Consider the following 89,566-nt stretch of genomic DNA (forward strand, 5'->3'; position numbering starts at 1 on the left):
CAAAGAACCCAAAACCGCTTAATAAGCTCCCCAGCTTGAGCGGTACATAAAGCGAGCTCGGCAACATGCTCCCCAGCATGCCGGGCTCGTTTTCTTGCGTGCACCAGAACACCGCACACCGACGTCCGGCCAAAACAAAACAAGGGAAGCACAGCTAAGCCGTGCTTCCCTCGTAAAGTCATACTTCAAGTACAAGAGCCTAAAAACTTAGGACCACAGCTTGAAAGGCGATATCCTGTCTCCCTGAGGATCAGTCATCCCGATAGATTTTCTCGCGCCGCTCATGAGCCTCTTGGGCTTCAATAGAAAGCGTTGCGATAGGTCGTGCATCCAAACGACGAACAGAGATTGGCTCGCCAGTCTCTTCGCAGTAGCCGTAGGATTTGTCTTCAATGCGAGCAAGAGCAGCGTCGATTTTGGAAATCAACTTTCTCTGCCGGTCACGCGCACGTAATTCAATCGACCGATCGGTTTCAGAAGAAGCACGGTCAGCCAGATCTGGGTGATTAGTGCTTTCTTCTTGAAGCGCAGCAAGGGTCTCCTTGCTCTCTTTCAGAATATCTTCCTTCCACGCAAGAAGCTTTCTACGAAAGTACTCGCGCTGTTGGTCGTTCATGAATGGTTCATCCTGTGTTGGACGATAATCAATTGCGACATCAACTGCCATCTGAAACTCCGCCTATTTATATGGGCGGCTGGAATATAGCGAGAGGAACCTGAAACAACAATCTACTAAAAAGATGAAATTGTCTAAGAACACAATTATTCAGTGTATTCAGCAACTTATGCGGTTGGAAACCTTTGATACTATCGTAAATGGATAGGCTATTCTACGTAGTGACCCAGCTTTGCGAGCTCGATTCTTGCACGCAATTCAATATCTTCGACCACTCTGTCGAGACCGGGGTTACCACTTTTGACCTGCATGGACAGGTTACCAACAAGCCGCTCAAGGCGCTCTGGCTGCACTTTGCCTTGCAGCAAATCGATCCGCAGCGCATCTAGTTGATCCAGAAGTTTATTTCCATGCTGCACAGCGCGCTGCTTGTCATCGACCTGCACTTCCATCTGCTGAAGAGCCAGCAAAGAATCCACACCCTGCAGCGACGGTGTTGGAACACCAGCCTGCGACTGCGCAACGCTGGTGGTCTCCTCCTCAACGGCAAACGCACCCGCCTGCTCGCCTTCAGAACCTTTGCGACGTTTCGTGCCCACTTTACTCGTGGAGTTCAAACCAGAAACTGGAGTGCTGCGTACAAGCAAGACCTTACCCTCAGAGCTATGGAACTGGACAAAAGCTTAAACCCGAACGCATTTGCCGAGCTGATCACGTAAAACTTTACCAAGCAGGCAACAATTGCCGCATTAAAATTTGCAGTGCTTTAACTTTTATCCACCCTCTACTAAAAATACCCAGTAAATTCAGCAGGTTAAAAATTAGCAAACGCAACACTGAAACTGGCACAAAATTCGCATATTTCCGGCATGTGTGAACTGAACAGCCGGGTACCAATGCGCTCTTTCGCAAACTTACGTAGAATCGCCGCAGCGGCACTGATCGTCCTTGTGGGCGCGACCCTTCAGGGAAACGCAGCCTCAAGGATCAAAGACATCACTGACTTTGAAGGCATCCGGGACAACCAGCTCATTGGTTACGGTCTCGTCGTCGGCCTTCAGGGCACAGGCGACTCTCTCAATGCCTCACCATTCACCCGGCAATCTTTGCAGGCAATGCTGGAACGCCTTGGCGTCAACACCAACGAAGCAGACCTGAACACAAAAAACACCGCCGCCGTAATGGTAACTGCCAACCTGCCAGCGTTCTCAACACAAGGCACCCGCATCGACGTCACCGTAAGCGCATTGGGTGACGCAAAAAACCTTCAGGGTGGAACACTGCTGGTGACCCCACTGATGGGCGCAGACGGAGAAGCCTACGCCATTGCACAAGGCCCAGTGGCAATCGCTGGCTTTGCAGCACAGGGCGACGCAGCTTCCGTTGTGCGCGGCGTCCCAACATCTGGCCGCATTCCAAACGGTGCTCTTGTGGAGCGGGAGGTTGAGTTCAAACTCTCTTCACTCAGCACCATTCGTCTGGCCTTGCGCAATCCGGACCTGACCACATCCCGCCGTATTGCTGTTGCAATAAACGAGCTGATTGGCCTACCGACTGCAGAACCACTCGACCCATCCACCGTTCGCCTCACACTTCCAAAACAGTTCGATGGCAACATTGTCGATTTGATCACTGACATCGAACAGCTGATTGTCGAGCCCGATTTACCGGCCAAGATCGTGATTGACGAAAGCTCCGGCATCATCGTCATGGGTCAGCAGGTGAAAGTCTCCACCGTCGCAGTCGCACAGGGCAATCTCACAGTCACCATCGCAGAATCACCAGAGGTGGTTCAGCCGCTGCCATTCGCACAGGGCCAAACGGCTGCAGTGCCTCGCACAGACGTGCAGGTGACTGAAGACAATAGCCAGCTGGCACTCGTCAACGAAACAATCACACTGCAGCAGCTTGTTGATGGATTAAACGCTCTGGGCATTGGCCCAAGAGACCTGATCTCCATCTTGCAGGCCATCAAAGCCGCTGGCGCCCTTCAGGCAGAAATTGAGGTCCTCTAATGCTCCAACAAGCACAACTGCCCTCACCTGCGCTGACAAGCTCTGCAGACCTGATCGCGGGCGCCAATCAGGCAGGCAAACCATCAGCTACCAAAGAACCGCTGATGGAAAAGGCCAAGGAATTTGAAACCGTATTCCTCAATGAGATGTTGCAAAACATGTTCACCGGCCTTGATGAAGGCGGGACCTATGGTAACGGCGAAGGCTCAGAAGCGTGGAAATCCATGCTGATCAACGAGTACGCCAACACAATGTCTCAATCTGGCGGCATTGGTATTGCAGCTTCAGTTCATTCGCAATTACTACAACTTCAAGAGAACGCAGTATGACCAACCAGTACGACGCTGAAACTGTTTCAAGTACAGTATCGTTTGAAGAAGAACCCATCCAGACAAGGATGCAAGCTGAGGTCTTCTGCGAAAACTTTGAAACGGCAATGGACAACCTCGTAGATATCATCGAGGCGGAAACGGAACTGCTGCGCGAAGGGCAAATTTCTGAGCTTCCAACCGTTGCCCCCAAAAAACATGCGGCGATCGAGTCATATCTCTCCGGCATCCGCGTCGCCAGCGCAAATGCCATCGCACTAGGCAATCTCGCTCCGCTGTCCATTCAACGTATGCGCGAACGCCACGGTAACCTACGGCCAATTCTTCAAACCAACCTGCAAGTGGTCTCTACGGCACGTTCAGTGACGGACAACGTCATTGAGACCGTTGCTAAAGCCGTTGGTTCTCAAATGAAAACAAGAGGTTACGGTGCAAACGGCATGATGAGTTCGCCCCAAAGATCCGCTCAGGGCATTGCCGTTAACCAAACCCTGTAAACGGCACCATATTAAGCGTGCATATTAACGAAATAACCTGAAGATCGCCCGTAGCCTCCCTGATAAATAGGGGTATTTGGCGGTTTTCAGTCGCATTTCTCTAAATATTTCGTATATTTCTATCATTAAGATTAATATTATTTAAGAACATTCCCCATAAAGTTGTCAGAGATTGAACACGTGGGGGACATTATGGAAATAGTCACACAACGACCGACACTCTTACATCAAGCGCTGACAACACAAGCAGCACCGGTAAAATCGACGACCGAACAGGTCAAAACCGAACTCTCCGGCGCCCAGGCAGTCACTGCATCCTCTGAGTCAGAGGATAACTCAACCGCCTCCGAAAAGTCATACCTCTCAGACTCCCGTCTCGGCGTCATCCCTAGCAAACCTAAGGATGACCAGAGCCGCATTGAACGCGGTTACAATTATGATGAAGAGTCAGATGAGCTCATCTATTCGATGACGCAAGAGCCAGAAGGCGACGTCATTTACGAACTGCCTTCCAAGACAGCTCGCCGCATTCGCGCATTCCTGGATGAAGTCCTTCAGGCACAAGAAAAGCGCAGCTTAGGCGGTGAAGATAAAGATATTGATCCTGCGATCTACGAAGCCAAGCAAGTCGAACCAACACAAGCAAAGCAGGCCTAAGCCTCACAGGCTTTATCCTCCCTGCAAACCAGACTTATCCCCCCTTGAGCTATGCCGCCCCCGCAGCATGGCTCTTTTTTTGTCTACCCAGTGACCACCACATAACAACGTGCCCACCACCACAAAAACGCAAAGCAACGCATATACCAACGCAACCAACGGCACAGACAAAAAAACAAAGAAAAACGCGCCCCAAAGAGCGCGTTCTCCAAATTCTAAATCTGAAACAAAGCTTATCGGATAAGCTGCAGCACAGACTGGCTAGCCTGCGTTGCCAGGCTAAGAGTTGTCGTCGCGATAGAGTTCTGAGTATTCAGAGCCGCCAAGTTCGCACCCTCAAGGTTGGTGTCTGCCAAAGTCAACTTACCAGCACCAGTCTCAAGCGTATTGACCAGATCAGCGGTGAAGTCTTGGCGATTGGTCACAACAGAGAGGTTTGTACCAAAAGTAGATGCCTGCGCACGCAGGTTAAGTTGCGCATCGCGGATTTCATCAAGCGAGTCTTCAATCGCTGAATCACTTGCCCAGGTCCCAACATCACTTTTAGCAACTGTCACACCGTCTACTGGAGCACCAGATTCAGTGGCAGCGGTCGCTGTGTAGGTTAATGTAGTTTCATGAGCAGCATATGATTTAAGTTCTCCATCTTCAAATGTTGAACCACCACCACTTGCAGTATCTAAAGCAGCACGCAAATCATCAACTGTTGTGTCAGCAGTAATAGCGAAGGTAGTATCAACTGTCGCAGTAGTGGAATCATCATCGTCATCTACTGCAATCTCAAGACTACCACCATCGGCAAATCCTGCTAGGCTTGCTAACTTAGTACTACCTTTAACATCAGAACCAAAATCTAACTCGGTAAAGCTGTACGATCCCTCTTCCAACTTAGCAATCGTCAGATCGTTGTCTGTATTCCCAAGATCAGTGTAATCTACTGATTTAACATCAAGGTTAGAGGAACCATCTTCGTTGAACTTCACGTTTAGATCGTTACCGTCACCGCCAAGAAGGTTCTTGCCTTTATAGCCAGAATCCTTAGCCAGATCTTCGATCTGTGTCCGAAGTTCGTTATATTGCTGCTCGTAAGTAGCGCGTTCTTTAACATCTTCAGTTTGAAGAGCCTGGTTCGCTTTACCTTTTGCAGCATCTACAAGCTTCGAAATCGCTGAGATACCCTTATCAGCAGCTTCAATGGTAGATACAGACTGACCAATATCATCCTGAAGGTTGCTAAGATCAGATGCGCGTGAGTTTAGAGACTCAGATGTGAAGAAAGAATTTGGGTTATCGAGAGCAGAGTTAACTTTCTTACCGGTAGAAAGACGCTCTTGAGTCTGAGAAATCAGATTAGCTGTATTCTGCAGAGTACCAAGGTTTGAGCGAACCGCAGCGGTGAGTGTAATATCAGCCATTTTATATGTCCCTTCTAGGATAATGAATGACCCTTCCTGGGTCACAAACGCAGCAAATAATTACTGAGTTTTAATTGGGTACAATTACCCGTCCTGCGAGTAAAGGGGGAACGTGTTAACAAGCACTTAATAAATCAGTGATTGTAGCAGTCACACTCATCAGCTCACGAATAAGTTCAATTTTATGCAATTAAGTCAAAACCTTACTCAACAGTGGTAGTTAGACGGTTGCGCAATATTGTCTGTGCATATTTCCACCGACCTGTAATTTCAAAGCCCAACCAATGGCTTAAGCTGCCATGCATTAACTGGCGGCTCTACGTACTCAATTCAGAAGCACTCTAAACTTAAGAAAAATTAGAAATAAATCGCTGAATAACTCGTAAGAATTAACTAGATTAACCTTTTGGTTGCCATCATAGTTAAGAGTGCTTTGAAGGAGGCTGCATGGCACTGAAGGTCGAATTAAAACCCGGAGAAAAATTGATTGTTGGTGAGACACTTATCACTAACGATAAGCAACGTGCACGATTTTTCATTCAGGGAGATGCACCTATTCTCCGAGAGAAGGATATCCTTCTGCCGGAAGACGCCAGCACCATGGCACAGCAGGTCTACCTTGCAGTGCAGGTCATGTATTTAAAGCAGGATATCACGGTCACTCAGAAAGAGTATTTCGATGTGATCGGAAAGATCCTGCAGGCCGCACCAAGCACACGCGACCTTATCAGCGAGATTAGCACCGCAATTTTGCGGGAAGAGCTCTATCGCGCCCTGAAGCTCGCCAAGAAATTGATTGAATATGAAAGGACTTTGATAAGTCATGTATCAACAAGCAACTCAGGCATATCAGCAGTCCGCAAACACCTCGGCCTCAGCGGATCCGAGGGCTCTGGAAGCTGAAGCTCTGATGAAAGCTGCAGCGCGCCTTTCTGTGCTGCAACGTGAGTGGGATACAGTTTCACGTGAAGAACGGAATGAAACACTCATATTCAATCGCACGCTCTGGACAATTTTTGTAACTGAGGCCACCGCAGAATACAGCGAGCTGCCTCTGGAGCTTCAAAATAACATCGCAAATCTGGCCCTGTTTATGTTCAACAGAACCATGGAAATGATGGGCGGTGTGGAACCAGAAGCACTAGAGACAATGATCAACATCAACAAGTCTCTAGCATCTGGATTAAGAGGCCAAAAGGCAAACGTATAATAACAAAAAGCCTCCGATTTACGGAGGCTTTTTGTTATCTCAAGAAGTCAGTAATTGTTAGATTTAACAGTATAGACGTTGCCTGAAACGAGGCGTCTAAATCCGTCTTTAGCACGGCTATCTCAGTTCCAACTTCAGTCTTGTCAACGTTCTCGAGCCCGGTCAACGTATTATGATAGGTCAGAGACGCTTGCTTTTGCCTCTCAGCAGTACGTTTCACAGTTGTGTTCACCACAGACATCTCTGAGGCTACGCTTTGGATGCCAGAATTCCGGTCTCCTGCGAAAGAGAGTGCGTCATCGCTCTTATCTGCCAACGAAGCATAGTAGGATTTTGCGACCGCCTCACTCTCAGCATCATCTGGAGTTTCTGCTGTAAAGTCTGCCGCCACAAACACAGCAAGGTTTTGCAACTGCTCGGAAAACGCTGTCTCATTCGCGCGCGCGCCATACTCCACGCGCACATTGTCATCAATCTGAACAACCTTGTCTGAGCGCGGATCATCAGAGTTCTCGGTACCGGTATACCAGTCAACCAGAAGATCTGGTGCGGTCTCATAACCAGAACCATCCGCTTTTGGTACCTTCGCCGCCGGATCAGGCCGCCCGTGATTACCAAAAAATTCCTCACCAGCCTGCACATCAGCAACCGCACGAAGCTCAGTTTTTGCAATATCGCCTATTGCCTTATCAAAAGCCGCCTGAGCATTCTCAGCGCTCTCCAGAGCAGGATTAGCACCCGTCCCAATCAGGAAGGTTCCCTCTCCTGCATCAGGGTCATCGGTTGCTGTGAGCTTAACAACTGATTTGCTCCCGTCAGGAAGTTCCAGCTCAACCTCAATCGTATCACCAACACTCGGAGTGTCATTGAACGCGAAGGTCCCCTTTTTGCCTTCAGGATTAAGCGGATCAGTCAGGTCTTCAGGAGTAACCGCTGCTGCAACATCAGCAGAGGACGCTGAAACGGAAGTGATTTCAAAGCCAAATCCCTCAACATTGTCCTGTTGAAGTGTCAGAGTAGGAACACCAAGCGGATTTGTCACACTGGATTCAATGCGACCATTTTCAGAGGCACCAACATGAGCATTCTCATAACGCTTCATGAGTTCCTTGAGCCCAAGCTTTCCGCCTTTCCCATCCATTATGGCATCAAGCGAGGCAACGGGTGGCTCAGTCGCATCCTTACCACCGAACAGATAATACCCGTTCACTTCAGAGTTCAGCTGCGAGATCGTCTCATTCAGCATAATCTCAGTTGCTTGTTGACTGGTTGTCTGGCCATCTGTGGTCAGCGTATAGTTGTTCTCATCAATAGCACTCACACTCTCAGAGCGCATTTTCTCCATATGCTCAAGAGACTTGCCCATAAGGTCGAGCTGAATGCTGGCAATCGCGTTAGAGTCTTCATAAACCTCAATATTTGAGATCTCGCGGCGCAACTCCAATGCCATGCGAGAATCTGAACTGATGCCACCATAGGTTTGAGACTTCAGCCCGGAAGTCAGCTGAATAGACTTGTTCTCCAGCTGCGTCTTTTGCTGCATAAGGAGATCAAGCATATAGCTATGAGATTTAGAATAACCGATTGTATTCATTTGAATAACTCAATTCCTAAAGCAGCATCATGCGATTCTAAAAAGTGTATCATACATTTCGTCGATAGCCGATAAGACACGAGCATTCGCAGCATAAGCATTCTGTAATTCAGTCAGCTTCACCAGCTCTTCGTCTACATCAACCTTATAGCTGTTTTCATAGGCATTCTTAGTAATACTGGTAACAGCCTTTGAGTTGCTCGCAGCTGATGTCGCCGCGCTGGCAATCTGACTTTGCTTGACCACAGTCTCAATGCCAAAATCAGAAATCGTCCCGACATATGGAGCATTCTTTGCTCCGATCCCCGAGCTTGGCGCATACGTATATTCGGTCTCAGTCAGGCGACTTTTCAGGAGGTTTGCACGCTCGGAGCTCTGCTTATCTGGCTCACCTGCTAAAAGACTTGGATCATCAACAATAGCTTTGTTGACAGTCATCCGTTGCGCAAAACCAGTCTTCTGGCCACCATCTTCCAGCGCCCCAGTATAAGGTCCGCCATCCCCCTTAGTGTCTACAAAGAGCGGGATCTCGGCACCATCAGCAGCGGTAACAGTCCGCATATTTTTCGCTGTAAGACCGGTAATCTCAATAGTACCCGGGCTGGTCGGAGACAGAACTTTCAACTCACCAGCAGCATCAACGGAAACATCAAAACCAGAACCCAGCGCACTGGAAATCTGACTTTCTAGCGAGGTCGAAGTCGCTGGAATTACAATACCATGCACGATATCATTGGAGTCAGCAGTTACATCCGAAGAAAGCGGCAGCAAACTTGGGTCGGTCACAGCAACAAAAGTAACTTTGCGACTTTCGCCATTAACATCAAACTCAAGCTCGATCGTATCGCCAGATGACTGCAGTTGGGATGTATCTACACTCAACCCAGTTGCTGCGGCTGGTACACCACCATCATCAGCAGCAACTCCTTCAGACGTCTGCTGCGACAAAGACAACGCCATCTGGCTTGCCAGCTCATCCAAACGCGCCTGCGTCTCTGGAAGGGTATTATCCCGCAACTCCACGAGCGCACCCATACTACCGCTCTTCAAGTCAGATGATGAAAGCTCCATAACAGCACCAGACCGCGATTTCACTTCAATCGGATTGCCTTCAACACCCACACCAAGTGTAGGGCTCGGAGTAAATTGCAGCTCTGAAGCACGGTCATTATAAAGAGTGGTTCCAGATTTAGTTGATATGCGTAGCAAGCCATCACTGCCTTGCTTGATTTCAACATCCATCTTTTCAGTCAAAGCTTCCAGCTGTCGGTCCATCTGGTCCTGCAAATGAGCCGTTTCCCGACCAGCAGAGCGCTCGACAATAATGCTGTCTTCCAGACTCTCAATTTCTTGGAGAATAGAGTTTACTTGCGTTACTTCATCAGCGATTCCAGCATCGGCATCGCGGCGCATTTCCTGCACTTGCCTGGCTGAATTATTGATGCTTCTGGAAAGCTCTTCAGCAGCATTTACAGCCACGTCTTGCGCACTTTGAGAGCTGGGATCTGTCGCCAACGACGTCAGCGCATTTGTGAAGTTGTTCATCAAACTCGGAATTGAGCTGGGATCTCCAACCTTCCCAAACATCTGATCAAGCTGCGTGATGTATTCGTTGTATTGAGTAGCATAAGCTGTATCACTCAGGCTTTCCCAATAAGCCGACTGGAGCTGAGTATTGACTTGCCGCTGAACTTGATTGGTCAGAACAGAAGAAGACGCAGTCGATGTGTTGTGAACTTCTGTGCCCACGATTGTCTTAAGCGTATAACCATCAACGTTCGCATTGGCGACATTCCTGGATGTAACCGCAAGCTGCGCCTTCGTAAGCGACAATCCCGACATAGCCGCATTTAAAGCTGCTCCGAGACCCATACCCTATACTCCCAAACGCGTTGAGGTAGGCAAAAACCTACCTCAACAACAATTTAACGAACGATATTAAGAACTGAATCCAGCATCTGATTAGCTGTCGACAAAACTTTAGAGTTCGCCGAATAGGCCTGTTGGGTGATAATCAGTTTAGAGAACTCTTTCGCGATATCTGCGTTGGAACTCTCTAGTGCTTTGGCTCGAATAGTCCCTCCATTGCGAAAATCTGGTTCACCAGACGTAGAGGTCTCAGAAAATGCAGCACCATCAACTCGCTGAAGTTCTTGTTCAGCAGCAAAAGTCGCAATTGGAATTTTGAAGAGTTTCTGGGACTTATCGTTGGAGTACTTCCCAATCACATTGCCTTCTGCATCAATGGAAACATCCTGCAGTGTGCCTGAAGGGAAGCCATCTTGAGACAAATCAATACTAGTCGCATTGCCAATCGTGTCTTCATACTGAGTTAGATTGTCTTGGCCGAACTTGAAAGAAATATCACCTAGGCCAACACCATTCACTTCCAGATCATTAATATCAACAATACCAGAGGCTGGAGAAGTTAAACGACCTGCCGCATCAAACGACATATCACTTACTTTCTTCCAAGCTACTTCATCGCCTGTCGCTTTGGTATTTGTATTGTAATAGAGCGACCATTTGTTCTCTGCATTAAGAGCCCAACGCAGCTCAACATTAACCGGCGTACCATTTTCATCGTAGACAGTTTCTTGCCCACCAGCGATTGATGATTTGATGAAATCATCAGCTTTATCACCAGTAACAACAGTTCGATCAACAGTACCACCTGTAGCAAGAGGTTGAGCCGTCAGTGTCATATTAATTGGAGTTAGACCACCGGTTTCTACAACCGTCATATCTTCGAATGAAGAAATACTGATTTCGCCAGAAGGTAGAATTTCAGCGGTGACACCGTGCATACCGTTTAGCTTATCAAGCAAATTTTGCACCGTTGTATCAGCCCCAACAGTGAAGACTTCAGATGCATGACCGCCCACAGTCAGCGTGAGAGTGTCGCCTGGATCAAACTGCGTGGAATCAGTAAGCTTACTGGTCTCAGTCAACGCTGTCGGTGTAGCGTCTACCAACGCCGGTGTGCTTTGGGTATCCGGTTTAGAGAACACACTCAAATCTACGTATTGAGAGTTTGGAGCACCATCAGTCGTGTCGTAGTTGTCGGTGGTCGGCGTAGATGGCAAGTTTGCCTGATAGTCGATCTGGGTAGATGGCTTTGCAGGCATCGGCGCATCAGAAACCTGAATCGGTTCAGGGCGATCACTAACAGCACCTGTGGCCGGATTGATCGGGTATCCTTGCAAGAAATAGCCAGCAGAGTTAACCAGATTACGCTCTGTATCCAGCTCAAAATCACCAGCACGCGTATAATAGCTTTCTGGTGCTTGCTGGGTAAGGCCATCTCTGTTGGTAACCAGAAAATACCCAGGGCCATTGATCGCCATGTAGGTGTTCCGGTCAGCGGATGTGACATCGCCAGACAAGTAGTTAGTGGCACGAGAAGTCGCAATTACAGTACCGGAAACCTGTTCAGCCTGCCGACTACCTGTACTGGAAACAAGATCGGAGAAGCTTGTATCAAGGCGTTTATAGCCAGTGGTCGAAGAGTTCGCCACGTTACCGGAAATATTCTCCAACGCCTTGGACTGTGCGTCCAAACCGGTCGTTGCAGCGTTGATAGCACCATAAATACTCATCGAGCCCACCTAGAATTCAAATTCGCTCATGCTTACGCAGATCTTTGAACACTGAGTGCAACTTACGTGCCAAACTAAAAAATTCAATTTATTCAGCCATTTCAATAATTTACAATTTTAACCCATTGTTAAACATAAAAATTCCTGCCTAAACCCGGCAAATAGCTCGCCCTACTCGGCACATAATTCCCAGAGAGGCAAAAGAAACCGAGCAAAGATCGAAACCACTAGATAAGCCCAATGGCGCAACCCTGCAGGGATTGCCCATTGTCTAACGAGAGATTACTGTTTTCGCCAAATCACGATACTCAAGCAGGATTTAGCGATGAAATTTCAAGGGACCTCCCAATACGTTGCCACAGAAGATCTCCGGATCGCAGTCAACGCAGCTATTACCCTTGAGCGTCCCCTGCTTGTAAAAGGCGAACCTGGAACCGGCAAAACTGTCCTAGCTCAGGAAATCGCCCAGAGCTTAGGCGTCCCCTTCCTTGAGTGGAACGTCAAGTCGACCACAAAGGCTCAGCAAGGCCTTTACGAATATGACGCGGTTTCCCGTCTCCGCGACAGCCAGCTTGGCGATGAGCGCGTAAAAGACATTCGCAATTACATTCGCAAAGGCAAACTTTGGACTGCTTTTGAAATGAATGAACGCCCGGTTCTTCTGATTGATGAGATTGATAAGGCTGACATTGAGTTCCCAAACGATCTGCTTCAAGAGCTGGATCGTATGGAGTTCTTTGTTTACGAGACTGGCGACACGATCAAAGCAAAACAGCGTCCAATCGTGATCATCACCTCAAACAATGAGAAAGATCTTCCAGACGCATTCTTGCGCCGCTGCTTCTTCCACTTCATCAAGTTTCCGGATGCAGAAACAATGACAGAGATCGTCAGTGTGCATTTCGGCGAAATCAAAGACCGGTTACTTAAGGAAGCACTCAACGCATTCTATAACCTCAGAGATCTGCCGGGCTTGAAGAAAAAGCCATCAACCTCTGAGCTTCTGGATTGGATTAAACTGCTTCTGAACGAAGACATCGACCCGGAAACACTCCGCGAAACCGAAAGCCGGAAAGTTATCCCGCCATTGCACGGCGCACTCCTCAAGAACGAACAGGACGTTCATCTGTTCGAGCGCCTTGCCTTTATGAATCGTCGCTAGTATCTGCATTGCCTGGCTTGAAAATGAAGCAAAACAATAAAACCAGTTTTTTGAGCCAGCACATACTTTCCAGTGCATCAAAAGCAACTCTCGCAAGCTGCCTGCTTCTTACAGGCAGCTTACTCGCACAAGCGAACAGCACCATCTCGGAAAGCCTCCTCTACCAGCCGCATACACTGCACAACGGCTGGCGCAAAGATGTGGACGCACTAACGCACTTCACCGGCATGTTTTGCCCGGACTATATCAGCAAACTTTCCCGATCAGCTCTCGTTCCCGATCTGAAAGAACTCGGTATCGGATGCATTTACGAAACCGAGAACGGGGAGGTCAAAGTCATCTTCCGCCGGCACAAAAAAGACACGGCGACAGCTCTCATAAACAACTTCAAAAGCGGATATCGTCAAAGCCACTTCAAACCACTGGATCTGAAGACACCGCAAAATGAGGTTGCGTTCCGAACCGAAACAACAATGCGGATGGGCCGCGTCGAGAGTTTCACCGCCTACACAGCCCCAAGCGCTGACTATACGGTCTGGGCATCCATTTCAGATGATCTTCCTGTAAGCGAGCTTGAGAAGATCCGAATTCTTTTCAAAAAGCTTACTCTTCGCGTCGAGCAGGAACAGCGCCGCAACTAACGCAGCGCGGCTAAATTGGCGGATCGCCCAGCACACCTACATCAGTGCAACCCTCATATTACAACACACCGCGTCGTAAGCGACCAGAACAGCTGCCTAAACCATTCTGCCAACTAAATATCTTATAGGCACGACTGAAATGAACTCAGTTACGAATGCATGCATCACTTATAAATATTTCAGTAATTATGAGATAAAAACCCCATACTATTAGGGGAATACTATCACCTTCCAAATTCAATCGAAAACATGTAGGTTTCAAACAGAGACAAAGCAAGTAATAAACAAACAAGTCCATCCGATTATGCTGCATCGCAATATCGCATAGCAGCACAAATACAACTTAGAATGTTTCTACCTCTTAGGAACATAAAGTAATAAAGCATATCTGGAGGATAACATATGCTTCGCCTGATGTTGTTACGTCATGCAAAATCCGACTGGAGTGATGAGGGTGCTCACGATCATGATCGCTCCCTTAACACCAGCGGTTGGAAAGCCGCAGCAAGGGTTGGAGCCCATATCCACCAACATCACATGCATCCAAAACTGATCTTATGTTCTACGGCTCTACGGACACGGCAAACACTCATGGAAGTAATGCCATACTTGCGCAGTGATACGCGCATTCAACTGCTCAGGGATCTCTACAATTCGAGCGAAGGTGACTACATAGATGCAATCCGCGCCTATGGCGGCGGCTTCGACACTATCCTCATTGTTGGCCACAACACAGCTATTCAGGACACAGCTCTTGAACTCACTGGCAAAGGCAACCCTGAGTACATACACCAGATGCAATCCAAGTACCCAACCGGAGCTCTCGCTGTAATAGACTTTGAAGAGCACCGCTGGTCAGAAATTGACTGCAAGAAAGGAAGGATCGTCTCATTCTTCCAGCCTCGGCACCTGCAAGCTGTTTCAGGCTCCTGACTAGGAAAATTTTGCGCAATTCAACATTTATTGGCGCATTTGCGATTGCATTCCTCCAAAGAACGCACCACATCGTTCCTTGGAGGATGATCTGTGAGCCCACTGAATTCATTATTTAAAAACGCTAAGCTGGCCCTAACTGATGCACAAACAGCATTGGACAATCTAACGGGATCAGCGATTGACCTAACAGTCCCCACTGTCCGTCTGGGTGTCACTGGATTGGCACGTTCCGGTAAGACCGTCTTTATCTCAGCCCTCGTTCACAATCTCATTGCCGGAGGTCGCCTGCCTCTGCTGGATGCCGCGGGCACAGGACGGCTCGCGCGAGCATATCTTCAGCCTCAGCCCGATGACAATGTTCCACGGTTCAACTATGAGCAGCATGTCGAAACACTGACAAAGGATCGCCTTTGGCCGGAGTCCACACATCAGATCTCCGAACTTCGCCTGACCATTGAATACGAGTCAGCCACATTCCTGAACCGCCAGTTAGGCGGTGGCAAGCTGCACCTCGACATCGTGGATTACCCTGGTGAATGGCTCCTCGACCTTGTTTTACTACGACAGGATTTCCGGCAATTCTCAGAGGAAGCCCTGAGACGCGCTAAAGCAAGGCCAGATTTGTCAGAAGAGTTTCTGTCAACACTCGCACGTTTTCAAGATAAGCTGCACGATGAGTTTTCAGAGGACATCGCAAAGGATCTGGCAAGCACCTTCACCACGTATTTGAGCCGCTGCCGGGATGATGAGAACGCACTATCCATGTTGCCTCCTGGTCGCTTCCTGATGCCCGGCGACATGAAGGGCACACCAGCCCTCACCTTCGCCCCGCTTAATCTGGGTGATACGCAGGTCAAACCCAAAGCAGGCACGCTCCTCGCCATTATGGAGCGCCGCTACGAAGCCTATCGCAAGCACGTGGTCAGACCGTTCTTCAAAAACCACTTTGCCAAACTGGACAGACAGATTGTGCTGGTGGACGCACTCACGGCAATCAACGCTGGCCCTGAGGCTTTGGATGATTTGAGCGGTGCCCTCACTGAGATTATGGGCGCGTTCAGACCCGGCAAAGCAAGCTGGCTATTTTCAATAGTGTCTCGCAAGATCGATCGCATTCTGTTTGCAGCCACAAAGGCAGACCATCTGCGACGCGAGGATCACGATCACTTGGAGTTACTCCTCAAGCAGCTGGTTGAACGGGCAATCAACCGTGCAGAGTTCTCAGGCGCTTCAGTTGAAACGCTCGCCCTTGCATCCGTCAGAGCCACCAGGCAGGCAACCGTTCATCACGATGGTGCAGAAACCCCTGCACTCCTCGGCACACCAATGCCGGAAGAAACCATTGGCTCCATGAGGTTTGACGGCGAAGAAGAAGCCGCCATTTTCCCCGGCGATCTTCCTGACGATCTGAGCGACCTTTTCTCTACAGAGCAAAGCCACGGCACACCGGAAGATCAGACCGCATTGAAATATGTGCGCTTCCGCCCTCCAAAGCTGGAACGCACGGCAGAGGGGCTGACCTTATCTCTCCCTCACATCCGTTTGGACAGCGCAATGGAGTTCTTGCTGGGAGATAAACTCGCATGACCAACAAGAAAACACAGCAACATAAGCCTCAGGCACGCCGCGCTCCCAAAGCATTCAAACTGGATGACAGCTCCGTCCGGCTGGAGGGGGAGTTTGCCCACGAACCACTTTCCTCTGAAGCCGTTGTGTCAGAAGAAGATGAAAACGCGTTGGCCCTGCCACAGAACAATGTTGCCCCAGAGCCAAAACCAGCGAAGAGTCGTTGGAGCAAGATCATCGCCATTGGCGGTGGCGGCCTCGTCTCACTTGCCGTTGGCTTGGCTGTCGATAGCCTAATCAGAGACCTCTTTGCTCGCTATGACTGGTTGGGCTGGACAGCTGTTGGCCTCACCGCTCTCGGCTTTCTCGGACTGATCGGTTTGTTTTTCAAAGAATGGCGGGCACTTTCTCGACTGGAGCAAATCGACCATATACGCGATGACCTCCAAACTGCTGCAGACAACGATAGCGATAAAGAAGCCCGTGCAGCTCTACAAAAGCTAATGGCGCTCTACGCGGACCGTCCGGAAACAGCTCATGGCCGCGCTCAGCTAAAAGGTCATATGCAGGAAATCATCGATGGGCGAGATCTCGTCAAACTGGCAGAACGCGAGCTGATGGCACCGATGGACGCCCGTGCGCGCCTGATCGTCATGGAAAGCGCAAAACGTGTTTCTGTAGTTACCGCACTATCGCCTCGTGCACTCGTTGATATCCTGATCGTACTTTACGAAAACCTGCGCATTGTTCGCCGCATCTCCCGTCTTTACGGAGCCCGCCCCGGCGCACTCGGTTTCTGGCGCCTTTCACGAGATATAGCGGCTCACCTGGCCGTCACAGGTGGCATGGCCGCAGGAGATAGCCTGCTGGAACAGTTCATTGGTCAGGGCTTAGCAGCAAAACTTTCCGCACGTCTTGGCGAAGGATTGGTCAATGGCTTCCTCACAGCACGCATTGGCGTTGCTGCAATTCAAACCTGCCGCCCTGCACCATTCATCGCCAGAAAAGGCCCATCACTAACGGAGCTCATGAGCGAGATCACGAAATCTGCCCCAGATGAGATTGCAGATCAGGATTAACGAATATCTCACGCCAGCCCTATGTTTCCCCCAATCTCTTGGTATGTTCAAAGGGCTGATAAAACAAAGGCGGCAGACACAGCTATGATCACACGCAAAGTCAAAGTGGTAGATGCACAAGACAACTGGGCCGAGGGGTTCCAGCTGGAGCAAGAAATTTTGCGTGAGCTACTCGGAGATATTGTCGAAGACATTCACCACATTGGCAGCACCTCCGTACCAGCTCTCGCCGCCAAACCAATTATCGACATCCTGCTGGAAGTCTCCAGCATCCCAGCACTCGATGCTCAATCTGCAAAGCTGATCAATCTTGGCTATGTCGCCAAAGGTGAATACGGCATTACAGGCCGCCGCTACTTTGAAAAAGGTGGAGACGACCGCACCCATCACCTTCACGCGTTTAAATCAGGAGATCCGCACGTTTATAGGCATCTAGCCTTTCGTGATTACTTAAAAGCTCATCCTGAGATCCGTGAGAAATATGCCCACCTAAAGAAGAAAACAGCACAGGAGGTCAACGGAGATGTCGAGGGATATCGAGAAGGCAAGAATGATTTTGTTGAGCTTCATCTCGCCAAAGCGATTGACTGGGCCAGAGGCTCTTATTGATCCCTATGCTTTTGCCTAAGGTGTCAATTGCACTCTCGACACTGCACCGCCCAATCGCATAATGTGACCCCATGTTTATTCAGTTTTTCGAAGAGCTAAAATCCGCTGGTTTACCCGTATCCGTACGCGAATATCTTACGCTTATGGAAGCGTTGGACTCTGATCTGGCCAGCAAACGGGTGGAGGATTTTTACTTCCTCGCCCGAGCAACGCTGGTCAAAGACGAATCCAATCTGGACAAGTTTGATCGCGTCTTTGGTCACACGTTCAACGGATTGGACCTGATGAGCGAAGTGGCAACCTCAGACATTCCAGAAGAGTGGCTGCGCAAGCTCACAGAAAAGCACCTTTCTGAAGAAGAGAAGAAGCTTATCGAATCCATGGGCGGCTTTGAAAAGCTCATGGAAACGCTCCAAAAGCGACTGGAAGAGCAAAAAGAACGCCATCAGGGCGGCAACAAGTGGATCGGAACAGGTGGCACATCCCCGTTCGGCGCATATGGCTACAACCCTGAAGGCATTCGGATCGGACAGGATGGAAGCCGCCATCGCCGAGCGGTCAAAGTCTGGGACAAGCGCGAGTTCAAGGATCTGGATGACACAGTTGAACTGGGCACCCGCAACATCAAGGTTGCCCTGAAACGCCTGCGCAAGTTCGCCAGAACCGGCGCTGCTGATGAGCTGGACCTGGACAACACCATCAAATCCACCGCCCACAAAGGCCTGCTGGATATTCAAATGCGCCCCGAACGGCGCAACTCGATCAAAGTGCTCTTGTTCTTCGACATCGGCGGCTCAATGGATGATCACATCCGCGTCTGTGAAGAACTGTTCTCTGCTACCAAAACCGAGTTCAAGGTGATGGAATACTTCTATTTCCACAATTGCCTCTATGAGTTCGTCTGGAAAAACAACCATCGCCGCCACGCTGAGCGCATCAACACGATGGACGTGCTTCATAAATATCCAAGCGATTACAAAGTGATCTTTATTGGCGACGCTTCAATGAGCCCCTATGAGATCACCTATCCCGGTGGTTCAGTTGAACATTGGAACGAAGAAGCAGGCAACGTCTGGGTAAAACGCGTGACAGACCTTTATCAAAAAGCAGTCTGGCTCAATCCGGTACGGGAAAAGCACTGGGATTACACTCATTCCATCGGCATGATGAAAGAGTTGTTTGATCAGCGCATGTACCCTCTCACTCTGGAAGGCATGGATTCCGCCATGAAGGAACTTGTACGCTAGACGTGTTCCGTTTGATTAAATTCAATCAAACGACAAGAACTCGCTCCACCAAAGAGGTTAGAGCGCGGTGCGTGAATGCGAATGAACGCGACGAGTTCTGACAACACAGCGCATTTAACTTCCCCTTTTTGTAATTTTACAACTAGACTGCAAGTAGCATTGAGATCTAGACAGCAACTGCGCTTGGCAAAAAGCATGCTTCACACCTGTATCAAGGAAGAAGCTGCATCATGCTTTCAGCTGGGCGCAAGCTGATTGCATTAGGCAACAAGTGCACCAGAAGAGCTAAGAGGGGCTATGCTGTGAGCAAATCTATTTTGTGGCAACTATTTACAAGGACATCGGCAGGCACCATCGCCTTCATTGCGCCGTTCCTTGCTGCCAGTGCCAACGCAACAACTATTCCGCCGATTAACTCGCTTATTCCAGCGCTCATAATTGAAAGCTGCCTCGACAAAACCGACGCAGCTTTAGACAGCCCGGAATTCATCGACTGCCTGACCAACACCCTCACCAGACAACCTGAGGGCGATAACATACATAGCAGCGATCCGACGCACAGGCCTTCAACAGCGAACCATGTCGCCAACTCACCAGATCGTCTGGATGGCACCAACGTGGTTGTTTGCGCCTCTGAAAACGCTGGTTACACCAAGTGCAAGATCTCAAACGCCAACCGCAATTACGTCCAGTTGCTGCGCCAGACCTCCTCAGCACTCTGCAAACTCAATGAAAGCTGGGGCGTCGTCCCATCGCATCTTTGGACGGATAAAGGCTGTTCTGGCATCTTTTATGTTGGCAACAAACCATACGCTCGCAAAACCGTAAACACGGTAAGCGCCAGTTCGTCTTCACTAAAGAAGCAGATCAAGTCAGCCAGCTCAGGTGGTTTGATCACCCCCATTCCGCAGCTTCCTGAATTTACGAAGGACGGATGGCGTAAATGCGCTCTCGAATTTCAGGTTTGCGAGCTGCCCTACGCAACAACCGTTCGCTTCGGCAGGCCCGGCGCATTTTACGAGAAGTCTGCGAAAGGTGATGTACATTGCCGGACCGATTTCTTCGGAGACCCAGATCCTGCCGCAAGAAAAGCATGTTATTACAAGCTGAGGCGGGATAGCACATCTCCACAGGCAGCGCCTCCAACGCAAGTTGTGACACAAGACTTGCCACCATTGGAAAACAGCCAGATTGCACCGGAAGATGATCTGGCAATCAATGTGGCCGAACCACTCTGGAAGGCCCGCCGCGCCTGCTCCACACTGGGCAGCAAGATCATCGCAACAAAGAATTCCCTATCAGAGTTGCCGCCTGTCTATTTGGGCCTCGGCACCTTCACCAATCAACAAATGAACCAGAAACCGGTACTGGTACGAACAGGGGACAAACTCGCTGGTCGCGGCGTTTACCAAAGTCAGGGCATGTACGTACCCTTCAACTTTTCCTGCGCGCTCAACAGCAACGGAAGAGCCGCCCAACATTTTGTTTTCCATGAGCAAAACACAGATCTCATAACACAGGACCTTCTGCCAAACCCTGACAAGTTCCTTCAGGAAAAAGCTCCATTGAATGGATTTGACGGTCCCTATGTCTGGGTGTCTGGCCTTCCAACAGGTGCAGGCGACAAGAGCGCTGTTTTGGTTCATGGCGTACCAGAAACAGACGATACCGACTTTTACGCCCGTTGCCTGGCTGGAAGCGGTGATATCGAGATCATGTTTCAGTCAACCGTCCCTGCTTTGCAGGAAGGCGATAGTATCCTGATTTCGCTAAGCACAAGGCGGTTCAAGGAAAGCTATGTTGGCGTCGGCAGTTCGTTGAATCAGGAAGCCGGTGTTTCCCTGCCACTCCTCACTTTGAGCAATGGCTCTTCACTTTGGAACCGAATGGTGCGAGACAACGAGTTGAAGATCAATCTGGGCGGCTATGCTATCTACAACGTGAGCCTCAAAGGCAGCGCTAAGCACGTTCGCAACTTCATCAGCGCATGCAGCGCCAGCAAATAACCTAGGCTACGCAGTCTTGAAGTATTTGCCCGGCGTCGTGCCAAAGGCTTTGCGGAACTGAGAGATGAATGGGCTTGGCCCTTCATAGCCAAGTTTGAAAGCCACATCACCCACACTCCGGCCTGCAGAGAGCAACTCCAAAGCCCGAAACAGTTTGGCCTGCCCACACCACTTGCGATAGCTCCAACCCGTCTCATCAAAGAACCGCCGCTCAAACGTGCGCTGGGACATAAGCGTCCGCTCCGCAGCATCCGCAAGACTCGGCAAGTGCGCAGGGCATGACAGGATAGACTGGCAAAGCTCCTTCAAAAGCGCGTGGTTGACTGGCATCGGCAACTGCAGCGGCGCATCTGGTAAACTCTTCAATTGATCAACAATCACCTGCGCAATCCGCGCTGTCGCCCCATCAAGCGCATAGTCCCGGGGTGCTGCCATAATCTCTTGTATCAGCTCGCGTAAAAGCGGCGTCACTTGCACCACAACAGGCTTATCAGAAAGTCGCTCAGACCAGTCCTCTCGCAGATACAGGCTCCGAAATTGAGTTTTGATCGGATAGACAGTCCGGTGCATCATACCTCCGGGAACCCAGACTGCACGCTCTGGCGGTACAACAAATGTCCCCTCCTCAGTAAACACAGTCGTGGACCCTTGCATGATATGAACCAGCTGCCCGCGTGAATGCGCATGCGGCTCCCCCTGCCCGCCGATGGGCATATCTACCGCATAAGCAACAATGGGTTGCGGACGATCCACCTCATGTGGGTCTGCAAAAACATCAGCGTGAATAGGCATCAAACACCTCTTGGCGACTTCAAGATATTTTTTGGCAAACTAGTGCTATCACGTAAACAAACTTTTCGCTTACTTAATTGCAAAACTCATTTCTAAGAACGAAGCACCATGTTGAATATCATTAAAGACATCAGAGCCGACTGGCGCTCACCCTTTGTATTTTTGTTGGTCCTCACTGTCGCCTCACAGCTTTCATTTTCTGTGTGGTGGAACCTCATCAATAACTTTGCAGTCAACACGCTCGATTTCACCGGCCAAGAAATCGGCATTCAGCAGTCCATCCGCGAAATCCCCGGCCTGCTGGCATTCACTGTCATTTTCATGCTGTTGATCTTCAAAGAACAAACGTTCACGTTGATCTCCTTGGGTCTGATGGGCTTCGGCATTGCAATCACCGGATACTTCCCATCCGCGATCGGCTTTTACGCCACCACCCTCATCATGTCTTTCGGCTTCCACTACTACGAGACGCTCAAGCAGTCTCTATCCCTGCAGTGGTTACCCAAGAAAGACGCCCCAGCACTGCTCGGACAAATTATTGCGGTCTCATCGCTGGTCTCACTGTGTATCTACGGCTCGATCATGATCGGCTGGAAGACGTTCGATCTGTCCTATGAGCAAGTGTTCCTGTGGGCAGGGATTGCAGGCATGGCCCTGACCATCTTTGCAGCCTTTGCCTTCCCAAAGTACAAAGCACACGTGGAACAGCACAAAAAGCTGATCCTGCGCAAGCGCTACTGGCTTTACTATGCCCTCACGTTTATGAGTGGTGCCCGCCGTCAGATCTTTACAGTCTTCGCAGGCTTCCTGATGGTCGAACGCTTTGGCTACGAGGTGCATGAGGTCGCAGCTCTGTTCCTGCTGAATGGCGCAATCAACATGTTCGTCGCTCCAAAGATCGGCGCGTTCATCGGTCGGGTTGGAGAGCGTACCGCACTGACCTGTGAGTATGTCGGACTGATCATCGTTTTCTTGTCCTATGCCTTCGTCACCAACGTGTACGTGGCTGGCACCCTTTACGTGATCGACCATGCTTTCTTCGCCATGGCCATCGCAATGAAAACCTACTTCCAGAAGATCGCAGATCCGGCAGATATTGCACCAACCTCTGCTGTTGACTTCACCATCAACCACATCGCTGCTGTAGTGATCCCGGTAGTCTTCGGCACGATCTGGCTCTTCTCCCCTGCAATGGTGTTCATCGCAGGCGCATCCATGGCAACTATCAGTCTGATCCTGAGCCGCATGATCCCGCGCAATCCGGAGCCTGGCATGGAAACCGTTTGGGTCCCCGCCCGCCAGCCACAAGTAGTTGGCGCTGAATAGGCACCTCCAATCACGCAACAAAAAAGGCTGGCCCAATTGGACCAGCCTTTTTCATTCAAACTCTGTAATTGGTCAGCTCTGGCTTTCTGGAATATGAACCACGAGACCATCCATTTCATCAGTCACGCGGATCTGACAGGAAAGACGTGACGTGTCACGAACGTCCTGCGCAAAGTCGAGCATATCTTCTTCCATAGGCTCTGGTTCGCCAGTCTTGTCATTCCAGGCTGGGTCTACGTACACGTGACAGGTCGCGCAAGCGCAGGCACCACCACATTCCGCTTCAATTCCAGGAACCATGTTCTTAATCGCGTTCTCCATAACGGTAGAACCGGCAGCAGCATCCACCTCATGGCTTTCACCTGATGAGGTGATGAAAGTAATCTTTGGCATATTTAAAGTCGTCCCGACCCTGATTGGCTTATTCTGTTGTCTTCAGATACATGCAGGCGCCCAGCTATTCAAGAACTTCTGGACCAGACCTTATGGTCAAACCCGCGCAGCCAATCACACTTTACGAATTCTGCAGCTCTGTGAGATCCGCCGAGACCTCAGCAAGGCAACTCTCAACAGTCACCAGCAACGGCAAAGCTCCGGTCGCAGCTTCCCGCTCAGCTTGCTCCAGAGCCTCTCCAAGCGCAAAAGCACCAACGCCGCGCGCAGAGCCTTTAAAGCGATGCAAAAAGGCACAGAGTGCCGCTGACCCCATAGTCTCGTGCAAACCCCGACGGAACTCTTCTATCTGGACAGCAAACATCTCCAGGATCTGGCCCTGCAAATCCGGGTCATCAAACGTCACAGAAGAGAAGTGATCCCTACATATAGCACTTGTAGTTTTATGTAGTTCCATTGCTAAGTTTACACCACACCTTCAAACACAGTCAGATGACTCAAGGTTATCCGGATATTCTGGAAGATGATTCGCTTCAGTGACTCAAACCCTGCCACCACCAAGACTCCGCGGTGACTCTACCCCTCATTTCCTACTGGCAACGGAATCTAGTCCCCAAAAGAAAACACAGGTTTTTATTTCATGGTTAACAAGATCCTACTGCCCAGATTCAAATCTAGACTCGCGAACCTGTCACCAGCACTCACTGCCATTACACGTTAAAATTGACAAGGCGCTCTGTTAAAGATGGTTAACAAGATTTTTCGAATTACCATCGCGTTCCAGCATTGCACGTCCCTTATCGGTCAGCTTGCAAACGAGCCAATCCGGCTTCAACGGGTTGGAAAACCAAGGCTCCGCCCACCCTGCTGCAATACACGCCCGCACAGTTGCAGCTGGCACTTGTCGACCACTCTCATCGAACAGCGGTAACTTTCCACCTGCTTCGTTAAGACTTCGCCTTAACCATTTGAGTTGTGTAGGACTCGGACGATTGGAACCTTTAGAACTGACTGGAGAATTTTCGCGATTAGCCATAGTGAGTTCCCCCCAAAATTGCTGCCTGTGACTTATCGTAGGGCACCTAAAAATCCCGGCAACTTCTGTTGTACAGTCCACCGGATTGTGCCATTAGGTTAAGGGTAGCTGCAAGGTGGGGAAATCTAAATCTTAATGTACCGTTAACATTAACGGTCTGCTTTGATTCTGAAAACTCCCTGTTTTTGGCCCTAGAAGTTCGACGGTGCTCTCAATTCAGAGCTGTCGGATTACATGGAGCCAAACCTATTGTTGTCTGAAATGCGTTCTTGTTTGGGACGAATGTATTTCGCGTAGGACGGACACCTTGTGGTGACGGCGCTGGCACAAAAGGCGAAAGATGTGCTGACGACCGGCAAGTAGAGAGTACGGACGCGAGGCGAGATATGGCGAACACCCCGAAGGCGAAAGCTCCATCGGAAGTGGCTCTGTCAGCGGTAGAAGAAGCCCTTCAGGCGGATTTTGGCGCTCCACAAGAGTCTATTTTATCCAGTGAACAGGAAAGCACCACTGCGGAAACCCCGCAAATGTCTGCTAGCCCTGCAACGGAGTCTGTAACAACAGCTCCTTCCTCTGATAAAAAACTGGCTCAGCTTGTAGAAGAAAACCAAGCAACGAGACAGGTTCGCAAACGTGGCCGTGGTGGCCGCCCGCCCACAGCAAGTAACGATGACCGCCAATCCATTGGCTCGCTGATGTTTGCTCTGCAGCGCAAGCCGTCTGCAGCTCCGTTCTGGTTCGCATTTGCAGTCTCCGTTGTCTGGGCCAGCCTAGGCTTGGCAATGTCTTGGGGCTCATTCGCTGCTCAGCTTGAAAAATCATCCTCCTTCTCAGGCGTATTTGAAAACCCAACACTGGTTCTCATCTCCGTCTTTATTGTTGTTCCAATCGCATTTGTCTGGGTTATGGCTCTCCTGTTCTGGCGAGCACAGGAAATGCGCAACGTCGCACGGGGCATGACCGAAGTTGCTCTTCGTCTTGCTGAGCCTGAAGATGTTGCAAAAGAAAGTATCCTGAACGTTGGTCAGGCAATCCGCCGCGAAGCTGCCGCCATGGGTGACGGTATTGAACGCGCGATTGCACGTGCCAGCGAGCTGGAAGTTCTCATTCATAAGGAAGTCTCTTCTCTTGAGAACTCCTATAATGACAATGAACTGAAAATTCGCCGTTTGGTGGAAGAGCTTGTCAGCCAGCGTGAAGCCATTCAGGCAAACGCAGAGCTGGTCCGTGAAACCATCTCCGGCTCCCACGAAAATCTTGCATCACAGCTCGCGAACACATCAGAGGAATTCGCCTCCTCTGTTGATCGTGCCCGGGAACGCCTAACCGGTTCGATCGACGCTACGCTTGAGCAGATGACAAGCAAGATCGAAAATCGCGTCACAGAAGCAACCGACAGCTTCACTGAAGCTGGTAGCGAAATGGTCTCCTCGCTGACCGTTCGCTCCGATGATTATGTCGAGCGCCTCACCTCTACCGGTTCTGAGCTGGTTGAAACACTCTCAGACACAGGCTCCAAGCTCTCTGAAACACTTCACGAGCGCGGATCTTCCATCAATGAAGAGTTCTCCTCTACTGCAAACTCATTCATTGATAACCTGACCGAGCGTGGCACAGACCTCAACACCCGTCTTTCTGAAACCTCAGAAGCACTCGTTGACAATCTGGCGAGCCGCAGCGATGAAATCACCGCTTCCTTGTCCTCCACCGGAACTGAAATTGTTGAGGGTCTTTCCTCTCGCGGCAATGAAATCAGCGACCTGTTGGCCGAACGTGGCGACGCTCTGAATGCAACACTCGGTGCTGCTGGCGCAGAACTGTCTACAACCATCACAGACCAGACAGAAGCCATGAAGGGCGTTCTGCAGGCTCAGGGTACTGAACTGACTGCGTCTATTGAAGAGACAGTCTCATCTGTAACCGCACAGTTTGTTGGGGCAAGCTCTGAGCTGACACAAACTCTGGTAACCACATCCGGTGATGTTGTTGGCCAGATCAGCGCAGCAAACACAGAACTGAACTCCACACTGACCAACGGTCTTTCTGAGTTTACATCCAGCGTTTCGCAAACCAGCTCCGAGCTGGCACAGACATTGGTGATCACCACATCAACCGTCACCGAACAACTGACCGAAGCGAATGCGTCCCTCACAGACACGCTCAACGTTTCTGTTCAGTCCATCAGTTCTGCGGCAGAAGGTGCAAGCTCGCAGATTGGTGCTGTTCTTACAAACGGTGTTACAGAGTTGAGCACAAGCGTCACAAGCGCAAGCTCCGAACTCTCGCAAGCTCTGGCAACAACAACCTCCACTGTGACCGATCAGATCAACAGTGCAAACGACACCCTGACAGAAACAATGAACCTTGGCGTTGTTTCCATTAATCAGAGCGTCGAAACAGCAGGTTCTGAGCTGACAACGACACTTCTCACCGCTTCCAGCGAAGTTACCGAGAAGATCACCACAGCAAACGACAACTTGACTGAGACCCTGAAGGGCGGCATCGATACCATCACCCGTACAGTTGATGGCGTCAGCGGCGAACTCTCCCAGTCTCTGGACAGCGGCGTCGAACTTCTGTCCCAAACAGTCAGCAACACAACCTCTGTCATGGCAGAGACAATGGAAAGCGGCGTAACCAATCTCAACGAGAGTGTTTACGGTGTATCCGCACAGCTGACAGAAACACTGGACACCAGCGCATCCAACTTCACAGCATCTGTGTCTGGCGCAACCGCCAACATCACAGAAGCTCTGGAAGACGGTGTTTCCAGTCTCAGCACCACTGTTTCTGGTGCAAAAGAGCATATCTCCGAGGCTTTGGAAGGCGGCGTTGTCACACTCAGCGAAACCGTCAATGCTGCAGGTTCCCAGATCTCCACGATCATGGACAGCGGTGTGGGCAGCCTGACCGACTCGGTCAAAACTGCAGACACAATCATTTCCGAAACGCTGAACACAGGCGTCGGCAGCCTCAACGAGACTGTCAATGCAGCAAGCTCCCAGATCTCCACGATCATGGACAGCGGTGTGGGCAGCCTGACCGACTCGGTCAAAACTACAAGTACAATCATTTCTGAAACACTGGGCACTGGCGTTGACAATCTCAATGAGACCGTCAATTCCGCAAGCGCACAAATCTCAACGCTTATGGAAACCGGTGTTGGCAGCTTGAACGAGACCGTGAACACGGCCAATACTCAGCTGACAGATACGCTGAACCTGACAGTTACAACAGTTTCCGATCAGTTCGGCAGCGCAAACGCACAGCTGCATGAAACGCTCGAAACCTCTATCTCTGGCATCACCAATCACTTCACCTCCGCAAGCACACGTCTTTCCGACGAGATCCTTACCCGCGGTGAAGAAATCAACGCCAACCTGTCTCTTACAAGTGGCCGCCTGATCGACACGATCACAGGCCGCACCGAAGAAATGATGGGTGTTGTTGATGAGCGTGTGACCAATCTGGACACTGCCCTGCGTTCAACCGGCGAACAGGCAGCAGAAGGCATTGCAAACCGTGGTCGCGAGATCAACGAAGCAATCGCCGTTCAGTGCACCGACTTCATCGACACTCTGTCCCATCGCTCCACCGAGGTTTCCGAAGTGTTGCGCGGCGCTGGTGAAAGCATCATTGCGGATCTGTCTCTGCGTGGTGGTGACATCGCAACCCGTCTGGATGACACGGCAAACACACTCGGCACCACCATCACTGTCAGCGGCGGCGAGCTGGCTGACCGTCTTGGCAACGTCAGCACTCAGATCTATGAGAGCATCACCATCAACGGTGCAGAGCTTGACCAACGTCTGGCAGAGCGCGGCGCAGAAGTTGCTGACACCATCAGCAAACAGACATCCGCCTTCAAGACCGCTCTTGAAAGCACAACAACTGACATCACCGGCGCACTTGGCCTGCGCACTGAGGAACTGGCTGACAAACTGGCTGACACCGGTACACAGCTGGCATACCTCATCGGCTCTCGTGGTGAGCGCGTAACAGCTGATCTGACCGAAATCGGCGATCGCATTACCGAAACCCTCGACATCCGTGGCCGCGCTTTGAACGATGGTCTAGCCAGCAAACTGGCAGAACTGGAACAGGTTGTTACCGAAAGCGGTTCCGATCTTGTTCAGTCTCTCGATTTGCGCAGTCAGAACATCGGCGAATCCTTCGACAACCGCATCGAGACACTCGACGCGAAACTCGAAGAACGCACCAACACCTTTGAGCAGAGCTTCGATACACGCGCAGCAGCCCTCACCGAGACCATCGAAAGCCGCACCACCAAGCTGGCAGACGCGGTCGAACAGGGCACTGGCATCATCGCAAGCACTCTGGAAGAGAAAACCCAATCCATCTCCAGGATCCTCGAAGATCGTACCGACATCATTGCGGTCAATCTCTCCGAGCGAGTGGAACAGGTTGGTGTCTCTCTCTCCAATCGTGCAGAGAAGATCGGCGAAATCCTCGCTCAGCGTTCCGAAGCTATCGAAGAGACAATCTCTACAAGCCTGTCCACCTTCGATCAGGCAGTCGGCGACAAGGTTGAAGCAGCTGCAACTGTCATCTCTGACCGTGCAGAACACCTTGCAGACTCTCTGTCCACCGGCACAGAGCGCATCGATCAGGCTCTGGACGCACGCGCCAAGCAGATCTCTGAAACTCTGGTCAGCCGTACCCGCGAGATTGCCAAGGCATTCCACGACGGCCAGACCGAGATCAACGAAGCTCTCGACAGTCGTCTGGAAGAAGCTGGCAGCATCATCGTTCAGCAGTCCAAGAACCTCACCGACGCTCTGTCCGAGCAGGTCGCAGAGATCAACGTTTCTCTTGGCTCCAAAGTGTTCGAAGTTGCAGAAACACTCGACACCCGCTCCAAAGCTCTCGAAACGATCCTCAACGATCGCCTCGAAGCAATCTCCTCCACCATGGGAGACGAGAGCGAGAAGGCAGCAACCACGCTTACAAGCGCAATGGCAGAGGCAACCTCTTCCCTTGGCTCCGAAAGCACCCGTGTTCGCGACCTTATCCTCGAAGTCGTTGGTCAGGCATCCGATCGTCTTGCTCAGGAACGTGACCTCACAACCGAGAAGGTTGTCAGCAGCGTAGAGCAGCTGTCCGGCACACTGAGCAAAGAAGGCGAGCGTCTGCAAGAAATCGTTTCCAACTCCATCGGCGAAGCTCGCAACTCTCTGGAAGGCGAAGGCGAGAAAGTAGCAGCAGCTGTTTCCGATGCCATGGCAACCGTACGCGGTACGCTCACCAAGGAAGGCGACGAAGTCGCACAGCGCGTTCTCAGCACCGTGGCTCAGGCAGCAAATGCTCTGGCCGTGGAAAGCGAAAACGCCCGCGCCATGTACACCGCAACCCTGGCTGAAATGTCTGGTGCCCTCACCGGCGAAAGCGACAAGGTTCGTGGTGATCTGTCCCAGACTATCGAGCTGGTAACTGGCCGCCTCTCCGCAGAAAGCGAACGCTCCAAGACAATCCTCGCAGAATCTGCAGAAGACGTCCGCAAGCTTCTGGCTGGCGAAACCGACGAAGTTCGTGCTCGCGTCTTCACCACCATCGAAGAAGCAGCAGGCACCTTGTCTACCCGCGTCAAGTCCGTGGCCGACGAGCTGCTGGTTAAAGCCGAGAACCTCAACGATGCCTTCGGCAGTCGCTCTGCTGAGCTTTCAGAGATCATCGGCAAGGACGGCAGCGAGTTGATCACTGCCATCGAAAACCGTGCTCATGACCTCACCACACGCGTCAACGAAGTCCAGAACGCAATTCTGGATGCAGTGGCAGTGAAGGGCCGTGAAGTCTCTGACCGCTTTGCACAGAACGGTCTGCAGGCAACACGCGATCTCGTTGAAGCTGGCGACAAGATCGTGACTGCAATCGATGAGCGCAGCAACATCGCAACAACCCGTCTGGACGACAGCCGTGAGCGTATGCAGGCCGACATGAACGTCTTGCTTAACGCAGTCTCCACAAAGGGTCAGGAAGTTGCAGAGACCGTCACCCGTCAGGGTGCAGTCGCAACCGATGCTCTGACACAAACCATCGATGGCATCGGCAACACCATCGAAGATCGCACCCGGATGGCTGTGAACGTGATGACAGGTACCAAAGAGCGTCTGGAAACAGATGTCTCCGAAATCCTGACACGCCTCAACGCATCCAACGGAAGCCTTCGTCAGATCCTTGCATCCGCAAGCGAGAACCTGTCTGAAGTTGAAACCAACCTCGCAAACCGCGCAGGTGAGTTCAGAACCGCGATCGACCGTGCAGTTACCGAGACTGAAGCAGCAAACGCCACCATCGAGAACCAGGTCGGCCAGCTCCGCAACACAACACATACCGTGCTTGCAGACGCTGCGAAGATCGCGGGCCGCATGGAAGACCAGAACCAGCTTCTCGGTCAGGCCATCGCGGATCTGGAAGCAACCAACACCCATGTTGACAGTCGCTTCACAGATCGCCGCATGGCAATCGAAATGGTTGCAGACACGCTGATCAAGAAAACATCTGATGTTGAAGTGCTCATGGCGAACTACACCAACACCCTTGGTGACACGCTTGAAGTTGCTGACGACAAGGCTCGCGAAGTTTCTGGCATGCTCCGTGCTGCTGCAGAAGCTGCGACCAAGTCTGTGACTGAGCAGTTCGAAAGCATGCGCATGACCGCTGGTATGGAAGGTCAGAAGGCACGTGATGCAGTTAAAGCTGCCCACGATGATATCCTTCATGACATGAAGTCCACCGTCACTGAAGCATCCGAGCGCTTTACCGATGCAACATCTCGCATGCGTGAAGTTGCCCGTTCAGTGCACCATGAGCTGGAAGCAACCCGCTCTGAACTGAATGCAGGTATTCTGGCTCTACCGGATGAAGCAGAAGCGTCTACCTCTGCACTGCGTCGTATCGTGAGCGAACAGGTGAAGGCACTGGAGGAACTCTCCACCATCGTGTCCCGCCAGTCCTCTCAGTTCGATGTGTCCACGCCAGCAGAACCAGCCCGCGCAGTCAACGCTGCTCCGGCAGCCGTGGCAGCGACCAGCCAATACGCAGCAGCTGAAGCACCAACACTGCAGCAAGTTGCAGCCACCGGAGCAAAGCCTGCCCGTATGGCCCCAAGCCCTCGCCGCATGGAAGCACCAGCTCCACGCGCAAAGCGTCCGCAACCAGCGCCAGCAGCTGCACCGCAGGGAAACGGCACATCCAAGGGCTGGATCAGCGACCTGCTCCGCCGCGCTTCAGACGATGAAGACACAATGGGCGGACATCCGCGTGACACAGCAAACGCACGCACCCCGCAGCACATGGTTGAATCCCTCAACTCCCTGAGCATGGACATTGCTCGTGCAGTTGATCATGAAACCTTTGTGGATCTGTGGGAGCGTTACAAGCGTGGCGAACGTGATGTCTTCACCCGTCGCCTGTACACCCTGCAAGGTCAGCAGACCTTCGACGAGATCCGCCAGAAATATGGCCGCGATCCTGAGTTCCGCAGCGCAGTTGAGCGTTACATTCAGGACTTCGAGCAACTTCTGTCCCAGGTCTCCAGAAGCGACAGCGACAATCAGCTCGGTCAGACCTACCTGACCTCTGATACCGGCAAGGTCTACACCATGCTTGCTCACGCAAGTGGCCGCTTCGACTAAGCGCGACAAACAATCAAACTCAAAAAGGCTCCTGAAATTTTCAGGAGCCTTTTTTGATAGGCCGACACAATAACACCGGTCTCCGTACTCGCTGCCCTTGTCTCCTGCCCCTCATACCTCTCAGATCCTATGGTCTCCGACCCTAAAACTCTCTCAATCGCATCCTACAACTCGGGGATGTTTGATCCTCAGAGGAAGCGATAGGGTGTGCTTCACAAGAGCAAAGGCGGATAAGAGCGATGCAGGCAACGTGGCGGCGAAATTCCTTAAAAAGCGCATTGGAACACATCCACTCAACAATGCAGCTGAAGTTCGGGTTCCGGTTGTGGGATGGCACACATGTTCCCGCCAATCCGCCTCCAGCAATCATTGCAATCAATGATCCCGGTGTGATCTCGGCCCTTTTGCGACGCCCCAGGATTGAGACACTCGTTGATGCATGGGTACAAAAGCGGGTCGATATCGAAGGGGTAAACCTCTTTGAGATGGCAGAATTGCGCCCACCCGGAAAAGCAAGCAAGCTCGCCAAAAACCTAAACCACCTCCTACTCGCAAAAGCAGTCTTGCCCTTTCTGTTCGCTCCCTCAAAACGCCGTGTTAGCTCAGAGGTAAAAGGAGAAGGTGCCCGTGATGGCAGCGAGACCTCAAACAAACGCAATATCGCCCACCACTATGATGTCTCAAATGAGTTCTACGCGTTATTCCTTGATGAACAAATGCTCTACACCTGCGCCTATTTCACGAAGGCCGAAAACACACTGGATCAGGCACAGCGCGACAAGCTGGATATGATCTGTCGGAAGTTGCGGTTGGAACCGGGAGACCGCCTGTTGGACATCGGGTGTGGTTGGGGCGCTCTCATTTGCCATGCAGCAGAACACTACGGCGTCACTGCCAAAGGCGTGACACTCTCTGAGCAGCAAGTCTTGCTGGGCCGCAAAACCATTGCCGAACGAGGCTTGGAAGACCGTGTCTCAATCGAACTGCAGGACTTCTCCAAGCTCTCTGGCACTTTCACGAAAATCTCGTCCATCGGCATGTTTGAGCATGTTGGCCTTGCCAATCATGAAGGATACTTCCAAGCAGTGAAGCGTCTGCTGGAGCCACGCGGGATCTACCTGCACCATGCCATTACAAGACCGGGCAAGCGCACAGAGAAGAAATTCAGGAAAAAGCCTGCCGAATACAAAGCACTGATCCGCTACATCTTTCCTGGTGGAGAGCTCGACCACATCGGCATGAGCCTCCGCAACCTTGAGGCCACAGGCTTTGAAGTGCACGATGTGGAAGGCTGGCGGGAACATTACGCTTACACCACCTCCCACTGGGCAACACGGCTTATGTCACGCAAGGAGGAGGCGATCGCTCTGGTGGGAGAAGAAACCTTCAGAATGTGGGCGCTGTATCTGGCAGGAGTCTCACTGGCATTTGAACGCGGTTCCGCACAAATATTCCAGACCGTCGCAACCCGAAAAACAAAAAGCTTCTCCGGGATGCCTCTGACACGAGCCTCCCTGTACAAACGAGAGAATGAGACCTGCTAGCGATCAGATGCCCTATGAACTCGTCAGAAGCGGTTGCGGCAATCAGCTCACCAGAACAAACGCAATAGCCCACATGACAACAGCGATGACACCATCAAGAACTCGCCAGGAGGTGGGATTTGCAAATATTGGCCGCAGCAAACGGGCGCCATATCCCAGGGAGAAGAAGAACACGAAGGACGCCACGACAGCACCCATACCAAAAATGTATTCAGCACCTTCATGGCGACTGGCAACAGACCCAACAAGCAGCACTGTATCCAGATAGACATGAGGGTTCAAAAACGTAAGCGACAACACCACAACAAGTGTACCAACAATCCCTGCAGTTTTGTCCTCATCCGGACTGAGGGCCGCCCCTCCTCTGATTGCGGACAAAGCGCTGCGAGCACCGTAAAGAGTTAGGAAACCAGCCCCGCCATACCGTAGAAATGGCTCTAACTCGGGAATTGTCGCAGATATTGCCGCGAGGCTGGATATTCCAACCGTAATCAGAAAGGCATCACTAACAGCACATGTGATGCAGGTCAGGAAAACATGCTCTCCTCGCAAGCCCTGCCTCAGCACAAAAGCGTTTTGTGAGCCAATTGCGAAGATCAAACTAAGACCAAGAGAAAAGCCGGAAAAGGCAACTGATAAGACTGACATTGGGTTTCCTAAGAGGAAAATTGAGAACTCATTGCCAACTTGACTACCTCGCCCTTCATCATTAGTAAAATTCAAATACCTTCTTCTACATTAGAGATTCTAATGGATTTTGACCGAGCACAACTGGCCGCATTCGCATCAATCCTCACCACTGGTACATTTGAGAGAGCAGCACAACACCTCGGCATCACGCAATCCGCAGTATCTCAGCGCCTGAAGGCCCTTGAAGAGAAGCTTGGTTGCGTCCTCATAATACGAGGTACACCATGTGTCACCACCACTCAGGGAGAAGTGCTGCTTCGACACGCCAACGAAGTTGCTTTGCTGGAGAAACAGGTCAAAGAGGAAATTGGCTTTTCGAGCGAGACCAGCAACCTGACCAGCCTCCAGATAGCAGTCAACGCAGACAGCCTTGCCACGTGGTTCATAGATGCACTCGCACAGGTGGACGGCTTTCTGTTCGACCTGAAAATCGATGACCAGAACCACAGTGCAGACTGGCTGCGACGCGGGGAAGTTCAGGCCGCTGTCAGCGCGGAACCGACTCCTATACGCGGATGCGATTGCTTTCCATTGGCCGCCCTGCGTTACCGTGCAACCGCAAGCCCGGCATTCGTAAAGCGATGGTTTCCGGACGGCGTAACCCTTGAGGCACTAAAGCTCACCCCAGCACTCACTTACAACGTCAAAGACACGCTGCAGACAGAGTGGTTACGCTCGGTTTTTGGTGAAAGCATTTTCCCAAACACCCATTGGCTCCCAAGCCCTCAGGCATTTATCGACGCCACAGTCAATCACATCGGTTGGGGCATGAACCCAAGCATTCTGGTCGACCCACTCATTGAGCAAGGGAAGCTGGTTGAGCTGATCCCGGACACGCCATACGACACAAAACTTTTCTGGCATACAAGCCGGGCAACAGCCCACACAATAGCTCCCCTCACAACAGCCATACGCCAGGCAGCAAGATCAGCACTGGCAGACTAAGGCCAGATGTGAGTAGCCTGAACAAGCATCTCTGTTTTCCAGAGCACGATACATACGCCTTGGTACAAATTGTTAAATTGACCCAGAAATCAACATCATAGTAGTTCTCCTTACCTGCGCCAGTGTATCGGGCACACCTCCGCATCGAACTGAGCAGCTCCTTCTCATCGGGCAACGCAAGGAATGCTGACATGAACTACCCAAACATCGCAATTCTCGGGGCCGGAACAATCGGCATGAGTTGGACAGCGCTGTTTGCAGCCACGGGTCGGCAAGTCACAGTTTATGATCCCTCACCGGAAACAGAAGATCGGGTGACCGCTCTGGTAAAAAATGCTGCAGAAACGCTTGCTACACTTGGATGGCAACATGCCGGTGACATATCAAAATTACGGTTTACAAACGACCCTGTGGCAGCAGTATCAGACGCCGACTTCATTCAGGAGAGCGTGCCGGAGCGGCTGGAGATCAAACACGGGCTCTACCAGCAGATCGAACCACACCTGAAACCAGAAGTCATCATTGGCAGCTCAACCTCCGGTTTGAAACTCTCTGAGATGCAGGCAGGATTTAACAACCCAGGCCGTTTCATCTTGGCCCATCCGTTCAATCCACCACATCTCATCCCATTGGTAGAGTTGATGGACAACGAGAAAACGGATACTGGCGTGCTCCAATCGGCAAAAGACTTTTACGAAAGCATCGGTAAAGTCTGCGTACGCCTCAACAAAGAAGTTCCCGGGCACATTGCAAACCGGCTACAGGCAGCAATCTGGCGCGAGACCATTCATCTTGCGATGGAAGGTGTCGCCAGCGTCGAGGATATAGACAAAGCCGTTACTTATGGCCCCGGCCTCCGTTGGGCCGCTATGGGTCCAAACACACTCTTGCATCTGGGCGGCGGTGAAGGTGGCATCCGTTCGTTCTGTGATCACCTCGGCGGTCCTTTCCAAAGCTGGTGGGACGATCTAGGCGCCCCAAGGATCACACCAGAGGTGGTGGATACACTCGAAGACGGCGTGAAAGCCTCATTGGAAAACACATCCATGCAGGAACTGGCAAAGCGCCGAGATGATCTTGTTCTGCAATTTGTTTTGTCGGGGCAAACCAAGAAAGAGAAAAGCCCGGCCTAAACCAAGCTGACACCCAGCCCACCAAGCGCTGGTCCTATGTTCTTTTCCAACCCGTCCCTACCATGAGCACATGCACAACAAAGGAGAGTGTCATGTGCTCATCAACGGGTTCCGCAAAACCAACAGTTCTGATCGAGAATGACCGCGTAAAAGTCACCGAATGGCGGTTCAAACAACGTGGAGATAACACGGGCTGGCATCGCCATGCCTACGACTACATCGTAGTCCCGCTCTTTGATGGCGCTCTGGAAATCAATTTAGGCAATGGGGAAACAATGGAAGCCGCTATGCAAAACGGTGTTCCATACTTCAAAGAGATTGGCGTAGAGCACGACGTCATCAACGCCAACAACTTCGAATGCGCATTCGTCGAAATTGAACTCCTTGAAGCCCGTCGATAAACACCGGATTTGAACCCGCCTACTTCACCGCCCCTGCGACCTCGATCGCAGCCGGTGCAACAGCAGCAACCTGTCGTTTGCCTGCATCCTGCTGGCTGTTCAGTGCAGCGCGTTTGGCAGCAGCCTTTGCGCGGGGGATGCGGCCAACAGTATTGATAGACCAGCTGGTGATCTGGGCGAGCACATTGTCTGAGGCAGCATTAAGTGCCGGAATTGCATCAGTGACTGTATCTCCGGTTGTCGGCACACTCGCCGCAAACACACGCATGCCGATGGAGCGGCCATCCCGGTCATCCACGATACGTGCAGCCACTTCCACATAAGCTTTGTCACCACCATCTACCTGCAGCTCAAAAGCCCGCAGAGTGGTTTGCAGTTGGTAGTCGATCAACAACCCCTGCCCCGGTTGCGAAACCCCTCGCAGCTTGCCGGTGTTCTCCAGCGTCTCAACGAGCTTCGCCTGAAAGACGCGCGGCAGTGTGTCTGTCCATGCCACCTTCGGGAAGTAGGAGTAAATTGGGCCACCGCCCTGTGTCACAGCAATATTGCTCGTATCCAATGCCTGAAGAGCAACTGGTGTCGCCACAAGCATTTGATAATCAGAGGCACGGACTTTAACAGGAACATCGCGCGGCGCAGTCAAACCATACAGAGCTTCAGGACCACTTGCCCCACACCCTGCAAGACCACCCAGCAGAACGGCACCAACAACGATTTTTTTAAGTGTCGAACCGAACACGCCGAGCTCCAGCCTACTGCCATTAGCCACTCGCACGTTTTCGAGTCGCTTATCTACATTTTTGTCAAACATTTCAAAAAACTCAACGCCGCTGCGCACCATTAAAGACAGGTGTGTCCGATCCGCCGAAAATCACACGATTTGGGTTACGGTCAAAATTGCTCACAGCACGCCGAATTTCAATAAGTGTCTGGTTTAACTGCTGCATTGCTGCAGTAAAGTCCTGTCCGCCTTGCTGACTCAGTTTCAACAGGGCAGCAGAGATTGGCTCCGCCCGCAAGGCAAACGCATCTGCAACCTTGCGGATGGAGGCCGCAGCCTCAGTCGCTTCCTTGATAAAGCCCTGCCCATCAGCTGAAACCATACCGTTTACTTTTTCCAAAATCGTGTTCACACGAACGGAGGCGGCATTCAGATTGGTTGCAATGCTCTTCGCCTGATCAATCACTTTGTCGACGTCCGGCACCTTCTTCTTCAGTTCCATGGTCATGTCATTGACGGACTTTGCAGCATTCTGGATTTCATCAATTGCTTTAGCAAGATCAGGCGTCTTCTCAGCAAGAGTAGTCGCCACCTTGTCAGCCGAAGCAACAATATTGGAGACTTTCGCAGGGTCGATGGCTTCCACAATACCGTTGGTGTTGGAGATCAGAGAGTTCGCATTGTCCATGGTTTCGCTCAGCTGATCAGAGGCAGCGCTCAGGTTCGTTCCAACTTCACGGGCCGAAACGATCACACTGTCGATCTCCTTATTGCGACTGGCAATGGTATTGCTCACTTCACGAATATTCGCCGTGGCAGCACCTGCATCATCAATAACTTTTGCGATCACTTGATTTTTGTCAGAAAGCGTTTTGGTCACCGTCTCAACCGAGGTCACGATATTACCGACCTGCTCTGACTTCACCATACTCAGGATACGGTTTGCATTCTTCGTGGTCAGCACAATCTCGTTGGAGGCCGTCTCAGCATTCTTCACGATACGGTCGATGGCGTCTTTATTCTTGGTCAGTTCAACAGTCAGCTGCCGCGCGTTTTCAGCAACAACGGAAGCAGAGGAAAGCATGGTGTTGATATCGCCGCGACGCTCAGTCAGCACACCACCAAGATCAGACGCACCTTTCAAAATGCGCTCAACCTCTTCAGGCTTAACGGCTCCAATCACAGCTTCAATCTGATCAAGTTCATCGGAAAGCTCTGTCGTAAAGTTCACCAGCTGATCAGAGGCCAGCTTGCCGTTGGCAATGATGTCACCAACACCATCTGCTGAGGCAGACAGTTTCTTGGTCATGGCCTCAACATTGGTGACGATCTCGCCCAGTTTGTCCGGAGGGACATTCGCCAGCAGGTCTTCACCGCGATCAACCAGTTTGCCAATCCGGCCCGAGAGCCCCGTCAGCGCTTTACTTGTCTCAGTTACACCAGCAAGAAAATCATCAACACCCTTGGCATTGTTTGCCAGCGCTTGGGTAAAGACCTCTACGTTCTTTATGGTCTTTTCCACTTCAGGCCGCGCAGTCATCACCAGCTCATCAATATGCGCCAGCGTGGAATCCGCCTTACGCATGATGTCTTTGGCACCTTCCAGCAAATCCTCAAACTGAGACCTGCGCGCATACATAACCGGAACAGTATCAGCTGCTTTGGAGAACAACGCCGGACTGTCAGAGGATCCGCCGGACAGATCCACATAAGCCACGCCCGTCAGCCCGGTAAACCCAAGAGACGCAACGGTGTCACGACGCAACGGAGCATTGGCATCAACGCGCACAATCGCAACAACAAGCTTAGGGTTTTCAGGGTCGTATGTCAGCGCACTCACATCACCGATCTTGATGCCGTTAAACAGCACCTGACCACCAATCGGCAGACCCGTGACTGCACCGGGGAAAATGATTTTGATATCACGCCGGCTTGAGCGGTCACCCGCACTCAGCAGCCAGAACGTAAACAGGAAGGCAATGCCAACAACAGTTAGAACGAATGCACCAATAGCGATATTATTTGCGCGGGTTTCCATGCATCCTCCTCACACCCGTTTGAGGGCACGTGCCCCACGGAAATAGGACTTAACCCAAGGGTGCTCCACCTGCATCATTTCCTCAATGGTTCCTTCAACCAGAACCCTGCGTTCGCCCAAAACGGCAATACGATCACAAATACTATGCAGACTATCCAGATCATGGGTCACCATGTAAACCGTAAGCCCCAGAGTTTCTTTCAGTTTTACAATAAGATCATCAAAATCAGCCGCCCCGATCGGATCAAGACCGGAAGTGGGCTCATCTAGGAACAATAAGTCAGGGTCCAGCGACAAGGACCGCGCCAGCGCAGCCCTTTTGATCATACCGCCAGAAAGCTCGGAGGGCAGCTTATCAGCCGCATCCAATGGCAGGCCGACCATCTCAATCTTCAGCAAAGCCAGCTCATCCCGCAATCGCGGCGACAGCTTCAGGTGCTCACGCATCGGCACCTGAATATTCTGCTTCACAGTGAGAGAGGAGAACAATGCTCCCTGCTGAAACAACACCCCCCAGCGCTGCTCTATCTCACGGCGCATGGCATCTGTTGCTTCGTCAAAATCCTGCCCGAATACCTCAATGGAACCGGACCGTCGCGGCGTCAGTCCCAGCACAGCACGCATGAGCACGGACTTGCCCATACCAGACGCGCCAACAAAACCAAGCACTTCACCGCGGTAAACGTCCATGTTCAGGTTCTCAAGAACCAGTTTGTTTCCAAAGCCGACAGTAACATCGCGCACCCGAAGCAAAATCTCCCGATCATCAACCGCACGATGACCTGAGCCCAATCCGTTCACCGGCCCTGATTGTCCTTGTCCCATACTGGTTAAAACCCGATAGACGCGAAGAACACAGCAAAAACTCCATCCACCACGATGACCATAAATATAGCTTTCACAACAGAAACAGTCGTATGACGCCCAAGTGACTCTGAAGAGCCCTCAACTTTCATACCTTCCATACACGCGATAAGCCCGATGATCAGGGCCATAAACGGCGCTTTCACAATGCCAACCATCAATGTGTCAACAGTAACAGCCGCCTGCAGTTGTGCAATGAAGGAATGAGGTACAATGCCCAGATACCACCAACAGGTCAGCCCCGCCCCAAACAACGCCGCGATGTTCGCTAGAAACACGAGGATCGGAAGCGCGATCATCAGCGCCACCAAACGCGGCAGGATCAGCACTTCGGTCACCCGCAGACCGGTCACCTGAAGCGCATCAATCTCTTCCTGCATCTTCATGGAACCAAGCTCTGCCGTGTAAGCAGAACCGGATCGTCCAGCCACCATAATGGCTGTCAGAATAACGCCAATCTCGCGCAGAACCAGAATGCCGGAGAGATCCACCACAAAGATCTCAGCACCAAACTGCTTCAGATAAAACCCGCCCTGCTGCGCAATAATTCCGCCGATCAGAAAGCTCATCAGGCACACAATCGGAACCGCACCCATGCACGAGCGCTGAAACTGAACGCCGATGGAAATAGGCCTCAACCGGCTTGGATGCGTCGCGGCGGCGGTGATCGTCGCGGTCAACCCACCCAGCATGGCCAGAATATCGCGCGTATCACGGCCCAGCTGGCGTGTCGCCTCGCCCACGGCTTCCAGATAATTGACGAAAGAGTTACCAGAGTGTTCTTCGGTGGGATTGTCGACGTCTTGCCGGTCAACTTCCTTCAGCAGGATGTCAAAACGCTCATCTTCATAGATGAACTTGACCTCTCGCCCCTGTTCGGCTTGCTCCATTTGGAACCGCTGCAGCAACCAGGCACCAGCCGTATCAAGAAAACTAACCGCCTTTAAATCCACGCAAATTACGGAATGGCGCAGTCTGGACGCAGCTTGATTGATGAGTTTTTCGCAAGTAGATCCCTGCCGGATACCCCAGGCACCGGAAGCCGTAAGCAAAAGTAACGCCCCGTCTTCAGCAGTTACCAGGTCCGGCGCATCCATTTTATCAGTCAGCTTCATCACGGGACCCTGCGCCCTATAATCCAAAAATCCTATTGATCCTATACAGGTTTCTGTAGTGTGTCGTCTAGTAATCCTCATTCAGCCACAAGTACAACGGAAAAAATTATGTCTATTTCTAAGCCATATCTATTATTTCTTGGGGACGTAAAAGACGAGCTGGCAGCAAAAACTGCCCATGGCGTACTTGATTGGCGACCAGAATGGTGCCTTGGCCAAATTACACTCCCGGGCTGCAAAGCCCACACGACCCTGTCAGAAATGAGTCTTGCTGATGCCATCGAGGCAGGTGCAAAGACCATGGTCATCGGCTGCGTAAATGCCGGTGGCGTCCTGCCAGATCACTGGATTGCAACCATTGTCGACGCTCTCAACCATGGCCTCGACATCGCAGCAGGCCTGCATATCGAGCTGGCAAGCATCCCAGCCATTGCCAAGGCTGCAGCTAAGAACAAGCGCAAGCTTCACGACCTGCGCTTTACGGACCTCACGTTCCCAACTGGCAAAGGCGAAAAGCGCTCCGGAAAGCGCTTGCTGACCGTTGGCACCGACTGCTCCGTTGGCAAGAAATACAGCGCTCTTGCTCTGCAAAAAGGGCTGGCTGACCGCAACATCAGCTCTGACTTTTGCGCAACCGGCCAGACAGGTATCCTTATTGCCGAACGCGGCGTTGCCATCGACTCTGTGGTCTCGGACTTCATCTCAGGTGCGGCAGAACACATCAGCCCGGCCACCAAAGACAACCACTGGGATGTGATTGAAGGTCAAGGAGCCCTGCATCACCCGTCTTTCGCCGGTGTCTCCCTCGGCCTGCTCCACGGCTCTCAGCCAGATACGTTTGTTGTGTGTCATGAGCCAACCCGCTCCACCATGCGTGGTGTGTCAGCACCTATTCCATCCATTCAGGACGTCATTGACCTGACAATACAACTGGGCCGCCTTACCAATCCGGACATCCGCTGTGTCGGTTTAGCCATCAACACCATGATGCTTTCTGAAAATCATGCAAAAAACCTGATTGAAGAGCTGGGGGAAGCGCATAAACTGCCCGCAACTGATCCTGTCCGCTTTGGGACCGATCCAATCATTGATCATATTTGCGCGGAGTTTAAACTGGTTTGACCTGTCGCCTGTCTATTGAAGCTGAAACATTCCCAATTGCGGGAAGCTTTACCATTGCCCGCGGTTCGCGCACGGAAGTAAACGTCCTCACCGCCACACTCACACAGGACGGCCACACAGGCCGTGGCGAATGCGTTCCTTATCCGCGGTACGGCGAAAGCGTTGAGAGCGTCACCGCTCAAATCGAAGCAGTGCGTGGAGCAATAGAAGCTGATGTCTCCATTGAGGAACTACAAGGCCTAATGCCCGCAGGTGCCGCCCGCAACGCAGTGGACTGCGCCCTGTGGGACCTGACGGCCAAACGCCAGAGTGCCACTGTAGCTGAACTGGTGGGCATCAAGTCCCAGCGCATTCTGGAAACCGCCTACACCATCTCCGTCGGCACACCGGAGAAGATGGCGACAGACGCTGCAAAAGCGGCCAGCCGCCCTCTCCTCAAAGTCAAATTGGCTGGCGATGGTGATGTTGAACGCATCGCTGCCGTCAGACAGGCAGCCCCAAACAGCAAGCTCATTGTGGATGCCAACGAAGGTTGGTCAGAAGATAATCTGGAAGCCAACATCAAGGCCTGTCAGCAGGCAGGTGTTGGGCTGGTGGAACAGCCTTTGCCAGCGGGCAAAGATGGCATTCTGGCAGAAGTGGAACACCTCATCCCGATCTGCGCGGATGAAAGCCTCCACACCTCTGCAGATCTGGAAAGCCTGCGCAATCGCTACTCAGCCATCAACATCAAGATCGATAAAACCGGCGGTCTCACTGAAGGGCTGAAGCTGCTGCGCAAAGCAGAAGAGATGGACTATGTCATTATGGTCGGCTGCATGCTCGCCACATCTCTCGCCATGGCCCCTGCCATGCTGCTGGCGCAAAACGCAGAGTTTGTTGATTTGGACGGCCCTCTATTGCTTGCCAAGGATCGCGAGCACGCAATCCAGTTTGAAGGCAGCCTGATGCACCCGCCGTCCCCGCAACTTTGGGGCTAATCACAAGCATAAAAAAGGCGGCTCTCACATCGAGGCCGCCTTGTTTTTTAAACGCGTTTGGTCACCAGCATAAGCGTCAGCACACCGACACAGCAGATCCCCGCCATCAGATAGAAGGCATAGGCTTGTTCAATCGCATAGAGCCAGCCGCTGGCAATTCCGCTCACGCCCATCACCACACCAAAGGCTGTTTGTGTCAGCCCCTGAGCCGTGCCAAGGCGTTTGCTTGATACCAGTTTAGATGTGTAGGCAACCATGCCCAAAAACACCATCCCAAAGCTACCTGCGTGCAACAGCTGAAGCAAAACAGCGGACCACGTCTCTGTTGCATAAGGGAACAGCATCCAGCGAATGATGCTCGCAACACCACCCGTGACCATCAACCCCCAGGCTCCCAGGTGACGCATAAAGAAGGAGCCCCAAACAAAAATTCCAATCTCTGCCAGAGTACCGATCGCCCACAATCCACCGACCATCGCATCGCTGATGCCTACAGACAGCCAGAAGATGCTGGCGAAGGCATAAAGCGCTGAGAAGCTACCCAGCAGCAAACCACCAGACAAAACCACAAGCAGGAACTGCGGATCGCGCAATTCTTCGGCGGCCCAAACACTTTCTTTGCTTGAGCTGCGGCTTTCTGAAGGCATACCCGGCAACAGCACAGCAAGCAGCGCCAGCAAACCCAGACTGCCCACAGTCAGGAAAAGCAGTTCAGCAGGCTCACCAAATGTCAGATACCAACCACCAATCAGCGTCGCGACCACAAACGCAATCGATCCCCATGATCGCATCGGCCCGTAATTCAGGCCAAGAGTGCTCACAGTTTCATAGGCATATGCATCCTGCAGCGGCTGAATAGGCGTGTAGAAAATGGAGAGGAAAACAACCAGTCCAATGACAGTCCAATAGTCACTGGAGTAGATCAGAATCCAAAAGGAGATCAGCGCGATAACACTGAACAGCGCCATGGAATGACGCCTGCGCCCCGCACGATCCGAGATGCTCGTCATCAACGGAGTTGCAAAGATGCGGACGATATTTGGCAAGGCAATCACCAATGCGATCTGCACGGGTGTAAAGCTAATATCCTCCAAAAAAAGCGGAAAGTACGCAAGAAAGAAAGCGTTTGCGAAATTAAACGCTGCAAACAAACCACTCACGCCTGTTGCAATCCAGAATAGGTTACTGGCTTTCCCTAATGAGGAAGTTCTTCTGGGCATAGTCATTGGAAAACACTACAAATGGGGGTGGAGAGTACCCGAGGAAGTGGATGGGAAGGGATACTCCTATCACTTGTGCTAATAGGGACTATCCAAATCAATGTAAACCAATTATTAGCCGTAGAATCTGTTATATAAACTTGTAGTATTATCTTAGTTAGTTATGAAGGAGCCACTTATGGCTGGCAACAACCGAAAGGTCCTTTTGAGCCCCGAGGAATTTGATGCCATCAAAAGCGCACTCTCTGAGACTGATAGAGGCCGTGCTTTCCTTCATGATCACCTCACACTAAACAGATCCGCCGAAACAGCAGACCTTCTGGAAGCTGTTCGACGACTTGAAAAAACATTGGTTGAGCGCGAACTGCCATCTGAGATGGAAACATATCGCCTGCACACCTATGAAATGTATGAGGCAATTGAGCGAACGAAGGACGAAATCTCAAAGATCAAGCTGGAAAATGCCGACAATAATCGCTTTTCAGCCGCTTCTGACGAGCTAGATGCAATCGTCACATCCACAGAAAGCGCAACACAGGTCATTTTGGAGTCCTCCGAAGCTATTCAGGATTTGGTGGACAAGCTCCGTGCGTCCGGCGCAGAAGATGCCCCATGCGATGCCATTGAAGAAATGGCCATGGAAATTCTAATGGCATGTTCCTTCCAGGATCTGACAGGGCAGCGCATCAACAAAGTGGTGAAGGCCCTTCATTACCTTGAAGGCCGCATCTCCAAGATGATCCGCATCTGGGGTGTAAACTTGGCTGATGAAGATCGCCCGGAAATCAATTTAGATGAGCCACGTGATGAAGATGATCGTCATATAGACAAGCGCCCGGACGCCCACTTGCTCAACGGCCCGCAAATGGATGGTGCAGGCGTTGATCAGGCTGACATTGACGCCATGTTTGATGCAACACCTGCCTCGACCGAAGAAGCACTGAACGAAAACGTCGTTCAGTTTGCTGCTGAGACACGAGCAGAAGCAGCCCATCAAGAAGAGGACAAAGCAGAAGAGCCTGCCGAGGAACCTGCTGAAATCTTTGAGCTTGATGATGTGGAAGACGAGCTGAACGCTGTTGAAACGCCTCAGGTCGCGTTGATCGAGGACGACGACCTCATCGTCACCAACGACGACACGCCAGTCGAAACGGACACCGCGACAGAGCAGGACGATGCACCAATCGAGATCGAGGGGCAGTCTCCTCCGCTCACCTCCCCAAGAGGCAGCAATTCCGACCCGCTCCATCACCTCTCAACAGGAGAGCGCCTCGCACTCTTCTCGTGATTAAGACCTAAAACCAGAAATTCGAAAGCCGTTTGCCGCCTTTTCAGTGCAAACGGCTTTTTTCTTATGCAGGCGCTTTCTCTGCAGAGTACTGCTTCAATGCCTTCTCAAAGATGGCAGGATCCACATTGCCGCCGGAGATCGTGATCACTGCCGTCTTCCCGGCAAGGTCAATCTTGCCAAACAACACAGAAGCCAAAGCAACAGCCGCGCCCGGTTCAACAACCAGTTTCAGCTCAAAATAAGCAAAGGCAACCGCTTTCATCGCCTCGTCATCTGTGACACGCAAACCTTTTGCCTGACGCCTGCTCAAAACTGAGAAGCCTTTATCCCCTGGCATTTCAGTCAGCACCGCATCACAAACAGAACCGCCCAGAGCAGCATTGCGAACACGTGTCCCAGCTTCCAGTGAGCGCGCATAATCATCAAAACCAGCAGGCTCTGCCGTGTAAATCTGACACTCAGGCAGGCTGGTTTCCAACGCCAGCGCAATACCGCTGGTCAGACCACCGCCACCTGTACAGCTGATCAACACATCAGGTGTGACACCCAGAACTTCACATTGCTCTGCAATTTCAAGCCCGGTCGTACCCTGTCCCACAATCACACCACTGTCATTGTAAGGGTGGATGAACGTCGCACCGCGCTCCTCACAAAGACCACGGGCAATCGCCTCGCGGTCCTCGCTCTCACGATCGTAAAGCACAACCTCCGCCCCCAGCGCTTTCGTCCGCTGGATCTTCAGCTGAGGCGCATCCTCAGGCATCACAATCACCGCCGGAAAACCAAGGATCTTCGCAGCAGCTGCAACGCCCTGCGCATGGTTTCCGGAAGAACACGCAACCACACCAGCGGGCCGCTGTTCCTGCGGGATCAGGGAAAGGCGATTGAACGCGCCTCGAAACTTGAAAGACCCGGTGCGCTGCAGGTTTTCGGCTTTAATAAAGACACGGCCATTCACCTGCTCATCCAACACCGGAAAGTTCAGAAGCGGTGTCAGGCTGGCATAGCCTTGCAGCCTTGTTCTTGCTTTTTCAATTTCGGAAAAAGTGAGTTCGACTGGACTGGAAACATCTAAAACCATAAGAACCTCGGCAACAGCAATATGCCGCCCTGTATAGCACGCAAATCTACGAGGGTTTCAGATATTCTGATCACAGCTCAAGGAGATCCACTCAACCATTCAGGTGATTTCCAACAGAGCCTTTGCCCGCATACAGGTCCTGCCGAAATCCTGCAGTGAATGCAGGATCATAGGCATGTTCAGCATTGGCTAGAAACTGCTCGGCACTTGCCCGCCACGTAAATCGCAGGGCAACATCCCGGCAATGATCCCGCGAAACCTCCAGTGCTTCCAGCGCTGCCGACTGAAGATCATTCTTCAGCACACCTGCCCCACTGTTGCCAATCACATCAATCGGCCCCATCACAGGAAAGGCCGCCACCGGCGTCCCGCAAGCAAGCGCTTCCAGCAGCACATTGCCAAACGTGTCGGTCTGGCTCGGAAACACAAATACATCCGAGTTTGCATAATACTCAATCAGCTCATCACCGACGACAGGCCCGGTAAACAACACCTCCGGATAAGCAACCTTGAGCTCCTCCAGCTGCGGGCCTCCACCAACAACCACTTTGGTTCCCGGCAAATCAAGCTGCAAAAACGCCTCGATATTCTTCTCAACCGCCACGCGTCCCACATATAAAAATCGCGGCCCTGACAAGTGATCCAACAGACTGGTCCGCATTGGCCGGAACCGTTGGTGATCCACCCCGCGAGACCAACGCAGCAGATTGTCAAACCCACGCATGCGCAAGTCAGCTTCCAAAGTGCTCGTCGCAACCATGCACCCCTGCCCGCTGTTATGAAAACGGCGCAGCCAAGAATAGCTAAAGGACAACGGCACCGGATAACGTGCCTGCAAATACTCAGGAAAACGCGTGTGATAACTGGTAGTGAAAATCCGCCCATCTCGCTTTGCCACCTGCCTTGCCATAAGGCCCAACGGTCCTTCGGTCGCGATATGCAGATGATCGCAGTCGTACTTCTCAATAAACCCACGCACGATATGCGGCAGCGTTAGGCTCAGCCGGATCTCACCATAAGACGGCATCGGAATGCTATGAAACGACTGCGGCGTCAGGAACTCAACCCAAATACCCATAGAGCGCAGTTCAACTGAAAGCCGCTCCAGCGTCCGCACAACGCCGTTGATCTGAGGCTTCCACGCATCGGTAACAATCAGGATCGAGCTCATGCCGCCACCCGTCCGTCAGAACTCTCGCTCGTAGTCTCACTCTCGCCCCGTTTGCCATCGCCCCAATGAATAACCTCAAACGTTCCATCAAAGTTCTCAGCAACGGCAGTGCAGCTCTCCACCCAATCACCAGTGTTGATGTAATGGATACCGTTGGTCTCATGATCAGCCGCATGATGGATATGACCGCAGATCACCCCATCCACCTTCTGACGCTGTGCCTCTGAAACCAGTGTTTCCTCAAACTTGCCAATGAAGTTGACGGCGTTCTTGACCTTCAGCTTCGCCCACGCAGAAAGGCTCCAGTAGGTCAGCCCCAACTTACGACGGCAATAATTCAGCACTGTATTGAGATTGAGCGCACTCACATAAGCCCAGTCACCAAAGAAGGCCAACCACTTTGCATGGCGCACCACCACATCAAACTGGTCACCGTGAATGACAAGATACCTCTTGCCATTGGCCCCTTCATGAATGACCTGATCAACAACCTCGACACCCCCAAAGTGAATGCCGAAGAAGTCCCGCAGGAACTCATCATGATTGCCGGGAATGTAAACGATCCGTGCCCCTTTGCGACCTTTGCGCAAAAGCTTCTGCACCACATCATTATGCAGTTGAGGCCAATACCAGGACCGTTTCAGCCGCCAGCCATCAATAATGTCGCCGACAAGATAAACCGTGTCAGCGTCGTTTTGCTTCAAAAAGTCCAGTAAGAGATCAGCCTGACATCCGCGTGTGCCCAGATGCACATCAGACAAAAACAAGCTTCTGTATTTTTTACTAGTAGAATCCCCGGTCACCACAAAGCCTCCGGAATAAGAAAACCTTCTTTCCTTTAAATTGATTCACAAGAAACAAATATGACAGGATGCATATACTCAAACCTGTCAGCTTCTTGCTTGAACCTCAAGTAACATTACTCCCCGTTTATTAGGGGAGAGAAAATCAAGTATCTGCAATTCAAGTGAATATTCTATTTGCTTGCTAAGCTTGATCCTGACTGGCTCAAACCTTTCTGAGAATGTAGGCTGCCCTTCACAATTCACCGATTCATTAGGATGTTGAAATGCACTTGGGTATTGAGGGGCGCAAAGCCATTATCTGCGCATCCAGCCGCGGGCTGGGTTTGGGAACAGCAAAAGCACTGGCAGAGGCTGGGTGTGATCTCGTAATCAACGGACGCAACAAGCAACGACTAGACCAAATCGCGAGCGAACTGGCAGCACAACACAACATCTCAGTCATTCCCGTGGCAGCAGATATCTCCTCACCAGAAGGCCAGCAAGCCGTTCTCAAAGCGTGCCCAAACCCGGACATTCTCGTCAACAACAACGGCGGCCCGCCACGCAAAGACTTCAAAGAGCTGGACCGTCAGGCGATTCAGGATGGTGTCATCCAGAACATGATCACCCCGATCGAACTGATCAAAGCAGTCATTGATGGCATGGCAGAGCGCCGTTTTGGCCGCATCGTCAACATAACCTCCATGTCTGTGAAGATGCCAATTGAAGGGCTGGACCTGTCCAGCGGTGCCCGTGCAGGTCTTACTGCATTCCTGGCAGGCGTCTGCCGCCAATACGCCCAGCACAATGTCACCATCAACAATGTGCTGCCCGGCAAGTTCGACACCGACCGCTTGAAAGGTGGCTTCGAGCGTCAGGCAGAGCAAACAGGCATCTCCATTGAAGAAGCCAAACGCCTGTCTTCAGAAGAGATCCCAGCAAGGCGTCTCGGCAATCCGGAAGAATTCGGCAAAGCCTGCGCCTTCATGTGCTCAGCCCATGCTGGATACATAACAGGCCAGAATCTCCTGCTTGACGGCGGCCTCTACCCAAGCGCTTTTTAAAAACGAAAAGCCTCCCCGCAGTCACGCTACAGGGAGGCAAATCAATTTTGCTTTTGCAGTGTCCTACAGCGTATCTCCGAAAAGTGGAAACCGGTTTTCGGATAAAGATACGCAAAAACAAAGACTAAAGCAGTTCAGGTGATTCAGCTTAAATGCGAACTGCTTTAGAACTTCAAACGGGCGCCAAAGCTGATGATGTCAACATTGGTGTCGTTGACCGGCCCTTGAATGGTAATGCCCTCATAGAACGGGTGGTCCGGATTAATGTTGATGTTTGAGCTTTCTGGAAAAATATGCGAGTAGCCAAAATCAACTTCCAGCCAGTCCTCGTAGAAATAACTCACCCCGGCACTCAGCCAGAACCGGTTTGAATCAGGCAGTCGCGGTGTCCGGTTCGCTTCGTCAATTGGAGACCACTCATAAGCCAACCCAAACCGACCAGTGATGTTCTGAGTGAAATCATACTCCGTACCAAGCGAGATGAAGTAGCCGTCGTTGTATTGGAACGGTAACTCGGAAACCACCTGATCCTGCAGATTGAACACCGGGAAGGTGCTAAACCGTGACCAATGCGTCCATTCAAACGTACCCATCCCGCGCCAGCGCTCATTCAATACCTGCTGGAAGGAAACTGTCACAGTCTCTGGCATAATGATGTTGGAACGAATTGGAGTTGGCGTGCCACCACCGACCACAAGCCGCCCCTTAAGGTTGTGCTCAATGGGCGAGCGATACCCAATACCAAGCTGAGTGCCTTCCCACGGCTTAAAAAGAGCTCCAAGGGTTGCCCCAAATCCGAGATTGTAGTCTTCGCCGCGCAGTTCCGCAGTTGGTGAATTCGCAGCAATTGGCGGAACACCCGTCGCAGACTTCAGCCTCACTTGCAAATATTGAAGCTGCCACCCAACCCCAACAGAGAATTTTTCGGTGACTTCATAAGCCGCCATCGGCGTAACATTGACAGAAAGCACACGGGAAGACCGCGCATAGACCTGCCCCGCCCATTCAATTTGAGGTTTGGTTTCAAAGCCATAAGGTGCATTGGAACTGACGCCAAGAGTAAGGCGGTCATTAATCTTCCAAGTGCCATATCCTGCTGGCACCCAGGCATCCACGCCAATGTCACCTGAGGAATATGGCACGCCGGTTACAGGAATGCTCAGCGCATCAATCGTCGCCGTATCCAGATCAATCGTTGCACGTGGGAACACAAATGTCTGCGAAGTTTCCACCTGCACCCCATCATGACCAGTCATGGTCGCCGGGTTCCAGTACATGCTGGAGAGGCTTTTAGAGACAGTTGCATTTCCCGCAAAGGAGAGCCCCTGATACCACGCAGATTGCTCACGAACAGCAAAAGCACCGGCAAATGCATCAGACGCAATCAGCAAGGAAGAAAGGCTAGCGATCGTAATGGGTAAATATCTGGACATGCACGGTACTTTCTGTTCTCAAGAAAACATTCAAGCAGTGCCATGATCAACCTACGAGTTACTTATTGATTCGGCTCTCTTCCTCATGATTGAAAATATTAAAGAGTAATTGCACTGGCATATTTAAAGGTATGAGGCGTCGACTTCATAAAACAACAATGCCCAGCTCACTTACAATCACTTGGGTATTCGCATTTCAGGCAGGTACACTGAAACATTTTCTGTGACAAAACTTCCGCATAACAAAAGGCCCTCCAAATGGAGGGCCCTTCAAACGCGATTTGATCTGCCAGTTAACTTCTTGCAGAGATGTTTTTGCCCAGTGAAAGAGCGCTCCACCCCGCCAGAAGCTCCTGCGCTTCTATGTAACTCTCATAAATCTTACGAGCTGTTTTGTCTTTCTGGGTATAGATATCCAGCACCTCAACACTGGTTTCCTTCAATGCTGCAAGAACCTCTTCCGGGAATTCGCGAATCTCTACCCCATGCTCTTCCTGCAGCACCTTAAGGCTCGCTGCATTCTGCGCATTGGCCTCAGAAAGCGCCAAGTCAGCTTCCACACGGCAAGCCTCTTCAACCACCGCCTGAAGCTCAGCTGGCAAACCTTCCAAAGCAACCGCATTCACAATTGCCTCACCGGTGCCGTTTGGCTTATTAAAGCCCGGACCGTAGTAGTATTTGACCAGTTTATGGAAGCCCAACGCACTGTCCGTCCATGGACCGAGAAACTCTACACCATCCACCACACGCGTTTGCAGACTGGTGAAAATCTCGGAGGCTGGAATGTTGACCGGAGTAACACCAAGCTTGCGCATGATTTCACCACCAAGACCTACCATGCGCAGTTTGCGCCCTTTCAGGTCATCCAGCGTCTCAACAGGTTCACGATACCAGCCCGCCATGGTTGGGCCAGCATTACCAGCCATAAACGGCTTCACACCAAACGGCGCATAAAGCTCATCCCAAAGTTCCTGTCCACCCATCTGGTCCACCCAGGCAGTGTGCTCCTGAGGCAGCAGACCGAAAGGAACGGTCGTAAAAAACACCGAACCCGGCATCTTGCCAGCCCAGTACAAAGCAACTGAATGGCCCATCTGTGCAGTGCCGCTTGAAACAGCGTCAAACACCTCAAAAGCCGGAACCAGCTCACCTGCAGCAAACAGGCGCACACGCATCCGACCATTACTCATAATGTTGATGCGATCACAAATGCGTTGCGCAGACATACCTGGGCCCGGCAGGTTCTTGGGCCAGCTGGTCACCATGCGCCATTCTATCACCGGATCAGCATCCTGAGCCAATGCTGGCGCAGCAAGTGCAGCGCTACCGGCAACCGCCCCAGCAGTGAGCCCCAGCGCCTGACGGCGGGTCAGATTGTTTTCTTTGTTCTTGGTCATTATCTCCGCCTTTTATTCAGACCAGAATTCATGGAAATGGTGTACAGGCCCATGTCCCTCGCCTACGTCAAGCGTATCCGCAGCTTTAATCGCCTGACTAATATATTCTTTCGCTTCGCCAATGGCATCTTGCAGCGCCAACCCCTTGGCCAGTTCCGCCGCAATCGCAGAAGACAGGGTACAGCCAGTCCCATGTGTATTCTGCGTTTTATGTCTTGGCGCCGTATACCACCTCTCCACATCACGGGAGAGGAAGAGATCATCACAGGTATCATCAGATCCGTGTCCGCCTTTCAGCAGAACCCCGTTAGCACCCATGTCCAGCAGCAGTAACGCTTGTCTGTGCATGTCTTCACGGGATTCGGCTACCGGCTGGTCCAGTAAAAAGGCCGCTTCCTGCATATTCGGCGTAATCAACGCCGCCAATGGAAACAGCTTCTGCTTCAAGACCGAAACGGCGGAGTATTGCAACAAAACATCACCAGAAGTTGCAACCATCACCGGATCAAGGATGACGCGCTTAACATTATATTCCGCCAGCTTTGTGGCAATAACAGCGATAATCTCTGGCTGTGAAAGCATGCCGATTTTCACGGCATCCACCTTCAGGTCAGAAAAAACAGCATCCATCTGCTCCGCCACAAATGCTGGCGGCACATCATGAATACCTGTCACACCTTTGGTATTTTGGGCCGTCAGTACAGTGATGACACTGGCCCCATAGACACCGCGAGCCGAAAAGGCCTTCAGGTCTGCTTGAATTCCGGCACCACCACCGGAATCCGACCCTGCAATTGTGACTGCAATCGCACTCATTAGGCCAATACCCCACCTTTATTATTCATTGTTTCGAGCTTGAGACGCTCGTTGAACTGGTCAGCCTTCAAGCCATAAAGGGTATCGATGAAAGCTGGAGTGAAGCTTCCCGGTCCGTTCGCCTGCTCTGCGGCAATCTCGCCGCATACACCATAGACAGCAAGCGCAGCAAGCACGGCAAGTTCCTTATCCGGCTCGGTAGCGGCGAAACCAGCCAGCACACCGCCCAGCGCACAGCCAATGCCAGTCACCTTGTCCATATAAGCATGCCCATTGCCCACGGTGTAGGTCGTCTCCCGGCCAAACACAGCGTCCTCAATTCCGGTACGCACAATCAGTGTGTTCTCGGTGACAGCTCCACTCAGCCCAGCGCTCTCAGTCATGTTTGCTTTAAGGATCGAAACATTCTCTTTCAGAATATCTTTCGCAAACTCCATGCGAATGTCTGAGCGATCTACTTTAACCGGGTCCAGAACCACGGGCATAGATTTTTTGGCAGCCCCTTCAAGCCCAAGCCGAATACCATGCCGCCGCTTTCCATCCAGCGTACCAAGATTGAGGAGCAACCCGTCAACACTCTCGATGAATGCAGGAATTTCATCATGAGCCGCTGTCATGGAGGGCACTATGTTACAAGCCAACATGATGTTCGCGGTAAGGCTCTGCGCAACAGAGTTCGTCAGGCAATGAACCCGAACACCACGCTCACGCACGCTCTCAAAGACTTCCCAGAGATTTTCACTTGTGTAGGACATTTGTTTTCGCTCCCCTATAGATTACGGCGGGAACGATTACCTTGGTACTCATCCCAATTCCCTCCGCCGGCACAATCCGGATCAGGTTCTAGGAGTTGGCTTTGCGCCTCTCAGCCCGTCAGTCACTTCCGAGCACCCCCATTGGTTAGAATTTTTTGCTAGCAAACAAGAGAGCGAACTGCAAGCGGAAACGAGAGGCAGCGACAAAAGGCAACTGGGGGTAGATTTCGCTTAAAAAACGCAAAAGCTTGCAAAAAAACGCAGCTTCAACGCAAAATGCTCACAAAACAACGCAAACTCAAATTTGAGCGCATCCCTGAAAGACAAATCAGCCTTTCGGGACAGAAGGATAGCAGATTTATGATTCCGTTCTTTGTACAGATCAAATGCCAGCTCGGAAAAACCTATCAGGTTGCCAACGCCATCGCAGACGCGGAAGTCGCCTCCGAGATTTACTCCACCTCCGGGGATTTCGACCTGCTGGCCAAATTCTACATCGATGATAACGAAGACATCGGACACTTCGTTGCAAACAAAGTTCAGGTCTTCGAAGGCATCCAGGACACCAGAACCATCATCACCTTCAAAGCGTTCTGATACCTACGAAAACAGGCGGGACACCAGCCCGCCTGCACAATCTCTTTTCAAGCTTTACGATCTTGATAGCTTAATTCTGAGCGTCCTGAATAGCACTCCAGACAGCAACCGGCGTCGCGGGCATATCTATATGCTCAACACCTGCATTCTTGCGCAGCGCATACTGCACAGCATTCATCACCGCCGGCGCCCCTCCAATGGACCCAGCCTCACCAGCCCCTTTGATGCCCATCGCATTTGTCGTGGAAGGAACATTGCTCGTCGAGAAGTCGAAATTTGGCAAATCATCAGCACGTGCAACATGATAGTCCATGAAGGACGCTGACAGCAGCTGCCCGGTTTCATCATAAACCGTGTTCTCACAAAGCGCCTGCGAAATCGCCTGCCCCGCACCACCATGCACCTGACCAGCCAAAAGCATCGGATTCACCGTCACGCCAAAATCATCCACGATCACATAACTGACCACGTCCGTCTTGCCCGTTTCCGGATCAATCTCCACCTCACACACATGCGTGCCATTGGGATAAGTACATTCATCCTGCATGACTTTTTCCGCTGCACTCAAGGTCTCCGGTTGCGAACCAGCCACATCAACAAGGCTGACTTGTTGGTCAGTACCAACCACGCGCACCTGCCCGTCTTCCAACGTCAGATCCCCAACACCAACCTCAAGCTTCTCACTGGCGATCTCTTTGATCTTCTTAACCAGCGTTTCAGAAGCCGCTTTCACAGATGGCATTCCAATCGGAATGGACCGCGATCCACCGGTACCACCGCCAGTCGCAACACGGTCCGTATCTCCCTGCACCATCTCAACCTGATCAAGCTGCAAACCAAGATGTTCAGCAATGACTTGGCCATATGCAGTGGCGTGACCCTGACCGTTGCTCTGCGTTCCAATCAGCAAAGTAACGCTGCCGTTCGTGTTAAGCTCAAGCTTAGCTTCCTCACCGCCAGCAAAGGCACACGCCTCCACATAGGTCGATAGCCCAACACCGCGATACAAACCTTTTGCCTTGCTTTCCGCTTCACGCTCCGCAAACGTCGAATAATGAATCTCGTCCAGCGCCTTGGTCAGGTGAGTTCCAAAGGAACCCGTATCATACATGCGGCCAAGCGCTGTCGTATAAGGCAAAGCAGCGTCGGGGATAAAGCTCTGACGGCGGAACTCAGCCGGATCCATACCCATCTCATGCGCAGCTTTGTCTGCCAGCCGTTCCATCAGATAAAGCGCTTCCGGACGCCCAGCCCCACGAAACGCATCCACCGGCACTGTATTGGTATAAACGCCTGTCGCTTCCACCCATGTTGCGGGGATATCGTAAAGACCGGGGGTCATGGTGATGCCGATCTGAGGAATACCAGGGCCAAATTCGTGCAGATAAGCGCCCATGTTTGCAAGCACATGCACCTTGAGGCCAATCATCTTGCCGTTTTCATCAAGCGCAAGCTCAGCCGTGGATACATTATCCCGGCCATGCGCATCAGACATGAAGTGTTCAGTACGTTCCTGAAGCCATTTCACGGGATGACCAAGATGTTTTGCGGCAATCAGGCAAAGTGGGTATTCAAGATAGGTGAACATCTTGGTTCCAAAACCACCACCCACATCAGGTGTCACAACGCGGATATCTTTAGGGTCGACGTTGAGTATGTTCTTGGCAATCAGATCACGCATCCCATGACCGCCCTGCGTTCCAGTGGTCAGCGTATACCTGCCGCTCTCACCATCAAACTCGCCAATACAAGCTCGCGGCTCAATCGCATTGGACACCAGACGGTTGTTGATCACCTTGATCTTGGTAACATGATGCGCCTTCTGGAAGGCCTCTTCCATCGCCTCCTTGTTACCCATACCAATGTGAAAGGCCTCATTAGACCCATGCTCAGGCCACACAAGAGGAGCGCCGTCTTCTAAGGCTGCTTCAGTTCCGATTGCCGGATCAACATCCTCGTAGTCAACCTCAATCGCTTCCATCGCAGCCCGCGCTTGCTCCACCGTATTGGCAACCACAAACGCAAGAGCATCACCAACAAACCGGGCTGTATCAGAGCAAAGAACTTCACGATGAGGCACCCAGTGCTTCGTCCCATCCAGCTGTCGAAGCACCGCCTTACATGGGATAGAGTTCGTTCCTTCGATATCCGCAGCAGTCAAAATGAGCTGCACACCATCCATAGCCCGTGCTTCATCCACTCCTTCTAAAGTGAACTTCGCAAACGCGAGAGGAGACCGCAAAACAACGGCATGTGCTGCACCAGCCACCTTCAGGTCATCCGTGTAACGACCCTTGCCAGAAATAAAGGCAGCATCTTCTTTTCGGCGAACGGGAGCACCAATTCCAAACTTCGGTGTAGCAACCTGATTCATGAAAACCTCAAAAATCTGGAGAGCGACCCAACACCGCACCTCCCAATACAGCTTTTTACGTATCAGCAGAGAACGTACAGTGCTTTTCTCAGGCTGCAAGTGTTTTCTGGTTCACCACAGAGGTGTATTTTCCAGAGTGACTTAAGGTCATTATCGCATTATTTAGAGCAAATTACGGAAGGGTACTTGGAGCTCTAAGTTGTCGGCAGCTTCGTGCTTGCTGTCGAAACTCTCAAGCTAAAATTTGTTTTAGAATTTGACCAAACCGCAAACATTAGGTTATTTAAGCCATACACCCATCTGATCTTTGTTACGTTGTCCGCCCCCTGGCGCACACCATTTTGCACCAGACATCGGGTCTGGTCGTTTTGATCGTATCAAGGCAGCTTCGAAAGCAGTTACATGCCTGTTCCTTCAGCAGAGCCTGAAGGCAGCTCATCATCTGCTGCGTTAAAAACAAGGTTTTCCGCAAAATGGCAAAGCCTGTCTAATAACACACGCGGCATCTGCTGGGCCCTTCTGGCAACATTCCTTATGGCCGTCATGAGCACCATCATCAAGCTGCTCGGCGACCGCTTACACGTTACTCAAATCCTTATGCTGCGCCAGTTTTTCATGCTGGTGATCTCAGCTCCAATCATTATCAAAGGATTTCCGGGTTCGCTCAAAACACAGGCTCCACTGCTTCACCTGGGCCGCATCCTGCTTGCGTCCTCTGCAATGTATTTCGGCTTCACCGCAGTCATTCACCTGCCGCTTGCTGAAAGCACAGTGATTGGTTTTGCACGCACGTTTTTCATCACGATCTTTGCAGTTTTCTTTCTGAAAGAAGTTATCGGCATTCATCGAATTTCGGCGACTATCCTTGGCTTCATCGGTGTGATGGTCATCGTCCAGCCCGGCACCGGCGCGGAAATGAGCATCTACAGCTTCATGGCGATCCTGGCCTCAGCCTGTGCCGCACTCGTAGGCATCATCTTGCGCAAGGTCACTCAGGTTGATCAGCCCATCACGATCCTGACCTTTCAAGCAACCTTTGTCGGTCTGATCATGGCCCCTTTCGGCATCTATTATTGGGTATCAATCAACCTAAATGATGCGATCCTCCTGCTCTTGCTGGCAGGTGTTAGCTGGAGCGCCCAGATGAGCAACATTCAGGCCCTCAAGTTTGGTGAGGCCTCTGTGATTGCACCGTTTGATTATATCCGCCTTGTCTACGCGGCAATCATTTCTGTCGTAATCTTCGGCATCTGGCCGCTCTGGACCACATACCTTGGTGGCGCAATTATCGTTGCAGCTTCCCTTTACACCCTGCACCGCGAGACTGTGCTGGGCAAGAAGGTGGCAACTGGAACAGCGCCCACGAAAACGCACTAAAGCAAACGCTAAGCTCAAGCAAAAAGCCCTCGCAAATGCGAGGGCTTTTCTTTGTCACAAAGTAGCTATCAACTGGCGTTTTCAGTGCTACGTGTCTTGGCAGCCTCTTCCTCAACCAGCTCTTTCTTGGAGAGCTTACCAACCATGGTCTTTGGCAGCTCCTCACGGAATTCAATCGCCTTCGGCATCTCAATCTTGGAGATGTGCCCCTTCAGGAAGTCTTTCAACTCTTCTGTAGTCGCGCTCTGACCATCCTTCAGCTTCACAAAGGCCTTCGGTGCCTGACCGCGATACCCGTCTGGAATCGCAATCACGATAACCTCAGCAACGGACGGATGCTGATAAAGCGCTTCCTCGATCACACGAGGGTAAACGTTGTAGCCAGAACAGATGATGAGGTCCTTGATGCGATCAACAAGGAAAATGAAGCCCTCATCATCCATGTAACCCACATCACCAGTGTGCAACACACGGCCACCTTCCAAAGTCTTGGCGGTCTCATCAGGACGGTTCCAGTAACCCTTCATGACCTGCGGGCCGATGATGCAAAGCTCACCTTTTTCGCCTTGTGCAACGATCTTCTCAGGCTCATCCAGATCACGAAACTCAACAGTCGTTCCCGGCATCACAACACCGATAGAACCGTCTTTGCCAGTTCCGTCCATCGGGTTAGCTGAGGCAACCGGAGAGCTCTCTGTCAGACCGTAGCCTTCCACCAGAACGCAGCCTGTCAGGGCTTCAAACTTTTGCTTCACTTCAACAGGCAGCGGCGCTCCACCAGACATACAATAGCGGATTGATGTCAGGTCATAGTTCTTCGTCAACTCACTGTTGTTGATCGCGGTGTAAAGCGTTGGCACAGCAGCAAACAAGGTTGGCTTCTTCTTCGCAGCCAGATCAAGCAGTTCTTTCAGATCAAACCGCGGCATAAGCAGCATCTCAGCAGCGCCTAGAATGGAAAGGTTCTGCAGAACAGTCATCGCAAACACATGGAAGAATGGCAGCACACAAAGTGTCTTCTCGTAGCCGCGCTTCAAGCCACCGTAATGGCTTTCCAGCATCTCCATGTTTGACGTGATGTTGTAATGCGTCAGCATCGCACCCTTAGGCACACCAGTCGTACCACCGGTATACTGCAGGATCGCCACATCTTCCTTCGGCTCAATCTCAACCGGAGTAATGCCTTTAGACTTTGCAAGAAAATCTTTGAAGCGGATGTGAGCTTTATCAGCTGGAATGTTGGAAACATCCTTCCGCTTGAACAGCTGGAACAACAGCTTCTTAGGCTGAGGCAGAATGTCAGCCATCGGACATACAATGATGTTGTCCAGAGCACCTTCTTGACGAACAGCTTCCACACGATCATAGATCACAGAAAGATCCATGGTCACCATGATGCGTGCGCCAGAATCCCGCGCCTGGAACGCGATTTCGCGCTCAACATAAAGCGGGTTGAAGTTGACGACGACACCGCCAATTTTCATGATCGCAAAATAGAAAATGGTGTAGTACGGCGTGTTAGGCAGACAAAGGCCGATCTTGTCGCCCTTCTTCACACCCATCGCCTGCAGGGCACCTGCAGCACGCTCAACGAAATCTCCCAATTCGCCGTAGCTTGTTGATTTGCCCATGAAGTAGATAGCCGGACGGTGCGCATAATTTTTGACCGTATCATCCAGATAGCTATCGATAGTACGAATTGGAAATTCCACTTGTCCCTCACGACCTGTCGCCATGCGCAGATCTCCTCCCCGAATTATTATAGTTCTTCAGACGAAGTTGACAGGAAACCGAAGCTGAGCGCCAAGGTTCATGTGCGCAACATATCAGAAAAACCTTATATCATCATGCTTTGCGTGGAATTTGCGGTAGGTTTACCATTGCGTCAACCCAGACATACGGTTGACCTTCAATGCGACACATTACTCAATTCCACTGATTTTTTCTCGAGAACCCAAGAGATATCAAAGCTCTGCTCTATTGAATGAGTTGAAAACTCGACACATCAAAAAGCCCAAAATCAGTAATTTTAAGGTGGGGAATAACCGGAAGAGGCAAGAATGCGACCTGCAAAAACGGCTCTGGTAGAACACAATTGAGCGATTTTGCAGCTTTGCGCAGCACTTCCAAACGCTCTTTGACCACCTCAAATCGCTCCAAACTCATCAATCCGGCAAGTGGCAGTTCCATCTCAGCCAGCACTTCTTCACCTTCAGCAACCACAAATCCACCGCGCAACGCAATGCATCGGTTCACAGCAATTGCCATGGCCTCTTCATCAGCGCCAACCACACAGATGTTGTGACTGTCATGTCCAACAGAGGAGGCAATCGCACCCGATGTCATTCCAAAACCGTTTACAAACCCTGTCGCAATATTCCCTGTCTTTCCATGACGCTCCACAACAGCCACTTTGATAGCATCCTGCCCCAAGTCGATCTGGGAATAATTATGCTCAACGGGCAAATCCCTCTTCAGATGCTCGGTGATAATCAGCCCCGGTTTCACACCAATCACTGATGTTTCGCGCTGCGCAGGCACACGGAAGCTTTCTGCATGCACTGGTTCAGCATGGCAACTATCCAGCAAACCTTCCGGCTCAATCAACTTGCGGCTGGCAAACAACTCATCCGAAACCACACGCCCAGCACTGATCACCTGATCCACATCACAGCTTTCCAAATCATTGAGCAACACAATATCCGCACGCCAACCCGACGCGATCAATCCGCGATCTCGCAGACCAAATGCAGTGGCTGCTGACCAGCTTGCCGCACGGTAGACATCACGAGGTGCGCATCCATGAGCAATCAAGCGCTTGATGAGACAATCAAGATGTCCCTCCTCCGCAATATCAAGTGGATTCCGGTCATCCGTACAAAGCGCAACAAAACTGGCCCGTTCAGGCGTCAGGACAGGCGCTAAAGCATCCAGATCTTTAGAGACAGATCCTTCTCGGATCAGGATCGTCATGCCCTTAGAGATCTTCTCCAATGCTTCTTCTGCAGTGGTCGCTTCATGATCAGTCCGAATGCCCGCGGCAAGGTAGCCATTCAAGGCTTTGCCACGCACCAAAGGCGCATGACCATCAATATGCTCACCTTCAAACTCTGCAATCTTAGCCAAAGCATCCGGATCACCGGCCAACACACCGGGGAAGTTCATAAACTCCGCCAAACCAATAACGCTTGGATGGTCCTTGAACGGCAAAAGATCATCAATCTCCAATTGAGCACCAGCTGTCTCAAATTTGGTGGCAGGCACACAGGAAGACAGGTTCACCCGCAAATCCAGAATGGTCTCAACAGAGCTGTCGAGGAAGTACTTGATGCCAGCAGCACCGGTCACATTGGCAATCTCGTGCGGATCACAAATCGCAGTCGTCACACCGTGAGGCAGCACACAACGATCGAACTCAAACGGTGTCACCAACGATGATTCCACATGAAGATGGGTATCGATAAAGCCCGGCACGGCAATCTTGCCGCTGCAGTCGATCTCGTTCACACCGCTGTAGTTGTCATAAGTCCCAACAATCTTCTCGCCGGAGATCGCAATGTCGGTCTTCGTCAGACTGCCGTCGATCACATTGAACAGCTCAACATTCTTCAACACCAGATCGGCTGGCACATTGCCCTGCCCCTGATCGATGAGTGTTTTTAAACCGGCAACCTTTTGCTGACGAGATCCCATGCCATTTCCTCCCAGAGGAAGCATAGGGCATGCTTCCTCATTTATATTTCCCTTGGGGTAAGCCTAGCAAAAGATCGCAAGCTCCCCAATGCCGCCATTACAAATGCTTGTTGGAATTGTACAAATCATGACAGTCAGAAAACAAAACCCACAGAAACTGCATTTTTTGGATGGCGACTTCCCCTTTCAGTACGCCGAACTGCCTAGTTTCTAGGCACATTCGTATTTTTGCTTGCATTTTGATGAAACCCGCATCAAACAGAGGTGCAATTTCATAAATGCAACCTTTGTATGAGTTTTGATGCAGATAAGAGCAGTCTAACTGCCAAGCTTGCGGCTCACGTCCGCGCCTCTCACAACTCTACAATCAAATTTAATTCAGTTGGCCTGCTGGCTTGCTCCTGCAAATTTTCCAACTGATACCGCATGCCAAACAATTGAAGCCGGATATCCGATACCGGCTCACGACTAAGGGAACTCCATGGCGAACCGTCCAGCTCAATCTGACCCATTTGATCTCGTTGTTTTTGGAGGCACCGGCGATCTTGCACACCGCAAGCTGCTCCCAGCTCTCTATCATCGCGAACCAGTCGGTCATCTGGGCGAAGACGCGCGCATCATCGCAGTTTCCCGCCGCGAGCTCAGCGATACAGAGTACCGCGACTGGGCCCGTACTGCCATTTGTGAGCACGTCGCTGAAGTAGATCAGGAAGCTCTCGAACGCTTCCTCGCTCGTATCCAATATGTGTCCGTTGACGTTGCTCAGAACACCGGTTGGGAAGCTCTGGAGCAAAAGCTTGCAGGCCGCGAAGACGTTGTCCGCGCTTTCTACCTCTCTGTTTCTCCAGACTTCTTCGGCCCAATCTGCTCCGCGCTCGGCGAACATAACCTCGTGACAGAAACGTCCCGCGTGACCATCGAAAAGCCGATCGGTAAGAACGGCAGATCTGCTCACGAAGTTAACGAAACCATCGGTTCCGTGTTCAAAGAACACCAGATTTTCCGTATCGATCACTACCTCGGCAAAGAAACCGTTCAGAACCTTATGGCTCTGCGCTTTGCCAACGTACTGTTTGAGCCACTCTGGAACGCGGCTCACATCGACCACGTACAGATCACCGTGGCAGAAACACTCGGCGTTGAAAGCCGCGCTGGTTACTACGACACCGCAGGCGCTCTGCGCGACATGGTCCAGAACCACCTGCTTCAGTTGCTTTGCCTCGTTGCTATGGAACCACCTGAGTCCATGGCACCAGACAGTGTGCGCGATGAGAAACTGAAGGTGCTCAAAGCCCTCCGTCCAATGAGCACCGAAATGGTCGAGCGCAACACAGTTCGCGGTCAGTACCGTGCTGGTGCATCCGCTGGCGGTGCCGTGAAGGGTTATCTGGAAGAGCTGGGTCGCAACGATTCCAACACTGAAACCTTCGTAGCTGCCAAAGTAGACATCGAGAACTGGCGTTGGGCCAACGTTCCGTTCTACCTGCGCACTGGCAAACGCCTTGCCGCTCGTGTTTCCGAAATCACCATCCAATTCAAAGACCTGCCTCACTCCATCTTCCTGCCAGATGCTGGACGGATTGCTGCAAACAAGCTGGTCATCCGCCTGCAGCCAGATGAAGGCGTGAAAATGCAGGTGATGATTAAGGACCCGGGCCCGGGTTCCATGCGTTTGCGCGAAGTACCGTTGGACATGACCTTTGCTGAAGCCTTCAGCTCCCGTCATCCGGATGCTTATGAGCGCCTCATCATGGATATGATCCGCGGCAACCAGACCCTGTTCATGCGCCGTGACGAAGTCGAAGCAGCATGGACATGGATCGATCCGATCCTTGAACAATGGTCCCAAATTAAAGAAGCTCCAAAGCCTTATACCTCGGGCACGTGGGGTCCATCTGCTTCCATCGCACTTATCGAGCGTGATGGCCGTACATGGCATGATGAAACATATTGATTAAATACCAGGTGCCGGTCCGCTGGCACCTGGTCACCTTTGCAAGTATTTCTCCCACTTGCGCCAATCCCCGAAAAAATCAAAATTGCCTACGGGCAGAGTTGTCAGAATAAAAATTAGGCTCAGAATTTAAATCGATTAAAACGACCAAAAACAGGGATTTCCTCCTCCCAGTCCCGCATCTGGTCATTCGGTTTGACTGATGAAAAGTCAAAGAACAAAAGGCAGAGCACAAGACATGGTTCACCCTCGCCTCAAAGAGATTACAGATCGCATAATCGAGCGTAGCGCTACGAGCAGACAAGACTATCTTCGTCGCATGAAAGCGCAACACACAAACGCACCACAACGCACAAACCTCGGTTGCACTAACCTGGCACATGGCTTCGCAGCCTGTCCGGCAGCTGATAAACAGCACCTCGCCACAGACAAGCAGCCAAACCTCGGCATCGTCACCGCCTACAACGACATGCTCTCCGCGCACCAGCCATACGAGAGTTACCCGGAAATCATCCGCGAAACAGTCCGCAAAATCCAAGCAACAGCTCAGGTTGCTGGCGGCGTACCAGCCATGTGCGATGGCGTGACACAGGGCCTGCCAGCGATGGACCTGTCACTGTTTTCCCGTGATCTGATCGCAATGTCCGTTGCCGTTGGGCTGTCACATGGCATGTTTGACGCAGCAGTGTTCCTCGGTGTGTGCGACAAGATTGTCCCGGGCCTGCTCATCGGAGCCTTGTCCTTCGGTCATCTACCGGCAATTTTCCTGCCTGCTGGCCCAATGACCTCCGGCATTGCCAACGACGAGAAAGCTCGCATTCGCCAGCTGTTTGCAGAAGGCAAAGCAACCCGCGAAGAACTGCTTGCTTCTGAAAGCGCGTCCTACCACTCTCCTGGCACCTGCACTTTCTACGGCACCGCAAACTCCAATCAGATGCTGATGGAGATCATGGGCCTGCACATGCCGGGCAGCTCCTTCATCAACCCGCTCACACCCCTGCGCAAAGCATTGGTTGAAGAGGCAGTCACACAAGTTGTCGAACTCACCGCGCAGCGCAGCACACCTACGCCGCTCTTTGAGATCATCGACGAACGCGCAATCGTAAACCGTGTCGTCGGCTTGCACGCAACAGGCGGCTCCACCAACCACACCATGCATCTCGTCGCAATCTCCGCCGCCGCTTGCATTCAGCTCACATGGCAGGACATTTCGGATCTGTCCGAACTCGTCCCGCTGCTTGCCCGCGTTTATCCAAACGGCAAAAGCGATGTAAACCATTTTGAAGCAGCAGGCGGAATGGGTTTCCTCATTCGCGAACTGCTGGATGCAGGTTTGCTGCACAAAGACGTAAAGACAGTCAACGGAACAGGCCTGGACGGTTACACCGTCAACGTCTTCCTTGATGACAAAGGCGGCGTCCTCCGCAAGGCAGCACCGGCTAAGGCATTGGATGAAACCATCCTTGCGCCAATGTCCGTTCCGTTCAACAAAGACGGTGGCCTCAAAGTCCTCACAGGCAACCTCGGCTCTGCCATCATCAAAACCTCTGCTGTCGCACCTGATCGCCATATCATCGAAGCCCCAGCTCAGGTCTTCCATACGCAAGAAGATGTTGAAGCAGCCTTCAAAGCTGGCAAACTCAACAAAGATGTGATTGTCGTGCTCCGTTACGTTGGTCCGCAAGCCTGCGGCATGCCAGAAGCCCATAAACTGACACCACCTCTTAGCGTTGTGCAGAACCGAGGGTATAAAGTCGCACTTGTAACAGATGGCCGGATGTCCGGCGCCAGTGGCAAGATCCCAGCTGCAATTCATGTTACTCCCGAGGCGATGGATGGTGGACCAATTGCAAAGGTAAGGGACGGTGACTTGCTGCGTCTTGATGCAGTAAGCGGTACGCTGGAGCTGCTTGTTCCTGCAGATGAGTTTGCGCAAAGGCCTGCCGCACCTGCTGACCTACAAGCTTACCAGAGTGGAACCGGAAGAGAATTATTCGCAAGTTTCAGAGCAAACGTGAGCTCAGCCGATACCGGCGCTCGCCTCTTCAATCTGGAACAGACAAACAAAACCCAACGGAATGCTGACACAATCAGCGCAATGGAGACAGTGTAATGGCTCAAAATATCGAGCGCGTAGAAGCAATCATGACCGCCGCCCCGGTGATCGCAGTTCTCATTGTCGATGACCCCAAAAAAGCAGTTCCAATGGCACAAGCCCTCGTGGATGGCGGCATCCCGGGCATCGAGATCACACTGCGCACTCCAAACGCTCTGGACTGCATCAAAGCAGTTGCCGACAACGTCGAAGGCGCTCTGGTTGGTGCCGGTACCGTTCTCACCCATCAGCAGTACGAAGCCTCCGTCAAAGCAGGGTCAACATTCGTCGTTTCTCCGGGCGCAACAGACAATCTGATCGCAGCTGCTGAAGATTTCCAGCAAACTCCTTTACTTCCGGGCACGTGCACTCCGTCTGAAGTGATGAAGCTGCTGGAAGCAGGCTATGAGCGTCTCAAGTTCTTCCCAGCTGTTCCAGCCGGCGGCACTCCGATGTTGAAAGGTTTGTCTTCTCCTCTGGCTGCGGCTAAATTCTGCCCAACTGGTGGTATCAACCTTGGCAACGCACGTGATTTCCTTGCTCTGCCTAACGTCCTTTGCGTTGGTGGGTCCTGGATCGCAGACGCAAAAGCAATTGAATCTGAAGACTGGGCAGGCATTGAAAAGCGGGCTCGCGAAGCAGCTGCATTGACTGTTTAATCGCAAACCATCACGATTGATTGCATTGAATTTCTTACCCGGGGCCTTACATCAAGGACCTGTCATGCTCCTAAAAAGCATGAACATATTTCCGCGTAAGAAGACGCATAAAAACAAAACTTTAGAGCAGTTTGCACGTCCCGAAAAACGAGCAAGCTGCTTTACGGTAAATTGGCAAGGCGCGACACTCGCTGCCAGCCAGAAGCTATTACAAGAATAAATGGAGGCCTCGATGCCGACAGCTAATCCAAAAGATATCTTTAAACGCCTTGATGAACACGCTCAGGCCATTCATTCCACTAAGATTACCGATCTCTTCGCAGCAGATCCTTCTCGTTTTGATAAGTTCTCCCGCTCTTCTGACGACCTGCTCTACGATTTTTCCAAGAACAAGCTGACTGAAGAAACCCTGGAGCTCCTGCTCGAACTCGCACGCGCTGCCAATGTTGAAGCAAAACGCGATGCCATGTTCGCAGGTAAGCACATTAACACCACTGAAGACCGCGCCGTGCTGCACACCGCTCTGCGCAACCAGTCCGAGAACCCGGTATTGGTGGACGGCAAAGACGTTATGCCTGACATCAACGAAGTGCTCGTCAATATGGGCGACTTCGCAGAAGGTATCCGCTCTGGCGAAATCACAGGCCATTCCGGCGAGAAAATCACAGACGTGGTCAACATCGGCATTGGTGGCTCTGACCTTGGTCCGGTGATGACAACTCTGGCTCTGGCCCCGTATCATGATGGCCCGAACCTGCATTACGTCTCCAACGTGGACGGCGCACACATTGCCGACACTTTGGAAAACCTGAATCCGGCGAAGACTCTCTTCATCATCGCCAGCAAGACCTTCACCACTATTGAGACCATGACCAACGCGGCAACAGCCCGCCGTTGGATTGCCAAACACAACGGCGAAGAAGCTGTCGGAGCACACTTTGCAGCTGTCTCCACCGCACTGGAAAAGGTCGCGGCCTTTGGCATTTCGCAAGAGCGTGTCTTTGGCTTCTGGGACTGGGTCGGCGGACGTTACTCCATCTGGTCCGCGATCGGCCTCCCACTCATGATCGCTATTGGTCCGGATGCATTCTCTGATTTCCTCGGCGGCGCCCATGCAATGGACAATCACTTCCGCACCACCCCGATTGAAGACAATATCCCGTTCCTGATGGGCCTCGTCGGTGTCTGGCATCGCAACGTGCTGGGTTACGACACCCGCGCAGTTCTGCCATATGATCAGCGCCTTGCCCGCTTCCCTGCCTACCTGCAACAGCTGGATATGGAATCCAACGGCAAAAGCGTCACCAAAGATGGCACAATGGTTGAAACCCAGACCGGCCCAATCGTCTGGGGTGAGCCTGGCACCAATGGCCAGCATGCGTTCTACCAGCTCATCCATCAGGGCACGAGCATCATTCCTTGCGAGTTTTTGGTTGCTGCCAACAGCCACGAAGAGGACCTGCAAGTCCATCACAATCTCCTTCTGGCAAACTGCCTTGCCCAGAGTGAAGCCCTGCTCCGCGGCCGTTCTCTGGAAGAAGTTGAAGACAAGTTTCGTAAAGATGGAAAATCTGAAGAAGAGATTGCCAAACTAGCTCCACAAAAGGTCTTCCCGGGTAACCGGCCTTCAACCACCCTCCTCTATGATCGTCTCGATCCATTCACGCTGGGTAGGCTGATCGCGTCTTATGAACATCGCGTCTTTGTTGAAGGAGCGATTTGGAACATCAACTCCTACGATCAGTGGGGTGTTGAACTTGGAAAAGAACTCGCGACACAGCTGTTGCCAATGGTTGAAGGCAGCCAATCCGCAGCAAACAAAGACAGTTCGACCCAAGGCTTGTTAAAATATCTAATGAAGGCGAGGAGCCTCTAATTTTTAACAAACTTTAACCATGTTCTTTTTGTTAGCTCGACCTCACAAAGTTAGAGCTGCCAGGAGGTATCGGGGTCCGGTCAAATTGGGATTGGCAGCAAAAGGAGACTGGAAAAAATGAAAAAAATTGCTCTTGCTGGTGTAAGTGTTGCATTGCTTGCCCTTGCTGGCTGTAACACATCTTCAAGCACGGACCGTACTCTCATCGGCGGTGGCCTTGGTGCTGCGACTGGTGCAGCCATCGGCGCTGCCACAGGCGGTGGTGTGGGGTCCGCTGTCGCTGGTGCAGCAATCGGCGGTGTAGCTGGTGGCATTGTTGGCAATGTGACAACTCCGAAAAACTGCACTGCCTATGATCAGTACGGTCGCCCTTACCGCGTAAAGTGCCCATAAGCCTCGCAAAAAGATTTGGTTACACCATTCCAAAGGCCCTGCAACCGCGGGGCCTTTTTGCGTTACATACCTACAACTCTCAAAAGGCAAACAGCTTCAACTTAACCACCTTGCCATCTCGTAAGCTGCATTCACTCATCTGCAACAGATCAGGTACTACCGTGGGTTTCAAACAATCAACCCATGGGTAGGATCGTGAGAAAAGCAATAATCATAACAGCCACCCTGCTCACACTCGGTGCTTGCAGTGAGTATAACCGAACAGACCGCGTCCTCGTTGGCGGTGGTCTTGGTGCAGCCACCGGCGCTGCGATTGGAGCAGCAACAGGGGATGTTGGCGCGGCCTTTGCCGGTGCTGGTATCGGTGCCGTTGCAGGCGGGTTGATTGGTGCAGCCACCACTCCGCGCCGCTGTGTCGGCTACGACACCTATGGTCGCCCTTACTACTACCGTTGCTGACAGCAATCCTCTCTACAGATCAGCCATAAAGTCTGGCGCAGCCATGTCCAGCTTGAAGCTGCGCGGGCTTTTGGCACCCGCACTCTGCTGCACCATCTTCTTGTAGATGATCTTATGCGCAGCCGCCAAAGCCATCTTGGCGTATTTCATCGCACCAACACTATGCCGGTTGCCAGAGATACCTGCTCTACGCAGCAAACCATTGGCATAGATGATCGCATAAAAATCCCTGATCTCAGTGGTGAAGTGCTCAGTGGTCACCGAGATGTTCACTTCATCATGGTTCTCAACCCGATGCGGGTTGTTGAGCGGCCAGTGCGCCATCTCACCCGGGCTCAGCGTCACCTTTGTAGCGAACTCATCATACCAGGGCTCAAAGCGGATCTCTTCTTCGGTCGTCCCAAGGAAGATACCTTCCAGCTGCTCATCAGAAAGAAACGGCGCGGTATTCTCATAAATATAAACGTCCTTATGGCCCTTCACCTGCCATAAGGATTGTCCGGGTACATCTGCATGATAGTACACTTGGGCACCGGGGGAAGAAATCAACATCCCCGTCTTGTGCTTAAAGGTCTCAAAGCCCGGAACCTTCACCTCTAGCTCATCGAATATTTTCGACGTGACCTGCCGAAAACCTTCATCCCAGTCCTGAAGTGCACGAAGAGAAAGCCAGAAACGCCCTTCTTCTACAGCACGAAGCACATCCTCGCCTTTGGCACCTTCAATGCTGCCTTGTAGCCACTGGGACTTCTTGGTGCCAATGGCACCGGGACGAACAAAATCATAGTGCTCAGAGGGAGTGGTCTCAATCAACCGCGCTAGGTTTTCTGGCAGGAACACAGGCAGCTCATGCAGGCGGTTGTTCAGCAGGAGCATGTGCTTGCCGAACACCTCTTTGTAATGCTCTTTCCATTCAACAATCAAATCATGCTGAAGAACCAATTCCAAATCATGATACATGACGCCGCCCAATCAGAAAAATACTAGTAAATTTTGACCAGTATATCGAAACCGCACCTGCAAACTCATTAACGCCGCAGCAAACCGGTGACAGGGTAAACAGAACCTTTACCAACGCAAAACGGGAGCCAGTGGCTCCCGCTTCTAATCTCTAAGTCCGCTTAGACTTTCAGGCTGCTTCAGTTTCCTGAACCAGAGCAGCTTCTGGAGCTACGTAAGTGTAGCCGAGGTTTTCAGCAACTTCAGCAACAGTGACCTGCCCCTTATAAACGTTCAGACCCGGCAGGAAGCCCGGGATGTCGCGAAGAGCAGCTGCGTAGCCTTTGTCAGCCAGCGCCAGAACGTAAGGCAAGGTTGCGTTGTTCAGCGCGTAAGTGGAGGTGCGAGCCACAGCGCCCGGCATGTTTGCCACGCAGTAGTGAACCACTTCATCCACGATGTAGGTTGGATCCTGGTGAGTTGTTGCACGGGAGGTTTCAAAACAACCACCCTGGTCGATAGCAACGTCAACCACAACAGAACCCGGCTTCATTGCCTTGATGTGCTCTTTGGTCACCAGTTTCGGCGCAGCTGCACCGGCCACCAGAACAGCACCAACAACCAGATCAGCAGCCAGAACTTCTTTCTCAAGCGCGGCACGGTTGGAGAACACTGTCTTCAAACGGGAACCAAAGCGAGCGGAAAGAGCGTCGAGAACATCAACGTTTCTGTCCAGAACGGTAACATCGGAGCCAAGGCCGATTGCCATTTCAATTGCGTGGGCGCCAACAACACCGCCGCCAATCACAACGGTTTTCGCAGGAGCAACACCCGGTACACCGCCAAGCAGAACGCCAGCGCCGCCATTGGCTTTCTGCAGTGCAGTTGCACCTGCCTGAATGGAAAGACGACCAGCAACCTGAGACATAGGCGCCAGCAGTGGAAGACGGCCTTTTTCGTCAGTTACTGTTTCATAAGCGATGCAAACCGCGCCAGAGGCGACAAGGTCAGCAGTCTGCTCTGGATCCGGAGCCAGGTGCAGGTAGGTGAACAGCAGGTGATCAGGGCGGAGCATCTTGCGCTCAACAGCCTGAGGTTCTTTCACCTTCACAATCATTTCTGCTTTCGCGAAGACGTCTGCAGCAGTCGGCAGGATGGATGCGCCAGCTGCAATATAGTCAGCATCGCTCGCGCCAATGCCAACACCGGCATTGGTTTCAACAACCACGTCGTGGCCATGAGCAACAACTTCACGCACGCTGTCTGGCGTCAGACCAACGCGATATTCGTGATTTTTTATTTCCTTAGGAACACCAACAAGCATCACAATCTCCCAATCAGCTTCGGCTTTGTGTTTCTACATAGCTTATGGAAATCTCAGTTGCAGATGCTTGCAATGTGCGCACGACACGGTACATTTTAGCAAACATCTACGAATAAACATCGTTCAGACACAATAATCTGCGAAAACGGCAAAGCTATGAAACTCGACAAGCTTGATAAAAAGATCCTCCGCGCGCTGCAGGACAATGGCCGTATCTCCAATTCTGATCTTGCAGATCATGTGGGTCTGTCCGCCTCTGCCTGCTTGCGTCGTGTCCGGACTCTGGAGGGTGAAGGCGTCATCGAGAAATACGTCGCACTGCTCAATCCAAAAAAGCTGGGCAAGCGTATGAGTGTCTTTGTCGAGATCTCGCTCGGGTCTCAGTCAGAGGAAGCCCTTTCAACATTCGAAAAGGCCGTTGATCGCTCCACCGAGATTATGGAGTGCCACCTCATGGGCGGCGATGCGGATTACATCCTGCGTGTGATGGCCGATGATCCGGTTGATTTTGAGCGCATCCACCGTGACCACCTCACCCGCCTTCCCGGCGTTGTGCGCATGCGCTCCTCCTTCGCGATCCGCTCCACCAAACAAGGCAGCGCTCTGCCAATTTCCGAGAGCTAATTCACCTCGGAAACCTTGCGGTTTTCTCACAGGCATACTCGACGCTTCTGCCAAACCTCTCTATAACAACGCTCAATTGTATATTGCTGCAGCTCTCCCGGGCTGCATGAGTATGGAGCACGACTTTGACCCCAATTATCACTTGCTTGCTGGACGGTCGCTACGAGCTGGCCGAAGGTCTCCTCTGGGATGAACTGACAAAACACCTGTTCTTCTGTGACATCCTCGGAAAACAGATCCATGCAATGCATTGGGATAGCAAAGAAGTCACCACATGGGACTTCCCGAAAGTCGTTGGCTCCTTCGGCCTTTGTAAGGACGGTCGCCTCATCGTGGCGATGAAAGACGAAATCATCCTGTTCGATACAGGCACCAAAATGTACGAGGTCATCGCAAAGATTGAGCCGGATAATCCACGCACCCGTCTGAACGACGGTAAGGTCGGACCTGACGGCGCATTCTGGGTGGGCACCATGGACGACATCAGTCCAAGAACCCCTATCGCCAGCCTCTATCGCGTCACGCCAGATGGCAACGTCACGCAGATCGCCACTGAAATCAGAACCTCCAACGGCTTGGCATGGTCCCCAGATAACAAGACCATGTACCACTCCGACACCGGCTCCGGTGAAGTCTTCGCCTACGATTTCGACCGCGACTTCGGCGCTGTCACCAACCAGCGCAAGTTCCTGCAGCTGGACAACACAGTGGGCAGACCCGACGGCGCAACAACAGACACCGATGGCAACTACTGGTCCGCAGGCGTCTCAGCAGGCAACGTCAACTGCTTTGATCCGGATGGACAGCTGCTGCAGTCCATCCGGATCCCGGTCCCACGCCCGACAATCCCGTGCTTTGCAGGTCCAAACCTGGGTACACTGGTCGTGGCGAGCCTGCGCCCTCATGGAGATGACGAGCTTCTCAAGGAGTTCCCAAAATCAGGCGGTCTCTTCGCAATGGATGTGGAGCACAAAGGTCTGCCAGCCTGCCGCTTTGGCTAAGCTCTGCCCTGCGTCTTGAAAAACAAACAGATTTAGCACCGCTGGCTCCTGTCCGGCGGTGTTGTCGTTTGGGCCCCGGAGTACGGGGTGAGCAAGGCGAGCAGGCAGTGCCTGCGCATTATGAGTAAATTAGTTTCTTCGGCATTGGCTGCTCGCCTCGCCCGGGCGTTTTTGTATGAAACAAGATCTCCACCGAAAGGCATTGGGAGCAGGCACCATCAGCAACAAGCACACCGGCCAGAGGCAAATGTGAGTGTCGATGATAGCTAAACGCCTGCCAGTGTAGACGCCCATCGGGTGACCAGCTTCCGCTTGGTCCCTGCACTAAAGACTTTCAAGGGGTGTTTCAACGGACCCGCCGGAGGATGCGTTATGTCTTCCGGTAGCCCCGCCCAGCTCACGCTGCACTGACGGTCGCTCCGCCAGCTGCCCGTTTACGTGAACATGAGATCAACAATAAGCTAGCCTGAGCAAACGGGGATAAGATTTTCCGGGTCCAAGCAAAAGTAAGGGGCAGCCAAACCGCCCCTCAATCAACTCTGCTTCAGCTTTCACCAGCCTCAGAAGGCTTGTCGTCAATCTGGTAGGGCGCGAGAACCTTCTTGGTTTTCTCCGGCAGGTTCTTCCCCCAGCCGGCATCAAGCTTGTGGTCAACAGACACGCGGTCATCAAACACAAAGCACTCGCCTTTCCAGAGGCTCTCATCCTCTGGCACATTTTCCAGATAGTTCAGAATACCGCCCTCAAGGTGGTAAACCTCATCATAACCCTGCTCCAGCATCAAGCCGGTAGCCCGCTCACAGCGGATACCGCCGGTGCAGAACATGGCAACCTTCTTCTTGGCGCGCAGAGAGTTATCATTGCGTTTGACCCATTCAGGAAACTCATTGAAGGTTTCCGTGTCAGGGTCCAATGCACCTTCAAACGTGCCCAGAGCAAACTCATAGTCATTGCGCGTATCAATCACGACCGTATCCGGGTCAGAGATCAGCGCATTCCAGTCCTCTGGCTTCACATAGGTGCCGACAAGATCATTCGGATCGATATGGTTCACACCCATATTCACGATCGCCTGTTTCAAACGCACCTTCATGCGCTTGAATGGAACTTGCTTTGCCCAGCTTTCCTTGACGATGATGTCATGAAAACGCGGGTCTTTGCGCAAGTAGGCAATCACGTCCCGCATCTGCGGTTCTTCACCAGCAATAGTTCCGTTAATGCCCTCACGAGCAATAAGAAGACTGCCGCGAATACCTCGGCTTTTGCAGTAGTCAAGCAGAGGTTCGCGCATGTCTTCAAAGTCCGCAAACTCAACAAACTTGTAGAGCGCACAGACCAAAATGGGGGTTAGCGTATGTGTCATTCTTTGCCTTTGTGGGCTTATTCGTAGCAGTACCTATACCCATTTCCATCGGGTCTGTCAGCAAAAGAGACCATACCAAAACTGCAAACCTCCCCTGCCGAAGCAGGGAAGGTTGAAATGTAACTCGCACGAGAGGTCGTCACAGGTTCATTTACCGGCCCGGACGGAAGGTTTCCATAATGGTAAGAAGCGTCTGAAGCTGATCCGGCGTACCAGACTGAGCAACCTTTTCCGTAGCACCAGCAGCTGCCATGGTATCCATGGAGTAGATCTGCATGACACCCTGGTTGGTTGCAGCCTGAGCCAGAATGTTCTGCTGCTGAGAAGCAGCCACGTTATTCTCAAAGAGAATTCCGGTTGAGTGCGCCATAGTCTGGAAAAGCGAACCCATAGCCATGGCGGGTGCTTCACCAACAACCTTCACATTGGTTTGTGTGACGGCATCAGTAATCATTGGATTTACCGTATCCGGCATAGTCGTCATCCTTAAAAATGCAGCATATCTTTCGAAGAGACGAGACCGCCTTTCGAATACCGATACGCGGGAGACAGAAACAAAAGCAGCTCAGCAGAATATGAACTGCCATGAATAAGAGAAGTCGTGTCCGGTGATTTCACAGAGAACCACCAGGGGCATGCCCACCTGAAAACCAACCGGACACCATTAACTGCAAGTTGAACCAACGCCGCCGGAGGGCGACGCCTAAACCCGTTAGGTTGGGTTGAAAACGCGCATGATTGTCAGCAGCGTGTTCAACTGGTCTGGTGTGCCGCTCTGAGCAACTTTTTCGGTAGCACCAGCCCCAGCCATCGTATCCATGGAGTAAATCTGCATGACTCCCTGGTTAGCTGCTGCCTGAGAAAGAATGTTCTGCTGCTGAGCGGCAGAGACATAGTTCTCAAAGAGAATTCCGGTGGAATGAGCCATTGTCTGAAAGACACTGCCCATTGCCATCGCAGGGGCTTCACCCACGACCTTTACGTTGGACTGGGTAACCGCGTCAGTGATCATAGGGCTAACAGTTGTTGGCATTCTAATAGTCCTCTTTCATACAGTTCTGGTCAAAATCCGGTTCTGCATTTCCTTGAACTGGCTCCAAAGGAGTACGCGCTACTACAACTTAAAGGATGCATCAGAACCATTCTCATCGCTCTGGCCTTTGCACCAGAAAGCGAAGCTCGAAAGTTCCGGTTATGGGTTGAAACTACGCAAGGTAGTCAGCAGCGTGCTGAGTTGGTCAGCTGTCCCAGCCTGAGCAACTTTTTCTGTGGCCGATGCCCCGGCCGTTGTATTCGCGGAATAGATTTGCATGACGCCCATGTTGGTCGTCGCCTGTGCAAGAATGGTAGATTGAGACGCGGATGCGACTGAGTTCTGCAACAAAATGCCCGTTGAATGTGCAAGGGATGCATAGAGGTTTCCCATCGCAATTGCAGGCGCTTGCCCAAGCACCGTTACATTGGATTGCGTGACAGCATCCGTCACCATGCCACCCTCTGGTATTACGGGGCCAATCCCCGGTAGATCCGCCATAAATCACTCCCACCTGATCAACCGAACTCATGAGCAGTTCGGTAAAAACGCAGCCCTGCTTCACCTCTGATCAAGCGCAAGCACTGCACTGACCAGAGGCAAACTCTCAATTATTTAGAAAACTCAATGGCCGTTGCAGATCGACCAAACACCACGACTTAACGCGAAAAGTACCGACACAATGTTCCGAGCAAACTCTCGTTCACCTGCTCGGCTTCCTTCGGATCCATATGTGAAATGCTGTTTGCAGCAGCCATGGAACCAACAGAATAAGTATGCAAAATTCCCTGATTCAAAGCGGTCTGCGCAATGATGTTCTGGCGCTGTGCATTCGAGACGGAATTCTCAAAAAGCACCCCTGTCGATTGCGCCGCTGTCAGGAAGGTCAGCGCCAGCGCGAACGCAGGAGCCACCCCAAGAATTGCAATCACGTCAGCATCAACAGTTCCATCATCGGAGGGTTTTGCTGCGCCACATTGTTCCTCAATAGTCTTTGGCATTTTTTCTCCAATATGCTTGTTATTATTGCCATTTACAGACTATTGACGCCGCTCCTCTCTATTTGTGAACTCTTTCCTAAGAGCCAATGCCCTTCGTAAGAATTGGTTCACACATCACTCATCTATCGCGAGTTCTCTGTTGCAGATAACTAATCAAAAGCTCGGAGAGCTTCTCATTGAGCGGTGCAATCTGCCTTGAAAGCTCCGACTTGATTTCCTTCTTCAGAAAATCCCGCATGGCTTCAGCAGCCTGTACCGCCATCGCTTCCTGATTGGGAACCCCGCCCTGACCGGGCAGGCCAGAGCCCGGAAACTGCGCCATGCCGGGACCAGCTTGCGGCCCACCTTGCCCAGGCACCATTTGCGGCTGCGGCTGTGCAGGCGGTGGTGCTGGTGGTGATTGCGGTTCCTCCTCCTCATCCCCAGTACCAATCACGCTCTTAATCGTCGTAATCTCTTCATCAATGGAGGTGCACAGCTTGGCTGCCGCCTGCTCCACTTCAGACACAATCGTCTGCGCAGAGGATGTTGCATCGTCACAAGCCCGATTGATCTGCGCCTGCTGCTGGCGGATTTCAGCAACCACCTCATTGTAGTTTGGAATGCCCTGCCTCAGCTGCGCAAATTCACTGGCCGCTTGATCCACATTCTGCTTCACCTTGGTCAGCTGCACGACAGCATCATCCAGCGCAGAGTTGAATTCCGGGCCCGGCGTCACCGTGACCTTTTGAGGACCAGCATCTGCGGCCCCTGACGTTCCGTTCGCGGCTGTACTCATCGCCTCACTCCTCAAGTCCAGTCTTACCAGTTGTGATCTGAATTTCGCTCGGAACTACGGTCCTCTCCCCGCGCATCAAACTCAATGTCACCAGTGGAGGTAAACCGCGCAAGAAGCTCCTCTTCCACCCCATCCTGGATCAACCGGTCCTCGTCTTCACGGTCCTCATACCGGTCGGCCTCTTCCTGCAATCGCTCATCGCGAAACCCGAGAACCACATCCGCTGCAGTAATGCCATCTTCACACACCAGCATCCCTTCCGCCTTCACCAGCGCATCCCGCGCCAGACTCAGATGACACAGAAGCCCTGGCAGCGTCTCAACACCAGACCGCGACAGCGTAAGCGTCTCTTCCTGCTCGATAACCCCTTCCCAGCGGCGCAACTGATTGAGGATCACCTCCTCCAATTCCTCTCGAATGTATGTAACGTCCCGTTCCATATCTCACCTTTAGAGCTGACCGGGGATCTGCCTATCGCGTCAGAGCCCGAAGAAAAGTCGCAAGCAAAATGTAGTCCTATTGAAACAACAGCGTAATTTCCTGAAACAGATCCATCAGCTGACCCGCTTCCGGCAGATCACTCACTCACATCCTGAAACGCCGAGATGGCATTGGTCACCATGACGTTCAGCTCCGTCAGCGCAGGTGTCGCTGCCAGCGCCGGATCCTGTGCGATCTTCGCGGCCACAATCGCCTGTGCAGCCATAGAGATTTGCATGACACCGTTCATGTAAGTTTCTGCATTTTGCGACGCATGCCCGCTGGACTGCTTGGTCATCACATCGTCAGGAATGGAGATCATCGACTCCAATCCTTGGTAATTTTGAAAGTTGGTAAACTGCACGGCCTGAGTAATCTGTTCGTTTAAAGCAGAGGTTGAAGGCGCAGAGGTTGGCAATGGTGGATAGGATGGCCCGGAGGACTGCTCCTTCCCGGTATCCGTGGATGTGCCCTGCGACTGCCCACCCGTCCCGTCAGAACCGGTAGTATCCTCAAAGTCTGCACCGCCAGCAGATCCCTTTTCACTATCCATCACCATGGTTTGTTGCGCTCCGGATTGACTGTTGCTCTCACTTGCTGTGTTGACGGTTTCCGTTGCCGCCTGTGAGGACATTTTGACCGCTGGAGAAGATCGCTGAGCACCCTGTGTTCTGGATGCCTCAGCACCGGACTGAGTTGAGGAACGCAAACTATTATCGCTCAAAGGTCCGTGGAGCAGAGAGATCAGGCGCCGCCGACGCGTAATCGCATTCTCATACTCTTGAGAAGCTGAACTCTCACCTCTCTCCCTCACCATCAAATTCCCTCAAATTAGCCACCTGAAGGTTTAGACTCCGCTCCAGAGGTCGGGCCTATTTCCATAATCAGCTGAACGCCCTTGGACACCACAGCCGTCGATATCTGGTTCATGGATTGCTGCGCATGGGTCGCATTTTGAACCGACAGTCCCGTCGCATTGCTTACCACCTGATACAGATTGGCAATTGCCTGAGAGGGCGCTTCACCCACCACCTTCACATTTGTCTGGGTAACGGCATCCGTCACCTGAGCATTTACAGTATCTTCCGCCATGCTTTCGCCCTCGCAGTCTAAATTCGTTAACTATTCGGAGAGACGCACTCCCAACCCTCCTGTGAACATTCAATCTGCTCAATTGAGCCGCTTACGCTTCTTGGAGCGGGCATCTCTCAGCTTCTCGCGCAAAAACTGCACCCGCTTGCGGGCCAAAGCCTGAGAAATATTCAGCTCCTCCGAAATCTCGCTGTAACTGCGATCCTCGGCAAACTTCATGGAAAAAATCTGCTGATAGATAAGAGGAAGCCGCTCCAGCGTCTTGCTGATCAACATCAGCTCTTCCTTCTGTGCCAGCAGCACTTCCTGCGGTGCGCTTTCAATCTCTGTATTGGCCAGATGTTCGTCGTAAACATCCTTATCGCCATCACGAAACTGATATTCATAACGCTTCTTCCGGTACTGACTGATGAACTCGTTTTTAAGCGCATACATAAAAAAGGCGATTGGCTCCCTCATATTCAAGGGACGCTGTTCAAAGTGCGATGCAACCTTAATGATCGTTGCTGACATCAACTCTTCAGCCGCATCCATGTCACCACCCGTAAGATGAAACGCTCTTCCGAATATCTTTTTTCTATACTCGTTCCAGTATTCCCAAACAGGCGTCAAATCCTGACGCCCATCAAGATGTTCTAATCGTGTATTCTTGTAATACATCCGCCACACCTCAATGTATTACAGACTAAATCCCTGAACACCACAAAGAGACATCACGAAACACACACCAGCACTGGCATGGAGAACAGATATCAACTTTATTTCTAGAGAATTCGTCCGCTTCGATAGAGATGAAGCTACGGATATTCTTGTTTACGGAAAACCAACACAATTTTATGGGTTGTATAAATTCATGCTTACAACCCTTGATAATAGAACGCGAACCAGATTAGAAATTTTAAGAGGTTCCAGTCACTTAACGACCTTCGAGTAATCAACCTTGCAGAATTACAACACAACCAGAAACACGACGACGACCTGTTAACAACCTATAAGGTGTATGCTTGAGATTGATACAACCCGAAAAATGCATAAGCCCAATCTCATAGAGCGCCATCCACCCTGCCCTTAATAGACAGCCCACCCGACGTTTTGTGACATAAGCGATTCTACAAATTAAAGGAGAGATTGTTTTTCCAGGTGCTCAATCACAAACCGCGCACGCTCTTCAACGCACACTTGCGGCACGTCAACCAACTCATATCCATAAGCACGATAGACCGAAACATTCGCGGCATAATCCTGGCACGCAAAGTCAAAGCCATGCGTTCGCTCCGCATCATGTTCAAAAATCTCTCTCCACGGCGCACACACAAACACTGGCGACGCAAACCACCTCAGATGCGCAGCACGCACCATACTCTCAGGAACAGAAGCCCCAATAATTGCACTATACGCAATCGCTTCCAGAAAACTGCGATCATGGAACACAGTCTCACCTGACCGCACCCCTCCCCGATCAAACGCCGCAATAGAACGCTCAAACAACAAATCCCGAAAAGCAACACAGTCCTTGTCAGGCAGCGCACAACCACCAATCGCACGCTGCTCCCGCACCAACTGCCGCCCAACCTCCTCCCGGCACGCATACCCAAGAGATTTGAGATACCCCAGCAAAGTAGATTTCCCAGCACCAGACGCACCAGTAATAACAAAGTCCATCACGAAACCTTTCAAAGAAAGAGCGGAACAAACGATATATTTGGGAGAGAGTTCGAAAACCAGAATGCAAGGAATGCAAAAAGGGGTGCGATCACTTTGAAGCAAAGCACACACAAGCACCACCAAGGCATAAATGCCTTTGTGAAACAGTCACCGATTTTCTGAGAGAAAATGTTGAACCCGCACGGGTTCGAACCGTGGACCTACTGATTAAAAGGCGCTTCAGTATAAAAAACTCATTTACGATGAAGAGCGATTCATTACTATAAATCAAAGAGTTGTAGAAAATTATTTGCGCCTGCCTACCTTGCTTTCCGCGCTCAATCTCATACATTTGTTACATAGTGCTGACACAGAACGGCAAGCAGATAGTTTTGACCTATGACGGTTTGGATGCTGTTTTGCACAGGTCCTAAAAGAAAGCCTCAAAGGTCGTCAGAAGCTGTCATGCCGTCAGAAACAGCTGCAAACGGAGGCGTTTTTCAACTTCAAAATTCGTATGTGTGGTGGCTCCTGTCATGAGCCGTCAGCGGGAGAGGTATGTCTATGCCGAACATAACGAAGCGAACGGTGGACGCGGCAAGGCCAGCAAGCAAAAAGCAAATCTTCTGGGATGGCAAACTCAAGGGCTTTGGCCTTCAAGTGATGCCAAGCGGAGCAAAAACATTCGTTGTGCAATATCGCACGCATGAAGGCCGCTCTCGTCGTATGAGTCTTGGCAGATATGGTGAGCTAACACCAGATCAAGCCAGAGACTTGGCGACCAACGTGCTAGCAACGGTCCGTAACGGTCCGTAACGGTGATGATCCTCTATTAAAGCGGGGAAACAAACGAGCTGCTCCCACGGTGAATGTGCTCCTTGATCTCTATATGAGTAAACATGTGCAGGTTCACAACAAGCCCAAGACAATGAAAGACATTGAACGTCTCCTAAAGCGATGTGTTCGTTCACGACTGGGGCAAATGAAACTCAACTCTGTCAGGCGGCAGGATATTGCAAAGCTGCATCATTCGTTGAGAGCAACACCTCGTCAAGGCAATCAAGTTCTGGCTGTCTTATCTAAGGCGTTCAATCTCGCTGAAGTATGGGGCCTAAGGCCAGAGCACAGCAACCCGGTTCGCTTGGTCAAGCGTTACAAAGAAAACGAGCGTGATCGTTTCCTGTCAGAGGAAGAGCTGCAAAGACTGGGGCGTACCCTTGAGCTGGCAGACCAGGAGGGTCTTCCCTGGATCATAAAAGCCGGGAAGAGTACAGCCAAGCACTTGCCCAAGGATGTTGCAAAGCGGAAGACACCTATAAATCCGAGAGCTCTTTATTGCTTACGTCTGCTCCTTTACACCGGTGCACGCTTGAGCGAAATTGCAACCTTGAAATGGGAGCATATTGATATTGATTTGGGCACGATTGCACTGCCTTCAAGAAAGGGGGATGAGCGTAAACCTCATCCGGTAAGTACCAGTGTGATCGAAATCCTCTCTGATATTCCAAGAGTGGATGTTTCACCATATGTTTTACCGGGCTGTAAAGATCCGACACGCCCCATTTCGATTGAGGTAGTTGAGAATGCATGGCAGCACATCCGCGTCCATGCCAACATTCCTGATGTACGTATTCATGATCTACGCCATACGGTTGGCACCTTCGCAGCCCAAGCAGGCAGCAACGCCTTCCTCATCAGCCACCTTCTGCGCCACCGCAACGTGACCATCACCAATCGCTATGTGAACCATGATGCCCATCCAATCCGGGTGCTGTCAGAGACGATTGGTGAACGGATTGAGGCTGGATTGGAAGGACGAGAATGAGAACTCCGCTACAGGCATTTGGAGGTATTTATTTGGATAATTGCGAGCACCACATGAAGCTTTTGACCATTTGCGGACATTCGCAGGTGTCCGACGTATTCTCAGCTAATGCGAGGTTTCAACTGTAGGTCGGTGTTTTTAGGCTCAAAAATGGAGGAAGTAAACAAAGCCTCCTTAGTTGATCGAGTAGCCTGAATGAATTTCCCTCTCGGGCTCTCACAGAACCGGACGTGAACCTCTCAGCTCATAGCTTACAGCAATAGGGCCATCAAATTCTTTTTGTTGCAGCGATCTATTGAGCCACTTACAAGCCGCCGTTGTATCACTAGAAGGCATAATGAATATGAGACGAGCTGTATGAAATAAGCGCTGGCAAATAAGGTGAGACCACCTACCAATTACATTAAATCGCAGTGCCTAATCTAAAATTGCGAGCAAATGATATGTAGGTTGAGGGATCTGTATGCTTCGATAACTATTGTCGATAAAAACATACAAGCAATTTTGGATCTTCAAGTATTATATCTAGATAGTGAAGCAATTATATCTCAACACCTGAGGTGTGTGAAGTAATGATAACGAATGCCCGATTGCTTCCAGCCAAGTTGTTCAAATTTGAACAAGTAAACCTTTATTTTCCACTTTGGCACGCGAAGTTCGGCTGTGTAGTCGTGCATAGGCTAAACGCATCAGCGTGAGCATGTTGTATGAGTTGGTAATAATTAGCCATGCAGCCGGCTAACTCAAATGGCCTCACAGCAAATTACATCATGTCCGTGGACATTATCGAAAGGACAAACCATGGTTTTACGTATAAACGATACAATTCCCGATTTGACGGTGACGACTGATCAGGGAAAACTCAACCTGCACAACTGGGTTGGCGACAGTTGGGCGATAATTTTCTCGCACCCTAAAGACTTTACACCCGTTTGCACAACTGAATTTGGTGCTGTTGCAAGACTGGCGAAGGAATGGGAAGCTAGAAACACCAAGGTATTGGGTATCTCGGTAGATGGTGTTGAAGACCATAAAAAGTGGAAAGGTGACATTGAAGCCGTTGGCGGGGCCAGGCCAGAGTTTGCAATTGTTGCTGATGACGATTTAGAGATGGCAAAAGCATTTGACATGCTGCCAGCGGAATATGTGATGCCAGACGGTCGGACGCCAGCAGACTCTGCCACAGTACGTTCAGTGTTTATCATTGGACCTGACAAGCAGGTGAAACTTATGATGACCTATCCGATGTCTGTTGGTCGTAATTTTTCCGAAATATTGCGTGCTTTGGATGGCCTGCAAATGTCTGCCAAAGGCGTTGCTACCCCAGCTGATTGGCAGGTAGGACAAGATGTGATTGTACCGCCAGCGGTTAGCACGGAGGATGCTCAAACGAAATTCGGTGTGGTGAATACCATTTTGCCGTATTTGCGCACTGTCCATGCGCCACGTTAGCCTCATTTGTCTGATCATGTTTTACTAAGCTAAGCGATTATGAACCTCGGAAGAAATATTTACCGAGGTTCTTCTCTACTTATTTCTTAGTGTATGATTATTCCAAATTTTATTCTGGTCCTAGAACACACTGAAATTGGCCGTTCTCTAAGATCAACTCAGTTTGGATGTCATTTCTCTTGAATATAATCTTGGTGCAGACGCGCTATACCTAGGATCTCGATCTTTTAATCTCGAAAATCGACGATATTACACGGAAGCTGCAATATTAGAAAATTTCCCAATTTTCAGAGCATATGAGCAAACGGTTTGCGACGGTTTGGCCGCTATGTCTGTTTCTAACAGTTTCAAAATGTGGTCAAATTGGCAGCTTCACAAGCCTACGCACTTCTGTTTAAAGCGCAGCCTCCTGTGGCGTTTTCTGTTTGGGGCTCGCGATCATTAGTATCACAAAGATTGCTCAATGATAACTGTATTGGCTTAAGAGTATTCGTAGCTCTGACAGGCGGCAGGTTAGCTTACTTCCAAATGACCTGCGTCGAATGTCTTTGTACTGCTTCTCAGCGGTATTGCTGACAGGCCTTACAATTTGCCTGGTTACTCTCTCCTGCACAAAAGATGATCTACTCACTTGGCCTTGATGACAAACACAGTGGCCTAGTCAAACACAAACAGGTGGTCGTTCTTCCGGCACTGCCATCAGTAAATCATGCGGCACATACAGCTTCTTATGCACAGTTTATCCTACATTTCAGCCACTGAAGTGTCCTCCAACAGAGCCTGTGTTCCTCCTCCTTCACCTCATAGCTAATAGCAATAAGGCCTTCAATTTCTTTCTGTTGTGAAAGTCCAGAGTCTAATCCATTTCTGCAAATGAAATTGCCGAAAAGTTGGATCCTAGAGGAAGGGTGAGCAATGCAGCTTTCAGATTACAATACTCAAATTAGGAACCTATCTCAGACCTTTACCTGGGCAATTCTGGTTTTGGGTGCTTTTCAATTTCTGCTCGGAGTTGGGGTTTTAGGACAGAGGGCAACGGAGATCGACGTGGCGGGCTACACGCGCTTCCATGCATATTGGGGTATGGGACTTTTGATCGCCATACTTGGCAAACTCATTCTACTTAACTTTGTAGAAAAGCGCGGGCTTCTCGACAAATCGCACCATTGGTTTTTACGCCTATCAATCACGGTGCTATTTGCTCTCCTTGTAATTTTGCCTCTCGTTGGTGGAGTGAGATTGCTGGTAAATGAAAGGCCTAGCAGCTCTTTGGGACTTACTGTGGCGAGTTGGGTGCATGGGGAAAGCGTAAATTTTCTAGCGGAGTTGCACACTACACTGGCTTATGCGCTTGGGTGTGCCACAATTGTCTACGGCCTGAGCTGGGCGGCAAACTACATTCACTCTGTAAACAGAGAACTGTCCCACATTGTTATAGAGGATCCATATACTTAGAGGAGGAGCTCCGCAATAAATCTACGCCGGAAACTCTATCAAGTTTCATTCAACGAAGGGCAACTGTTACTCCATTCGAAAAACACTATATCTCCGATTGAGTTCCAAGCAGTGTCACTGGCGACCCTTGCATTTTGCCAATTGCTCACTCCCGCTCAAAACGCTGACCCACTCGCTTCGTTTATGACAACCTTCGCCGCCTCTAAGACGTTATGCAGCTCGTGCAGTCTTGTATCCAAGATTTGCTCAACATTTTGGCCACTGATGTACCTCGTAAAAGAGACCGCATTCCTCCTCCTCTGCCTCATCGCTAATAGCGATAAAGCCTTCAATTTCTTTCTATTGTGAAGGTTTAGGAGCCTAAGTATTTTCAGCCGATGAAGTAATTGAAAAGTCTACCAAAGATGGGCCGAGCCGGATGAAATGAGCGACAGCACATAGCAAGAGACCATCTCTAACCTGATGCAGTTGCTCATTTTTTCTCTCCACCACTTCAATCCGAATGAGTGGCAGAGACCGTTACGCATGAGCGCGTTGCCCACAAAAAGTGTTCATCCGAACCGGAAGCACTTCGCAGGTACCATTTTGCGCCTTTTCGAGAAGCCATACCAAAAGCTGACGAGTGTTCCTGAACAAGCACCGACAAACTCCACGTCATTTCACGTCAAAACGGTCAGGTCTTGAAGTGTGATGAGTACATCAAAGAATTAGAACTAAGAGTTCCGATAACCACATGACTACGCCCCCGACAACAGTATGTTACAAGCACTTTCTGAACCGTCTGAAGTGCGGTGGACGCATGACCAAAATGGCCGGTGTTACAGCAAGTCGAGCGCCCTATGTTGCAGCTGCGGTAATTGTATCAGGGCCTTTGGTGTTGTCCGGAGCAACAGGCGCCCTTGGGCAGGCTTGGGAAGGTAACCACTCGACCGACTGGTTTACTGAGGATAACTGGTCTAGTGATATTATCCCGAATAGTACACATTATGTTACCATTGATACCACAGCACCCAACCCGACCACTGTAACGAATAAAACCACCAACGGAACGGCAGAGGCGCAACGTCTATATGTCGGCGTCGACGGCGATGGCACTCTGACGGTGTCCGATGGTGGCGCGGTGAGTAATACGCACGGCTATATCGGCCAAAACAGTGGCTCAACCGGCACAGTTGAGGTGACCGGCATCGGGTCAACCTGGGACAATTCGGTGGATCTGAGTATCGGTCACTATGGTAACGGCACTCTGACGGTATCCGATGGCGGCACAGTGAGAAGCGCGTTCGGTTATGTCGGTTATCAAAGTGACACGACTGGCAGTGTTGAAGTGATCGGCACTGGGTCAATCTGGAGCAATTCGAACAGCATTCGTATCGGCGAAAGCGGAGATGGCACACTGTCGGTATCTGATGGCGGCGCGGTGAGTAGCTCGAACGGTTACATCGGCGGCGACAGTGACATAACCGGCGGAGTTGAGGTGAGCGGCACCGGATCAGCCTGGGACATCTCGAGCGGCCTGTTTGTCGGCGAACAAGGCGATGGTACTCTGACGGTATCCGATGGCGGCGCGGTGAACAATCAGTACGGCATTATTGGCGGCGGCAGTGGCTCAACCGGCAGTGTTGAGGTGGCCGGCACCGGATCGACCTGGGAAAACTCGATCAACCTACAGGTTGGCCGCGGCGGCGATGGCACTTTGACGATTTCTAAGGATGCAATAGTAAGGGCGTCCGGAGCGATCCAGCTGGGCCTTTTTTCAACGAGTTCTGGCGTTTTGAACATCGGTGCGGGTAGCGGCGATACGGCTGCTGCGGCCGGTACGTTTGATGCATCCTCGGTTGAATTCGGCGCCGGAACCGCAACGCTGGTTTTTAACCACACGGGTGAAATTGGTGCCTACCAGTTCGGCGCTGATCTCTCCAGCACCGGTTTCGGAACTCATTCGATTGTGCACGAGTCCGGCTGGACAGATCTGAGCGGTAACAACGCAAACTTTACCGGAACAACAGTAGTCAACGGTGGCACTCTTTCCATAAGTGGGTCACTGGGCAGTTCGAGCGGCATCATCGGCTCCCAAAGCGGTTCAACGGGCATTGTTGAGATATCTGGTATCGGCTCAATTTGGGAGAACTCAGAGGATCTTTATATTGGCGAACATGGCGAAGGCACACTGACGATTTCCGAGGATGCTACAGTGAGTGTATCCAGGGCGACCCTTCTGGGCTCTAAATCAACAGGTTCTGGCATTTTGAACATCGGTGCAGCAGCTGGAGATGCTGCCGTGGGGGCGGGAGTGCTCAACACAGCAACCGTAACCTTTGGTCCTGGCACAGGTACTATCAACTTCAATCACACGGATACCGATTACATTTTCACGCCCCAGATCGTTGGGAACGGAGTGGTCCATCAATTGTCCGGCACCACAATTCTGTCCACCACCAATTCGGGCTACACCGGTGGTACGACGGTCTCGGGAGGTGTGCTGGATGTGCGTAACGGCAATGCTCTGGCCAACACAGGCGATGTGAGTATCAACGCCGGACGCCTTCTTATCACAGATACTGAGACAGTGGGTGATACAGCACTCTCTGGTGGCTCTCTGGAGATCGGCACGGGCGCAACCCTTTTCGCGGATGCATTCATGCTGAGGGATGGAACAGTCACAGGCGGTACGCTCGTGGGTAGTTCATACACCGTAGAAAACGGCAGCATCGGTACAGCCCTAACCGGGACCGGTGCTTTGACCAAGACCGGCACTGGCACAGTCAGGTTGACTGGCACCAACACCTACACCGGCGGCACCACCGTTTCGAGAGGAAAGCTGGTTGTAAATGGCTCCATTGGTGATGTTACGGTTGAAGGCGGCACCCTTGGTGGGTCAGGCACGATTGGCGGATCAGTGTCTGTTGCAAGCGGAGCCATCGCAGCGGGTAACAGTCCGGGTACGCTGACAATTGGTGGTGACCTCAATCTGACCTCCGCATCGGTTCTGGACTTCGAACTCGGCTCTCCGTCAGGCACAGCAGGCGCAGACAGTGACCTCATCGCCGTTGGCGGTGATCTGACGCTGGATGGATCTCTCAATGTTACTGATGCAGGTGGCTTTGACGCCGGGGTGTATAACTTGATCCC

General features: G+C 51.5%; 78 protein-coding genes and 1 riboswitch. Of the genes, 39 read left to right on the forward strand and 39 right to left on the reverse strand.

Going from position 1 to position 89,566, the window contains the following annotated elements:
* Positions 1-250: 250 nt before the first annotated feature.
* The gene (dksA, locus tag PsAD13_RS21225) at positions 251-667 is read right to left on the reverse strand and encodes an RNA polymerase-binding protein DksA (protein WP_057462624.1); all 417 of its coding nucleotides are present in this window, start codon (positions 665-667) and stop codon (positions 251-253) included.
* 158 nt (positions 668-825) lie between these two features.
* Entirely contained in the window at positions 826-1,263 is a 438-nt protein-coding gene (locus tag PsAD13_RS21230) for a flagellar assembly protein FliX (protein ID WP_057462625.1), read from the reverse strand.
* A 249-nt stretch (positions 1,264-1,512) separates the two neighbouring features.
* Here PsAD13_RS21230 and PsAD13_RS21235 point away from each other — a divergent pair, with 249 nt between their 5' ends.
* The 4 genes from PsAD13_RS21235 to PsAD13_RS21250 all read left to right on the forward strand — a co-directional run bounded on the left by PsAD13_RS21235 (position 1,513) and on the right by PsAD13_RS21250 (position 4,114).
* The gene (locus tag PsAD13_RS21235) at positions 1,513-2,631 is read left to right on the forward strand and encodes a flagellar basal body P-ring protein FlgI (protein WP_063319434.1); all 1,119 of its coding nucleotides are present in this window, start codon (positions 1,513-1,515) and stop codon (positions 2,629-2,631) included.
* Complete coding sequence (locus tag PsAD13_RS21240; protein WP_063319384.1) at positions 2,631-2,960, forward strand: rod-binding protein; 330 nt, start codon at positions 2,631-2,633, stop codon at positions 2,958-2,960. Before PsAD13_RS21235 ends, PsAD13_RS21240 begins: the two co-directional genes overlap by 1 nt.
* Positions 2,957-3,457: a hypothetical protein gene (locus PsAD13_RS21245; protein ID WP_063298066.1), complete on the forward strand. Its 501-nt coding sequence runs from the start codon at positions 2,957-2,959 to the stop codon at positions 3,455-3,457. Before PsAD13_RS21240 ends, PsAD13_RS21245 begins: the two co-directional genes overlap by 4 nt.
* Before the next feature lie 192 nt (positions 3,458-3,649).
* A complete protein-coding gene (locus PsAD13_RS21250; protein WP_063319385.1) occupies positions 3,650-4,114 on the forward strand; it encodes a hypothetical protein in 465 nt (154 codons plus the stop codon).
* A 233-nt stretch (positions 4,115-4,347) separates the two neighbouring features.
* Here PsAD13_RS21250 and PsAD13_RS21255 read toward each other — a convergent pair whose 3' ends face one another.
* Positions 4,348-5,529: a flagellin gene (locus tag PsAD13_RS21255; RefSeq protein WP_063319386.1), complete on the reverse strand. Its 1,182-nt coding sequence runs from the start codon at positions 5,527-5,529 to the stop codon at positions 4,348-4,350.
* Positions 5,530-5,976: 447 nt separating this feature from the next.
* Here PsAD13_RS21255 and PsAD13_RS21260 point away from each other — a divergent pair, with 447 nt between their 5' ends.
* A complete protein-coding gene (locus PsAD13_RS21260) occupies positions 5,977-6,432 on the forward strand; it encodes a flagellar biosynthesis repressor FlbT (RefSeq protein ID WP_063289608.1) in 456 nt (151 codons plus the stop codon).
* A complete protein-coding gene (locus tag PsAD13_RS21265; protein WP_084404791.1) occupies positions 6,353-6,739 on the forward strand; it encodes a flagellar biosynthesis regulator FlaF in 387 nt (128 codons plus the stop codon). Before PsAD13_RS21260 ends, PsAD13_RS21265 begins: the two co-directional genes overlap by 80 nt.
* 34 nt (positions 6,740-6,773) lie before the next feature.
* Here PsAD13_RS21265 and PsAD13_RS21270 read toward each other — a convergent pair whose 3' ends face one another.
* The 3 genes from PsAD13_RS21270 to PsAD13_RS21280 are packed head-to-tail and all read right to left on the reverse strand — an operon-like array spanning position 6,774 to position 11,932.
* Positions 6,774-8,333, reverse strand: coding sequence for a hypothetical protein (locus PsAD13_RS21270; protein ID WP_208986848.1), 1,560 nt, complete (start codon positions 8,331-8,333; stop codon positions 6,774-6,776).
* Between the two features lie 27 nt (positions 8,334-8,360).
* Positions 8,361-10,205 (reverse strand): flagellar hook-associated protein FlgK, encoded by a 1,845-nt coding sequence (gene flgK / locus PsAD13_RS21275; RefSeq protein ID WP_063319389.1) that lies wholly within the window; start codon positions 10,203-10,205, stop codon positions 8,361-8,363.
* A 53-nt stretch (positions 10,206-10,258) separates the two neighbouring features.
* On the reverse strand, positions 10,259-11,932 hold the full coding sequence (locus PsAD13_RS21280) for a flagellar hook-basal body complex protein (protein ID WP_063319390.1): 1,674 nt from the start codon (positions 11,930-11,932) through the stop codon (positions 10,259-10,261).
* A gap of 325 nt (positions 11,933-12,257) precedes the next feature.
* Between PsAD13_RS21280 and PsAD13_RS21285 the strand changes: the two genes are divergently transcribed.
* From PsAD13_RS21285 to PsAD13_RS21320, 8 genes are all read left to right on the forward strand, one after another.
* Positions 12,258-13,094: a MoxR family ATPase gene (locus tag PsAD13_RS21285; RefSeq protein ID WP_063319391.1), complete on the forward strand. Its 837-nt coding sequence runs from the start codon at positions 12,258-12,260 to the stop codon at positions 13,092-13,094.
* A gap of 23 nt (positions 13,095-13,117) precedes the next feature.
* A complete protein-coding gene (locus PsAD13_RS21290) occupies positions 13,118-13,735 on the forward strand; it encodes a hypothetical protein (protein ID WP_208986849.1) in 618 nt (205 codons plus the stop codon).
* Between the two features lie 402 nt (positions 13,736-14,137).
* Positions 14,138-14,668, forward strand: a complete 531-nt coding sequence (locus tag PsAD13_RS21295; RefSeq protein WP_057462636.1) for a histidine phosphatase family protein — start codon at positions 14,138-14,140, stop codon at positions 14,666-14,668.
* Positions 14,669-14,761: 93 nt separating this feature from the next.
* Positions 14,762-16,258, forward strand: a complete 1,497-nt coding sequence (locus PsAD13_RS21300) for a YcjX family protein (protein ID WP_063307950.1) — start codon at positions 14,762-14,764, stop codon at positions 16,256-16,258.
* On the forward strand, positions 16,255-17,316 hold the full coding sequence (locus tag PsAD13_RS21305) for a TIGR01620 family protein (protein ID WP_063319393.1): 1,062 nt from the start codon (positions 16,255-16,257) through the stop codon (positions 17,314-17,316). Before PsAD13_RS21300 ends, PsAD13_RS21305 begins: the two co-directional genes overlap by 4 nt.
* An 84-nt stretch (positions 17,317-17,400) precedes the next feature.
* On the forward strand, positions 17,401-17,925 hold the full coding sequence (locus PsAD13_RS21310) for a GrpB family protein (protein ID WP_063289704.1): 525 nt from the start codon (positions 17,401-17,403) through the stop codon (positions 17,923-17,925).
* Between the two features lie 71 nt (positions 17,926-17,996).
* A complete protein-coding gene (locus PsAD13_RS21315; RefSeq protein WP_063319394.1) occupies positions 17,997-19,172 on the forward strand; it encodes a VWA domain-containing protein in 1,176 nt (391 codons plus the stop codon).
* Positions 19,173-19,474: 302 nt separating this feature from the next.
* Entirely contained in the window at positions 19,475-21,178 is a 1,704-nt protein-coding gene (locus PsAD13_RS21320; protein WP_208986850.1) for a DUF3011 domain-containing protein, read from the forward strand.
* Positions 21,179-21,184: 6 nt separating this feature from the next.
* On the opposite strand, the gene PsAD13_RS21325 is transcribed toward PsAD13_RS21320, so the two are convergent.
* On the reverse strand, positions 21,185-21,970 hold the full coding sequence (locus PsAD13_RS21325) for a helix-turn-helix transcriptional regulator (protein ID WP_063298078.1): 786 nt from the start codon (positions 21,968-21,970) through the stop codon (positions 21,185-21,187).
* A 108-nt stretch (positions 21,971-22,078) separates the two neighbouring features.
* On the opposite strand from PsAD13_RS21325, the gene PsAD13_RS21330 reads away from it, so the two are divergent.
* The gene (locus tag PsAD13_RS21330) at positions 22,079-23,296 is read left to right on the forward strand and encodes an MFS transporter (protein ID WP_063319395.1); all 1,218 of its coding nucleotides are present in this window, start codon (positions 22,079-22,081) and stop codon (positions 23,294-23,296) included.
* Positions 23,297-23,368: 72 nt separating this feature from the next.
* Here the strand turns inward: PsAD13_RS21330 and PsAD13_RS21335 are convergent, their stop codons facing one another.
* The 3 genes from PsAD13_RS21335 to PsAD13_RS28155 form a co-directional block, all read right to left on the reverse strand.
* Positions 23,369-23,689 (reverse strand): 2Fe-2S iron-sulfur cluster-binding protein, encoded by a 321-nt coding sequence (locus PsAD13_RS21335; RefSeq protein WP_008547474.1) that lies wholly within the window; start codon positions 23,687-23,689, stop codon positions 23,369-23,371.
* Positions 23,690-23,810: 121 nt separating this feature from the next.
* Positions 23,811-24,095: an Hpt domain-containing protein gene (locus PsAD13_RS21340; protein WP_063319396.1), complete on the reverse strand. Its 285-nt coding sequence runs from the start codon at positions 24,093-24,095 to the stop codon at positions 23,811-23,813.
* Between the two features lie 333 nt (positions 24,096-24,428).
* On the reverse strand, positions 24,429-24,725 hold the full coding sequence (locus PsAD13_RS28155; protein ID WP_063319397.1) for a hypothetical protein: 297 nt from the start codon (positions 24,723-24,725) through the stop codon (positions 24,429-24,431).
* 386 nt (positions 24,726-25,111) lie between these two features.
* Between PsAD13_RS28155 and PsAD13_RS21350 the strand changes: the two genes are divergently transcribed.
* Together PsAD13_RS21350 and PsAD13_RS21355 are read left to right on the forward strand one after the other, a co-directional pair.
* Positions 25,112-32,380 (forward strand): hypothetical protein, encoded by a 7,269-nt coding sequence (locus tag PsAD13_RS21350; protein WP_063319398.1) that lies wholly within the window; start codon positions 25,112-25,114, stop codon positions 32,378-32,380.
* A gap of 239 nt (positions 32,381-32,619) precedes the next feature.
* Positions 32,620-33,924, forward strand: a complete 1,305-nt coding sequence (locus tag PsAD13_RS21355) for a cyclopropane-fatty-acyl-phospholipid synthase family protein (RefSeq protein WP_063319399.1) — start codon at positions 32,620-32,622, stop codon at positions 33,922-33,924.
* Positions 33,925-33,966: 42 nt separating this feature from the next.
* Here the strand turns inward: PsAD13_RS21355 and PsAD13_RS21360 are convergent, their stop codons facing one another.
* On the reverse strand, positions 33,967-34,572 hold the full coding sequence (locus PsAD13_RS21360) for a LysE/ArgO family amino acid transporter (RefSeq protein ID WP_063319400.1): 606 nt from the start codon (positions 34,570-34,572) through the stop codon (positions 33,967-33,969).
* A gap of 102 nt (positions 34,573-34,674) precedes the next feature.
* On the opposite strand from PsAD13_RS21360, the gene PsAD13_RS21365 reads away from it, so the two are divergent.
* The 3 genes from PsAD13_RS21365 to PsAD13_RS21375 all read left to right on the forward strand — a co-directional run bounded on the left by PsAD13_RS21365 (position 34,675) and on the right by PsAD13_RS21375 (position 37,093).
* Complete coding sequence (locus tag PsAD13_RS21365) at positions 34,675-35,559, forward strand: LysR family transcriptional regulator ArgP (RefSeq protein ID WP_063319401.1); 885 nt, start codon at positions 34,675-34,677, stop codon at positions 35,557-35,559.
* Positions 35,560-35,750: 191 nt separating this feature from the next.
* Positions 35,751-36,692 carry a 3-hydroxyacyl-CoA dehydrogenase NAD-binding domain-containing protein gene (locus PsAD13_RS21370; RefSeq protein ID WP_063319402.1) on the forward strand — a complete coding sequence of 314 codons (942 nt, stop codon included), beginning with the start codon at positions 35,751-35,753 and terminating at the stop codon, positions 36,690-36,692.
* Between the two features lie 92 nt (positions 36,693-36,784).
* Positions 36,785-37,093 (forward strand): cupin domain-containing protein, encoded by a 309-nt coding sequence (locus PsAD13_RS21375; RefSeq protein ID WP_063319403.1) that lies wholly within the window; start codon positions 36,785-36,787, stop codon positions 37,091-37,093.
* 19 nt (positions 37,094-37,112) lie between these two features.
* Here PsAD13_RS21375 and PsAD13_RS21380 read toward each other — a convergent pair whose 3' ends face one another.
* Genes PsAD13_RS21380 through PsAD13_RS21395 form a run of 4 tightly spaced genes read right to left on the reverse strand, consistent with a single transcriptional unit; the run spans position 37,113 to position 41,831 of the window.
* On the reverse strand, positions 37,113-37,904 hold the full coding sequence (locus PsAD13_RS21380; RefSeq protein ID WP_208986851.1) for an ABC-type transport auxiliary lipoprotein family protein: 792 nt from the start codon (positions 37,902-37,904) through the stop codon (positions 37,113-37,115).
* Positions 37,905-37,914: 10 nt separating this feature from the next.
* Positions 37,915-39,852 (reverse strand): MlaD family protein, encoded by a 1,938-nt coding sequence (locus tag PsAD13_RS21385; protein WP_063319405.1) that lies wholly within the window; start codon positions 39,850-39,852, stop codon positions 37,915-37,917.
* A 9-nt stretch (positions 39,853-39,861) separates the two neighbouring features.
* A complete protein-coding gene (locus PsAD13_RS21390) occupies positions 39,862-40,677 on the reverse strand; it encodes an ABC transporter ATP-binding protein (RefSeq protein WP_063319406.1) in 816 nt (271 codons plus the stop codon).
* 5 nt (positions 40,678-40,682) lie between these two features.
* Positions 40,683-41,831, reverse strand: coding sequence for an ABC transporter permease (locus tag PsAD13_RS21395; RefSeq protein WP_057462652.1), 1,149 nt, complete (start codon positions 41,829-41,831; stop codon positions 40,683-40,685).
* Positions 41,832-41,939: 108 nt separating this feature from the next.
* Between PsAD13_RS21395 and dgcN the strand changes: the two genes are divergently transcribed.
* Positions 41,940-42,953 carry an N-acetyltransferase DgcN gene (gene dgcN / locus PsAD13_RS21400; protein ID WP_063289630.1) on the forward strand — a complete coding sequence of 338 codons (1,014 nt, stop codon included), beginning with the start codon at positions 41,940-41,942 and terminating at the stop codon, positions 42,951-42,953.
* Positions 42,950-43,933 (forward strand): N-acetyl-D-Glu racemase DgcA, encoded by a 984-nt coding sequence (gene dgcA / locus PsAD13_RS21405; protein ID WP_063289631.1) that lies wholly within the window; start codon positions 42,950-42,952, stop codon positions 43,931-43,933. Before dgcN ends, dgcA begins: the two co-directional genes overlap by 4 nt.
* Positions 43,934-43,980: 47 nt before the next feature.
* Here dgcA and PsAD13_RS21410 read toward each other — a convergent pair whose 3' ends face one another.
* Positions 43,981-45,093 carry an MFS transporter gene (locus PsAD13_RS21410; protein WP_208986852.1) on the reverse strand — a complete coding sequence of 371 codons (1,113 nt, stop codon included), beginning with the start codon at positions 45,091-45,093 and terminating at the stop codon, positions 43,981-43,983.
* Between the two features lie 238 nt (positions 45,094-45,331).
* Here PsAD13_RS21410 and PsAD13_RS21420 point away from each other — a divergent pair, with 238 nt between their 5' ends.
* A complete protein-coding gene (locus PsAD13_RS21420; protein WP_208986853.1) occupies positions 45,332-46,441 on the forward strand; it encodes a protein phosphatase CheZ in 1,110 nt (369 codons plus the stop codon).
* A 64-nt stretch (positions 46,442-46,505) separates the two neighbouring features.
* Here PsAD13_RS21420 and PsAD13_RS21425 read toward each other — a convergent pair whose 3' ends face one another.
* From PsAD13_RS21425 to PsAD13_RS21435, 3 genes are all read right to left on the reverse strand, one after another.
* Positions 46,506-47,525, reverse strand: coding sequence for a threonine/serine dehydratase (locus PsAD13_RS21425; RefSeq protein WP_063319407.1), 1,020 nt, complete (start codon positions 47,523-47,525; stop codon positions 46,506-46,508).
* A 91-nt stretch (positions 47,526-47,616) separates the two neighbouring features.
* The gene (locus tag PsAD13_RS21430; protein ID WP_063319408.1) at positions 47,617-48,696 is read right to left on the reverse strand and encodes a glycosyltransferase family 1 protein; all 1,080 of its coding nucleotides are present in this window, start codon (positions 48,694-48,696) and stop codon (positions 47,617-47,619) included.
* Positions 48,693-49,463: a UDP-2,3-diacylglucosamine diphosphatase gene (locus PsAD13_RS21435; RefSeq protein WP_208981997.1), complete on the reverse strand. Its 771-nt coding sequence runs from the start codon at positions 49,461-49,463 to the stop codon at positions 48,693-48,695. The genes PsAD13_RS21430 and PsAD13_RS21435 overlap by 4 nt, the downstream gene beginning before the upstream one ends.
* 302 nt (positions 49,464-49,765) lie before the next feature.
* Between PsAD13_RS21435 and PsAD13_RS21440 the strand changes: the two genes are divergently transcribed.
* Complete coding sequence (locus PsAD13_RS21440) at positions 49,766-50,545, forward strand: SDR family oxidoreductase (protein WP_063319409.1); 780 nt, start codon at positions 49,766-49,768, stop codon at positions 50,543-50,545.
* Positions 50,546-50,709: 164 nt separating this feature from the next.
* Here PsAD13_RS21440 and PsAD13_RS21445 read toward each other — a convergent pair whose 3' ends face one another.
* The 4 genes from PsAD13_RS21445 to PsAD13_RS21460 form a co-directional block, all read right to left on the reverse strand.
* Positions 50,710-51,978, reverse strand: a complete 1,269-nt coding sequence (locus tag PsAD13_RS21445) for an OmpP1/FadL family transporter (RefSeq protein WP_057462662.1) — start codon at positions 51,976-51,978, stop codon at positions 50,710-50,712.
* A 293-nt stretch (positions 51,979-52,271) separates the two neighbouring features.
* Positions 52,272-53,375 carry a TRAP transporter substrate-binding protein gene (locus tag PsAD13_RS21450; protein ID WP_063289640.1) on the reverse strand — a complete coding sequence of 368 codons (1,104 nt, stop codon included), beginning with the start codon at positions 53,373-53,375 and terminating at the stop codon, positions 52,272-52,274.
* A 12-nt stretch (positions 53,376-53,387) separates the two neighbouring features.
* On the reverse strand, positions 53,388-54,191 hold the full coding sequence (gene thiD / locus PsAD13_RS21455; protein ID WP_063319410.1) for a bifunctional hydroxymethylpyrimidine kinase/phosphomethylpyrimidine kinase: 804 nt from the start codon (positions 54,189-54,191) through the stop codon (positions 53,388-53,390).
* Positions 54,191-54,946: a hydroxyethylthiazole kinase gene (locus PsAD13_RS21460; protein ID WP_063319411.1), complete on the reverse strand. Its 756-nt coding sequence runs from the start codon at positions 54,944-54,946 to the stop codon at positions 54,191-54,193. The genes thiD and PsAD13_RS21460 overlap by 1 nt, the downstream gene beginning before the upstream one ends.
* A gap of 41 nt (positions 54,947-54,987) precedes the next feature.
* A riboswitch (TPP riboswitch) is annotated at positions 54,988-55,096 on the reverse strand.
* Between the two features lie 210 nt (positions 55,097-55,306).
* Between PsAD13_RS21460 and PsAD13_RS21465 the strand changes: the two genes are divergently transcribed.
* Positions 55,307-55,543 carry an Lrp/AsnC ligand binding domain-containing protein gene (locus PsAD13_RS21465; protein WP_057462693.1) on the forward strand — a complete coding sequence of 79 codons (237 nt, stop codon included), beginning with the start codon at positions 55,307-55,309 and terminating at the stop codon, positions 55,541-55,543.
* A gap of 70 nt (positions 55,544-55,613) precedes the next feature.
* Here the strand turns inward: PsAD13_RS21465 and PsAD13_RS21470 are convergent, their stop codons facing one another.
* Positions 55,614-57,917 carry a xanthine dehydrogenase family protein molybdopterin-binding subunit gene (locus PsAD13_RS21470; RefSeq protein WP_063319436.1) on the reverse strand — a complete coding sequence of 768 codons (2,304 nt, stop codon included), beginning with the start codon at positions 57,915-57,917 and terminating at the stop codon, positions 55,614-55,616.
* A 402-nt stretch (positions 57,918-58,319) separates the two neighbouring features.
* Between PsAD13_RS21470 and PsAD13_RS21475 the strand changes: the two genes are divergently transcribed.
* A complete protein-coding gene (locus tag PsAD13_RS21475) occupies positions 58,320-59,294 on the forward strand; it encodes a DMT family transporter (RefSeq protein ID WP_057462666.1) in 975 nt (324 codons plus the stop codon).
* A 68-nt stretch (positions 59,295-59,362) separates the two neighbouring features.
* Here PsAD13_RS21475 and PsAD13_RS21480 read toward each other — a convergent pair whose 3' ends face one another.
* The gene (locus tag PsAD13_RS21480) at positions 59,363-61,030 is read right to left on the reverse strand and encodes a long-chain fatty acid--CoA ligase (RefSeq protein WP_063319412.1); all 1,668 of its coding nucleotides are present in this window, start codon (positions 61,028-61,030) and stop codon (positions 59,363-59,365) included.
* Between the two features lie 241 nt (positions 61,031-61,271).
* Positions 61,272-62,987 carry an adenine deaminase gene (gene ade, locus PsAD13_RS21485; protein ID WP_063319437.1) on the reverse strand — a complete coding sequence of 572 codons (1,716 nt, stop codon included), beginning with the start codon at positions 62,985-62,987 and terminating at the stop codon, positions 61,272-61,274.
* A gap of 481 nt (positions 62,988-63,468) precedes the next feature.
* Between ade and zwf the strand changes: the two genes are divergently transcribed.
* From zwf to PsAD13_RS21515, 6 genes are all read left to right on the forward strand, one after another.
* On the forward strand, positions 63,469-64,941 hold the full coding sequence (zwf, locus tag PsAD13_RS21490) for a glucose-6-phosphate dehydrogenase (RefSeq protein WP_063292807.1): 1,473 nt from the start codon (positions 63,469-63,471) through the stop codon (positions 64,939-64,941).
* Positions 64,942-65,179: 238 nt separating this feature from the next.
* Positions 65,180-67,054 (forward strand): phosphogluconate dehydratase, encoded by a 1,875-nt coding sequence (edd, locus tag PsAD13_RS21495; RefSeq protein ID WP_063319413.1) that lies wholly within the window; start codon positions 65,180-65,182, stop codon positions 67,052-67,054.
* Complete coding sequence (gene eda, locus PsAD13_RS21500; RefSeq protein ID WP_057460916.1) at positions 67,054-67,695, forward strand: bifunctional 4-hydroxy-2-oxoglutarate aldolase/2-dehydro-3-deoxy-phosphogluconate aldolase; 642 nt, start codon at positions 67,054-67,056, stop codon at positions 67,693-67,695. The genes edd and eda overlap by 1 nt, the downstream gene beginning before the upstream one ends.
* Positions 67,696-67,927: 232 nt before the next feature.
* A complete protein-coding gene (gene pgi, locus PsAD13_RS21505; protein ID WP_063319438.1) occupies positions 67,928-69,571 on the forward strand; it encodes a glucose-6-phosphate isomerase in 1,644 nt (547 codons plus the stop codon).
* Positions 69,572-69,688: 117 nt separating this feature from the next.
* The gene (locus tag PsAD13_RS21510) at positions 69,689-69,964 is read left to right on the forward strand and encodes a glycine zipper domain-containing protein (RefSeq protein ID WP_057460914.1); all 276 of its coding nucleotides are present in this window, start codon (positions 69,689-69,691) and stop codon (positions 69,962-69,964) included.
* A gap of 195 nt (positions 69,965-70,159) precedes the next feature.
* A complete protein-coding gene (locus tag PsAD13_RS21515) occupies positions 70,160-70,423 on the forward strand; it encodes a glycine zipper domain-containing protein (protein WP_057460919.1) in 264 nt (87 codons plus the stop codon).
* 12 nt (positions 70,424-70,435) lie between these two features.
* On the opposite strand, the gene PsAD13_RS21520 is transcribed toward PsAD13_RS21515, so the two are convergent.
* Together PsAD13_RS21520 and ald are read right to left on the reverse strand one after the other, a co-directional pair.
* A complete protein-coding gene (locus PsAD13_RS21520) occupies positions 70,436-71,383 on the reverse strand; it encodes a hypothetical protein (RefSeq protein WP_057460913.1) in 948 nt (315 codons plus the stop codon).
* A gap of 169 nt (positions 71,384-71,552) precedes the next feature.
* The gene (ald, locus tag PsAD13_RS21525) at positions 71,553-72,686 is read right to left on the reverse strand and encodes an alanine dehydrogenase (RefSeq protein WP_057460912.1); all 1,134 of its coding nucleotides are present in this window, start codon (positions 72,684-72,686) and stop codon (positions 71,553-71,555) included.
* A 156-nt stretch (positions 72,687-72,842) separates the two neighbouring features.
* Here ald and PsAD13_RS21530 point away from each other — a divergent pair, with 156 nt between their 5' ends.
* Both PsAD13_RS21530 and PsAD13_RS21535 read left to right on the forward strand, forming a co-directional pair.
* Positions 72,843-73,310 carry an Lrp/AsnC family transcriptional regulator gene (locus PsAD13_RS21530; protein WP_057460911.1) on the forward strand — a complete coding sequence of 156 codons (468 nt, stop codon included), beginning with the start codon at positions 72,843-72,845 and terminating at the stop codon, positions 73,308-73,310.
* A 125-nt stretch (positions 73,311-73,435) separates the two neighbouring features.
* Entirely contained in the window at positions 73,436-74,311 is an 876-nt protein-coding gene (locus PsAD13_RS21535) for an SMP-30/gluconolactonase/LRE family protein (RefSeq protein WP_063319414.1), read from the forward strand.
* 544 nt (positions 74,312-74,855) lie between these two features.
* On the opposite strand, the gene PsAD13_RS21540 is transcribed toward PsAD13_RS21535, so the two are convergent.
* The 11 genes from PsAD13_RS21540 to PsAD13_RS21590 all read right to left on the reverse strand — a co-directional run bounded on the left by PsAD13_RS21540 (position 74,856) and on the right by PsAD13_RS21590 (position 81,720).
* Complete coding sequence (locus tag PsAD13_RS21540) at positions 74,856-75,674, reverse strand: rhodanese-related sulfurtransferase (protein ID WP_063289650.1); 819 nt, start codon at positions 75,672-75,674, stop codon at positions 74,856-74,858.
* A gap of 151 nt (positions 75,675-75,825) precedes the next feature.
* Complete coding sequence (locus PsAD13_RS21545) at positions 75,826-76,149, reverse strand: RebB family R body protein (protein WP_057460908.1); 324 nt, start codon at positions 76,147-76,149, stop codon at positions 75,826-75,828.
* Positions 76,150-76,386: 237 nt separating this feature from the next.
* Positions 76,387-76,707, reverse strand: coding sequence for a RebB family R body protein (locus tag PsAD13_RS21550; protein ID WP_057460907.1), 321 nt, complete (start codon positions 76,705-76,707; stop codon positions 76,387-76,389).
* 159 nt (positions 76,708-76,866) lie between these two features.
* Positions 76,867-77,163, reverse strand: coding sequence for a RebB family R body protein (locus PsAD13_RS21555; RefSeq protein WP_057460918.1), 297 nt, complete (start codon positions 77,161-77,163; stop codon positions 76,867-76,869).
* A gap of 203 nt (positions 77,164-77,366) precedes the next feature.
* On the reverse strand, positions 77,367-77,708 hold the full coding sequence (locus PsAD13_RS21560; protein WP_063303431.1) for a RebB family R body protein: 342 nt from the start codon (positions 77,706-77,708) through the stop codon (positions 77,367-77,369).
* Positions 77,709-77,826: 118 nt separating this feature from the next.
* On the reverse strand, positions 77,827-78,486 hold the full coding sequence (locus tag PsAD13_RS21565) for a hypothetical protein (RefSeq protein WP_063289652.1): 660 nt from the start codon (positions 78,484-78,486) through the stop codon (positions 77,827-77,829).
* Positions 78,487-78,509: 23 nt separating this feature from the next.
* The gene (locus PsAD13_RS21570) at positions 78,510-78,926 is read right to left on the reverse strand and encodes a hypothetical protein (protein WP_057460905.1); all 417 of its coding nucleotides are present in this window, start codon (positions 78,924-78,926) and stop codon (positions 78,510-78,512) included.
* 137 nt (positions 78,927-79,063) lie between these two features.
* Positions 79,064-79,783, reverse strand: coding sequence for a hypothetical protein (locus tag PsAD13_RS21575; RefSeq protein ID WP_057460904.1), 720 nt, complete (start codon positions 79,781-79,783; stop codon positions 79,064-79,066).
* Positions 79,784-79,797: 14 nt separating this feature from the next.
* Positions 79,798-80,058: a RebB family R body protein gene (locus PsAD13_RS21580; RefSeq protein ID WP_054663306.1), complete on the reverse strand. Its 261-nt coding sequence runs from the start codon at positions 80,056-80,058 to the stop codon at positions 79,798-79,800.
* A gap of 78 nt (positions 80,059-80,136) precedes the next feature.
* The gene (locus PsAD13_RS21585; RefSeq protein WP_063292814.1) at positions 80,137-80,718 is read right to left on the reverse strand and encodes a sigma-70 family RNA polymerase sigma factor; all 582 of its coding nucleotides are present in this window, start codon (positions 80,716-80,718) and stop codon (positions 80,137-80,139) included.
* Positions 80,719-81,174: 456 nt separating this feature from the next.
* The gene (locus tag PsAD13_RS21590) at positions 81,175-81,720 is read right to left on the reverse strand and encodes an AAA family ATPase (RefSeq protein ID WP_063319415.1); all 546 of its coding nucleotides are present in this window, start codon (positions 81,718-81,720) and stop codon (positions 81,175-81,177) included.
* A gap of 546 nt (positions 81,721-82,266) precedes the next feature.
* Between PsAD13_RS21590 and PsAD13_RS28160 the strand changes: the two genes are divergently transcribed.
* The 5 genes from PsAD13_RS28160 to PsAD13_RS21610 form a co-directional block, all read left to right on the forward strand.
* The gene (locus PsAD13_RS28160) at positions 82,267-82,518 is read left to right on the forward strand and encodes an Arm DNA-binding domain-containing protein (protein ID WP_208986855.1); all 252 of its coding nucleotides are present in this window, start codon (positions 82,267-82,269) and stop codon (positions 82,516-82,518) included.
* Positions 82,519-82,591: 73 nt separating this feature from the next.
* A complete protein-coding gene (locus tag PsAD13_RS21595; RefSeq protein ID WP_208986856.1) occupies positions 82,592-83,527 on the forward strand; it encodes a site-specific integrase in 936 nt (311 codons plus the stop codon).
* 801 nt (positions 83,528-84,328) lie between these two features.
* Complete coding sequence (locus tag PsAD13_RS21600) at positions 84,329-84,979, forward strand: peroxiredoxin (RefSeq protein WP_041768617.1); 651 nt, start codon at positions 84,329-84,331, stop codon at positions 84,977-84,979.
* Between the two features lie 915 nt (positions 84,980-85,894).
* The gene (locus tag PsAD13_RS21605; protein ID WP_063319416.1) at positions 85,895-86,434 is read left to right on the forward strand and encodes a hypothetical protein; all 540 of its coding nucleotides are present in this window, start codon (positions 85,895-85,897) and stop codon (positions 86,432-86,434) included.
* 733 nt (positions 86,435-87,167) lie between these two features.
* The coding region (locus PsAD13_RS21610; RefSeq protein ID WP_193777083.1) for an autotransporter-associated beta strand repeat-containing protein at positions 87,168-89,566 on the forward strand (2,399 nt) is incomplete at its 3' end.

Source organism: Pseudovibrio sp. Ad13, from assembly GCF_001623225.1.
Classification (GTDB): Bacteria; Pseudomonadota; Alphaproteobacteria; order Rhizobiales; family Stappiaceae; genus Pseudovibrio.

Bases quoted from the DNA above. Each gene is read 5' to 3' on its own strand.
- PsAD13_RS21560 (WP_063303431.1), bottom strand. From the start codon at position 77,708: ATGCCAAAGACTATTGAGGAACAATGTGGCGCAGCAAAACCCTCCGAT.
- ade (WP_063319437.1), bottom strand. From the start codon at position 62,987: ATGGGATCTCGTCAGCAAAAGGTTGCCGGTTTAAAAACACTCATCGAT.
- PsAD13_RS21565 (WP_063289652.1), bottom strand. From the start codon at position 78,486: ATGAGTACAGCCGCGAACGGAACGTCAGGGGCCGCAGATGCTGGTCCT.
- PsAD13_RS21555 (WP_057460918.1), bottom strand. From the start codon at position 77,163: ATGGTGACGGATGCTGTCACGCAATCCAATGTAACGGTGCTTGGGCAA.
- PsAD13_RS21570 (WP_057460905.1), bottom strand. From the start codon at position 78,926: ATGGAACGGGACGTTACATACATTCGAGAGGAATTGGAGGAGGTGATC.
- PsAD13_RS21440 (WP_063319409.1), top strand. From the start codon at position 49,766: ATGCACTTGGGTATTGAGGGGCGCAAAGCCATTATCTGCGCATCCAGC.
- PsAD13_RS28155 (WP_063319397.1), bottom strand. From the start codon at position 24,725: ATGGCTAATCGCGAAAATTCTCCAGTCAGTTCTAAAGGTTCCAATCGT.
- PsAD13_RS21390 (WP_063319406.1), bottom strand. From the start codon at position 40,677: ATGGGACAAGGACAATCAGGGCCGGTGAACGGATTGGGCTCAGGTCAT.
- PsAD13_RS21595 (WP_208986856.1), top strand. From the start codon at position 82,592: ATGAGTAAACATGTGCAGGTTCACAACAAGCCCAAGACAATGAAAGAC.
- PsAD13_RS21460 (WP_063319411.1), bottom strand. From the start codon at position 54,946: ATGTCCTACACAAGTGAAAATCTCTGGGAAGTCTTTGAGAGCGTGCGT.
- PsAD13_RS21445 (WP_057462662.1), bottom strand. From the start codon at position 51,978: ATGTCCAGATATTTACCCATTACGATCGCTAGCCTTTCTTCCTTGCTG.
- PsAD13_RS21310 (WP_063289704.1), top strand. From the start codon at position 17,401: ATGATCACACGCAAAGTCAAAGTGGTAGATGCACAAGACAACTGGGCC.
- PsAD13_RS21430 (WP_063319408.1), bottom strand. From the start codon at position 48,696: ATGAGCTCGATCCTGATTGTTACCGATGCGTGGAAGCCTCAGATCAAC.
- PsAD13_RS21385 (WP_063319405.1), bottom strand. From the start codon at position 39,852: ATGGAAACCCGCGCAAATAATATCGCTATTGGTGCATTCGTTCTAACT.
- PsAD13_RS21280 (WP_063319390.1), bottom strand. From the start codon at position 11,932: ATGAGTATTTATGGTGCTATCAACGCTGCAACGACCGGTTTGGACGCA.
- PsAD13_RS21335 (WP_008547474.1), bottom strand. From the start codon at position 23,689: ATGCCAAAGATTACTTTCATCACCTCATCAGGTGAAAGCCATGAGGTG.
- PsAD13_RS21235 (WP_063319434.1), top strand. From the start codon at position 1,513: ATGCGCTCTTTCGCAAACTTACGTAGAATCGCCGCAGCGGCACTGATC.
- PsAD13_RS21380 (WP_208986851.1), bottom strand. From the start codon at position 37,904: ATGTTTGACAAAAATGTAGATAAGCGACTCGAAAACGTGCGAGTGGCT.
- pgi (WP_063319438.1), top strand. From the start codon at position 67,928: ATGCCGACAGCTAATCCAAAAGATATCTTTAAACGCCTTGATGAACAC.
- dksA (WP_057462624.1), bottom strand. From the start codon at position 667: ATGGCAGTTGATGTCGCAATTGATTATCGTCCAACACAGGATGAACCA.
- PsAD13_RS21605 (WP_063319416.1), top strand. From the start codon at position 85,895: ATGCAGCTTTCAGATTACAATACTCAAATTAGGAACCTATCTCAGACC.
- PsAD13_RS21315 (WP_063319394.1), top strand. From the start codon at position 17,997: ATGTTTATTCAGTTTTTCGAAGAGCTAAAATCCGCTGGTTTACCCGTA.
- PsAD13_RS21240 (WP_063319384.1), top strand. From the start codon at position 2,631: ATGCTCCAACAAGCACAACTGCCCTCACCTGCGCTGACAAGCTCTGCA.
- PsAD13_RS21575 (WP_057460904.1), bottom strand. From the start codon at position 79,783: ATGGTGAGGGAGAGAGGTGAGAGTTCAGCTTCTCAAGAGTATGAGAAT.
- PsAD13_RS21475 (WP_057462666.1), top strand. From the start codon at position 58,320: ATGCCTGTTCCTTCAGCAGAGCCTGAAGGCAGCTCATCATCTGCTGCG.
- dgcN (WP_063289630.1), top strand. From the start codon at position 41,940: ATGTCTATTTCTAAGCCATATCTATTATTTCTTGGGGACGTAAAAGAC.
- PsAD13_RS21580 (WP_054663306.1), bottom strand. From the start codon at position 80,058: ATGGCGGAAGATACTGTAAATGCTCAGGTGACGGATGCCGTTACCCAG.
- PsAD13_RS21465 (WP_057462693.1), top strand. From the start codon at position 55,307: ATGATTCCGTTCTTTGTACAGATCAAATGCCAGCTCGGAAAAACCTAT.
- PsAD13_RS21260 (WP_063289608.1), top strand. From the start codon at position 5,977: ATGGCACTGAAGGTCGAATTAAAACCCGGAGAAAAATTGATTGTTGGT.
- zwf (WP_063292807.1), top strand. From the start codon at position 63,469: ATGGCGAACCGTCCAGCTCAATCTGACCCATTTGATCTCGTTGTTTTT.
- PsAD13_RS21295 (WP_057462636.1), top strand. From the start codon at position 14,138: ATGCTTCGCCTGATGTTGTTACGTCATGCAAAATCCGACTGGAGTGAT.
- PsAD13_RS21540 (WP_063289650.1), bottom strand. From the start codon at position 75,674: ATGACACATACGCTAACCCCCATTTTGGTCTGTGCGCTCTACAAGTTT.
- PsAD13_RS21600 (WP_041768617.1), top strand. From the start codon at position 84,329: ATGGTTTTACGTATAAACGATACAATTCCCGATTTGACGGTGACGACT.
- PsAD13_RS21395 (WP_057462652.1), bottom strand. From the start codon at position 41,831: ATGAAGCTGACTGATAAAATGGATGCGCCGGACCTGGTAACTGCTGAA.
- PsAD13_RS28160 (WP_208986855.1), top strand. From the start codon at position 82,267: ATGCCGAACATAACGAAGCGAACGGTGGACGCGGCAAGGCCAGCAAGC.
- thiD (WP_063319410.1), bottom strand. From the start codon at position 54,191: ATGAGTGCGATTGCAGTCACAATTGCAGGGTCGGATTCCGGTGGTGGT.
- PsAD13_RS21285 (WP_063319391.1), top strand. From the start codon at position 12,258: ATGAAATTTCAAGGGACCTCCCAATACGTTGCCACAGAAGATCTCCGG.
- ald (WP_057460912.1), bottom strand. From the start codon at position 72,686: ATGCTTGTTGGTGTTCCTAAGGAAATAAAAAATCACGAATATCGCGTT.
- PsAD13_RS21450 (WP_063289640.1), bottom strand. From the start codon at position 53,375: ATGACCAAGAACAAAGAAAACAATCTGACCCGCCGTCAGGCGCTGGGG.
- PsAD13_RS21255 (WP_063319386.1), bottom strand. From the start codon at position 5,529: ATGGCTGATATTACACTCACCGCTGCGGTTCGCTCAAACCTTGGTACT.
- PsAD13_RS21470 (WP_063319436.1), bottom strand. From the start codon at position 57,917: ATGAATCAGGTTGCTACACCGAAGTTTGGAATTGGTGCTCCCGTTCGC.
- PsAD13_RS21355 (WP_063319399.1), top strand. From the start codon at position 32,620: ATGCAGGCAACGTGGCGGCGAAATTCCTTAAAAAGCGCATTGGAACAC.
- PsAD13_RS21520 (WP_057460913.1), bottom strand. From the start codon at position 71,383: ATGTATCATGATTTGGAATTGGTTCTTCAGCATGATTTGATTGTTGAA.
- flgK (WP_063319389.1), bottom strand. From the start codon at position 10,205: ATGGGTCTCGGAGCAGCTTTAAATGCGGCTATGTCGGGATTGTCGCTT.
- PsAD13_RS21480 (WP_063319412.1), bottom strand. From the start codon at position 61,030: ATGGCGACAGGTCGTGAGGGACAAGTGGAATTTCCAATTCGTACTATC.
- PsAD13_RS21350 (WP_063319398.1), top strand. From the start codon at position 25,112: ATGGCGAACACCCCGAAGGCGAAAGCTCCATCGGAAGTGGCTCTGTCA.
- PsAD13_RS21365 (WP_063319401.1), top strand. From the start codon at position 34,675: ATGGATTTTGACCGAGCACAACTGGCCGCATTCGCATCAATCCTCACC.
- PsAD13_RS21420 (WP_208986853.1), top strand. From the start codon at position 45,332: ATGGCTGGCAACAACCGAAAGGTCCTTTTGAGCCCCGAGGAATTTGAT.
- PsAD13_RS21330 (WP_063319395.1), top strand. From the start codon at position 22,079: ATGTTGAATATCATTAAAGACATCAGAGCCGACTGGCGCTCACCCTTT.
- PsAD13_RS21425 (WP_063319407.1), bottom strand. From the start codon at position 47,525: ATGGTTTTAGATGTTTCCAGTCCAGTCGAACTCACTTTTTCCGAAATT.
- PsAD13_RS21305 (WP_063319393.1), top strand. From the start codon at position 16,255: ATGACCAACAAGAAAACACAGCAACATAAGCCTCAGGCACGCCGCGCT.
- PsAD13_RS21375 (WP_063319403.1), top strand. From the start codon at position 36,785: ATGTGCTCATCAACGGGTTCCGCAAAACCAACAGTTCTGATCGAGAAT.
- PsAD13_RS21585 (WP_063292814.1), bottom strand. From the start codon at position 80,718: ATGTATTACAAGAATACACGATTAGAACATCTTGATGGGCGTCAGGAT.
- eda (WP_057460916.1), top strand. From the start codon at position 67,054: ATGGCTCAAAATATCGAGCGCGTAGAAGCAATCATGACCGCCGCCCCG.
- PsAD13_RS21545 (WP_057460908.1), bottom strand. From the start codon at position 76,149: ATGCCGGATACGGTAAATCCAATGATTACTGATGCCGTCACACAAACC.
- PsAD13_RS21250 (WP_063319385.1), top strand. From the start codon at position 3,650: ATGGAAATAGTCACACAACGACCGACACTCTTACATCAAGCGCTGACA.
- PsAD13_RS21360 (WP_063319400.1), bottom strand. From the start codon at position 34,572: ATGTCAGTCTTATCAGTTGCCTTTTCCGGCTTTTCTCTTGGTCTTAGT.
- PsAD13_RS21245 (WP_063298066.1), top strand. From the start codon at position 2,957: ATGACCAACCAGTACGACGCTGAAACTGTTTCAAGTACAGTATCGTTT.
- edd (WP_063319413.1), top strand. From the start codon at position 65,180: ATGGTTCACCCTCGCCTCAAAGAGATTACAGATCGCATAATCGAGCGT.
- PsAD13_RS21530 (WP_057460911.1), top strand. From the start codon at position 72,843: ATGAAACTCGACAAGCTTGATAAAAAGATCCTCCGCGCGCTGCAGGAC.
- PsAD13_RS21590 (WP_063319415.1), bottom strand. From the start codon at position 81,720: ATGGACTTTGTTATTACTGGTGCGTCTGGTGCTGGGAAATCTACTTTG.
- PsAD13_RS21325 (WP_063298078.1), bottom strand. From the start codon at position 21,970: ATGCCTATTCACGCTGATGTTTTTGCAGACCCACATGAGGTGGATCGT.
- PsAD13_RS21270 (WP_208986848.1), bottom strand. From the start codon at position 8,333: ATGAATACAATCGGTTATTCTAAATCTCATAGCTATATGCTTGATCTC.
- PsAD13_RS21265 (WP_084404791.1), top strand. From the start codon at position 6,353: ATGTATCAACAAGCAACTCAGGCATATCAGCAGTCCGCAAACACCTCG.
- PsAD13_RS21510 (WP_057460914.1), top strand. From the start codon at position 69,689: ATGAAAAAAATTGCTCTTGCTGGTGTAAGTGTTGCATTGCTTGCCCTT.
- PsAD13_RS21550 (WP_057460907.1), bottom strand. From the start codon at position 76,707: ATGCCAACAACTGTTAGCCCTATGATCACTGACGCGGTTACCCAGTCC.
- PsAD13_RS21290 (WP_208986849.1), top strand. From the start codon at position 13,118: ATGAAGCAAAACAATAAAACCAGTTTTTTGAGCCAGCACATACTTTCC.
- PsAD13_RS21370 (WP_063319402.1), top strand. From the start codon at position 35,751: ATGAACTACCCAAACATCGCAATTCTCGGGGCCGGAACAATCGGCATG.